The organism is Nonomuraea sp. 3N208 (assembly GCF_052245935.1).
In the GTDB taxonomy this organism is placed as follows: Bacteria; Actinomycetota; Actinomycetes; order Streptosporangiales; family Streptosporangiaceae; genus Nonomuraea.
Window position 1 is genome coordinate 1 of record NZ_JBQQBR010000050.1, and the last position, 89,116, is coordinate 89,116.

Here is an 89,116-nt window from a genome sequence, read left to right on the forward strand (position 1 = left end):
CCACGATGGTCCAGGCCGCCCGCATCGACGACCTGCTGACCGGCCACTCCAACGTCATGGACTGCTACGACCCGGGCAAGACCGTGGGCCTGGTGCTGGACGAGTGGGGCACCTGGTGGAACGTCGAACCGGGCACCAACCCCGGCTTCCTCTACCAGCAGAACACCCTGCGGGACGCGCTGGTGGCCGGCCTGCACTTCGACATCTTCCACCGCCACGCCGACCGCCTCGTCATGGCCAACATCGCCCAGACGGTGAACGTGCTCCAAGCCATGATCCTCACCGACCCCGATTCCGGGGCGCTCGTGCTCACGCCCACCTACCACGTGTTCGAGATGAACAAGGGACACCAGGACGCGGCCTCGCTACGGGTCGACCTCCCCACGGGCGTGCCCAACCGTGAAACGCTGAAGACGGTCTCGATCTCGGCGAGCCGCAAGGACGGACGGGTGCTCGTGTCGATGTCCAACCTGGACGCGGCCGAGGCCGTGGACGTCGAGCTCGACCTGCGCGGCGGCACCGTGGCCGACGTCCGCGCACGGATCCTCACCGCCGAGAAGCTCCAGACCCACAACACCCCCGAGACGCCCGAAGCCGTCGCCCCCCGCACCCACGAGCAGGTCACCGCCACCGCTACCGGGCTGCGGGTGCACCTGCCCGCCCACTCCTTCGTCACCGTGGAAGCCCGCCTCGTATGACGGTCGCCCGGGCCGCCGCACGCACCGCGATAAGCTCAGCGGGATGGCGGCGGCCCGCCTGGAGCCGACCGGCAGGACAGAACGTGGGGCTCGCATGGTGACCATGAGCGACGTCGCCCGGCTCGCCGGGGTGTCGAAGATGACGGTCTCCAACGTGGTCAACAACCGCGCCGGGGTCAGCGACCCGGTCCGCCGGCGTGTGCTGGAGGCCATCAGGCAGTCCGGCTACCGCGTCAACGTCTCCGCCCGGACCCTCAAGTCCGGGCGGACCGGCATCATCGGCCTGGCCGTGCCGGAGGTCGACAGCCCGTACTTCGGCCTGCTCGCCGCCCACGTGATCGCCCAGGCCGCGCAGCGGGGCTTCCACGTGGCGATCGAGCAGACGGGCGCGGCCGCGGCCGGGGAGATCGACGCGATCGCCCATTCGCACACGCTGCACTTCGACGGCCTGATCCTCAGCGCGGTCGAGCTGGACCGCGCGGATCCGCGGTTGTCCGGCGCCGACTACCCCATCGTGATGCTCGGCGAGCAGGACTTCGGCGGCCGTTTCGACCACGTCGCCATGCCCAACGAAGAAGGCACGAAAGCGGCCACCGCGCACCTGATCGACCGCGGTTGCCGCACCATCGCGATCGTCACCGGCAACGCCCTCGAGGGCGTGAACGTGGTGACCCGCCGCTACCAGGGCTACCGCGCCGCCCTCGCCGAGCGGGGACTCGAGCCCGATCCCGCGCTGCTCCTCACCGTCGAGGCGATGACCATGGAGGCGGGTCGCGCCGCGGGCCACCGTCTGGCCGACTCCGGCCGCGAGGTGGACGGCGTGGTCGCGGTGACCGACACCGTCGCCCAGGGAGTGCTCCGCGGCCTCGCCGACCGGGGTCTGCGGGTCCCGGACGACGTCCGGCTCATCGGCTTCGACGACATCCCCGAGGCGGAGTTCATGGTCCCCTCGCTGTCCACGGTGGCGCCGGATCACCGGTGGATGGCCGCGAAGGCCGTCGAGCTGCTGACCGGACGCATCCAGGCTCCCGCACGTGAGGCCGGCGAGTACACCGCCCCCTTCGAGCTCATGGTCCGAGAATCCTCCACCTGAGCGTTTGTCTACGCTAAAGTGTCGTGTCATCACGAATCTGTAGCAGGTTGTGAGGAGCGTCCGCTGAGCGACACACTGAGGATCGAGGACGGGCCGGATCGCGTGCTGGTCCGGCTGGACCGCCCGCACGTGCGTAACGCGATCGACGCGGCGATGGTGGCCGACCTGCACGAGGTGTGCGCCGAGCTGGAGCGCCGGCCCCGGGTCCTGGTGATCACCGGGACCGACGGCGTGTTCGCCGCCGGCGCCGACATCCGGGAGCTGCGCGAGCGCCGCCGCGAGGACGCCCTCGCCGGCATCAACAGCGGCCTGTTCGACCGGATCGCCCGGCTGCCGCTGCCCACGATCGCCGCGATCGACGGACCTGCCCTGGGCGGCGGCGCCGAGCTGGCCTACGCCTGCGACTTCCGCGTCGCGACCCCGCGGGCCCGGTTCGGCAATCCCGAGGCCGGGCTCGGCATCATGGCCGCCGCGGGTGCGTGCTGGCGGCTGCGCGAGCTGGTCGGCGAGCCGCTCGCCAAGGAGATCCTGCTGGCGGGGAGGGTGGTGTCCGCCGAGGAGGCGCTGGCCGTCCGGCTGGTGAACGAGCTGGTCCCCGAGGACGAGCTGCTCGCCGCGGCGGACCGGCTGGCCGCCCGCATCGCCAAGAACGCGCCGCTGGCGCTGCGCCTGACCAAGCTCGCCCTCGCCGCGCCGCCCGGCGCGCATCCGCGTTTCGACGACGTGGCGCAGGCCGTGTTGTTCGAGACGGAGGACAAGCACGCACGGATGACCGCGTTCCTGGAGCGGCGCCGCTAGGGGTCGAGCCTGCGTAGCTCGTGCCGGTAGCGCTTGGCGTTGCCGCGATACTCCTCCACGCCGTAGTCGATCCACTCGCTCTGCGCGGTGCCGTCCAGCGGCCTGGGGCGGGCGGGCACGCCGAGCGCCATGTGACCGGCCGGAATCTCCAGTCCTTCCGGTACGAGCGCCTGCGCGCCGACCACCGACCCGGCGCGTACCACGGCCCGGTTCAGTACGACCGCGCCCGAGCCGATGAGGCAGCGGTCCTCGACCGTGCACCCTTCGAGGTGGGCGTTGTGCCCGACGACGCAGTCACGCCCGATGACGGTGGGCCACTGCTCGGTGGTGTGCACGACGGTGCCGTCCTGGATGGAGCTGCGCTCGCCGATCTCGATCCGCCCGAAGTCGCCCCGCAGGACTGCCGTCGGCCACACCGACGACTCCGCGCCGAGGGTGACACAGCCGATGACGACGGCGTCGGGATGGACGTACGCGTCCGGGTGGATCCAGGGCACCTGGTCCCCGAGTGCGTAGACGGGCATCCGTCACTCCCCTGCCGGCAGGCCTGCGTATACCCTCATGGCATTCCCCGCGAGCACGGCCGCGGCTACCTCGGCCGGCAGCAGCCCGGCGACGGCGCGAGCGTTGGCGGCGATGCCGGGCACGCCGGGCCAGTCGGTGCCGAAGATCCACTTCCGCGCCAGCCGGGTGAGGTCGTACCGCGCGTAGTACTCGGGCAGCCGTTTGGGCGGCAGGCCGGACAGCTCCAGCCACACGGTGTCGTTCGACAACGCCAGGAAGGCCGCCGCGTCGTACCACCAGCCGCGCCCACCGTGCGCGAGCACGACGTTGAGCCCTGGGAAGTCGCGCACGACCGGGATGAGGAACCGCGGGTCGGCGTTCTCGTTCATCGCGCCGGGGAAGGAGCTGGTGCCGCAGTGCACGACGAGCGGCACGCCCCGCTCCTCGAGCACCTGGTACGCCGGGTACAGGGCCGCGTCGTCGCAGCGGAACCCGCCGTGCACCGGATGCAGCTTCAGCGCGGCGGCCCCGAGGTCGAGCTGCCTGCGCACCTCGGCGGCAATCGGGAAGTGCAGGTGCGGGTTGACGTTGGCGACCGGGCGGAACCTGGCCGGGTTGTGCTCGACGATCGGCAGCAGGTCGTCGAAGGCCTGCATGCCGGTCGCCTTGGGGCTGTACTCGCAGAACAACAACGCCACGTCCACCCCCTGAGCGGCGAAGATCTCATCCAGGCGGGCCGGGCGCGGCCGGCCGTCCGTGTCCCAGGCGTCTGCTACGAGGCCGTCCTCGCCGAAGTCGCGGGCCCACGTCAGCCAGGCCGGCTTGAGGGTGCCGAGCACCGGAATGTGCACGTGCGCGTCGATGAGTCGCATGCCATCGATCATGACCGGCCCGCGACCATGGGAGTGTCCACGCCGATGCGGCCCGTCTTGTTCGAACCCCCAGGAGTGCCGATCGGCGCCTCCCGTCCCGGCAGCAGGTCGACGAAGAAGCGGCGGTTGTCCTCGACGAACCCGGCGTGCTCGGGGTCGACCCGCCGGTCCTGGCTGATCGCCTCGACGGGGCACACGGGCTCGCAGGCGCCGCAGTCGATGCATTCCTTGGGGTTGATGTACAGCTTGCGGTCCCCCTCGTAGATGCAATCAACCGGGCACTCCTCGACGCAGGACTTGTCCATGACGTCGATGCAGGGTGCGGCGATGACGTACGGCATGTGAGAACTCCTGACTAGACCGGGGCGGGATTGTCGGTCGAGTGCCCCGGGAAGAGCTGGGCTGCGGGGTCGATGTGCACGGCGGCGTTGTTGACGGCCGTCGCCACCTCGCCGAACCCGACTGCGATCAGCCGCACCTTGCCGTCGTAGTCGGCGATGTCGCCGGCGGCGAAGATGCCGGGCACGTTGGTGCGCATCGCCGAGTCGACGACCAGGTGGCGGTTGTCGTGCAGGTCGAGTCCCCACTCGCGGAGCGGTCCGAGGTTGGCGGTGAAGCCGAGGGCCGCCACGAGCTTCTGGCACGGGAGGGTGTGCCCGGTGCTGAGCTCGACGCGTTCCAGCCGGTGGCCGCCGTGGGTGGCGGCGACCTGGGCGTTGATGACGATCTCCACGGGCGAGGCCTTGAGCCGCTCGACGGAGCCGTGGTGGGCGCGGAACGCGGCACGGCGGTGCACGAGGGTGACGCTGCTCGCGATGGGCTGGAGCATGAGCGCCCAGTCCACGGCGCTGTCGCCACCGCCGACGACGACCACGTCCTTGCCCGCGTAGTCCGCACCGTCGGGCACGAAGTACGCAAGGCCCCTGCCGAGGAACTCCTCCCCAGCGGGGAGCGGGCGGGGCGTGAAGGTGCCGATGCCGCCGGTCACGACGACCGCCCGGGCGGTGATCTCGGTTCCGCCGCCGGTCTTCACCACGAGCAGGTCGCCGGGGACCCGCTCCAGCCGCTGGGCTTCCTCGCCGAGCACGTACGCGGGCCGGTACGGCGCCGCCTGCTCCACCAGGCCGGCGATGAGGCGGCGGCCGGAGACGGCGGGGAACCCGGCGATGTCGTAGATCTGCTTCTCCGGGTACATGGCGCTGACCTGCCCGCCGACCTGGCTCAGCGAGTCCACGACCGCGGTGCGCAGCCCGCGCACCCCGGCGTAGTAGGCGCCGAACAGGCCGACGGGGCCCGCTCCGACGATCAGCACGTCCACGTCGAGCACGCTCATCCACCTACCTCCTGGGCCTCCTGGGCGAGTAGCTCGCGGACCTTGAACCGCTGGATCTTGCCGGTCGCGGTCTTGGGCAGCTGGTCGAGGAAGACCACCTGCCGGGGACGCTTGAACGCGGCCAGCCCGTCCCGGCACCACTGGACGAGCTCCTCGGCGGCGACCTCTCCCTGGGTGACGACGCACGCGACCGGCTTGTCCAGCCCGTGCTCGTCGGCCACGCCCACCACGGCCGCCTCCTCGACCTGGGGATGCTCCAGCAGGCGGCTCTCGACCTCGGCCGGCGAGACCCAGATGCCGCCCGCCTTGAGCAGGTCGTTGCTGCGGCCCAGACAGGTGTAGTAGCCGTCCTGCGCGCGCACGTACGTGTCGCCGGTGTTGAGCCACTCGCCCGCGAACACGGTCCGGCTGGCGTCGGTGCGCCGCCAGTAGCCCAGGGCGATGGACTCCCCGCGCACGTGCAGCGCCCCCGGCGTTCCGTCGGGCACCCGCGTCCCTTCGGCGTCGCGCAGTTCGATGTCGTAGCCGGGCACCGGAACGCCCGTGGTGCCGGGGCGCACCTCGCCGGGCCGGTTCGACAGGAAGATGTGCAGCGCCTCGGTGGAGCCGATGCCGTCGATGATCTCGACGCCGAAGAGCCCGGTGAACCTCTCCTGCAGCGGCGCGGGCAGCGCCTCCCCCGCCGAGGCGGCCAGGCGTACCGACGTGAAGGTGTCCTGCGGCAGGCCGGCGGCGAGCAGCGCGGCGTAGAAGGTGGGGACGGCGAAGAACAACGTCGGCCGGTCCGCGGCCATGCGCCAGGCTGTCACGGTGGGGGTGGGGCGCCGCGGCTCCAGCACCGTCGTGGCCCCGGCCGAGAGCGGGAAGAACATCGAGTTGCCGATGCCGTAGGCGAAGAAGAGCTTGGCGACGGAGAAGCAGACGTCGTCGGGGCCGATGCCGAGCACCTGGTCGCCGTAGGTCCGGCAGACGTGCCGGATGTTGGCATGGCGATGCATGGCGCCTTTGGGGACGCCGGTGGTGCCGGAGGTGTAGAGCCACAGGGCCCACGAGTCGTCCAGGGTGACGGCGGGCTCGCGGGACTCTCCTTCGCCTGCCTTGAGCAGCTCCGCCCAGGTCACGGACGTGCTCTCCGGCGGCGCGTCACCGTCCCACACCAGGTGGCGCACCTCGGGCGCCATGGTGAGGGCCTCCTGGACCTGACGGGCGTAGTCGGCACTGGCCACCACCACGGCGGCGCCGGAGTCGGCGATGATCGCGCCGAGCTCCTTCGCCCCCAGCATGGTCGAGACCGGCACGGCCACGAACCCGCCGCAGAAGGCGGCGAGGATCCCGGCGAACATGGGCACGTCGTCGTTGGTGACGAACACGACGCGATCGTCGCGCCGCAGGCCGAGGGCGCGCAGCCCGGCGGTGACGGTCCCGACGAGGTCCGACAGCGCCGCGTAGGTGAGCGTGGCGGTGCCGCGCACGGCCACCCGGTCGCCGTGGCCCTCTTGGACGTGGCGGTGGACGAGCCACGTTCCCGCGTTGAACTCGGTCATGGTCAGACCCGCCCGAGGTCGTAGTCGCCCTTGCGGCCGGTGCCGTAGCGGCGCAGGGCGCCGTCGGGGCCGGAGGCGTTCGGGCGAATGAAGATCCAGTTCTGCCAGGCGGTGAGCCTGCCGAAGATCTTCGTCTCCAGCGTCTCCGGGCCGACGAAGCGGTGGTTGGCCTCCATGCCGGTCAGCGCGTCTGGCGAGAGCGAGGCGCGTTCCTCCAGGACGATCCGCAGCTCCTCTTCGAAGTCGATGTCGTCCAGGGCCAGGGTGACCAGGCCGAGCTCCACCGCGGCGGCGGCGTCCAGCGGCTCGCCGATCCTGGCGCGGACGGCTTCCAGGTCCTCATCGTGGCCCCAGAAACGGGACTGCAGGCGGGACAGGCCGTTGCCCATCGGGTAGTCGCCGTCGTTGGCCGGGGTGAGCACGATGGCGGCGGGGGCGGCATCGTCGTCACGGTCCTCGTAGACGCCCTCCAGCATGTACTGCCGGTCGGCGGCCAGGGCCAGCTCGGCCAGCAGCCCGGCGAAGGCCGTCCCCGGCTCGATGACGGCGATGAGGCTGCGGCTGGTGACGTCCAGGCGCTTGAGCGTGCGCTTGTAGTAGTGGCGCACCTCGTTGACGAACCAGTCACCGGCCTGCTCGCGTAGCTGGGCGTCGTAGGCGAGCACCCGCTCGTGGTCGCCTACGGCACGCAGCACCCAGATGCCCAGGTCGAGCTCGTTGGTACGCAGGTGCAGGATGAGATCGTCCAGCGCCCGGGTCACGGCGAGCGGCCAGTAGTCGGCGCCCTGGGCCGACGGGTCGGCCGGCGCGGCGTCGTGGGGACCGGTCACGGTGATCTCGACGAGGTGGTTCGCCCGATCGATCCGCGCCGACAGGTACGGGTAGGTGATGGCGTCGCCCTCGTCCTTGCGGTCCAGCGGCGTCAGCGACACACCCTTCGCGCCCGTGGGCCGCGTGGACGCCGCGGCCGCCACCGCCGCGCGCCTGGCGACCTCCTCCTCCAGGGAGTTACGGGGGACGGCGGCGTCCACCAGGCCCCACTCCACCGCCGTGCCGCCTCGGAACCCCTCGGACTTGGTGGCGAACACGTCGGCGCGGTCCTTGCGCACGTGCCGCTTGTCCACGACGCGGGTCAGGCCGCCGGTGCCGGGCAGCACACCGAGCAGCGGCACCTCGGGCAGGGACACGGCCGAAGACCCGTCGTCGACGAGGACGATCTGGTCGCAGGCGAGCGCGAGCTCGTAGCCGCCGCCGGCGGCCGTGCCGTTGAGCGCGGCGATCCAGGTCTGGCCGGAGTGCTCGGTCGCGTCCTCGATGCCGTTGCGGGTCTCGTTGGTGAACTTGCAGAAGTTGACCTTCCAGGCGTGCGTGGACTGGGCCAGCATCCTGATGTTCGCGCCGGCGCAGAACATCCGGTCCAGGCCACCGGTCACCACGACGGCCGTGACCTCCGGGTGCTCGAAGCGCAGCCGCTGCACGAGGTCGTACAGCTCGATGTCGACGCCGAGGTCGTAGGAGTTCATCTTGAGTTCGTAGCCGGGGACCAGGCCGCCGTGCTCGTCCACGCGCAGCGTGGCGGTGGCCACCGCCCCGTCCACCTCGAGCTTCCAGTGACGGTACCGGTCCGGGGAGGTCGCGAAGCGGACCACCGGCGGAGCCGAATGGGTTGTTTCACTCAATGCGTGCTCCAGGAGGTGCAGGGGGCTTGCGTCTTCAATATTCGACGTTTCGCAGATGTATCGTCAAGTGTTTGTAGCATTTAGGAAGACTGCAGGGGCACTACGCGCAGGGTTGCCTAACCTGGCAGAATGCGCCTCACCAGCGAGACCGACGACAGGAGGGCGGACGTGGCCCCGCGCGAAGCGCGCACGGAGACCGGCGCGCAGACCGGCAGGGCGGCGGATCGGCAGCGTGACAAGGCGGCCGCCAGCGCCCGCTCGCTCCTGCTGACGGTCCTCGGCGAGTTCGTGCTGCCGCGCCGCGGCGAAGTCTGGACGGGCACGCTCGTCACCGCGCTCGGCGCCCTCGGCGTCGAGGAGAAGTCCGCACGCCAGGCCCTGTCCCGCACCGCGGCCGAGGGCCTGCTGGAGTCGGTACGGCACGGCCGCAAGGTCCGCTGGAACCTGACCGAGGCCGGCGACCGGCTGCTGCGCGAGGGCACCGAACGCATCTACGGCTTCATGCGCGGGCCGCACGGTTGGGACGGCCGCTGGCTCGTCGTCACGGCCGGGGTGCCGGAGGCTCAGCGTCAGCTGCGGCACCGCCTGCGTACCAAGCTCACCTGGCTCGGGCTCGGCTCGCCCTCCCCCACGCTCTGGATCGTCCCCGACGCGTCCAAGGAGGCCGCCGTCAGGGACGTCATCCACGAGCTCGACCTCGCCGACCGCGCCTACGCCTGGACCGGTCCGTCGGCGAGCATCGGCGACGCCGCCAAGCTGATCACCGCCGCGTGGGACCTCGACGACGTGGAGAAGCGCTACCTGGCCTTCATCGAACGTTTCGAGCGCCTCGCCGTCGAGTCCGACCGCGACGCGTTCGTCAACCAGGTGCTGCTCATCCAGGAGTGGCGGCACTTCCCGTTCCTCGATCCCGACCTGCCCGCCGAGCTGCTCGAGCACGACTGGCCGGGGCCGCGGGCGGCGGCCGTCTTCCACGACCTGCACAACCGGTGGCACCGGCGGGCCCAGGCCGAGTGGGACCGCATGGACGAGGGCGCCGCCGCCCGCTCCTAGCCGCCGCCCGTTCCCAGACGCCGCCCGATCCCAGACGCCGCCCCATCCCAGACCTCGCCCGGCTCCTAGAGGAGCCCTTCGTCGGCCAGGTGCACGTAGTCGAACTCGACCGGCTGGTCATTGATGCCGGTCTTCGGCGGGGCGATCCAGCCGGCGAACTTGCCGTACTCGTACTGGGGGACCATCAGGTCCGCCACCGCCTCGCGGTCGGCCGGCGTGGGCAGCCACTCGTCGATCCTGGCCTGCCAGGCGGCCTCGTCGACGACCTCGCCCTGCGGGGTCACGTGGTGTCCTGCGTACACGCCGACCTTGCGGTTGAAGCCCTCGTGCGGCAGGTACAGCCGCTCGGTGAGCCCGGCGTCCTCCAGCGCCTGGTTCCAGCGGCGCACGCCGTTGGCGCAGTCGGCGACGTACTCGTCACGCAGGTCGAGGTTGAGCGCGCTGAGCATCGGCACGGTCTTGGTCTTGATCTGGCCGTCCTCGACGTAACGCAGCTCGCGAGTGTCCTCCAGCAGCACGTGGTCGTCCTTGCGCCGGGTCTCCATCCACCGGCCTTTCAGGCCGGAGCTGAAGTAGTTGCCGGCGTTGGTCGACTGCTCCGAGCCGAACAGGTCCATCGACACCGAGAACTGGAAGTTCAGGTACTTCTGGATGACGTCCAGCGGGATGCCGCCGTGCGGGAGGATGTCGGCCGTGTCGTGCTCCTTCATGAGCTCCGCGGTGCGCTCCAGGATCCGCTGCACGCCGGTGGTGCCCACGAACATGTGGTGGGCCTCCTCCTTCAGCATGAACTCGCAGGTACGCGCCAGCGGGTCGAACGCCGACTCCTTCAACGTCCCGAGCTGGTACTTGCCGTCCCGGTCGGTGAAGTACGTGAACATGAAGAACTGCAGCCAGTCGGTGGTCGCCTCGTTGAACGCGCCGAGGATGCGCGGCGCGTCGAGGTCGCCCGAGTTGCGCTTGAGCAGCTGCTCGGCCTCCTCGCGGCCCTCCCTGCCGAAGTAGGCGTGCAGGAGGTAGACCATCGCCCACAGGTGGCGGCCTTCCTCCACGTTGACCTGGAAGAGGTTGCGCAGGTCGTAGATGCTTGGCGCGGTGTTGCCGAGGACGCGCTGCTGCTCGACCGAGGCGGGCTCGGTGTCGCCCTGCACGACGATCAGGCGCATCAAGTCGGCCCGGTGCTCACCGGGCACCTCCTGCCAGGCGGGCTCGCCCTTGTGCTTGCCGAAGTTGACCTTGCGGTCGGGATCCCGCTCGGCCAGGAAGATCCCCCAGCGGTACTCGTCCATGGGGACGTGGTCGAAGTGCGCCCACCCGTCGCGGCCCACCGCCACGGCGGTGCGCAGGTAGACGTCCTTGGTCGGCAGGGCCGGGCCGAGCTGCTTCCACCAGTCGAGGAACTTCGGCTGCCACCCTTCGAGCGCGCGCTGCAGGCGGCGGTCGCCGGCCAGGTCGACGTTGTTGGGGATGCGCTCGCTGTAGTCGACCCGGCTGAGCGGGCCGGTGGGCGCGGGGGCGGCGCCGGTGCGGGAGTCGGTGGTCATCACTGCTCTCCTGACTGCATCTCTCGGTTGACGATCGAGTCGAGAATCTCTGGGCCGCCCTGGAGGGCGGTGCGCTGCAGGTGGGCGTGGACGGCGCGAAGGCCGCCCTCCTCCTCGCCGCCGCCGGCGCGGCCGGGTCCACCGTGGACGAGCTGCGGCATGGGCGTGCCGTGCCCGGTGGACTCCCCCGCGCTGTCGCGGTCGAGCACGAGGAGGCGGCCGTGGTGGGCGGCCGCGCCGAGCACGACCTGCCGGACGAAGTCCCGGTCGCGGGAGACGACCGACCCGGCCAGCGAGCCCTCGCCCCTGGCGATCAGCTCCGCCAGCTGCGCGGTGTCGCGGTAGGGCATGAGCGTGCTCACCGGTCCGAACGCCTCCACCTCGTGCGGCTCGGGACGGTCCACGTCGTCGGCACGCAGCAGCAGCGGCGACAGGAACGCGCCCCGTTCGGCGTCGGCGCCGACGACGTCGACCTTGTGCGGGTCGCCTGACACGATCGTCCCGGCCGCGCCGAGCCGGCGGACGGCCGTGCGGACGTCGTCGCGCTGCGCGAGGCCGACGAGTGCGCCCATCGTCACGCCCACGGCGCCCGGCGCGCCCACGACCACGCGCGCGAGCCGGGCCTCGACCGCCTCGGACACCGTGTCGATGAGGTGCGCGGGGACGAACGCGCGCCGGATGGCGGTGCACTTCTGCCCGGCTTTGACCGTCATCTCGGTGACGAGGGCGTCGGCGAACAAGTCGAACTCCGGCTGCCCCGGCACGGCGTCCGGGCCGAGCACCGAGCAGTTGAGCGAGTCGGCCTCGGCGTTGAAGCGGGCCGAGCGGCGCGTGACGACGGGGTCGGCCCGCAGCCGGGCGGCCGTGGCCGCGGAGCCGGTGAACCCGATGTGGTCCTGCCCGCCGAGCAGGCCGAACAGGCCGGGGATGCCTCCCGCGACGAGCTGAATGGCTCCCGGCGGCAACGTGTCCGCGATGATGCGCACGGCGTGTGCGGCGATGTACGCGGTCGGGGTGGCGGGTTTGACGATCGTGGGCAACCCGGCGAGCAACGCGGGAGCGAGTTTCTCCAGCATGCCCCATACCGGGAAGTTGAACGCGTTGATCTGCAGGGAGATCCCGCGTGGCGTGGTGAGGACGTGCCGGCCCGCGAACGTGCCGTCCTTGCCGAGCGGGATCGGGCCGTCCTCGACGATGAGCGTGTGGTCGGGCAGGCCCTTGCGGGCGAGGCTCGCGTAGACGAGGGCCGTGCCGATGCCGCCGTCCACGTCGACCGCGGAGTCCCGTCGGGTGGCGCCGGCCCGCGCCGACAGGTCGTACAGCTCCTGTTTGCGTGCCTGCAGCGCCAGCGCGGCGGCTTTGAGCACGGCGGCCCGCTGCGGGAAGGTCAGCTTGCCGAGCGCGGCCTGGCCGGTGCGGCGCGCGTACGCCACCGCGGCGGCCAGGTCGAGCCCGTCGCTGGTGACCCGGGTGACGAGCTCGCCGGTGACCGCGTCGGCGACCGGCGTCCCTTCGCCGGTGCCGGTGCGCCAGGCGCCTTCGAGATAGCTCGGCAACGTCATGCGTCACTCCAGTCGTAGAAGCCCTTGCCGGTCTTGCGTCCGAGATGGCCCTGCTCGACGAGCCGGACGAGCAGGTCCGGCGGGGCGAAGCGGGGGCCCAGCTCGCGTTCGAGGTAGCGGGCGATGCCCAGCCGCACGTCCAGACCGACGAGGTCGGTGAGGCGCAGCGGTCCGGTCGGGTGGCCGTAGCCGAGCGTCATCGCGGCGTCGATGTCCTCGGCCGTGGCGACGCCGGACTCGACCATGCGGATCGCCTCCAGGCCGAGGATGACGCCGAGCCTGCTGCTGGCGAAGCCGGGCGAGTTGCGGACGACCACGGCGGTCTTGCCGATCGCCTCCACCCACGCCACGGCCCGGTCCCGCAGGGCGGGTTCGGTGGCGGACGCGATCACCACCTCGACGAGCCTGCTCGCCGGAACGGGGTTGAAGAAGTGCAGTCCGAGAAAACGTCCGGGCCGGGCGAGCGCCTCGGCGAGAGTGTCGAGCGAGATGCTGCTGGTGTTGGAGGCGATGACCGCCTCCGGCTCGACCGCGTCCTCGACGGCGCGGAGCGTGACGAGCTTGAGGTCGAGGTCCTCGGGCACCGCCTCGATCACCAGCGCGCATCCGGCCAGGCCGGCGGCGGCGGTGGCCAGGTGCAGGCGGGACATCGGCTCGCCGGCGTCCTCGATCAGGCCACGCTGGGCGCTGCCGTGGACGGCGCGGGCCACCCGGTCGCGGGCGGCGGCCGCGGCCGCCCCGTCGCGCTCCACCAGCGTCACGCCGCACCCGGCGAGGAGCAGGGCGTGGGCGATGCCGGCGCCCATGCGCCCGCCGCCCACCACGCCGCACCGGTCCGGCAACGTCTCGGTCATCGCAGTCCTCCGCTCACATCCCCAAACTTGCCACACTTTTATCGCGTTGCGAAAGAGATATGTAGCAGGTCAATTTTCCATGGAGTCTGGTTATACCAGCGTGACCTGCGACGACATGCCGACGTCGACCGACGGGGAGAAGAGCGGACGCGCCGCCCGGATCCGCGAAGCACGCCCGGTGGCTCAACGAGGTATCGATTTGTTACAGACTCTTGACGACACAACACACATCTGTGGATTCTGTGCGCACCGTGTCAGCGCATTGACGCCGACGTCATCCCCGGGAGTCGCACATGGGTGTTCTCTCTGTTATCCGCCACTCGCTACGACCCGGCACCGCCGTCGTCCTGCTCGCGCTGTCGGGTTGTGCGGGTTCGAGCCTTAACCAGTCCGGTGGCGAGCAGCCCACTGCCACCGCCGTGAAGATCGGGTTGCTGGTGCCCCTGTCGGGTGTCTACGCGCCGCTGGGCGAGGACATGCGCAATGGTTTCCAGTTCTATCTCGACCAGCACAGCGGCAAGCTCGGCGGGCGCACCGTCGAGATCGTGGCCGCAGACGAAGGCGAAGGGCCGCAGACCGGCGTGCCCGCCGCGCAGAAACTCGTGACCCAGGACCAGGCCACCGCGGTCGTCGGGGTGGTCAACTCCGCCACCGCGCTCGGCCTGCGCAACTTCTTCCACGAGTCCAAGAAGCTGCTGCTGATCGCCAACGCCGGCGCCGACGCCATCACCGGCGCCCAAAAGTCCGACTACGTCTGGCGAACCAGCTTCTCCAACGGCAAGGTCGCGGCCGCGCTCGGTCCCGCTGTGGCCAAAGAGGCCGACGGCGGCGTCTACCTCATCGCCGCCGACTACGCCGCCGGCAAGGAGATGATCGCCGGGTTCCGCAAGACGTTCGAGGCGGCCGGCGGCAAGGTCGCCGGCGAGAAGTACACGCCGTTCGGCAAGACCCAGGACTTCCAGCCGTTCCTGTCGGCGATCCGCGGCTCCGGCGCCAAGGCCGTCTACAGCTTCTACGCGGGCGCCGAGGCGGTGAGCTTCGTCAAGCAGTACCGGCAGTTCGGGCTGGCCGACAACACGCCCCTGTACGGCACCGGCTTCCTCACCGAGGGCGGCGTGCTCGACGCGCAGGGCGAGGCGGCGGTCGGCGTGAAGACCTCCCTGCACTACTCCACTGAGCTGGACACCCCGCGCAACAAGGAGTTCGTGGCCGCCTTCCGCAAGGCCTACAACGAAGCGCCCACGGTGTACGCGGTGCAGGCCTACGACGCCGCGGCCGTGCTCGACAAGGCCCTCGCGAACGCACCGGGCGGGACCGGCGACGAGCTGGTCAAGGCGCTGGGCGGCGTCGGTCCCGTCGACAGCCCCCGCGGCCAGTGGAGCTTCGACGCCAACCACGACCCCCAGCAGACGTACTACCTGCGAGAGGTCAAATCCAGCGGCGAGGCCGTCGTCAACGCGGTCGCGGGCCAGCTCAGCGCGGCCCAATGACCGGTCACCTGGTGAGCGTGCTCAACGGGCTGGCGATGGGCTCACTGCTGTTCGCGATCGCGCTGGGGTTGTCCCTGGTGTTCGGCATGATGGACGTGCTCAACCTCGCGCACGGCGCGGTCTACCTGGTGGGGGCGTACGTCGCGGTCGCGCTGGTCGCCGACGGCGCGAGCCTGGCGGCCTTCGTCCTGGCGGTGCTGCTCGCCGCCGTGCTCGGAGCCGTGCTGGGCGGCGTGCTCGCGGGCCTGACCCGGGCCACGCCGCACCACCTCGATCAGGCCCTGCTCACGCTCGGCGTCTCCCTGGTCGTCGCCGAGACGTTGTCGGTGCTCTTCGGCAACGACGTGCACTCCATCGCCGCGCCTGCCGTGGCCGGAGGGAGCGTCGTCGTGTTCGGTGAGACCTACCCGGTCTACCGGCTGCTGGTGATCGGGTTCGGGGTGGTGCTGGCGGTGGCCGTGTACGTCCTGGTCGAGCGCAGCGTGCTCGGCTCGGTGATCCGCGCGACCGTGGCCGACCGCGGCATGGTGTCCGCGCTGGGCATCAACACCGGACGGGTGCTGGTGGGTGTGTTCGCGGCGGGCGCCGCGCTGGCGGCGGTCGGCGGCGTGCTGGCCGGGCCGATCCTGGGCGCGCAGCCGGGGCTGGACGAGAAGGTGTTGCTGCTCGCCCTGGTCGTGGTGGTCATCGGCGGTCTGGGCTCGGTCCGGGGCGCGTTGCTCGGCGCCATCCTGATCGGGCAGGTCCAGGCACTCGGCACCTCACTGCTGCCGGAGTACGCGTCCTTCCTGATCTTCGCTGCGATGGGTCTGGTGCTCCTGCTGCGCCCGGCCGGTCTGCTGCCCGCTCGAGGGGCGGTGCACGCGTGAAGACCACCACCATCGAACGAACGCAATCCATGGCCCCCGAGGTGACCCGCTCCTCCCCCCGCAAGCTGGCGCTCGTCGCCGCCGTGCTGGCGGTGCTGGTGGCGGCGCCGGTGGTGCTGGGGGCGTACCCGGTGACCACGATGACTCGGATGCTGGCCTTCGCGGTGCTGGTGCTCAGCGTCGACCTGCTGACCGGGGTCGCCGGCCTGCCCACGCTCGGGCAGGCGGCCTACTTCGGCGCCGGCGCCTACACGGCCGCGCTCGTCGGCATCCACCTCACCTCGGACGCGATGGTGCAGGTGCTCGCCGGGCTCGCGGCCGGCTTGGTCGCCGCGGCCGCCACCGGGTGGGTCGCCGTACGCGCCCGGGGCATCGTCTTCCTCATGCTGACGCTCGCGATCGGCGAGTCTGTGCATCAGGTGGCCGACACCTGGTCGGCCGTGGGCGGCAGCAACGGCCTGGCGGGGATGCCGCCGATCAGCCTGTTCGGCGCTCCGCTGCTCGCCAGCGGGTTCGTCTACTGGTGGGTGCTGGCGGTGGCGATCGTCCTCTTCGCGGGAGTGGCGCTGGTCGTCCGGTCCCCGTACGGCAGGACGCTGCGTGGCGTCCGCGACAACGAGGCCCGGATGCGGGCGCTCGGGTACCGTCCGGCGCTCGCCAGGTATGGCGTGTTCTGCCTGGCGGGCGCGGTCGCGGGCGCGGGCGGCGCGTTGTGGGTGGCGCAGGCGCGGTTCGTCTCGCCCGGGGATCTGGGCTTCGAGGTGGCGGCGCTCGCGCTGCTCAGCGTCGTCATCGGCGGGGCGGGCAGCCTGTGGGGGCCGTGCCTGGGCGCGGCCGTCGTCCTGCTGGTGCGTGACAACCTGTCGGCCGCCATCGACGGACACGGCCCGCTGGTGCTGGGGCTGCTGTTCGTGGCCGTCGTCTTCGTCATGCCGCGCGGCGTCGCCGGCCTCACCGCCGGTCGCCGCCGCGGAAAGGAGCGCCCGACGTGACACCTCTCCTGGAACTGCGGGGGCTCACCCGCTCCTACGGCTCGCTCACCGCCGTCGACCACGTGGACCTGGCGGTGCTGCCGGGCGAGCGGCACGCCCTGATCGGGCCGAACGGCGCCGGCAAGTCGACGTTGTTCGCGACCGTGGCCGGAACGCTGCCGGCCACCGGCGGAAGCGTGGTCTTCGACGGCCACGACGTCACGGCCTTGCCCGAGTCCGAGCGGGCCCGGCGCGGGCTGCTGCGTACCTACCAGCATTCCAGCCTCTTCCTGGACTGCTCGGTGCTGGACAACGTCGCGCTCGCCGTCCAGCGCGTCCACCGGGTGGCGCACCGGTTCGACCGGGCCGCGCGGCGTTTCCGGCGCACCGAAGCCGAAGCCCGCCACCACCTGGAGTCGGTCGGCCTGGCCGGGCGGGCCGGCGACCGGGCCGCCGCCCTGTCCCACGGCGAACGCCGGCAACTCGAAGTGGCGATGGTGCTCGCCGCGCAGCCGGCGCTCGTCATGTTCGACGAGCCCACCGCGGGGATGTCCGCCGCCGAGACCGATCGCTTCGCGGCCCTGGTGGAACAGCTGCCGGACGACCTGACCCTGCTCATCGTCGAACACGACCTCGACGTGGTGTTCCGCCTGGCCGATCGCATCACCGTCCTGCATCTGGGACGGGTCCTGGCCACCGGGACACCGCAGGAGATCCAGGCCGACGACGAGGTGCGGCGCGCCTATCTCGGCTCGGCCAGAACCGACGAGCTCTTCCCGGGAGGTCTCCTATGACGGACCTGCTCACCGTGCGCGACCTGCGTGCCGGCTACGCGGGCAGCACGGTGCTCGACGGCGTCGACCTCACCGTGCCCGCCGGCGGCGTCGTGGCCCTGCTTGGCCGCAACGGTGCGGGCAAGAGCACCTTCGTCCACACCGTCATGGGCATGCTCAAGCCGTATTCGGGCAGCATCCGCCTCGGCGACCGGGAACTCGCGGGGGCCGCCGCGCACGTGGTCGCCCGCAGTGGTGTGGCGATCGTCCCCCAGGGCCGCCGCGTGTTCGCGCCGCTCACCGTGGCGGAGAACCTGCGCATCGCGTCCGGGCGCGGGCGGGACGGCTGGACTGCGGAGCGGGTCTACGAGCTGATGCCGCGGCTCGCCGAGCGCCGCGGCAACCGCGGCGACCAGTTGTCCGGCGGCGAGCAGCAAATGCTGGCGATCGGCCGCGCGCTGCTGCGCAACCCGCGGCTGCTGCTGCTCGACGAGCCGTCCGACGGCCTCGCGCCCGCGATCGTCGACCAGGTCGCCGAGCTGCTTGAGGGGCTGCGGGGCGAGGGCATCGCGGCCGTGCTCGTCGAGCAGGACCTGCACCTGGCCTTCCGGCTGGCGGACGAGGTGGCGGTCATGCAGAAGGGACGCATCGTGCACCGTAGTTCGACCGCGGACTTCCGCGCGGACCGGGCCCGCGCCCACGCACTACTCGGCGTCGGCTGACCGACATCCATCTGGCTGAATCGGAGGTCGCCGTGCGAACCAGCGACATCGCACCGAACATGCGTCCCGAGATCGCGCTGTCGTGGCGGCGGTGCCGGATGAGCGGCCTCGAGCCCGAGGCGCCCGACCTCCGCATCGAGCCGGACGAGGTCGACCCGCGCAGCCGCCTCGTCGCCGCCGCCCAGCCGGTCCTGGAGCAACTCGCCGAGCAACTCGGCGACGCGGACTACTGCGTCATCCTCGCCGACCGGGAGTCCCGGATCAGCTGCTACGGCCGCCGTTCCTAGGCGAGTTGGCCGGTGTTGGCCGAATCGCCATGGACCGGGCCCGGGCTGGGTCCGGGTGCACCCCGAACGGTCTTGGGTGCGGGGAACAGCGCGGGCTGGTCGCTTGGGCTCCGGCAGGTCTTGCCGCCCCCAGTGGGCGTGCCTGCGGTCCTGGGCGGGCTCGCGGTCCCGTGCGCTGGCGGGCGGGGTGCGGTCTGGCCGGTAGCTCTCCGCGTCGCCATCCTCTGGTGGCGGGCGGTCACACCTGGCCGACGCCGGATCCCGTGTCCGAAAGCGCGTCGTCCGATCGCTACCGCGGCGGCATGATGCCGGGTGACCGTGTTCTCAGTGTTCTGCTTGGTGTTCTGTTTGGTCTGCTGCTGGAGCGGGCGTTGCCAGTGCTGGGCGCCCCAGCGGGAGGTGTAGGCGGGATCGACGGCGATCACGACCAGGCCGCGGTGGTAGGCCATGCCGCGCAGCCGCTCCCGGAAGCGTGCGGTGGGGATGCCGGCGACGGTACGGCGGAAGCTCTTGCCCCGCCGGCCGCGGCCCATGGTCTCCCGGCCGGTGGCGCGGGCGTCGTCGAAGCCCAGGTTCTCAATCGCGATCCCGGCGCAGCCGTGCCAGAGGGCGAGGTCAATCAGATCACTGATCGCCTGCCGCAGGTGACCGTCCCGCCGCGAAGCCGGGCCGCTCAGTTCTGTCGGGATGGTGAGGGGCCGGCCGATCGGGTTGCCGCAGGTGTCGACGATGCAGGCGGCCAGGTGGTCGCTGTTGAGGTCCACGCTCAGCAACCGCGCCCCAGAGGCGGCCAGCTGGTCCGGGGACGGCAAAGGCGGGGTGTCGCTCGACCAGGAGGCATCGAGATACCACCGGTCCCGGTCGGGGTTATGAGTGATGTCGTAGCGCACCGCCCGGTTGGCCTGGGCGCGGTCCAGCCATTGGTCGCGGCGGTGGTAAAAGCGCACCGTGCTCGATAGCCGGTAGCGGCCTCTGGGGGCGTTGGCCAGGTGCCGCAGCGGTTCGGGTAGGACGATCGTCACCGAGCTGTCGCCGGGGTCCACGGCAATGGTGTAGTTGCCGAAAGGTGCTCCCGTCTCTCCGTCGGCGGTCAGGAACATCCGCCGGGCGTCCCACTGCCGGCGCCATTGCTGCTCGGTGAGATCGGCGTCGGTGAGGTTGTGCCGTGCCTTGGCCAGCCGCCGGCCGCCGGCCACGATCGCCGGTCGGCCCTTGTCGATGCGGTCTTCCACACGTGCCAGCCGGGCGGTGAGCACCTGGAGTCGGCGCTGCTTGTGCCACCGCTCCTCCTGGTTTGCGTAGCCGCGGATCCGGCCTTGGCGCTTGCCGCATGGCACCGCCAACCGTTTGCTGATCGTGGCGATGGCGCGGCGCAGGCCGGTGCGTTGGTCGTGCAGGGATCGCAGCGAGAGCTGGTACTGATCCTCCGAGGTGCGGGTGATCGCCCCGGCCCACCGCGACGAGGACACCGCGGTGAGCTTCTTTTTCCGCTCGGCCCGCCGGTTGTCTTTGCCCCCCACGTTCCCGATACCGATGCGCTCGGCCAGATCGGCTCGAGCATGGCTGCCAAGATGACGGCCGACGGCGGTCAGCACCTCGATATCACGCTCGGACAGCCGCAGACGATCCCGGATCCGCGCCCCAGCGGGTGGGGCGACGGTGAACGGCGCCGCGATCCCCCGCAGCCCCTTCCGGGTCGTCCGACGCCCGCCCACCCGTCACACCTTCGCCGAATGGCGCGCCTGCGAGGGGCACAACGGGATCAGCACGTCCGGGTCAGCAGTGAGTCGGTACGCCTGCATGACCTTGCCCTTCCTTTCCCGAGTCATCACATTGAGTGATTGAAAGACTACCTAACTCGGTCCCCGCTGGATAGAACATGTGAGCGAAACCTGGAGCGCCAGTCATTCACGCTGCCTCAGCGAGGCTGGCCAGCTTCCAAGCCGATCGCCGCGTGTGTGATGAGCCAGCGACGCCCGTTCGGCGACGGGCCGCCGCCTGGAGCTCGGCGGCAAGTCCGCGGCGATCGTGCTCGACGACGCGGACCTGGACCTGGCGAAGATCGGCGAAGGACTGTTCGGGTCCACGCTGCTCAACAACGGCCAGACGTGTTTCCTCGGCACCCGCGTCCTGGCCCCGCGCAGCCGGTACGCCGAGGTCGTCGACGCCTTCACAGCCCTGGCCGGCTCCCTCACCATCGGTGACGCCGGTGATCCCACGACCCAGATCGGGCCGATGGCCACCGCCAGGCAGCGCGACCGGGTCGAGTCGTACATCGCCAAGGGGCGGGGCGAGGGCGCCCGGATCACGGTGGGCGGCGGGCGTCCCGCGGGGCTGGACCGGGGCTGGTTCGTCCAGCCGACCGTCTTCGCCGACGTCGACAACGGCTCGGTCATCGCCCAGGAGGAGATCTTCGGCCCTGTGTTGTCCCTCATCCCGTACGACGACGTCGACCACGCCGTCCGCATCGCCAACGACTCCGACTTCGGCCTCGGCGGCACGGTGTGGACCAGCGACCCCGAACGCGGCGCCGCCGTCGCCCACCGGGTCCGTACCGGCACCATCGGGGTCAACCGCTACATCCCCGACCCTGCGGCCCCCTTCGGCGGCGTCAAGGCCAGCGGCCTCGGCCGGGAGTTGGGACCGGAGGGACTGGCCGGCTACCAGCAGACGCAGACCGTTTACATGTGACGCCCCGCGCCGGCCGCCCGTCTGATCGCCGGCGGGCGGCCTCAAGCGAGGCGGATCAGCCGTACTCCGCTTTCCTCACCACCTCGAGGGTGGCGGCCAGCTCGGGTTCGGGCACGAAGTGGCCGAAGGTGTCGTTGGCGAAGAAGGAGACGCCCGCCACCGACGCGGCGTGCGCGGCGAGCACCTCCCGCTGGTAGAGATAGGTGCGCCGGTCGTCGAGGTAGGTGCGGTACCAGTACCAGGGGTCGACGAAGTCCAGCCCGAGCAGCGGCCGGGGGCCGCCGAGCGCGGCCTTGCTCAGCAGGTTGGGCACGATCTCGGTACGTTCGACCAGCACGGCGAACGTGCTGACCAGGATCGCGTCGAGCGACCGGTAGGCGGCGTCGGTCATCCCCCACGCCGACCGCTCCACGTCGGCCCGCCAGTAGGTGTCCATCCAGTACACCAGGCCCTCCCCCATGGCCTCGCGCAGCCGCAGGAAGAACCGCTCGATCCCGGCCGACCGCTCCGGCGTGAGCGGCGGCGCGTTGTCCGGGTGCCAGAACCCGACCAGGCCGAACTGGTTGCCGAGCATGACCCCGTCCAGCCCGAAGTCGGCGACGAACGCGGCCGTCTGGGCGGCGACGAAGTCCCCGGCCGGCAGTCCGCCCGGGATGCCGCCGGGGAAGGCGGCGTACGGACGAGAGTCGGCCGAGAGCGCGGCCGTGACGTCGATCACGCCCGGGACCAGGTGACCGCCGGCGTCGGCGGTGCCGGCGGCCACCTCCGGATGCCGTGCCGTCTTCCACTCGCTGCGGCAGAATTCCGGGCCCGGCTCCAGATACTCCAGCAGGTTCACCCGGAGCCCGCGCCGCTCGGCCTCCGCGCGGATGGCCGCGTAGATCCCGGCCAGCGTCCGGTAGTCCATCGGCTGCTCGGAGAGGACGAACATCGGGCCGGCGGAGTACGGGTTGGCCGAACGCTCACCGCCGTCGCGCACCCGGGCCAGCCAGTCCCGGTTGTGGGCTCTGGCGCCGGCGGCGAGCCCGCCAGGCGCGAGCGCGAAGCAGTTGTAGCGGGCCCAGTCGAAGCGGTCGTCCCAGGCCTGAGGACCGGCGTAGTTGAGCACGTGGTCGCCGTTGCCGGCGCAGAAGACAACCGTGACCGGCCGGTCCGCCAGCCACTCGGCGTGGTGGTCGAAAAACGCCTCCACGCCGGGCGCGGGGTCACGCAGGTCGTCGAATACCTTGGGCGTGATCCACAGGCACGCCTCCACCAGGCCCCCCGAATGACGCATGTCGGTCACTTGGCCTCGCCGAACGCCTTGTCCATGCGGCCGAGCAGCGTCGGCACGTCGACCGTTCCGTTGAACAGCTCCTGGATCGAGGTCAGGTGCTCCTGCTGGACCTTCGGGTTGGGCCAGCCCTGGTCCGGATAGAGCGTGGACTTCCCAGCCTTGACCGCGTCGAGCACCGGCTGCTGCAGCGCGTCGGCCTTGAAGGAGGGGCTGGAGAGGGCGGGGCTGCTGCCCGACTCGGTCGCGTACAGCGCCTGCCCTTCCGCCGAGGCGAGGAACTCCATGAACTTCTTGGCCAGGGCCGGGTTCTTGGCCTTGGCGTTGACGCCGTACACAATGCCGACCGACACCGGCAGGTACGTTCCGTCGGCGCTGTCAGTGGCGGGGAACGGGCTCATCGAGAACGTGGTGCCCTGCGGTGCGGAGTTGAGTGCCGACTGCACGGCGGACAGCACGTGCACGGCGCTCAGCGCCTTGCCCTGGCCGAGCAGCTGCATCTGCTCGTCGTAGCCGACGCCGTTGGGGCTGTCGTTGAAGCAGCCGGCGTCGCGCATCTCCAGGTACTTGTTCACCGCCTGCTTCCACTCCGAGTTCGCGAAGGTGGCCTTGCCGTCCTTCTGCTCCTGGGTGAAGCCGGGGTTGGGGCCGTAGACGAGAGAGGCGGTCAGCGCGTACGGCACCAGCTGGGTGACCCACGCGGACTTGAGGCCGAGCGCGAACGGCACAACGTCCTTGCCCTTGGCCGCTTTGCAGAACACCAGCACCTCCGGCCACGTCGCCGGCTTGCTCAGGCCGCTCTTGGCCAGCGCCTGGTCGTTCCAGATCGCGCCGATGGCGCCGATCGTCACGGGCACGGCCGTGATCTTGCCCGCCGGGTCGCTGGTGACGGCCTTGAGATCGGTGCTCAGGCCGCCTGCCCAGCTTTCGCCCGACAGGTCCATCAGCATGCCGTCGGCGCCCAGGTCCCGTACGGCCATGGTGTTGCCGCCGCCCGGCCACATGCGGAACACGTCCGGCGCCGTCCCCGAGGACAGCTGGGTACGCAGTTGCTGCTGGTAGGAGGCGTCGTCCTCGGTGAACGTCGTCTTCACCGTGACCCCGGGATTGGCCTTCTCGAACGCCTTCACCGCGGCCTCGGCCGGGCCCTGGCCCGCGGCGGCCAGTGTGAGCACCTGCCCGGACGACGGCGGGGCGCCGCCTCCCGAGGTGGAGCAGGCCGTGGCCGCGACGGCCAGACAGCATGCTGACGCGAACGTTTTAACCGACTTCATGGTGAGCCTCCGAATCAGGAGCGGGGGTGGTGTGAGTTAGCCTTTGAGGCCGCCGGCGAAGCCCTTGATGATGTGCTTCTGCAGCGCGAAGTAGACGACGAGGATCGGGATCACGCTGATCACCAGGCCGGCGAAGATGAGCGGCCACTGGGAGACGTACTGGCTGACGAAGCCGTAGATCGCCACGGGGGCGGTGGTGTTGTCGCTGCCGCCCAGGTACAGCAGCGGCGTGAAGAACTCGTTCCAGATGCCCACCGCGTTGAGGATCACCACCGTGCCGGTGACCGGGCGCAGCAGCGGGAACACCACGGTCACGAAGGAGCGCAGCGGCCCGCATCCGTCGAGCAGCGCGGCCTCCTCGTAGTCGAGCGGCAGCTCGCGCAGGAACATCGTGTAGAGGAACACGGAGAACGGCATCTGCTGCCCGACGTTGATCAGGATCACTGACCAGAGCGAGCCGAGCAGGTCGAGGTCGCGCATGGTGGCGTACAGCGGGAGCAGCGCGAGCTGGCCGGGGACGAGCAGGCCGCCGATGACGAAATAAAAGGTGTACCGCGACCAGCCGCGGGCCACGCGGGCGAGCGGGTAGGCGGCCATCGCCGCGAGGGCGATGATCAGGACGACGCTGACGCTCGTGATGAGGAAGCTGTTGGCCAGCGCCGCGCCGAGGCTGGCCTGGCTCCAGGCCGCGGCGTAGTTGTCGAAGGTGGGCGGGAACGCGAAGGCCAGCGCGCCCATCTGGCTGTCCGGCGGCTTCAGCGACACGTTGAGCAGGCCGACGAGCGGCACGAGGAACACCAGCGCGAGCAGGATCAGGCTCACTTCGCGGGTCAGCGTCCGCCAGGTGTAGCGCGCGTGCATCAGGAGACCTTCCTCTGCGTCAGGCGGAACTGCACGGCGGCCAGGACCGCGATGACCACGGTCATGACGACGGCCAGCGCGATCGAGAACGGGAAGTCGCCGAGTGAGAAGGCGCTCTTGTAGATCGCCGTCGAGATCGTCTCGGTCGCGGTGCCGGGCCCGCCGCCGGTCATGGCCATGACCTGGTCGAACTGCTTGAGCCCGCCGATCAGGCAGAGCATCACGTTGATCACAACCGCGCCGTTGAGCAGCGGCAGCACGACGCTGCGGAACTTGCTCCACGGGCCGGCCCCGTCGATCGTCGCCGCCTCCAGCACCTCGGCGGGGATCGCCTGTAGCCCGGCCAGGTAGATGACCATGGAGTAGCCGGCGAACTGCCAGACGATCTCCAGGACGATCGCGTACAGCGCGGTGTCCGGATCGCCGAGCCAGTCGTGCGCCAGCCCGCCCAGTCCCACGGCACGCAGCGCCTCGTTGATCGCCCCGTTGGGCGAGAGCAGGAAGCTCCACACGTACCCAGCCACCAGCGGCGTCAGCACCACCGGAGCGAAGAAGATCACCCGGAGCACGTAGCGGCTCTTGACCATGCTGTTCACGCCCAGGGCCAGCAGCAGGCCGACGACGTTCTGCACCGCCATGGCCACCGCCGCCAGGACCAGGGTGTTGACCAGCGCGTCCCGTGCGGTGCGGTCGGAGAAGACGGAGGCGTAGTTGTCCAGGCCGACGAACGACCAATCGGGGCGCAGGCCGTTCCAGTCGGTGAAGGAGAACACCGCGCCGCGGGAGCTGGGCACGACGACGAAGAAGAGGTAGATCGAGATCGCCGGCACGACGAACCACCACGGGGCGCGGACCCCGACCTTGCGGCGGGACGGTGTGCCCTGAGGAGGCTGGATGGCGGGTTCACGCACGTCAGGCGGTGTCGTCGTGGCATGCGGCAAAGCCACGTGAGACTCCTCTCGCAGATGCCGTGATCGCGTCCGTTGCGCAGAGGTGTCTGCGGGACGTGAGGAGGCGGGGGATCGCGGCCGTCATCCGGCCATTGCTTCAAGATCGTGAATCGATTCACGGCGTTTCGGGCAGATTACGTGCGCCGTCGAAGGCGTGTCAATGGCGTCACAGGCCTGGAGGGCGATTTCGTGAATCCATTCACGCATGCGCTAGGCTGACTGGCGCTGACGTACGCACTGAGGAGCCCGATGACCTCTGGACCCGCGCCGAAGAAGGCCGACGGTTCCGCCGCCACGGTCGGCGATGTCGCGGCACGCGCCGGGGTCTCACGGGCGACCGTGTCCTACACCTTCACCCAGCCGAACCGGGTCTCGCCCGACCTCCGGCAGCGTGTCCTCGCGGCGGCCGACGAGCTCGGCTACGTCGGCAACGACGCCGCGCGGCGGCTGCGCGTCGGCCACAGCCTGGCGCTGGGGCTGCTGGTCTCCAACATGAGCAACCCCGTCTACGCGGAGCTCGCGGCGGGTGCGGAGGCGGAGGCGGCGGCGCACGGTCGCTTCATCCTCGTCGCCAACAGCGACGAGAGCCCCGCACGTGAGCGCGCCTATCTCAACTTCTTCGAGTCCCAGCAGGTGAGCGGCATTCTCGCCGCTCCCGTCGGCGACGTCCCTGCGGAGTTGCTCGGACTGAGGGAGCGGGGCACGCCGTTCGTCCTCGTCGGCATGGCGCCCGGCCCGCACAGTTATCCGGCGATCTCCGGCGACAACGAGCGGGGCGGTTATCTCGCGGCGGCGCACCTGCTCGCCCAGGGCCGGCGCCGCCTGATCTTCATCGGCGGCGCGCACCCCCACGTCGACCTGCGACTGGCCGGGGCCCAGCGGGCGGTCGCGGAGTCTCCGGAGCCGGCCGCGCTGGAGATCATCCGCATCCAGGTCCAGACCGCGAAGGTCGGCGAGGCGGTCGCGCGCACGCTGTTGCGGCGCTCGGCGTCCGGCTTCCCCGACGGGATCGTCGCCGGCAACGACCTGCTCGCGCTGGGGCTGCTGCACGGGCTCATGGTGGGCGGGATCCGGGTTCCCGAGGATCTCTCGCTGGTCGGCTACGACGACATAGAGTTCGCCGATTTCGCGATCGTGCCGCTCACGACCATCCGCCACCCGTCAGCGGCGCTCGGGGCCAGTGCCGTCCGGATCCTGCTCGGGATGGAGAGCGAGCAGGACACGAAGGGGCGGTTCGAGCCCGAGCTCGTGGTCCGCGCGACGTCCCTCCCGGTCGCGGGAGACGACGATCACCCGGGAGCCCCTTCGTAACAGGCCGTTGACACGGCCGCAACGCCGTCACTACGCTCCCGCCCTGTCGAGTAGTCGTGAATCGATTCACGATCATGGTGTGGACGGTGGCGGTCCACAGCGAACCTGGAGGCACGATCATGAGATCGAAACGTTCCCACGCTCATAGCGGCCGCCGGATCGCCTCGGTGGCCGTCACCGCTAGCCTGGCGCTGACCCCGGCCGCCCCCGCTGCCGCGGTCGGCGCCGGGCCGCTGCCTGAAGTCGCCACCCTCGACCCGAGCGCCATCGACCTCGCCGACTTCACCGGCCTGGAACAGCAGATCGCGCCCTATCTCGCCAACCTGGCCAGGCTCGCCAACAGCGTCAACGACGACAGCGCCACGAACTACGGGTACATCACCTGCAACTGCTGGCGTACCGGCCAGGGGCCCAGCGACGCGCGGGTCATGGAGAACGTCCTCACGCTCGCCTACTTCTACACCGCCGACCGCCCGTGGAACCCGTACCACCGGGACGCGGCCCTGCGGGCCCGCTTCGAGGCGGGCCTGCGGTTCCTGCTCGGCACCCAGAACGCCGACGGATCGTTCCCGCAGGGCGGCGGCGACGTGCATTCGCGGGCCGCGACCGGCTTCGCGCTCGAACTGTACGCGATCATGCTGGAGCTCCTCGACGCCGACGGCACGCTGGATCCGGCGCTCGTCTCCTCCCTGACCGACGCCATGCGGCGGGCGAGCACATGGTTCCTGGAGAATGAGGAGGTCTGGGGCCCGCGCGGCGCACAGTTCGCCAACCAGGTCGCCGGCGGGCTGGTCGGCATCTCCCGTCTGCTGCGCCGCTTCGACGACCCTGCCTTACGCGCCCGGTTCGAGCAACGCCTCGCCGACCACGAGCGGATCTCGCAGAGCGAAGCCGGGTTCTTCCGCGATGGGACGGTCGCCCACCGCTACAGCCTCGAAGTGGAAGCGGAAGACCTCGCCGGATGGGCCGACCCCGCGACCCGGGCGACGATCGACCGGATGCAGACGCGTTACCTGGACTGGGCCCAGTACAACCTGCTCTACGATCAGCGGCTCGACGGCTACTTCATCAACACGGCCATCGACTCGCGACACCGCGGCTGGAACTACGCGAGCGAGCTGCCGATCGGCTCCAACAACCTCTGGGGCTCGGTGATCCCGCAGGCCCGCGCCTACTCTGCCACCCGGGAGGAGATGGACGAGCGTCGCTCGGCGTTCGCCGCGGCGGGGTGGCAGACCTCCGTCGCGCCGCTCATCGCCCCGACATGGGCCTACCTCGACCCGTCGATCATCCGCGACGTCGCGTTGCGGGAAGAGCACTATCCGACCGCGGCCGAGCGCCGGTCCGCCATCGGCACTCTCCGCCCGTACGCGGGCGCCCCGTACACCGAGCACCGCGCGGACACGGTCACCGGCCAGCAGTTCGTCTTCGCCAAGCGCCCCTCGTATGTCATCGGCATGGGCTTCGGCAAGCACGTCAACACCCAGTACGGGTTCTGGGACAACCAGCGCTTCGGGCTCAGCTACCTCTACGATCCGAAGCTCGGCGTCGTCGTCCAGGGGCAGAACGCCCCGCAGATCGGCGCTCCGCGTACCCGTCCGGTGGATGCGGAGCTGTCGTGGGGCACCGGCTGGACCGCGGCGGACGGTGTGCACTTCGACGCCTATGACCAGTCCGTCCCCACGTTCTTCCGTGACGGCTCCCCCGTCGATCCCGCGACGGTCGGCGGCCTCGACCCGCTGGAGATCCGCTACGCCGCGGCGGGCAGCCCTGTGTCCAAGTCCGTGACCCTCGGCGACCGGCTCCAGGTGCGGGTCGAGGCCGGTTCCGGCCAGTTCTTCGAACGCATCCCGCTGGTGCTGGAGAAAGGCGACACGCTGCAGTGGATCGGCGACGGCACGGTCGCCGCCCCCGGCTCCCCGGCCACGGCCGAGAACGCTACCGGGCTCGTCGTCAACCGCGACGGCCGGAGCGTGGAGATCCGCTGGACCGGCGCCGGCGCGGCGACGCTGTGGCCGTCGGCCTTCCCCGTCGCGGACGGGAACCGTACCCTGCAGGTCCTCGACCTCAAGGCCACGGGGCGGCTCGCCTACGACATCCGGATCGTCGACGACGCCTGCCCCGGCTCGGACGAGCGGGCGCAGGTGTTCATCGGCAACCGGGACACCGGCGTCGCCAACCCCGACGACGGCACCGGCTGCACGGTCGCCGACCACCTGCGGGCCGGCGAGCAATGGGAGAGCCACGCCGCCTTCGTGTCCCATGCCACGAAGACCGTCACGGCGCTCGCCCGCGAGGGCGTGCTGACCCGGCACGACGCCGCGCGCCTGGTGGTCGCCGCGGCCCGCTCCGACGTGGGCCGCGACCTCGTAACCGCCGCGCCGAGCCAGACGAGCGTCGTGGCCGGACAAGAGCTCGCGGTACGGATCTCCGGACGGAACATCGCCGCGGTGACGCTCTCGGGGTCGTGCCTCGCCGGCGACGCCGGCGCCTCGGGCCCCGGCGAGGTGAAGGTCGCCATCCGGGAGACGATGCTTCCCGGATCGTGCCGGATCACCGCCGAGACGCTGCATGACACGGGGACGACCGAGATCGACACCTTCGAGGTGCGGATCGTGCCGGACGCCCAGGGCGTGGTGTTCCGCGACAGCTTCTCATCAGCGGCGGCGACGTCCGAGGCATGGAGCGCCGTCGACGGCGTTTGGACCGTGACCGGTGGCGTCTACCGCCAGCAGGACACGACCCGCACGGGGTGGAAATCCGTCGTCGACGACCTGCAGATCGCCGATGGCTCGGTCGAGACGGGCGTCGACTTCCGGACGCTCGCGACGTCGACCGCCTTCGGCGGCATCCAGGTGCGGACGGCGAAGCCCGGCGATGCCTACACCCAGTCCGGATACATGGTGTATCTCCGCTCCAACGGCTCGGTCGATATCTTCCGCGCCGGCACGGGCGTCATCGCGACCGCGTCGGGGACGGCGGTCACCGGACCGACGACGCTCCGGGTGGAGCTACGCGGCGCCGAGATCCGCGCCTTCGTCGGCGCGGACCCGGCACCCCGCGTCACCGTCACCGACCCGAACCCGATCAACGGGCCCGGGTACGTGCAGCTCGTCACGGGCCGCGCGGCCGTCGACTTCGACAACGTCCGCGTGACCGCCCCACTCACGTGACCTCGACCGCCGAGACCGGGTGACGCGTCAGCGGGCGGTCACCGTGTATGTGCGGCCCGGGCTGGTCAGGCTGACCACCGCTACGGCAGCCCCCAGGCGGGGGCTGTCCCGTTCGCCGGAACGTCGCGTGGGCCGGACGGGCGCTGACCGCGACGCGTGACGACCGCCGTCTCGCCTCTGCGCAGCGGGATCTCGATCGTGTCCGTCCCCCGGTACGGCAAGAGCTTCCCCTGCTCGTCGCGGACCTCGAACGGACCCTCGATGCCGTGCCGCAGCCGCAAGGGCTCCCCCGCCTCGCTCCGCACCCTGACCCAGTCCGTACGCCCCGCACTCCGCGAGGCGTCCACCACGAACGCCCCCTGCGTGCGCAGCCGTTCGACCGAGACGTCGGCCCAGGTCGCGGAGACGGCGGGGAAGATCTTGACCACCCCACCGTGGCTCTGGGTCAGCATGTCGAGCATCGACTGGGCCGCGGCCAGCGGGCTCTCGATGGCGAAGTTGCTGCCCTCCCTGTACATGGTGTTGGGGGTGATGGCGCAGTTGTCCACAACGTTGCCGTCGATGAAGAACCGCAGGTAGGACAGCGCCTCCTCCGGGTTGCCGAACAACGTCTCCATGGAGGAGGCCGCCGCGAAGCTGTAGCCGTGCCACCGCTCGCGCATGCTCGTCCACTGGTCGAAGCTACGCCTGTCGAGCGACTCCTGCAGCGGGTAGATCCACAGCAGGTGCGAGTAGTGCCGGTGCGAGTCGGCCAGCGGCACGTTCGCCCCGATCATCACCCCTTGCTCGTTCCTGTGGTACGGCACGAGCCGCGCGAGGATCTCCCGCCACCGCGGCTTGAGCGGGTCGTCGATGCGCAGCCGCTCGGCGCTGTCGAGGAGGGTGCGGCAGCCCCAGCGGATGAGGGAGAGGTCGTAGGTGGCGTCGGAGGCGTTCGCGTACTCGGGCGAGCGCGTCTCGGGCAGGTGCAGCCGGCCGTCCGCTCCCTCGACGAGGAACCGCTCATAGTAGGTGATCGCCCCGGTAAGGATCGGGAACAGCACCTCGCGCAGCACCCGGTCGTCCATGTTGTGGCGGTACGCGAGCCAGACGTTGTGCATGCCCCACGTGAGGTTGCCGGTGTGGTCGTTCGGGCTCACGCCGGGCACGCCGACGTAACGCGGACCCGGCCGGAGCATGCGGTCGCCCGGATGGCACAGCGCGTACGACTTCCCGTCGCGGTAGGCCGGGTTGACGTTGAGCTCCAGGTTCTCGTGATATTTCCGGAAGGTCGTGGTCACCGCGTCCAGTTCCGGGTGGTTCGAGCCGTTGATCAGCGGATAGGCGACCTGGACGTTGAGGTTCCACCAGATGTTGGTCCAGCTGTTGCCCACCTCGGGGAACCACGGTCCCCACTCGGTCACCACCGGCGCTCCGTCCCTGGTGGCCGAGGCCATCTTGTAGAGCTGGATCCAGTAGAAGCGCTGCAGCAGCTTGTCCGGGACCGACACCAGGCTGCGCCGGTAGAAGCGTTGCCACCAGAGCCGGTGGACCAGGACCTGCGCCTCCGGGTTGCCGTCGAGGACCTGGCGCACGGCCCGCATCGCCTCCTCGACGCCCGTCGAGTCCGGGTACCCGTACGCGATGGTGGCCGCGAGCACCCGCTCGCTGCCGTTCCTGACCTCCCGCCAGGCCGTGGTGTAGCCGCCTCCGGCGTGCATGGGCTGCTCGACGTGCCCGTCGGCGACCGTCGGTTCGGGGTTGCCGGTGTAGTCCGGTGGGCGGCGGATCGTCCTGGTGGTGTGGGACGGCAGCGGCGTGAAGCCCCACGCCACCGCCTCCTCCCCCGGGGTCGGCGTCATGGACACCAGCAGCACGCTGCGGTGGTTGAGCACGAGCGCGCTGAACCGGACGCCGCCCTGTGTGGTCGTCACGGTCCCGGTCAGCTCTGCCCGCTCCAGGTCGAGCCGCCAGTCCACCGCCGTGATGGCCCCGGCGAAGGTCAGCGTCAGGTAGCCGATGGGCAGCCGCGAGTACCCGATCGCCGCCTCCCACTGGCCTCGCTGGTCCTGCACGAGCGAGTGGTTCAGCATGAAGCGCAGGACGTTCCCCTCGCCGCCCTTGTTGTAGAGGTACACGCCGAGGAACCCGTTGCCCAGGAACGGCCCGTTCTGCCAGCCGCTGGGGAGCCGCTTCCACACCATGGCGGCGTCCCGCAGCACGTCACCGTGCACGTCGTACGTGCCGCCCGCCGTGGCATGAGCCCAGGCGGCGGGAGAGGTCGTGACCACGGCGCAGGCACCGGCGCCGGCGACGAACGCGCGCCGGGTGATTCCGGTCATCGGGAGGGTCCTTCCAGGGAGAGGGCGAAGAGGTGAAGCTGGGGCCGGGTGAGAGCGGGCAAGGTCAGCGACCGCAGTTCCTTGGAGGAGTCGACGGTGACGGGCACGGCGAAGAGCGCGACCTTCGATGTGCTCGCTCCCGTCCGGCCGTGCCGGTGCGTGCAGCGCACCGCCTCGAACCCGCCCGCCGGCGGCTGTCCGGTCCAGTTCGGCACAGTGAACGGGGCCTGGCCCGTCGAGCCGTCCGCATAGGTGGCGGTCAGTGTCCCGGTCGCGTCGCCGAAGGTGGCCGACGCGAGCAGCCAGGCTCTGACGTAGCGGCCCGGCGGGACGGCGATGGCCTGCCCTTGAGCGGTCACGTTGTTCTTGGCGCCGTCGCCGTAGGCCGGGAAGGTGAAGGTCAACCCCTGCAGCGTGTACGGCCCCGCAGGCGGGAGCTCCTCACCCGGGTACGTGTAACCGGACCCGTCGTAGTCCCCGTCGGCCATGGACTCGTGGGCCGAGACGCCGTCGTTGTCGACATGCGATGACAGGTCGGCGGGGGTGGTGGGGCCGGGCGGCGGGATCGGCGGCAAACCCCAGGGTTCGCCGGGTACGGTGATCTTCACGGGCCCGATGGTGAAATCGCGGACCCCGTGCGCGGACACCAGCGCCTCCTCGTCCTTGCGCAGGTCCAGCTCGATGACGCCCTCGCCGACGTCCTTCCAGCGGGCGCCCAGCACGGCATATCGGCCGGCGATGCCGTGCCGGAGCCGGCACGGCTGCCCCGCGAGGCTGCGGACCCGTACCCACCGGGTCGCGCCGGCCTGCCGTACCGCTGAGACGAGGAACGCGCCTTCGGTGCGGAAGTCGTGCACGGTGACGTCGGCCCACTCACCGGGCACAGCCGGAAAGATCCGGATCAGTCCGCCCCAGCTCTGCACCAGCATGTCGTGCATCGACTGGGCGGCGGACAGCGGGGTCTCGATGACGGGCCCGCCGCCCTCCCGATACATGGTGTTGGGCCGGATGAAGCCCTGGCGCATGAGCTCGCGCAGGTAGTGCAGGCTGTCGTCGCCCTTGCCCTGCTGGGCGGCGATCGAGGCGGCGCCGGTGAAGCTGTAGCCCTGGAGCGCGCCGGTGAAGCCGATCCAGTGTTTCAGCGACTTCTCGATGAGGTCGCGTTTGTCCGGTTGCTCCCAGGTGATCTCGTAGAGAGGATAGATCTGCAGCAGGTGCGAGTAGTGCCGGTGCGACTTGGCGAACGGCACACCAGTGCCGATCATGTAGCCGTTCTCGTCCACCGGGTAGTCGACGAGCGTGTCGAGGACCTCCCGCCAGCGGCTCTCGAGCGGGTCGTCGATCTTCAGCGTGTCCGCCGACTCCAGCAGCGTCTTGCAGCCCCATCTGATGAGCGCGAGGTCGTAGGTGCAGTCGGGCGCGCCGCCGTACTCGGGAGAGAAGGTCGTCGGCAGGTGCAGCCTGCCGTCCGGGCCGGGGGTGAGGAAGTGCAGGTAGTAGTTGATCGAACGGCGCAGCAGCGGGAACAGGACGTCGCGGAGCACGTGGGTGTCCATGGTGTGCCGGTAGGACAACCAGACGTTGTGCAGGGCCCAGGTGAGGTTGCCGATCTCGGGCGCGCCCTGGCCGGGGATGCCGAGCCGAGCGCCGCGGGCGTACATGTCGGAGCTGCGCGAGACGCCGGCCGAGTCGGATCGGTACTGCTCCGGCACGTGGTCGATGAGCACCTGCCGGTTCTCGTCGAGCGTCCGGGTGAGCGCGTCGAGTTCGAGGTGGTTGGAGCCGTTGATCATCCAGTATTCGAGCTGGACGTTGAGGTTCCACCAGATGTTCGGCCAGCCGGTGGGCTGCAACCACGGGCCTGTGGTGGCCATGACGGGGGCGTGCTCGCGGGTGGCTGAGGCGATCTTGTAGAGCTGGATCCAGTAGAAGCTCTGCAGCCGCTGGTCCGGCAGCGAGATGAAGCTCTTGGGGTAGAACGTGTGCCACCAGTCGCGGTGTGTCTTCGCCAGCAGGCTGGGCGGGCGGCTCAGGGCGCTCTTGATCGTCTGTACGGCGGGCGCCTCGGCGGTCTCCTCCGGTTGGGAGTGGGCCACGGTGACGTACAGGCAGCGTTCGTCGTCGCGGGTGACCTCCTGGTAGGCGGTGACGTAGTGGCCGCCGACGAGTAAGGGCTGGACGCAGAGGTGGACGTCGCCGTCCTGCTTGAGCGTGCTGGGCGGGTTCGGCTGGTAGCTCGGGTCGGGGTTGGTGATCTGGCGGGGGCTGATCGAGGGCAGCGGAGTGAACGTCCAGGCCGTCTCCCGCTCGGCGGCGTCCGGCTTGACGCGGATCAGCATGACCTCGCGCTCGGCGTGCACGAAGGCGGTGAACGCGATGGTGCCGAGGTCTGTGGTGACGGTGCCCTTGAGCTCGGCGTTCCACAGGTCCAGGCGCCAGTCGACGGCGGTGATCGTGCCCTTGGGCTGGAGTGTCAGATAGCCGATGGGTAAGCGGCACAGGCCGTACTTGGCGTCGATGTCGGGGCGGTGGTCCTGGACCTCGCTGTGCTGGACGTCGAAGCGGATCCCGTTCTGGCCGTCGGGGACGTAGATGGTGGAGGCCAGCAGGCCGTTGCCGAGGAACGGGCCCTCGTGCCACTGACGCGGGAGGCGTGCCCACACCAGGTCCTGGTCGCGGAGAAACCTCGACCATGGGCCTTCATGCCGCATCTCATCGCGAATCGGCAGCAGACCGGTCCGCTCGAACAGCTCGGTGGTGGTGGACGCGGCGGCGGGCGATGCGGGAGCGAGTGCGGCTACAGCGCCTCCTAACGCCAGACCTCCGAGGAATGTACGCCGAGAGGCAGGATTTTCCGACATCGCTCCTCCGAGGGGCTGTCGTGATGGGGCGATACAACCGATGATTGAGAACATCTAATCGGACAGCCGTCTCTGTCAAGCCCCTTCTCACCGCTTGACTACGCTTGTGTGAACCGGCCGCGAACTAGGAAAACGTTGTCTGCATCGGCATGCCTATGCGAGGCCGGCAAAGCCCGCGAAACACCAGATTTATGCGGATGACATCTTGCATCGGGCGCCCGCCAGGTTCTAACTTCCGTAGAGACCGTTTTCTATCCGACTACTCCCCGTTCCCGCCGACCCGTGCCGCGCGTTCCCCCCTTACGGAGAGGTGTCCTCATGACCCGTAAGCAGCTGAAAGCCGCAGCTGTGACCATCCTCGCGACGTCCGTCACCCTGGCCGGCTGCGGCGGCGAGCAACCCGCCGCGCCCCAGAGCAAGGGACCGGTCACCATCACCTGGTGGTCCTGGGACGAGCCCAAGTTCCTCGACCCGATCGTCGAGAAGTTCAACGCCACCCACGACCACATCAAGCTCAAGGTGGTCAAGCAGGCCGACCTCCCGGGCACCGCGGCGAACCTGCGCAATGCCGTGGCCGCGAAGCAGGATGTGCCCTGCCTGGTCAAGAACTTCGGCGAGGTGCCGGGACTGGCCGGTGAAGGGCTGCTGGAGGACGTCACGGAGGAGTTCGCGCCGTACACTAAGAAGGGCCTGTACAACGAGGCGGCCTACGCCGGCGCCCAGGCCGGCGGCCGCTACTACGGTGTCCCGTCAGGCTTCGGCCCATCGTTCATGATCATCAACCGTGCCGTCTACGACAAGTACGGCATCGCGCCGCCCAAGACCTGGGACGAGCTGATCGCGGCGGGCAAGGAGCTGAAGAAGCACGGCATCTACGTGATGAACCTCGCCGGTGAGGACCCCTCCACGCTGGTCAACCTGACCCAGCAGGCCGGCGGCACCTGGTACAAGGTCGAGGGCAACACCTGGAAGGTGGACTTCCTGTCGCCCGAGTCGCTCAAGGCCGGTGAGATCATCCAGCAGCTGGTGGACAACGAGCTGGTGGCGAACCAGACCTACCAGGACCGGCCGGCGCTCATCGCCTACTTCGACTCCGGCAAGATGGTGTCCCTGCCCACCTCCACCTGGCAGCTTGGCAACTACGAGCTCAACTACAAGAAGTCGCTGGGCGACTGGCAGCCCATCGACCTTCCGCAGTTCGCCGACGCCCCCGAGTTCGTCACGAACGCGCACGGCAGCGCGATCCTGGTGCCGAAGGGCTGCCAGAGCGTGAAGGAGGCGGTCGAGGCGGCCGTCTGGATGACGACGAGCAAGGAAGCCGTCGACGCCAGCTACCAGGAGGACACCAAGCAGTACGCCTGGCCGGGCGCCATCCCCGACCCGAGCCCCTGGGTCGACTCCGCGGTGCCGGCGAAGTTGTTCGGCGAGCGCCGCGCCGAGGCCAAGGACGTCATCCTCAAGGCGGTCAAGGCCGCTCGTGACCCCTGGGTGGTCGGCCCCAACTACACCGGCGTCTTCACCGAGCTCCAGGACCAGTGGGCGCAGATCGTCACCAAGAAGATCACGGTGCGCGAGGCACTCGAGCACATGCAGAAGTTCACGGTCGACGACCTGAAGGCCAAGAACATCAATGTTCAGGGCTGACAGCATGTCCGCGCCCGCCGTCATGACCTGGCGGCGGGTCGCGGCGCTCAAGGGAGCCTCGTTCACCGTCCCGTTCTTCCTCGGGTTCGTGCTGTTCACGGCGGTGCCGATCGTCCTGGCCCTGCGGGAGAGCATGTACACGACCAAGAGCTCCGGGCTCGGGTTCGGCGAGAAGACCATCGAGTTCGTCGGGCTCGGCAATCTGCTGAAGGGCATGGGCGACGAGCGGTTCTGGGCCGGGATGGGGCGGGTGGCGCTGTTCGCGGCGATCAGCATCCCGCTCATCCAGGTCGCGAGCGTCGCCTTGGCGCTGCTGCTCGACGCCGCCACACGGCGGGTGGCCGCCCGGTTCCGGCTGGCGCTGCTGATCCCGTACATGATCCCGGGGATTGTGGCGACGCTCATCTGGATCTATCTCTACAGCCCCGACGTCGGGCCGCTGACGCCGTTCTTCGCGTTGTTCGGGGTGGACGCCGACTTCTACAGCGGCGAGCTCATCTGGGTGTCGATCGGCAACCTGATGGCGTGGGGCGGCATCGGGTTCAACATGCTCATCGTGTACGCCGCGTTGCAGGCCGTGCCTCGGGAGATCTTCGAGGGCGCCCGCGTGGACGGGGCTTCGGAGCTGCGGATCGCCTGGTCGATCAAGGTGCCGCTGATCCGGCGCTCGCTGGTGCTGACGACCGTGCTCAGCATCATCGGCACGCTGCAGATCTTCAGCGACCCGATGCTCTTCCGGTCGATGACGCCGGAGACCGTCACCCGCGACTTCACGCCGATCATGGGCATTTACGACTGGGCCTTCGCGCAGGGTGACTTCAACTACGCCGCCGCCCTGTCCATCATCCTGGCCCTCGTCGTCGGCCTGGCGTCGGCGATCTTCTACCGGTTCACGAACAAGGCGCCGACCTCATGACCACGACACTCGAACGCCGTACCGTCACCGGCTCCGCGCCGCGGCAGCCGGTGGCGCCGCACAGCAAACGTACGAAGGCCACGGTGTTGTTCGGGCTGATCGCCTTCACCGTTTACTCCGTGGCGCCCATGTGGTGGCTGATCGTGGCCGCGACGAAGGGGCAGAGCGACCTCTACACGACCAACGGCCTGTGGTTCGCCGAGTTCCGGCTGCTGGTCAACTTCAGGGAGCTGTTCACTTACCAGGACGGCATCTTCCTGACGTGGATGTGGAACACCGTGGTCTACAGCCTCGCCGGGACCGCGGGAATGACGCTGATCTGCGTCGCCTGCGGTTACGGCCTGGCGATGTACCGCTTCCGCGGCCGCGGCGTGATGATGGGCTGCATCATCGGCTCCTTCCTGGTGCCGCACGCACTGCTCACCATCCCGTCCTTCCTGCTCTACACGGACCTCCGGATGATCGATACGCCGTGGGCGATCATCGTGCCGAGCTTCTTCAGCGCCTTCTCGGTGTACCTGGCCAAGGTCTACGCCGAGGGCGCCATCCCGCACGAGTTGCTGGAAGCGGCCAGGATCGACGGGGCGGGCGAATACCGCATCTTCTTCGTCATCGGGGCGCGGCTGATGTCCACGGGCGCGGCGACGATCTTCCTGCTCGGCTTCGTGGGATCGTGGAACTCCTTCTTCGGCCCCCTGGTCTACCTGCGCAGCCAAGACAAGTGGACGGTCATGCTCGGCCTCTACTCGTGGCTCAAGGTCAAGGTGGACAACTCCACGGACCTGACCGGGCTCGTGGTGGTCGGCTCGATCGTCTCCCTGATCCCCATGGTGGTCCTGATGGTGTCCATGCAGCGCTACTGGCGCTCCGGCGTCACCTTGGGCAGCCTCAAATAGAGTGCTGTTAGAAAACGTTGTCTAGACTGCGGGATCATGACCAGGAGAGACGAGCACCGCCAGAACACGATCCGGGACGTCGCGGCGCGGGCCGGCGTGTCCGTCTCCACCGTGTCCAGGGTGATGGCCGGCGACTACCCGGTGGCCCAGGCCACCAAGCAGCGGGTGCAACGGGCCATCAAGGAGCTCAACTACGTCGCCAACACCCACGCCCGCGCGCTGGTGGCGGGCAGCACCCAGACGGTGGCGTTCATCGTCAACGACGTGCGCGGGCCCGCCTTCGCCGCCGCCGTGCACGGTGCCGAGCAGGAGGCCGCCCGCCGCGGACGGCTGTGCCTGGTGTGCACGACCGAGGGCGATCCCGAGCGGGAGCTGGCCGCCATCCACCTCATGCGCGAGCAGCGGGCGTCGGCCGTGATCCTCATCGGCGGGGCGGTCGACGAGCCTGCCTACCGCGCGCGCATGGCCGAGATCGCACGTTCGCTGGACACGGCGGGGTCGCGGCTGGTCCTGTGCGGCCGGCCGCCGATCGGCGCGGACATGCCGGTCACGGTCGTGGAGTACGACAACGAGGCCGGCGCCTACGCGGCGACCGCTCACCTGCTGTCCCGCGGGCATCGGCGGATCCTCTTCCTCGGCGGCGGGCCGCTGGGGTTCACCACGACCGCAGGCCGGCTCGCGGGATACCGGCGGGCGCTGGAGGACAATGGCGTGCCCGTCGACCCCGAGCTGATCGAGACGAAAGTGCAGTTCAGCCGGGCGTCCGGCTATGAGCACACGCGGAGGTGGCTGAGCTCGGGGCCGACGTTCACCGCGATCTTCGCCGAGACGGACGTCGTCGCGGGCGGCGCGATGGCCGCGATCTTCGAGTCGGGTCTGAGCGTGCCCGAGGACATCTCGCTCGTGGGCTACGACGACATACCGCTGGCGACGGACCTGCGGCCGCAGCTGACGACCGTGCGCGTGCCGTACGAGGAGCTGGGCCGCAGTGCCGTGCGCCTGGCGCTGGAGCTGAAGGAGGGGCGGGCGCGCAGCGGCTCGGAGCAGCACGCCGTGTTCGGCACCCACGTCGTGGTGCGCCAGTCCGTGGCCCAGTATGTGCCGGGGGCCGCCCGCGAAGGGGTCAGGCCCAGGCGGTGACGGCCGTGAAGGAGCTGTCGTCGCGGAATCCGCTCGTGCCGTCGTAGGGGTCCACCCAGAGCTCGTAGTTGCGGTGCCGCAGGTAGCGGCCGGGGTAGTTGCTCGACTCGAGACGCACCGAGCCGCTCGCGATGCCGGGTACGGCGTAGAAGGTGGCGTCGCTCTTGAAGGTGGCCGTCCCGTCGTCGGCGGCCAGGCGCACCCGGAAGTCGTAGTGGCGCAGGTATTGCCCGTTGGCGGCACGCAGGGAGTAGCCGTTCGGCGCGGCGAGCCCCGGCACGATGGTGAAGGTGGCGTCCTGCCGGGTCTGGGCGTCGCTGGAGGCACTTACCTCGTGCAGATAGCCGAGGTAGTTCTGGTGCCTGATGAAGCGGGCCGGGTAGTTGACCGACCGCAATGATCGGGTCGTCCCCGTTGGGAGAGTGGCGGTGCCGGCGGCCCTGGCGTGCGTGAGCGTGCCGAATCCGAGCTGGTCGAAGCCGCCGCTGGTGGTCCCGTAGTCGCCGCCGCCGCCCTCCGGCCGCACCTGGGCGACGAACGCGGCCGCGTACGGCATGGCCAGTCCGCGCCTGACCGCGTAGTGGTGATAAACCATCTCCCAGACGGGGCGCACGTGGCCGCGGCCCGCCGAGGAGATGACGGTGTGCGTCTGCTGGGCGCAGTTCTGGCCGGTGCCCCAGGTGTATGCGGTGAACGGGACGTCCTCACCCAGGTTGTACTTGGCGATGTACTCGCAGGCCTTCATGAACCGGTTGTCGGCGTAGCCGTACAGGTCGATGCCCTGGTTCCAGGCCATCTCGCAGAAGGCGCCCATCTGGCCGACGCCCATCACAGTGTGGCCCTGGTCGCGTCCGCTCTCCTGCCACTGCGCGAGCCCGCCGCTGTGCAGGAACGGGATGGCGTGCATGATCGAGCCGTTGCCGGCTCCGGTCTTGAAGTAGGTGACGGCCCGGTCGATGAGGTCCTGGCGGTCGCAGAGCACGCCGATGGCCAGGACCGAGTTCATATTGCAGAGATCCCAGTTGGCCCAGTAGTTGGTGATGCAGGCGTCGTTGTGATTGGTGAGGAACTGCTCGTTGAGCGGGTGGAAGACGTTGAGCATCATGCGCTGGAAGCGGGGCAGGTCGAAGCCGCTGTATCCGCGCATGATCTCGCCTACGTTGGCGAACTGGTAGCCGTAGATGCCCGCGGCCAGGAACCGGTCGGCGTTGCCTGTGACCGTGGTGAGCGTTCCCGACCAGGCATTGAGGATGTCGCGGGCCTTGTCGCCGTGCGCCGTGCTGCCGCTGATCTTCCAGCACAGCGCGTTCTGGTAGGCGGCGTGGATGTCGTTGTAGAGCTGGGGGTAGTTCTGGCCGTCGCCGCCCCGGATGATCGTCGCGGTGGGGCGGGGCGTCCAGGTGCTCTGGGAGTGTGCGTTGGCCATGAGCCGGTCCCAGCCCGCCTTCCACGGCTGGGCGCCGGCGTTGACCTGGGCGCGCATGCGGTCGAAGTCGGCCTGGGTGTGTAGCAGGCCGGGGTGGGTCGCGGCGGCGGCGGGCTCGGCGCGGGTGAGCAGGGCCGCGCCGGCGCCGGCGGCGAGCGCGGTGTTGAGCGCGGTCTTGAGTGCGGCACGGCGGCTGACGGGGGTGCGTGCGGACATGACCTCTCCTTAGGGCTGTGCTCCTCTTCCGGGGCTCCTCTTTCGGGGCTGCTCTTTCGGGCTGCTCTTTTGGGGCTGCTCTTTCGGGGTCGGAAGGGGCGGTACGGCCCGCACCGAGCGGCGCGGGCCGTACCGCGGGTTCACAGACTCGCGAGCGCGACGCGGAGCCGCTCGGCGGCGGCGTCGATCTGGTCCTGACCGGCCAGGTCTGAGCGGGCGTGCTCCAGCGCGGCGGTCAGCTCGGCGGTGCGCCGGCTCGGGTCGATGGCCTCGGCCTCCTCGATGAGCAGGTCGAGCAGGGTACGGTCGTCGGTCATGGACAGGAACTCGATCTCAGCCACGTTCGTGTTGCCGGACGGGAAGGCGACGCGCAGCCACGGGTAGGCGGCGGTCCGCGGGATCGGGACCGTGTACCACTGCGCGGCCGCGACCCCGCTCACCGTGTGCAGGTCGGTCCAGGTGGCGCCGCCGTCGGCGGATCCCCTGAACACGGCCCCGTTCAGCCGCGTGACGTGCGTGACCCGCGGGTGGTAGCGGAGGGCGTCCAGGGCCGCAGCCTTCGGCAGGCGCACGTCGATCCAGCCCGACGACGTGGTCGTGTCGGTGGCGGTGGTCAGGTCGCCGTCGAAGGCGCGCCAGCCGTTCTGCGCCTTGGTGCCGCCGCCTCCCCATGCCTCGGCGGACGCCTCCACCATGGAGGGCTCGACGGTGACCTTCTGGAGCAGCGTGCCGACCGGCACGAGTTGTTCGACGGCGGCGTAGATCCGGTCGATCAGCCCGTCCTCGTCGCCTCCTGCCTTAGCCTCGGCGATCGCCTTGGTCAGCATGTAGTAGCTGCCCTTGGTGTAGTCGGCCGCGGGCAGTTTCTCCGCCTCGGCGATCATCGCGGCGAGCGGCTCGGCCGTGGCCATCAGCAGGCCCGTGCCCGGCCGCTCGACGCCGTCGGCGCCGATGGTCGCGATCCGGTAGAAGCGTGTGCCGTGCCGCAGCGGCTCGTCGGTGAAGGAGAAGGCCAACGCGTTGGGCAGGACCGGACGCCAGGCGGCGGCCGCGCCGTCCTTGCGGTACACGGTGAATCTGGTGGCGGTGTCCGGCTTGCTCCAGTGCAGCGTCACCTGGTCCTTGACCCGCTCCACGCGGGCGTACAGGGTGCCGTCGCGGTCCGGCGAGAGCGTGACGTCGGTGAACGTGGCCGCCGTGGCCGCCACGACGCCGGCGTACACGCCTTCGGGGAAGGGGGTGAACAGTTCGGCCACGAACGCCCACGACCGGCCGTCCTTGCTCGCCCACGCCCGCACGATGTGGGCGTCGGCGTCCCGTACGAGCTTGACGAACGGGTACTCGGCGGCGGTGTAGCCCTGGACGTTCGCGTTGATCGGGCTGCGCCGGTCGTCCTGCCAGTCGTGGCGGGAGTCGCGGGAGCGGTTCTGCAGGACAAGCCTGCCGGTGGCGTCCGCCCCGAAGTAGATGTAGCGGGCGTCGGCCCTGAGCATGACGCCGCTGGCCGGGCCCTGTGCTTGTTCGATTCTGGCGCTGATCGATCCGCTGCCGGTGAGCACCCTGTTGGAGAACAGCAGGGTGTCCTGGATGTCGCGCTTATCCAGGTAGTAGTCGTCGCCTTCGCCGAGGCCCTTGCCGTTGCCGCCGGTGAGCTCGACGCGTTGCCTGCTCGCCTTGACGTCGCCGATGATCTCGCCGATGCGGTCCATCGGCTCGGCAGGCGGCTCGACGGCCTGCGACGCCCACCCTTCGCCGTGCCGGTTGACCCCGGTCACGGTGTAGGCGCCCTGTCTTTCAGCCGTGAACGTCGTGCCGGGGACGCCGGTGGCGATCACCTTGCCGTCGCGCCTGATCGTGTAGGACTCGGCGCCGGCGGCCGGCTTCCAGGTGAGGGTGACGCCGTCGCGGTCGCGGAGTGCCTGCACGAAGTCCACGTGGTGCGGCCTGGGCCGCTCGGCCGTGGCGTCGCCCAGCTTCAGCACCATCGCGGTCTCGGGCGGCACGCTCACCGAGCCCTTGGCCACCTGCCTGCCCGAGACCAGGTCCAGGGCGTCGCCGGGCACGTCCAGGGAGAACGACCGCTCGTTCCCGTAGACGTCGCGGGTGGTGTTGAACGCGAACAGGTAGCTTCCGTAACGGGCGGTCAGGAAGTCGGCGTAACCGGAGTAGGGGGTGTCGAACTCGTAGTTCTCCCGCCGCACGGTGCCGACGCCCGGCTGGTGGGCGGCGGGCAGGATCTCGCCGGCCAGTGCCTGGGGCAGGCCGCCGTCACCCTTCTGCTGGTCCTCCATGAAGTCGACGTCGATGTTGTCCATCCGCAGGTTGTAGTCGCGGAAGGTGAACCGGGTGTCCGTGGCGATCTGCACGATGGCGTGGTGGTCCTTGGCCAGGACGTGGAGCCGCCCGTTCCCGGCGACGCCGCGCTGCCGTTCGAACAGCGAGCCGAAGATCCTGGTGTCGCCGTCGCGGAGGGAGACGAACATGTTGTCCACGTCCGCGAAGGCGAACCGCTCGTAGGCGGCCGGATCGACGCCGAGCGCGGCGAGTTGCTCCGGCGTGTACAGGGTGAAGTCCGTCTGCGGGAGCACGGCCCCAGCCGCCGGCCTGGCGCGCAGGTAGGCGTAGGTCTCGGGCAGCCACAGGTCGTACTTGCGCTTGGCCTCCACGGAGGAGAACGTGTTGAAGTACTGGTTGTCGGCGAGCTGCTGCTGGAGGAACCCGGCCGCCTCGTTCGCGTAGCGCCGGTACGGCTCCCATGCCGGGCCCGCGTACTTTTCGTTGTGCTCGGCCATGTGCTTGTCGAGCGCGACGTACTCCATCGTCCGGCCCTCGGTGTTGCGCAGCGCGTAGGCCGGCCAGCCCGGGTAACTGGCGTTGCGTTCGTCGACGACCATCTCGGCCAGAGCGACGCGCTTGCCGTCCGCGTCGACGCCGGTGTAGCGGGTGAAGCCGCGCGCGTGCAGGTTCTTCAGCGCCAGCTTGAGAATCTCGTCGTTGACCTTCTCGTCGCCCTTGTGCCCCCACGTGCGGAAGAACCACTCCGGCAGGTAGTTGGTGGCCTCGCCGTAGTTGGCGACGAAGGTGTTCTCCCTGGTCAAGCCGGCTTTCGTGAGGCCGGTGTAGTGCTTGCCGTACGGCAGGCGGCGCACCACCTCGCCGTCCGCGTCCAGCTTCGACTTGGCCAGGCCCTTGCCGACGACCTGCGCGAAGTCGTCGGTGAAGCGGGCGGTCTGGTCGTGGTAGAAGAGCGAGTGGTAGAGGTCCAGATCCTTGCCGTCGGGCCCCACCAGCACCTCTTCACCGAGGAAGGGCTCGGCGCCGAGCGACTCCAGCAGGATGCGGTGGCTCCTGGCCTTGCCCTCGTAGAACCGCGACCCGATCACCCGCAGGCCCTCGTGCGCCTCCCATGCGCCCTCGTAGGTGTACATGACCTGGTTGAAGATGTAGGACAGGCGTGCTCGGGCGAAGTCGAAGTTGGCCTTCAGCACCCGCTCGTACGCCTCCCGCCGGGACAACTCGCCGCCGTCCCAGTCCACGCCCTTGAGCGAGGACGGCCCGTCCTGCGTGCCGGTGACGAACGGCTCGTCCAGGAACGCCGCGAACTCCTCCGTGCCGTAGACCTCGGGGATCAGGTTCTCCACGATGTACAGGGCTTCGCCGAGCGCCCCGTAGTAGCCGCCCCAGTCGCCCTGGTGGCCGCCCCTCAGCAGCAGCCGGGTGTTGGCGTAGTAGTCCTTCACGTGGTTGTCGACGGCCTTGAACAGCCGCCGCAGCGCCGCCTTCTTGAGCTCGGGCGTGTTCGCCGGCACCCACGGCTCCAGCAGCGCGGAGGCGTAGAACCGCAGGTCCTCCTGGTAGCGGACGATCGACAACTTGGCGCCGGGGGAGGCGTCGAGTTGGGCGCTGTACTGGTTGAACAGGGCGATCTGGCTCTGCCGGTAGCGGTCGACCATCGCCTGCTTCTCGGCGTCGGACGGGCCTGGCGCGGGCGTCGTGTCCGGAGTGACCGGTCCCTGCTTCTCACCGGAGACGTCCAGGGACGCGGTGGTGTGCGTGTAGGCCTTGTAGTAGCCGCGGGAGTCGGCGGTCACGGGCTGGCTGAACCCGGCGTCATAGGTCCTGACGGTCATCTCCGCCACCCGCCGGCCACGCGTGTGCTCCAGCGGCAACATGATCGTGTTGTAGTAGAACCGGCCGGGCAGCGGCCTGCTCGAGCCGAGGTTGATCGCTTCGTAGTCGCCGGAGCGGCGGTAGCCGATCTGCTCGCCGTTGATGTAGGCGATCGTCTTGTAGGGCGAGACGTCGCTCCCCCAGAACTTCAGCGTGAAGTAGTTCTGCGCGACGGGGTCGACCGCCACCCTGAACCGCAGCTCGGCTCCCTTGACGCTCGCCGGGTCGGTCGGCTTGGCGACCCTGGCCGGCTCTCCCAGCGCCCCGTCCACTATTGCGGTGGACGCCGCCTGCAGCGCGTGCGCGGTCTCGGATGCGGTGTCGCCGAACGTGACCACGTCCACGTATCCGGCGGGCAAGGTGGTGTCCGCCGTCGCGGGGGCTGTGGCGAGAAAGGGCAGCAGCAGGATCGTGGCGAGCAGGCCGCGTAACGGGTGCCGTATGTGCATGGGGGGTGCCTTCACGGGAGGGATAGAAAACGTTCTCCTGGGAGAGTAGGCACGAGTTAGCCAACCGACAAGAAGCCGTTACCTAGGCGTTACATGGGCGAGCGGTGCGCGAGGGCATGTTTCCGCTGCTGGACGCCCAAGTCTGTGGCCTGCGGGATCGCTCCGCGTGGCCAAAGGTGCCCGGCCCCTTGCCGACCGGGGCCGATCACGCTTAATCTGAGCGCATATCGATAGACACCGATAACTACGACTGCGTGAAGCGCTCGGCGAACGCGGCCCGGTTGGCGGATTCCGGCACCCGATCCCAGACCGCGAAGACCACTCGTTCGAACACCCCTGACAACGCACCCTCCGCGGCCAAGTGGGCGCGGAACGCCTCCGCCACCTCGCGCGGGTCGTTGCGGAACACCCCGCATCCCCACGCCCCGAGGACCAGTCGGCGGGCGCCGTGGTGGGCGGCGACGGCCAGCACCCGTTCGGCCCGCTCGTGCAGCACCCGCCGGATGCGGTCGCGCAGGCCGGGGTCGTGGCGCAGCGCCTGCCCCGCGTTGGGGGCGGCCGAGGTCAGGAACGAGACCGCGTACGGCTCACGCAGCAACCGGCCGTCGCCGCCCCGATGCACGGGCACGTCGGGGGACCAGATGACGCGGTGGCTGTAGAGCAGGTCGGGAGAGGCCCGGTGGGCGGCGTAGTAGTCCGGCGCCTGGAGGAGGCAGGGGTACAGAAGGCTGTGGCGGCACAGGTCCTCTTCCTGCGCCTTGGCGCCGTTGAGGTAGCCGCCACCGGGGGTGCGTGCCGACGCGAAGTTCAGCACGGCGATCCGCCCGGCGCCGGCGAGGTGGAGCCGGCGGGCGGCCTGGAGCGTGTCCTCGGCGCTGACCTCGAACGACGTCACCTGCCCCGGCACGGCAGGGGGCACGGCGACGGACATGTCGGCCGGATGGCTCACGGTGCCGGCGACGGCCGCCTCGAGCGCGGGGCCCACGCTGACGAGCGTGCCGTCGTCGGCGGTGTACCGGCCGTCGGCCACGATCTGTTCGTTGGCGGCGGCGATGCCGCGCAGTCTTCTGCTCACACGCCCGCATGCTAGATGGCGCGCGGCTCTTTGGGCGCCGGTGTGGGCGGCGACCTGCGGTAGCAGATCTCATGGACATGTGTCCGACAAGTACTGGACATGTGTCCGATACCTTCCTACAGTGTCCGGCATGGCTCTCACCGGAGTTCCCCCCGCGGCGTTCATGCGTACCGGAGACCTGGCCGACCCGCGGGCGCAGCGGACCCGCGCTTTATTGCTGGCCGAGTTCGAGCGCCAGCTCGCGCTCACTGGCCAGGTGCCGACCGTGGCCTCGCTCGTGCGCGAGGCCGGGGTGAGCCGCAGCGCCTTCTACTGCCACTTCACCTCCATCGAGGAGCTCGGCATCGCCGCGGTCCGAACCGCGCTGGACGAGCTGGGCGAGCGGGACACCGCGATGCGGCGCGCCAACGATCTGTCCGGCGCGAGCGTCACCCGGATGACGTACGGCGCCTTCTTCGCGCACATCGCCGGGCATCGGCACCTGTACGCGACGCTGGTGGCCGCGGCAGGCGACGGCTCGGCACGCGAGGAGCTGCGGGAAGCGCTGGTCCGCCAGACCCAGCAGTCGATCGAGGCGGTGCCAGGGCGCCCGGAAAGGCTCGACAGCCGGCGGGCCGCGGCGTTCGTCATCGGCGGCGTCCTGGCCGTGCTGTCGGAGTGGCTGCACGATCCCCAGCCGTGCGATCCCCATGAGCTCGCAGAAACGATCATGGCGCTGATGCCGCCGTGGCTCGTCGGCACCGACAACGCCCTGCCGGCGCTCCAGGTCGACATCGGCACGGAGTAACCCCCCACCCGCCGCTCCGCACAGGAGGAACCCCCCATGACGATGACGCTCGACCCGGAGATCGCAGCCGTCCTGATGGCGCAGGCCGAGGCGATGACCGGGATCACCCTGCCCGAACGGGGCGACGCCCTCGCCCTGCGGGCGATGATCGACGATACGCTGAAGATGTCGTTCGACGCCCTGCCGGACGCCCCCGACGTCACGATGACGCCGTACACCGCCACGGCCGGCGACGGCGCCGACGTCCCGATGCGCTGGTACACCCGGACCGGCTCGCGTACCGGCGCCGCCGTCGTCTACATCCACGGCGGCGGCATGATCTGCGGAACGCTGGACAACTACGACCGGCTGGTGCGCCACTACGTGCAGCTCGCCGGTGTGCCGTTCCTCGCGGTCGGCTACCGGCTGGCGCCGGAGTTCCCCGGCACCACCCCGGCCGAGGACTCCTTCGCCGGTGTCAGATGGATCTTCGAGCACGCGGAGGAGCTGGGAGTCGACCAGGCGCGCATCGCGTTGATGGGCGACAGCGGCGGGGGCGGCGTCGGCGCGGGCGCGGCCATCCTCGCCCGCGACAACGGGGTGCGGCTGGCCATGCAGATCCTGATCTACCCGATGCTGGACGACCGCAACACCAAGCCCGACGCAGTGCTTGCCCCCATGGCGGTGTGGACCTACGACAACAACTACACCGGCTGGAAGGCACTGCTGGGCGACGCCCTCGGCACGCCTTCTGTGTCCCCGGTGGCGGCGCCGGCCCGCTTGCGGGACTTCACCGGACTGGCGCCGGCCTACATCGAGGTCGGCGACCTGGACATCTTCCGCGACGAGAGCATCGCGTACGCCAGCCGACTGCTGGCCGCGGGCATCTCCTGCGAACTGCACGTCCACCCCGGGGCTCCGCACGCCCACGACTGGCTCAACCCGAACGCGACCATCAGCAGGCGCGTGGTCGCCGACCGGGTGCGCGTCATCACCGCCCTGTAGGGGAACCGCAAAGACCTCACCTTTCCCCGCCGACCCCGATGACCGTGCCGAAACCTATTTAGAACACACGACCTGATCATCGGCAACAAAACACACGCAGACTCACCTCCGACCAATCATGGAGGTGCGTGTTGGGGAACAGCAGACGCGAGTTCCTGTCCGCAGTGGGGTTGTCCGGCGGGGCAGGCGCGCTCTTCGCGACCATGGGGGCGCTCGGGCTCGCGCCGACCGCAGAGGCGTCCGCGAAGGGCGCCTTCGACCCACCGCAGTCATCCGACTTCTCGCTCACCGGACGGTCCGCGAAGAAGGTGGTGATCCTCGGCGCGGGAGTGGCCGGGCTGGCCACGGCGTACGAATTAGGCAAGGCGGGCTACGACTGCACGATCCTGGAGGCCCTCGACCGGGTCGGCGGGCGGAACTGGACCATCCGCGGCGGCGACCGATTGACCGAACTGAACGGCTCCACGCAGGTCGCGCGGTTCCGGGACGGCGTTTACCTCAACGCCGGACCGGCGCGGCTGGCGCAGTGGATGGTCACCATGGACTACTGCCGTGAGCTGGGCGTGGACCTGGAGGTCTTCACGAACTCCAACGCGCAGGCGTACATCTATCACCAGGGCATGCCGGCCCCCGTCCGCTGGCGCACCGCCAAGGCCGACGTCCACGGGTACGTCTCGGAGCTGCTGTCACGGGCGACCGACGCGGGGGCACTGGACGCCGCGCTGACCGCGGAGGACAAGGAACGGCTGATCGCGTTCCTGTCGAGCTTCGGAGCGGTGGGCAACAAGGCGAGCGGCTTCAAGTACACCGGGAGCTCGCGCCGCGGCTACAGCGTCGGCCCGGGCGCGGGCGAGCAGCCGGGCACGGTGCTCGGGCCGGTGCCGTCGCTGTCGGAGGTGCTGGCGAGCGGCATCGGGCAGCGGTTCGCGTTCGAGTTCGGCTACGACCAGGCGATGCTCATGTTCCAGCCGGTCGGCGGCATGGACCAGATCCCGCGGGCCTTCGCCGACAAGATCGGGCGCCAGCGGATCAAGCTGAGCTCCGCCGTAACCAAGATCACCGATCTGCCGGACGGCGTGGAGGTGGAGTACAAGGACCGGCACGGACGCACCCAGAAGATCAAGGCGGACATGTGCGTCGCGGCGATGCCCCCGCACGTTCTCGCCAAGACGGCGCACAACCTCGGCGCGGAGGTCCAGGCGGCGCTCGCGACACCCACCGTGGCGAGCTCGGGCAAGATCGGGCTGGAGTACCGCCGCCGCTGGTGGGAGGTCGACGAGGACATCTACGGCGGCATCACCAGCACCGACCTCGACCTCGCCACGATCTGGTACCCGTCCTCCGGGTACGGCTCGTCCCGCGGCCTGGTCGTCGGCTACTACAACTTCGGCGCGCAGGCCGACGCGTACGCGGCGCTCTCGCCTGCCGACAGGGAGCGGCGGGCGGTCGAGCAGGGGATGAAGATCCACGGCGCGAAGTACCGCGACGAGCTGGCGTCGTCGGTGTCCATCGCCTGGAAGCTCCAGCCGTACATCGAGGGCGCGTGGGTGGGCTGGCCGTCCAGGCAGGGCGCGTACCAGCTGCTCAACAAGCCCGCCGGTCACGTGTACTTCGCGGGCGACTGGCTGAGCTACATGATCGCCTGGCAGTCGGGTGCTCTGGAGTCGGCCCGCAAGGTCGTCACCGAGCTGCACCAGCGCGTCCTGAGCACCTCCTGAGAGGACCTCTCCATATGAAGATCCGCACCGCGGCCCTCGCCGCGGCCGCCGTCCTCGTCCTGGGCACGGGCACGGCCGCCGCCACCACCTGGTGGTCGCCCAAGCCCACCGAGGTCAGGCCCTTCCTCCCCGCGGGCAACACCAACCCGGCGATCGCCGACGGCGTGGCGCTCGGGAAGCTCGTCGCCACGTACACCGCCAGCGGGCTGGGCGCGGCGGCGGCCAACCCCGCGGCCCCGGCCGACTCCCCTGAGCGCTACGTCGACTTCCCGGGCGGTGTGCTGCCCCCCGGCGTCACGATCACCGAGGCGCAGGCACTCAACGTGCTCAAGCGCATCAAGGCCAACCTCACCGCGGCCGGCCTGGGCCTCGGCGACGTGGTCTCGATGCGTGCCTATCTGGAGAAGCCGCCGGGCGCGGCGGAGGCGGACTTCGCCGGCTGGAACCGCGCCTACCGCCAGTTCTTCGCCAACGTGGACCTGGCCACCGGCAACCCCGTCCCCGTCCCGCTGGGCACGGCGCCGCCCGCCCCGCCGATGGAGGCCAACGCCGCCCGCCCGGCCCGCGTGACGATCGAGATCGCGAACCTCCCCGTGGCGGGGTGGCTCGTCGAGGTGGAGGTCGTCGCCGCCTACAACCGCTGACCCAGCCGTCCCGGGACCCCGGTCCTGTCCTGGCAGGACCGGGACCCGCGCCTCATGCGCTCAGGACCGCCGGCCTGGTGGAGTGCTCGGCATGAACCGACAGCTCACCACCTTCGCCGTGGCGCTCCCCGCGCTGGTCCTGCCCACTGTTGCCCTGGCCGTTGCCCAGGGTGCGAACATCGCCCACCTTGACCAGGCCCCGTCCCCGCCCAAATCGCCCTCTTCGGTCAGGCGTTCCTCCCTGCCCTGGCCGCTCTGATCGCCACCCGCCGCCTCGACTGGGGCTTCCGCCGGGTCCCGCTGGACGTGCTGATCGGCCTGGTCCCCGGCGTCGTGCCCTTCCTGGTGCTGGCGCTCGGCGAGCAGCTCGGCTGGAGCTCCCTGCTGACCGTGCGCCTGGCCGAGACCCGCGGCCCCGACGCCACCGCGCTGATCGTCGGGCTTGCCTGGGCCGCGTTTCACTATCCGCTGATGCTGTTCGTGCCCGGCGCGGTCGAGCCCGGCGTGCCCGCCGCCTACGCCATGGCGATCTTCACCGTCGAGGCCGTGGCGCTGGCGTTCCCGCTGGTGTGGCTGCGGCTGCGGACCGGCAGCATCTGGCCGGTCCTGCTCTTCCACGCCACGCTGAACGCCTCCATCTACTTCGTCGCCCAGCCGATGACCGGCCCCGGCACGGCATCGGCATGGCTGCTGGGCGAGGGCGGCCTGCTCACCTCCGCGGCCACGGTGCTCGTCGTGCTCGCCACGGCGCGCCTGTGGCGGGTCAAGGACTTCAGGAGCCCGGCAGCGGAGCGTCCGGTTCCAACGGTTGCGGCGTGACCACCAGCTTGACCACCCCTTCGCTGTGCGGCACCGCCCGCCATACCAGCCAGTCCGAGCGCACGGCGTCGGCGGCGATGGGTACGTACGTGACGCGGAAGACTCCCTTCCTGCCGTCGTTGAAGGAGAAGATCGTGGTGCCGCCGGGGTCCGACTTCACCAGCTCATAGACGACCTGCAGGTCACGCTTGCGTACCTCGTCGAGCACCTCGCCGACGGTGCGATCCTCCAGCCGCACGCCCTCGAGCACCTCCCCCGGCATCGTAGCCGTGGCCGCCGCCAGGTAGACCTCGCCGGGCTCCGCCGGCCGACCGAGCTGGGCACGTACGTCGCCCTCGAAACCGACAGGAACCCGGAATGCCAGATGACATCCCGCCTCGCCGATCTTGCAACCGCTGGGTTCGAGGCCGCCCTCGAAGGTCCCCGCGGGCTTCGGTCCGGGCCGTGCCCGGACCAGATCACCGACGAAGCTGGGCGAGACGGGCACGAGCTGCAGGTCGACGTCCAGCCCGACGGCGCGGAAGGCCTTGGCGTATTCGGCGTGCTCGGCCAGCGGATCCTTGATCCTGGCCACCCACTGCCCGTTCTCCTGCCTGATGTCGATGGCCGAGCTGGCATAGGACGTGGCGCTTCCCCCGATCCCGGCCACGACGCTCGGGCCGACCACGGCGGCCGCTGCGAGCCCGGCCGTCACCACCACGCCGGCGACCAGCCGACGCCACCGATGAGGTCGCCGCGTCTTCGCCGGCTCGCCCGGCCGCCAGCCGATGGCCAGGGCGAGCTCATCGGGATCCCGCAGGGCGATCTGCGATCTCATCTTCTCCAGCAGTTCAGTCTCGTTCATCGAGCGCCTTCCGAACTTTGGCGCGGGCGCGGTTCAGCCGCGACCGCACGGTGCCCACAGGAATGTCCAGGACGTCAGCCACCTGCTGGTAGTTGAGGTCACCCCAGGCGATCAGCAGCAGGACGTCACGATCTCCTTGACGCAGCCCGGCCAGCGCGGCCGCCAGGTCCGAGGTTCCCGCGGCGGCGGTGACCTGTTCGGCGACCAGGTCGGCGTGGCCTTCCAGCACGGGGTCCACACCGGTGCGTGCCAGCGCGCGGTACATCCGCGACTCCGACCGGTGGTGGCGGCGCATCAGGTTCGTCGCGATGCGCCACAACCACGGCAAGGCGTCGCTCCGGGCCTGGTCGTAGCTCTCCCGCTTGCTGAACGCCACGTGGAACGTCTCCGCCACGATGTCGTCGGCGAGATCGCCGCCGAGCCGGCGGGCGGCGTAGCGGTGCAGGGGCGGGGCGTGTCTCCTGAACAGCTCACCGAAGTATTGGGGATCGTCGAAGGAGCGCGCGATTAACGTCGCGTCGTCACTCTCCGAACGCATCACATCAGGTAGGGGCATACATGTCCTTCTCACCGTGACCGGGTTACACCTACTACTAGCCCGGTACGGCACCCAGAGTTCACGCCCGCTGAACATCCTGGGGGCGGCCCGCGTATCTCCCCATGGATCGGCACCACAGTCCACTGGGACGAGGAGGCATGGTCGTGGCCGCGGCGACATGGCGTGGGCGAACAGCAGCCGCATTAGCGCTGGCCTCGGTCGTGCTGGCCGCGGCCCCTGGGACCGCCCTGGCCGATCCCTCGCCCGCCCAGGCGAGGGCCAAGCTGGTGAAGCTGAACGAGCAGGCCGACCAGCTGGTCGAGAAGTACAACCGGGCCACCGAGACCTACAAGACGGCCAAGAAGAAGTACGACGTGCTCAAGACCGAGCTCGCCGGCAAGGACGCCCGAGCCGACGCCCTGCGCCGGGACCTCGTCACCCTTGCCGTGAACGACTACAAGTTCGGCCCGTTCGGGAGCTGGGCGCCGTTGACCGCCCCGAGCAACCCCGAGGCGATCCTGGGCACGATGGCCTCGCTCGAGGAGATGGCGCGAGCGCGGGCGGCGAAGGCGGACGCCTACGAGGCGGCCATCAAGGAATTGCGCAACCGGCACGCCGAGGCCAAGACCGTCCTGGCCGCGGCCGAGGCCGCCCGCGACAAGGTCCGCGCGAAGAAGTCCAAGGTCGACAAGATGGTCACGGCGCAGACCAAGCTCATGCGCCGGCTGGGCCTCTTCAGGACCGGCAACCCCGACAGCCCCGGCATCCAGTACACCGGCCCGGCCTCCGGCAACGCCCGCTCGGCGCTCGAGTTCGCCTTCGCCCAGGTGGGCAAGCCGTACCGGTACGGCGGCACCGGGCCGGGCTCCTTCGACTGCTCCGGCCTCGTCCAGGCCGCCTGGCGCAACGCGGGTGTGTCCCTGCCGCGCACGACTTATGACCAATGGAGCTGGGGCGCCGACCGTCGTGTCCCGCTGGACAACGTGGAGCCCGGGGATCTGCTCTTCAGCAGAGGGCTCGGGCACATGGGCATGTACGCCGGCAACGGGAAGATGGTCCACGCGCCCCAGACCGGGGACGTCGTCAAGGTCGTCGACCTCGACGACTACTGGCGTACCCGCCTGCTCGGCGCCGTGCGCCCCTGACGCCCGCCGGGTGAACGGCGCTCAGTCCTCACCGACCACGGTCAGGTCGTCGCCCAGCGCGGCGGCGATCTCCGCGGCCCGGGAGTGATCGTCCAGTCGTCGTGTCAGGTAGGCGCAACCATGGTGGTGCTTGCGCGACCACCAGGCGGCCGAGCCGCCGATCCCGCCCTTGGCGATCTTGCCATGGTCGCGGACGAAACCCAGTGTCCAGGTGATCCTGGTGCCGAAGACCTCGTCGAAGTCCGTGACCTGCGGGGCGAGCAGTTCGGCGTGCAACCGTGGACCGAGCAACGCGCGCAGGGGACCGTCCTCGCCGGTCAGATGGGAGAAGAACGCCGCCATGGCGGTCGCGGTCGTGTGCAGGTTGACCGCGCCGAACACCGCCTGCCGCCAGGCCCTGGAGTTGGTCCGGTCGGTGCCCAAGGCCCCGGCGGGGATCTGCAGCCACGGCGCCGCGTGCAGGAGGCGCGGCCACTCCGGGTCGGCGTACTCCAGGTCGGCGACGCGGTCCAGCGCGTGATCCGGCACCGCGAACCAGGCGTCCAGGCTCAGCGCGGGTCGTACCACGTCGTTGAACATCTCCCCCAGCGTCGTGCCGGCGCTCGCGCGCAGGATGCCGTCGACCAGATGGCCGTAAGTCAGCGCGTGCTCGCCGAGCGACGTTCCTGGAACGTACTCCGGCGCCGCCCGCGCCAGGGTTTCCCGCAGCCCGGCGTCGTCCAGCAGGTCCAGGTCCGCGGCCTCGGCGGGGAAACGCGGCTGGCCGGCCCGGTGCGTGAGCACCTGGCGCAACGTGGTCTGTTCCTTGCCCCGCACCCCGTATGCGGGCCAGTGCCGGGCGATCGGCTCGTCCAGGTCCAGCGCGCCGTCACGCACCGCGACCAGGGCGGCGAGCGTCACGAACGCTTTCGACAGCGAGTACGGCATGACGAGCGTGTCGGCCTGCCACGGGCGGGTCCGCGCGGCGTCGGCCCATCCCCCGCTCAACCGGACGACTTCGCGGCCGTCCCGCCAGACGGACAGACCCGCCCCCGTCTCCCGGCCGTCGTCCACCAGCTTCTCGAAGACCTGGCGCACCGCGTCATACCCGTCCGCGACGAACCCTTCGACGTGCGCGTGCCGGGGAGCCGGCCTCGCGGGTCTCTCGAATGCTTCGCTCACTTCGCACACCTCCCGGAGTGGTGGTCACCTTTTCCGACGACTATACCCCCATGGGGTATTCTCGACAATGGCATCTTCGGGTGGGCGACGGAGAACGGCGGCGATCCCGAGGTTCCAGATGACCGGCTTGACCTGGAGTGCGCTCCAGCAGACAGGGTGGACCTCATGCGCAAAGCCATGAGAACTCGTGCCATCGGAAGCCACAACGTCGGCGTCATCGGGCTCGGGGCCATGCCCATGTCGGTGGCCGGGCACATGCCGGACGAGGCCCAGTCGATCCGTACCATTCTCGCGGCCCTGGACGCCGGCGTGACCTTGATCGACACTGCTGATGCCTACACACCGTCGCACACCGACGTCGGCCACAACGAGCGCCTGGTCGCGCGGGCCCTGTCCCTGTGGGGCGGCGATGCCGGCACCGTGCTGGTCGCGACCAAGGGCGGGCACACCCGCGTGCCGGACGGCTGGGACATTGACGGCCGCCCGTCGTACCTCAAGGAGGCCTGCGACCGTTCGCTGAAGGCGCTCGGCGTCGACAGCATCGGCCTCTACCAGCACCATCGGCCCGACCCGCGGGTGCCGTACGAGGAGACGATGGGCGCGCTGAAGGACCTGCACGACGCCGGCAAGATCCAGATGGCGGGCATCTCGAACGCCAACCCGGAGCAGATCAGGCTCGCCCACGAGATCCTCGGCGACCGCCTGGTGAGCGTCCAGAACGAGTACTCGCCGCGGTTCCGCTCCAGCGAACCCGAGATCGACGTCTGCGCCGAGCTCGGCCTGGCCTTCCTGCCGTGGTCGCCGCTGGGGGGCATCAGCCGTACCGGGGAGCTGGGCCGGCACAACGCCGCCTTCAACGAGATCGCCGAGGAACGCGGCGTGTCTCCCCAGCAGGTCTGCCTCGCCTGGGAGCTGGCCCGCAGCCCGGTGATCATCCCGATCCCCGGCGCCAGCCGCCCGGAGACGATCCTCGACTCCGCCCACGCCGCCACACTCGAGCTCACCAAGGAAGAACTCTCTGTCCTCGGCTGAGCAAAAGCCCATATTTTACGCGTTGCCGTGGCCGGCCGATCGCCACCGGGCGAAGCGCAAGATCCCGGCGCCGGTGAAGTAGGCGATCAAGGTCGTGGCGGGCCAACCGTGCGCGTCCGGGCCCGTCAGCGCGACCCCGAGGAGGCCCGCCAGAACCCCGCCCAGGCCGAGGACCGCAAGCACGCCCGCCACCGCGCCGGCCGCGGCTCCCGGTGCGGGGCGGGGGCCGGCGCGCCGCTCGACGGGCCCGAACACCAGCACCAGCACGCCGAGGATCAGCGTCAGCACGGCCAGCCAGGGCAGTCGCATCAGCAGCCACGCGGGCGACCCGGGCGGGAACACCAGCACGCCCGTCCGGTGCAACGCCAGCGCGCCGAGCACGGCAGCCGTCATGTGCCACAGGAACAGCGTCATGATGACCGAGTTGACCGCCACGACCACCGTCCATGGCCGCGGCCGCCGCAACCACCGGGCGGCCGGAGCACGGAGCGACAGGGCGAGCCCGGTCTGCGTCGCCGCCAGCGCCAGCAACGCGAGCGTGGGAGGCGAGGTGTTCTGGATCTCCTCCCCCGCCAGCCCCACCATGCTGATCGGGTAGGGCCCTGCCACGGTCAGCAGCACCAGCACGACCAGCCCGGCGAACGCCATCGGCACTCCGACGCCCGGCCGTGCGGGCAGCCGCCCGTCCTGCCAGGCGAAGCCCAGCTGATGAATGGCCAGCCAGGCCAGGAGGAAGTTTCCCTCAGCCGCGACGGGCGTCTCCAGCCCCAGCCGGGCGGCGTCCCCGACGCCGACCAGAACCGTCAGCACGATGGGCCCGGCCAGGCCGTACCGGCGGTGGAGGGCGTGTGTCAGCGGGGTGAGGACGACCACGGCCAGGTAGGCGACCAGGAACCACAGCGGGATTCCGGCCGCCCACACCGCGGTGCCGACGAGTCCGGGATCGGCCCCCAGTGCCCGCGCCGCCAGGGCCGAGCCTGTCAGCACGGCGAGCACGACGGTGGTGGGCCGTACGAGCCGGTCGGTACGGCGCAGCACCCAGCCGGCCGCGTCGCCACCGCGGTCGCGGTGGGCGGTCAGCGAGACGGCGTTGGCGTACCCGCCGACCAGGAAGAAGACGGGCATGACCTGGAACAGCCAGGTCAGGGGACGTGTCCATGGCACGATCTCCAGCACGCTGCCGGCCCGGACGTCCCCACCGGGGGCCGCCTGCACGTGCACCGCCAGCCAGTGCCCGGCGACGACGGCCGTGATGGCTATCGCGCGGAGCAGATCGACAAGCCGCTCACGCTCCGGCGGGGTCCCCTCCGCCAGCCGCCGCATTTCCTGAAGCACCCGCATCGACCACGCCTCGCCTGCGGCGTCAGCCGGTCAGCCCTGGATCCCGGCCATGGACTCCAGCCGCCGGACCCGATCGGCGATGGGCGGGTGCGTGGAGAACAGCCGCCCGAGGCCACCGCCGCGGAACGGGTTGGCGATCATGAGGTGGGAGGTCGACTCCAGCCGCGCGTTCTGAGGGAGCGGCACCTGCCGCGTACCGGCGTCGATCTTCCGCAGTGCGGCGGCCAGCCCCAGCGGGTCCTGCGTCAACCGGGCGCCCGATTCGTCCGCCTGGTACTCCCGTGCCCGCGAGATGGCCAACTGGATCATCGCGGCGGCCATCGGCCCCAGGATCATCAGCACCAACGCCCCGAACACCCCCGGCCCGTTGTTGCGGCCGCCGCCGCCGAAGAACCCCACCATGTACGCCAGGTAGGTGATCATCGTGGCCAGCGCGCCCGCCACGGACGAGATGAGGATGTCGCGGTTGTACACGTGGGACAGCTCATGCCCGATGACCGCGCGCAGCTCACGCTCGTTCAGCAGCTGGGTGATGCCATAGGTCACGCAGACCGCCGCGTGCTGCGGATTGCGGCCCGTGGCGAACGCGTTGGGCTGCAGGATCGGCGACATGTACAGCCGGGGCATCGGCTCGCCCGCCCGCTCCGACAGCTCGCGGACCACCCTATGCAGATCGGGCCAGTCGGACGGGCCGAGCTGCTGCGCGCGCATCGAGGACAGCGCGATCTTGTCCGAGAAGAAGTAGGCGACGGCGTTGCTCACGAGGGCGACCAGGACGGCGATCTGAACCCCGCGCCCGCCGCCGAGCCACCACCCCACCAGAATGATCAAGGCGGACAGAGCACCGAGCAGGACAGCGGTACGCAGGCCGTTGTGGTGCATGACAGCCTCCTTTCCCCTGCTCACCCCCTACCCCTTCGGGGCTCGCGGATGCCGGGCGCAGGCCCGAGACCGCGTGTGACGGCTCGGGCCCATGCCGTCTACCGCCCGGCCGGGACGATCCGATAGTCGCCGCCTGGGCGGGTGCGGAAGGTCACGGTGTCACCGTCGGCGGTGTACGCGACCGGCCGCCCGCGGTCCGTCGTGACCCGGACCCCGCCGCGGAACGCGTCACTGCGCAGCTTGACCGTGCCGCCATCGCCGGCCGTCAGCCGTGCCTCGGACAACCGCCCCGACGTCCACGCCAGGCCCACGGTGTGGGCGCCGCGGGCACGCAGCCCGCTCACGCGGCCGTCCGCCCACGCGGCAGGCAGTGCCGGCAGCAGGTCGATCACCCCGAGGTGGCTCTGCAGCAACATCTCCGTCATGCCGGAGGTGGCGCCGAAGTTGCCGTCGATCTGGAACGGCGGGTGCGTGTCCCACAGGTTGGCCAGTGTGCTGGTCTGCAGCTGGTCGCTCAGCAGCTTGTGCGCGCGGTCGCCGTCGAGCAGCCGCGCCCAGAAGTTGATCTTCCAGGCTTTGCTCCAGCCGGTGCCCGCGTCGGTGCGGGCGTTGAGTGAGACCTTGGCCGCCTCGGCGAGCTCCGGCGTCGTGCGCGGCGAGACCTGCCGTCCCGGGTGCACCGAGAACAGGTGGGAGACGTGCCGGTGGGTCTCCGCCGGGTCGTCGATGTCCTCCTTCCACTCCTGCAGCTGCCCCCACCGGCCGACTCGCAGGCCCGGGTCGAGCTTGGCCAGCACGTCACCGGCGGCGGCCGCCTGCTTCCGGTCGCCGACCAGCTCCGCGGCCTCCCGCAGGTCCGTGAACAGGTGCCAGAGGATCTGCTGCGACATCGCGGCCCCCGCCCCCGCCGTGGTGGGCCCGATCTCGGGAGATCGGCTCGGGATGGCGACGAGCCTGCCGTCCCTGGGGTCGGTCTGCAGGAAGTCGTGCCAGAACTCCGCGGTCTCCTTCATGACCGGGTACGCGGTCCGCTTCAGGAACTGCTTGTCCAGCGTGAACCGGTAGTGGTCGTAGAGCTGCAGCGACAACCAAGCGCCCGACTCGGGGAAGAAGTAGGCGGGATGGTCCCAGGCGCCGGTGTGGCCGAAGATGTTCGAGGCGTGGTGGGCGACCCAACCGTCCGCCCCGAACATCTGCTTTGCGGTGACCCGGCCGGGTTCGCGCAGCCCGTCCACGTAGGCGTGCAGGGGTTCGGCCAGCTCGGCCAGGTTGGTCATCTCGGCCGGCCAGTAGTTCATCTGCAGGTTGATGTTGAGGTGGTAGTCGGACTGCCACGGCGGGGCCTCGAGGACGTTCCAGACGCCCTGGAGGTTCGCCGGCAACGACCCCGGCCGGGAGGAGGCGATGAGCAGGTAGCGGCCGTACTGGTAGAAGAGCTGCTCCAGCGCCCGGTCGGCGGCCGGGGCCGTGCCGTACCGGGCGAGCAGGTCGTCGGTCGGCACGGCGGGCAGGCTTCCGCCCAGGTCCAGCCGTACCCGGTCGAACAGGGCGGCGTGGTCGGCCCGGTGCGCGGACAGCAGCTTGGCGTAGCCGCCGGCCGCGGCGGCGTCGACCCGCGCCGTGAGCTTGGCGTGCGGGTCCTCGCCCTTGTACGTGGGGTAGTCGGGGGCGTAGTCGGTGCCCGTGCCGAGGATGAGGACCACGGAGTCCGCGCCGGTCACGGTGACGGTCCCGTCGGAGTTGTCGGTCCTGGTCCCGCCCTGGTTGAGGACCTGGAGCTGGGCCTCGTACGCCATCGCGTTGCTGCTCAGCGCACCCTTGACGGTGATCCGGCCCTCGGTGGCCGCGGCGGTCGCCGAGCGGTTGGCGGGCACGGCGATCCTGGCGGTGAACGTCACGCCCCCGGGGCGGTCGGCCGCGACCCTGGCCACAACGACTCCGGCGGGCGCTGAGGCGAAGTACTCACGGGTGTGGCGCACGCCGCCGGCTGTGAACGACACGCCCGCCACGCCGCGCGAGATGTCCAGCTCCCTGCGGTAGTCCGCCACCTGCGCCGGCAGCCCGGGGAAGGCGAGGCGCACGTCGCCGAAGCTCTGGTAGGCGCCGAACCTGCGATGGCGCGGCGTGTCGGACTTATGTCCCAGCGCGGCCAGCACATCGTTGGGCGAGATGCCGCCTTCCTTCCAGATCCGCTCCCTGATGGCTTCCAGCGCGCCGGGCCGAGGGGCGTCCCAGTTGCCGTAGTTGTAGTCGGAGACGCCCGGGCCGCCGGTCCACAGGGTCTTGTCGTTGAACTGCAGCCGCTCGGCCTGCACGCCGCCGAACACGGTGGCGCCCATCGCGCCGTTCCCGATCGGCAGCGAGCGCGTCTCCCAGCCTTCGTTCGAGTCGGGGGCCGGTTCGTCGTACCACAGCGTGTACGGCTGCGCCGCGTGCCCGGCCTGCGCCTGCGTGGCCGGGACCACGGTGAGCGCCGCGCCGAGAGCCAGCGCGATCGGCCCTGCCAGTAACCGTTTCTTCATGAGGGTGTGCACCTATACGTCGGATGTGTGCGGAGGATTAGGTCGGAGGTCTATCGGTCACAGGTCGTGATCCGGGCGTGCCAGCGGCAGGCGATCGCCGCGTACCCGCCCTCGGCGGGCACCGCCACGCTCAGCCGGTCGCGCGGCCCGTCGATCACGTGGCTCTCCCGCACCAGGCCACTGGGGCCGTCGCGGACGACCTCGACCAGCCACCGGCCGTGCAGCATGCTCAGCGGCACGTCGAGCGTCCGAGCCGCGCCCGACACGCCCGCGCCCACGAACCACCGATCGCCGCTGCGCCGGGCCAGCACCACATGGTCGGCCGGACGGCCGGACAGCAGCCGCGTCTCGTCCCAGGCGGTGGGCACCTGCTCGAGGAACCGTTCGGCCTCGGGCCTGGCCTGGTAGGACTCGACGGTGCCGGCCAGGTTCTGCAGACCGGACTCGTACGTCACCGCCAGCCCCAGCTCGTGCGCGTCGGACGTGGGCCGGCTCGGCCGGTGGAAGGCCATCGGCGTGTAGTCCATGGAGCCGATCACGTTCCTGGTGAAGGGCAGGGTGGTCACGTGCGCGGTGGTGAGCGTGCGTTTCTCGCCGCCGTGCACGCCTTCCATGGTCATCACGTGCGGCCAGGTGCGGTGGATGCCCTTGGGGACGGTCGAGCCGTGGAAGTTGACCAGCAGGCGGTTCGCGGCCAGCGCTGGAGGATCTCGTCGTACCAGCGCTGGCACTCCTGCGACTCGGCGTCCGTCAACTGCACCTCGCCTGGGGGGAGAGGGCTTGCTCTCGCGACGTCCGGCTGGCTGCCGGACGACCGTAGCGTGCGGGCGGTTGACTGCGCCCCGGGCGGCATGCCGCGCCCGTGATGGGGTGATGGCCGATAGCGGGTCGGGAGCCGTTTCCCGGTCGCCCGGTGCCTTCGACCCCGTTCATCACTGGACGTAACCATAGCATCACCCATCGACGCTCTATATGCCGTTCCACTGGTAGGGGAGGAAGTACCAGCCCGCGTCCACCGCCACATACGGCCAGCCGCGCCGCGAGGCGTAGTCGACGTACCCCTTCTGGATCTCCAGGCTCTGCCCGGCCTCCCTGCCGCCCGCGAGCCAGGTCCAGAGCACCTGGCCGGGCCGGATCCAGGAGGCATCGCGCACCCGCGAGTCAGGGGCGAGGTCGTCCACCAGTGTCGACTCGGTCACCGTGGCCAGGTCCCCGATGACCAGCACCCGCCACGGGGTCTCCCCCGGGGCCTGGACCTGCTGGTCCCACAGTCCCAGCCGGTACGTGCCGGTGTCTTCCTCGTGGGTCAGCCGCGGCCCGGAGTAGCCTCCGTCCAGGGCGGACTCGGTGATCAGGAGGTGGCCGCCGCCGGTCTCGAACAGGGCGGGCACCATGAAGTCGGCCGCGGGCGCCGACAGCGCCGTGTACTGGACGAACGGGTTCTCGTAGTCGCGGCGGTGCCGGGCCAGCCAGGCGGCGGCGTCCTGGCGGAGGGTGAACGCGGACGTCTCGCGCAGGACGGGCCCGTGGTCGTCCGGCCACCGGTACCGGTAGGCGACGCCGTCCCTGGCGGCCCTGACGATCAGGTCGAGCCGGGCGCCGGCGGCGTTGGCGAAGGCGAACGTCGCCTCGCGCATGAGCGCCGACCGCTTGAGCCGCTTGCCGACCGTGGTGGTGTAGTGCTCGGCCACCACGCGGTCGCGGCGGTGCAGGAAACGCAGCCCCTGGGACAGATCGGCCCGCTCGGTGACGAGGCCGACCGGGCTGGGCTCCAGGACCCGGACGCCGCCGCGCTCCGCGGTCAGAGTGAGTGCGCCCGCCTCCGGGTCGAGCGCGAGCTCTGCCGCCGGGCCGCCAGGGAAACCGGAGATCCTCCAACTCTGTTCGGCGGCCCGGGCGGGAGAGGCGGGGAGGAGGCAGAGGGACAGGAGAAGTGCGGCGCACAGACGTAACGGCGTGGCGGTCGGCATGAGGGCTCCTGCTTGCCGGATACATCGGACCTGTTTCCGGATCGTAAACCTTCTATTTCGTTATGGCCATAAGGAGATCCGATCTTTTCACCTGAGAGGAGCCGCAGACTAGCAAACGACAATCATTTTCATTACGATGACGGCGGCTAGGCGGCCTGGACCGGACCAAGGAAATATGGTTAGCCTAACCTAACTTGATCACTCCACGGCGAAGGGTGCCGCATGTCCTCGTCCAGTTCGGTGTTGGCTCCCGCCCGTGCCACCCTCATCGGGTGCGGCATCCTGACCGGCGTCAGCGCGCTCGCCGGGATGGCGCCGTTGATCGCCGTGGTGGAGATCAGCCGGAGGCTGTTACACGGGGACACGGATGTGGGGCCGATCATCGTGGTCGCGCTCGTCGCCCTGGCCGTCAAGCAGCTCGGAACGTTCGGCGCAGGAGTGCTGACGCATCTGGCGGACATCCGGGTGTCGTTCCGAATCCGCAGGGACCTCCTCGGCAAGTTGCGCAGGCTTCCCCTGGGCTGGTTCACCGACCGTAACTCCGGCACCGTGAAGAAGACGGTCGAGGACGACGTCGCGGCGCTCCACCAGCTCATCGCCCATTCCGTCGTGGAGATCACGGCCGCTGCGGTCCCGCCGGTGGTGGCGGTCGTGTACCTGGTCGCCGTGGACTGGCGGATGGCGCTGATCAGCCTGCTCCCGCTGTTGGTCGGACTGGTCGTGTACCAGCGGGCGATGGCAGGCGCGGGGACCAAATACCCGGAGTTCATGACGTGGCTGACCCGGCTGAGCGGCGCCGCGGTGGAGTTCGTCAACGGCATCGGGGTCGTCAAGGCGTTCGGCACCCCGGGCGTGGCGAGCCGCCGCTTCCAGGAGGTGTCGCGGAGCTTCGCGACCTTCTTCCTGGACTGGGCGAAGTCGACGAGCGTCGCCTCCGTCATCGCGGAGATCCTCTTGTCGCCGCCGAGCGTGCTGGTCGTCGTGGCGGGCGCCGGCGGCGTGCTCACCGCCGCGGGGCAGTTGCCGTTGCCGAGCTTCATCGCGTTCCTCGTGTTCGGGACCGTCACCACGGCGGGCTTCATGACGGTCGTGATGTCGATCCATCCGCTGGTCACGGCGCTGAGCGTGGCCCGCGGCATCCGCGAGGTGCTCTCCACGCCCGAGCTTCCCGTTCCGGCGGATCCGGTCGTCCCCGACGCGGACGCTCCAGGCCCGGTGGTCCGGATACGCGCGGTCCGGTACGCCTACGGCGACACGGTCGCGCTGGACGGCGTCGACCTCGAGCTGGAGCGCGGCACGGTCACCGCGCTCGTCGGCCCGTCCGGGTCCGGCAAGTCCACCCTGGCGAAGCTGCTGCCCCGCTTCGACGACCCGCAGCACGGCTCGGTGGAGCTGCACGGTGTCGACCTGCGTCGCATCGATCCCGCCGAGCTGTATCGCCACGTGGCCTTCGTGTTCCAGGACTCCGCGCTGCTGAGCATGAGCATCAGGGACAACATCCGCCTCGCGCGCCCGGACGCCGACGACACGGCCGTCCGCGCGGCGGCAGAGAAGGCCCAGATCCTGGACCGGCTCGACGAGCTCCCGCGCGGGCTCGACTCCGTGGCCGGCGAGGACGCGGAGTTGTCGGGAGGCGAGCGGCAGCGGGTGTGCATCGCCCGGGCCATCCTCGCCGACCGGCCCGTGCTCGTCCTCGATGAGGCCACCGCGAGCGCCGACCCGGAGAACGAGGCACGCGTCCAGGACGCGCTCAGCGAGATCGCGCGGGACCGTACCGTCCTGGTCATCGCGCACCGGCTGAGCACCGTCAGGGGTGTGGACCGGATCGTCGTGCTCGACGGCGGCCACGTGGTCGAGCAGGGACGGCACGAAGAGCTCCTGGCCCGCGACGGGCTCTACGCGCGGCTGTGGGAGCACGATCAGCGTGCCCGCGAGCACACGGTGGAGGCCAGCTCATGATCACCATGATCCGTTACCTGTTCGAACTGCTCGACGAGCGCGGCCGCCGCCATCTGCGCATCATGCTCGCGGCCCAGGCCGGCCAGGGGGTGCTGCAGGGGGCCGGGTTCCTCCTGGTCGTCCCGCTGGTCGCGACCCTCACGAGCCCGCCCGTCGACTGGGGCGCGCTCTGGCTCTGGCTGGGGGCGATCGCCGCCGCGGTCGCCGCGCATCACGTGCTGCTGGCCTGGAGCACATCGCTCGGGTACGTGGTCGGCACGGACGTGCTCACAAGCTTCCACGAGCGGATCGGGAACCACCTGGCCACGCTGCCGATCGGCTGGTTCGGCGGCGACCGCACCGGGCCGATCGGGCGGATGCTCGGCAAGGGCACCATGGACGTCGCCAACATCCCCGCGCACCTGCTGCGGCACGTCATGGTCGGGCTGACCACGCCGGCCACCATGATCGTCGGCAGCTTCCTGCTCGACTGGAGGATCGGGGTCGCCTTCGCCGCCGGGACGGCGCTGTGCGCGCTGTCGCTGCGGCTGCTCATGGTGATCGTGCGCCGCAACGACGACGACTACGAGCACGACATCGGCGCGACCGCGTCCCGCATCGTCGAGTACGCCCGCCAGCAGCCGACGCTGCGTGCCTACGGCGTGCTGGACCGGCCGGAGCTCGGCACCCTCGAAGAGTCGCTGGTCCGCCAGGAGGGATCCCAGTCGCGGCTCACGATGCGCGGCGCGTGGGGCATGATCGCGTTCTTCGGCACCCTGCAACTGGTCGTCACGGCCGTCATCGCGCTCACGGTAGCCCTGACGCTGGACGGCACGATCGCCCTCGCCGTCATGGTCGGCGTGCTGGTCGTCACGCTGCGCATGCTCGATCCGCTCTCGCAGCTCGGCGAGCTGGCCGGGACCGTGCAGATCAACGCCGACGCCATCGGCCGCGTACGGAAGCTGCTCGCGGTGCCGCCGCTGCCCGAGCCGGACCGGCCCGCCGAACCGGCCGGCGCCGGCATCGAGCTGCGCGGGGTGCGCTTCGGCTACGACGGCGGCCCTGCCGTCATCGACGGGATCGACGCGGAGATCCCGGCCGGCAGCTTCACCGCCGTCGTCGGCCCGTCCGGCTCGGGCAAGAGCACCCTGCTGAAGCTCATCAGCCGGTTCTTCGACGTCGATGAGGGCTCGGTCCGCATCGGCGGCCACGACGTCCGCGAGCTCGGCAGCGCCGGGGTCTCGCGGCTGACGGCGCAGGTGTTCCAGGACGTCTATCTGTTCGAGGGCACGATCGCCGACAACCTGCGCATGGCCGCCCCGGACGCGAGCGACGAGGACCTCGACCGGGTGGCCCGCGTCGCCCGGCTCGACGAGGTCGTCGAACGCCTCCCCGACGGCTGGCACACCCGCGTCGGCGAGGCCGGATCCACCCTGTCAGGCGGGGAGAAGCAGCGGGTCTCGATCGCCCGCGCCCTGCTCAAGGACGCCCCCGTCGTGCTGTTCGACGAGGCCACCGCCGCCCTGGACCCGGCGAACGAGGCCGCCGTGGCCGACGCCATCCACGAGCTCGCGCGCGAGCGCACCGTCATCGTCGTCGCCCACCGCCTGTCCACGGTCGTCGCCGCCGACCGCATCCTCGTCCTCGACCGCGGCCGGATCACCGAGCGGGGCGACCACGACACCCTGCTCGCGGCGGGCGGCACGTACGCGCGCTTCTGGAACGAGCGAGTCCGCGCCCGCGGCTGGCAACTGCGCTGAAAGGAACACCATGACCACGACCGCCGAGCGCCGCATCGACCTGCGCATGAGCCCCAAGGACCTGATCACCGTCGGCGTCTTCGGCGCCCTCTACCTCGTCATCGTGTTCGGGATCAACATGCTCGGGTTCATCAACCCGGCCGTCATGCTCGCCGCACTCGCCGCGAGCATCGTCGCCGGCGGGATCCCGTTCACGCTGTTCCTCACCCGGGTGCGCCACGCGGGCATGATCACGGTCTTCGCGATCGTCACCTCCGGGATCCTCATGCTCAGCGGGCATCCGCCGATCAGCTTCGCGATCACGATCGTGTGCGCGCTCATCGCCGAGGCGATCATCTTGGCGGGGAACTACCGCTCCCGCCGCCTGAGCGTGCTCGCGTACGCCGTCTACTCGGCCTGGTACGTCGGCCCCATGATGCCGATCTTCTACGCCCGCGACGACTACTTCACCAGCCCGGCGATGCAGATGATGGGGGCCGACTACGTCAGCCAGATGCAGGCGCTGCTCTCCCCCGCGGTGCTGCTCGCCTTCGACGTCTCCACGGTCGTCTTCGGCCTGCTCGGCGGGCTGCTCGGCCTGCGGCTGACCCGCAAGCACTTCGAGAAGGCAGGACTGGCGTGACCGCGACCCCGGAACCGGCCGGCGCCGGGGCCACCGGCGTGCCCCGTGCCCGCCGGGCGGTCCGGCTGGACCCGCGGACGAAAGCGCTGCTCGTGCTCGCGACGAGCGTGGTCGTCATGGCGCCCGGCGGCGAGGTGTTCATCCCGGCGGCCCTCGCCCTCGGGGTGCTGCTCGCGCTCGGCGAAGGGGCGTGGGCGCAGGCGCTGGTCCTGCCGCTCGCCGCCGCCGCCATCGCGGCCGTCGCCTACCTGTTGCCGATGGCGCTGCCGTATCCGGCCGTCGGCGTCGTCGCCGCGGTGGCCGCGTACGTGCTCCGCTTCGTCGCCGTCGGGGGAATCGGCCTGCACCTGGTGCGTAGCACTCCGCCTACCGAGTTCACCGCCGCGCTGCGGGCCGCCCGCATCCCCCGCGCCATCACGGTCTCCGCGGCCGTGATGCTCAGGTTCGTCCCCACGATCATCGCCGAGGCCCGCGCCGTGCGCGACGCCATGCGGCTGCGGGGGATCGGCGGATGGAGCGGCATGCTCCGGCACCCGGTGCTGAGCATCGAGCGCTTCACCGTTCCGCTCATCGCCTCCAGCCTGCGTGTCGCCGAGGACCTCTCGGCCGCGGCCCTGCTGCGCGGGCTCGGCTCCACCACCCGCCCCACCGCCATGCGCCCGCCGCGCCTCGGGGTCGCGGACCTCGCCGCCGTGCTGGTCGCGGCGGCGCTGGCCACGGCCACGGTGCTGCGGTGATCCGGGTCAAAGGCGTGCGCTGGACGTACGCCGGCGCGGACGCCCCCACCCTCGACGATCTCACTCTGCACGTGCGGCACGGGGAGACGGTCGTGCTGTGCGGGCCCAGCGGATCGGGCAAGAGCACGGCGCTGCGGCTCATGAACGGCCTCATCCCCCACTTCCACGACGGCGAGCTCGAAGGCGCCGTGCACGTCGACGGGCAGGCCGTCGCGGATCTGGCGCTCGATCGGCTCGGCCGCCGTACCGGCACCGTGCTCCAGCATCCCCGCCGCCAGTTCTTCACCGACAGGACCGAGACCGAGCTGGCCTTCGCGCTCGAGAACTTCGGCGAGCCGCCCGAGCACATCCGCGAACGCGTCACCACCGCCACCGCCGAGCACGAGCTGGGCGGCTTCACCGGCCTGTCGCTGCAGGAGCTGTCCGGTGGCCAGCAGCAACAGGTCGCCTGCGCCGCCGCGGCCGCCCATCGCCCGCCACTGCTGCTGTTCGACGAGCCCACGTCCAACCTGTCGGCGGCCGCGATCGAACGCTTCACCGCCACGCTCGCCCGGCTGCGTGCCGGCGGGGCGACCATCGTCATCGCCGAGCACCGGCTGCACTTCCTGCGCGGCCTCGCCGACCGGGTCATCGCGATGCGCGACGGCCGCGTCGACGCGGAATGGACAGGCGCGGAGTTCGGCGCCCTCGACGACGACACGCTCCGTGCCGAAGGGCTCCGCAGCCTCGCCCCGCCCCAGCGCCCCAGCCTCCCGCGGCCCCACGCGCGAGGGCCGAGCATCGCCCCCGGCGTCGGGTCGTCCGCCGTCCCGCCCGCGAGCGGGCTGGCCTTGCGTGGCATCCGCTGCGCCTTCCGGGGCCGCCGGGTGCTCGACATCGAGGAGGCGTACCTGCCTGCCGGGGCCATCACCGCGATCACCGGTCCGAACGGCGCAGGCAAGACCACCCTGGCCCGGATCCTGACCGGCCTGCAACGCCACGAAGGAGAGGTGCTCCTCGACGGCCGCCGGCTCGGCCGGACGCGGCGGCAGCGCGCGAGCGCGATCGTCATGCAGGACGTGCAGCGGCAGCTGTTCACCGACAGCGTCGACGCCGAACTCCGGCTGGCCGCTTCCCAGCCGGAGGAGCGCTCGGGTGCACTCCTGCGCGACCTCGACCTCGAGCCCGTCAAAGACCGCCACCCGCTGTCCCTGTCCGGCGGCCAGCAGCAACGCCTCGTGGTCGCCGCGGCCCGGCTCAGCGGCCGCCGCATCGTGGTGTTCGACGAGCCCAGCTCCGGCGTCGACCGCCGCCACCTCCACTCCATCACGCAGGTCATGCGGGATCTCGCGGCCGACGGCGCCGTCGTGCTCGTCATCAGCCACGACGAGGAACTCCTCGCCCTCGCCGCCGATCGGGAACTGCGGCTACGTCCGCACTGACGGCGGCAGGGCGCGGGAGATGGCGCGGGCGCTGGTGCGCACCAGGTGGGCGAGCGCCTGAGTCGAGGCGATGCCGTGGTGGACGACCAGAGACACGGCGGCGACGACGTCGCCCTCAGAATCGTGGATCGGGGCCGCGACCGACAGCGCGTCCATGGTGACCTGGCGGTCGCTGATGGCGTAGCCGCGGGCGCGGGTGTCGGCGAGCGCGGCACGCACCTGGCGCGGGTCCGTCATGGTGCGTTCCGTGTAGCGCTGGATCGGGCAGGACAGGACGAGTTCCTGCACGTCGGAGGGTGCGTACGCGAGCAGGACCAGGCCGACGCCGGTGGCCGTGAGCGCGAAACGGCCGCCCACCCTCGTGAGCACCGGCACCGCGCCGCTGCCCGCGATCCGCTCGACGAACACGACCTCGTTGCCTTCGCGTACCGCCAGCTGCACGTTCTCGCGGGTCACCTGCGACAGGTCCTCCAGGTACGGCAGCGCCGCCTCGCGCAGGCCGAGGCCGCGCGGGGCGAGCGAGCCGATCTCCCACAGCCGCAGGCCGATGTGGAAACAGCCGGCCGGGTCCCGTTCCAGCGCGCCCCAGGCCACGAGCTCCGCCACCAGCCGGTGAGCGGTGGAGACCGGCAGCCCCGAGTGCCGGGACAGGTCGCTGAGCGTCAGCGAGCGCCGGTCGGGGGTGAACGCGCCGAGGATCTGCAGGGCACGCGCCACGACCGGCCCGGTCCGGGCGACGGCTGACGGCATCGACGGCTCCATGGTCAGAGATCGAGGACCAGCTTGGGGCAGGCGGCGCGGGAGACGCAAATGAACATGACGTCGTTGGCCGCCTCCTCTTCGGGGGTGAGGAGCGAGTCTCGGTGGTCCACGACGCCGGCCAGCACGGGGGTCTCGCAGGTGCCGCAGGTGCCCTCCCGACACGACGTCAGGACCGGTACGCCCGCCGCCTCCACGACCTCCAGGATCGACCGGTCCGGCGGCACCGTCAGGGTGAGACCGGTGGCGGCCAGCTCGACCTCGAACGACCCGGTCATGATCGGGTCGCCCGCGTCCTTGGGGGTGAAACGCTCCACGTGCAGCGGCCGGTTCGCGCAGCGCTCCTCGACGGCCTGCAGGAGCGGGGCGGGGCCGCAGCAGTAGACGAGGGTGTCCATGGGCTCCTCCGCCAGGAGGGAGTCGAGGTCGAGCAGGCCGTGCTCGTCCTGCGGCCACAGGAGCACCTGGTCGCCGTGGGCGGCACGCAGCTCAAGGGCGAACGCCATCGACGCCGCCGTGCGGCCGCCGTAGGCGAGCCTCCACTGAGCGCCTTCGGTGGCGGTGATCATGGGGAGGATGGGGGTGATCCCGATCCCGCCGGCGATGAACAAGTAGCGGGGGGCGGCGTGGAGCGGGAAGTTGTTGCGTGGACCGCGAGCGAGGATCGTGCTGCCCGGGTGGAGCTCGTCGTGCACGTGGGCCGAGCCGCCCCGGCCGGCCGGCTCGCGCAGCACGGCGATCCGCCAGGTCGTGCGATCCGCCGGGTCGCCGCACAGAGAGTACTGGCGGACGAGGTCGTCGCCCAGGACCAGGTCGACGTGCGCGCCGGGCGTCCACGCGGGCAACTCGGCGCCGGCCGGATCGCGCAGGTCGAGCGCGACGACCCCGTCGGCCACCTGCGCACGCGCCTGCACGACGACCTTGCGCTCGACCGCGGAGTCGGTGCCGGCACCGGCGATGGCGCGGCCCTCGACGGCGGTCATCGGATCGCTCCAGCGCCGGATAGGGCGGCTGGGCCACGGGCGGCCTCCCCCTGGCCGGGGGCGACCACAGCCGGGGCCGGGGTGGCCTCCCCCAGGGCGGGGACGGCTTCCGCTGTGTGGCCGATCGGGTGGGCGAGCAGCCACTCCCACACCTCGATCGGCCCTTCGGCGATGTGCGTGGCGCCGCAGTGGCAGGTGCCCTGCAGCAGGTCGCTGCCCGGCAGCCACACCACCCGGAGCACCCCGCGGCCGCTGAGCATGCGGGTCGGTTCCATGCGCGTCACACCCGGCTGCCCGCGCTCTGCCCGGCGACCAGCTTTGCCAGCATGCGGCGCGCCGCCAGCCCGCCGGTGTCGATGTTGATCGACAGCTCCTGGTAGCCCTCAGGCTCGGTGGCGATCACCTGCTCCAGCACGTCCAGCGCGGTCACGTCCTGGAGCACGACGGTGCGGTTGTTCTCGGCGAGGAAGTCCGACACGCCCTGGTCGTCGAGGGCGAAGTCGCGGGCCACCGCCCAGAAGTCGTGCGTCGTGTGCTCGGTCTCGGGCGTGATGGCGTACACGACCTCGACGTGGAAGGCGTCCGGGTCGGTCCCGTCGGCGTTCGGCAGCACCCCGAGCGGCGCGATCCGCGAGTGCAGCTTGTACAGGCACGGCGGCGTGTACTCGATGTCCTGCCAGCGCATGATCCGCCCGGTCAGCCCGGTGGACTTGGCGTAGAACGGCGGGCATTCGGCGTCGTCCATGTGCCGGCTCACGTAGACGATCCCGGCCTCGTCGTCCACCTCGGTGGTGATCGGGGTGGACGCCACCTCGGGGGTGCCGATGTAGCCGCCGTGCAGGTACGTCTCGTGCGACAGGTCGAGCAGGTTGTCCACCAGCAGCCCGAACCGCGCCTTGAGCGGCTCCATCCCCGACACCGTGGTGTAGTCCGGCGAGACCAGCCAGGGCGCCCGGGGGATGCGGGTGGCGTCGGCCTTGGCCGGGTCGCCGATCCAGACCCAGACGAACGAGTCCTGCTCGACGACGGGGAAGCTCTTCAGCCGGGCGGTCCGCGGCACCCGGGTCTGGCCGGGCACGGCCACACAACCGCCGTCGGCGCCGTACGTGAAGCCGTGGTAGCCGCACACCACCTGGTCGTCGACCAGCCGGCTCGGCGCCTGGGACAGCGGGAAACGGCGGTGCACGCAGCGGTCCGACATCGCGGTGACGGTCCCGGCGCGGGTCCGCCAGAACAGGATCGACTCGCCGCAGACGGTGCGGCTGAACAGCTCGTGGCCGATCTCGCGGCCGTAGGCGGCGACGTACCACTGATCGCGGGGGATGCTTGGCATGGGCGACTCCTTCACAGTGGAACGATGGTGACCTCGGTCACCTGGCCGGCGGAACCGCGCTTCCCGGATGCCGGAAAACGAATGTGCCTAGAACCGCAGCACCGGCTTGATCGTGTCGCCGGAGACGATGTCGCCGACCGCACGCTGGATCTCCTCGAACTTGTAGTGCCTGATCAGGCGGTCGATCGGCAGCCGCCCGGCGGACACCAGCTCGGCCAGCACCGGGATCAGCGACTCCGTCTCGCTGTCGCCCAGGGTCAGGCCCACCACCTTGCGGCCCGGCAGCATGAAGTTGACGTCCACGGGGATCGACGAGCCGAACGGCGGGGCGCCCACTAGCACCGCGGTGCCCCGGGCGGCGAGCACGCCGACGGCGGCGCCGGCGACCCCCACGTTGCCCGTCGTCTCGACCACACCGTCGGCGCCCTGGCCGCCGGTGATCTCGCCGATCGCCTCGGCCAGGTCGATCGAGGTGGTGTCGACGGTGTGGGTGGCGCCGAGCTCGCGGGCCAGCTCCAGCCGGGCCGGCACCCGGTCGACCGCGATGATGCGGGTGGCAGGGGTGAGCCGGGCCGCCATGACCGCGGACAGGCCCACCGCTCCCGCGCCGGTCACGACGAGGGAGGCGCCTGGGCGCGGCTGGAGCACGTTCCAGACGGCGCCGGCGCCGGTCTGCACGCCGCAGCCGAGCGGCGCCAGCAGGTCGAGCGGCGCGTCGGCGGGCAGCTTGACCAGGCTGCGCTCGTCGACCAGGGCGTGCCTGGCGAAGGAGGACTGGCCGAAGAAGTGCCCGCCGAGAGCCGCGCCGTCTCTGGTCACGGTGGGCGAGCCATCCGCTCTGGCGCCGCCGAGCAGGTTCAGCGGCAGCCAGGCCGCGCAGTAGGCGGGGTGCCCGTCACGGCAGCCGGCGCACCTGCCGCACGAGGTGAACGAGAGCAGCACCTGGTCGCCGGGGCTGACCCGGGTCACCGCGGAGCCGACGGCCTCCACGACGCCCGCGCCCTCGTGGCCGAGGACTCCGGGGAGCGGGAACGGCAGGCCGCCGGCGGCGACACCCAGGTCGGTGTGGCAGATCCCGGCGGCGACCATCCGGACCAGCACCTCGTCAGGGCGCGGATCGGCCAGCTCGACCTCGGTCAGGTGAAAGCCTTCGCCCGCGGACTCGACGACGGCTGCTGAAGTGGTGGTGGTCATGGCATACCTCTCACAGGGCGATGACGACGGACTTGACCTTGGTGTACGACTCCAGCACCTCGGGGCCGTACTCCCGCCCGTAGCCGGACTGCTTGACCCCGCCGAACGGGATCGCCGGGTCGAGCATCGCCCAGTCGTTCACCCAGACGATGCCGGCCTCCAGCCGCGCCGCTACCCGGTGCGCGCGGGCCAGGTCGGTGGTCTGCAGGCCCGCCGCGAGCCCGTACGGCGTGCCGTTGGCCATGGCCACGGCCTCGTCCTCGGTGTCGAAGGGCTGGACGGTCAGGACCGGGCCGAAGATCTCCTCCTGCACGACAGGCGAATCGTCGCTCAGCCCGGCGATGACGGTCGGCTTGTAGTAGAAGCCGCCGCCGAGCTCCAGCCGCTCGCCTCCGGTGACGATCCGGCCGCCCTGCTCCTTGGCGATCCGCACGTACTCCTCGACCTTGGCGAGATGCCGCTCGGCGGCCATGGGGCCTACGACGGTCGCCGGGTCGAAGGGGTCGCCGACCGGCACGCCGGCGACGGCGCCTGCCAGGATCTCCAGGACGGTGTCGTACAGGGAGCGGTGGACGAGCAGGCGCGGACCGCCCATGCAGAACTGGCCGGTGTTGAAGACGAAGCCCTTGATGACCGAGCCGATCGCCTTGTCCAGGTCGGCGTCCTCGAACACGATCTGCGCGGCGTTGCCGCCCAGCTCCATCGTGACGGGCTTCAGCCCTTCGCCGGCCGTGGCGGCCGCGTACCGGCCGATCTTGGTCGAGCCGGTGAAGGCGATCTTGTCGATGCCGGGGTGGCGCAGCAGCGCCTCGCCGGCCACCGCGCCGCCGCCGGTGACCACGTTGAGCACGCCGTCCGGCACCCCGGCCTCGGCCAGGATCTCCGCCATCAGCAGGGCGCTGAGCGGGGTGTCCTCGGCGGGTTTGTGTACCACGACGTTGCCCGCGGCGAGCGCCGGGGCGATCTTCGAGCTGCTGAGGATCAGCGGGAAGTTGAACGGGGTGATCGCGCCGACCACGCCGAGCGGCTCGCGGCGCGTGTAGGCGTGCGAGGGGATCGGGATGTGCCGGGTCGCGCCTTGGAGGGTCTGGGCGAGCCCCGAGTAGTACTCGTAGATCTCGGCGGCCGTGGCCACGTCGACGGCGCGGCAGAGGCTGACCGGCTTGCCGACGTCGGCGCTCTCCACCGCGACGAGCTCGTCCTCACGGCGCCGGATGATGTCGGCGACGCGGTGCAGGATGCGTGCCCGCTCGCGGCCGGTCGTCTGCGACCACGCGCCGAACGCCTTACGCCCGGCGGCGACGGCCGCGTCCACGTCGGCGGCGTCGGCCTCGGCGACGGTGGTGATCACCTGTCCTGTCGACGGATCGGTGATGTCCCTCCTGCCCTTGGCGAACGCCTCGGCCCACTCGCCGCCGATGAACAGCTTGCCCGGCTCGATGTGCGGCCGGCTCACGGAATCCGTCATGACCCGCTCGCTTCCCGGTGCGATCACGCGCCGCACCGTCCTGGTCCCGACCTGTTCAACCAACAGGTTTCCTGATAATTACGCTTACATGGCGCAGAATGCAAGAGGGCTGAGATACTCAGGAAATCTGACTGTCCAAGGCAAAGGAGAGCACGTGACACAGGCAGCGAGCAGCAGCGGGTCCACGGACGTCGCCATCCCGCGCCCGTCGCTGCTGTACGTGGTGAAACAGATCGAGCTCGCCGCGCGGTCACTGATGGACGAGTTGCTGAAGCCGACGGGCATCACCGCGCTGCAATACACCGCGCTCACCGTGCTGCGCCGCCGGGACGGGCTCAGCTCCGCGCAACTGGCCCGCAACTCCTTCGTCACCGCCCAGTCCATGGCCGACATGATCACCGCACTGGAGCGGCGCGGCCTGATCGTGCGCCGCCGCGACCCGGACAACCGCCGGGCCCTGCTGATCAGCCTCACCGACGTGGGCCACGAGCTGCTCGCGGCCCACGACGAGGCGATGGACGCCCTGGAGGAGCGCATGCTCTCCGGACTCACCCCCCGGCAGCGCCGTGACCTGGAGGTCTACCTCAACCGCTGCCGGACTGCCCTGTCCGACCTGCCGCCGCACTGACGCGGGTGTTCAGGCCGAAGGAACGGACAGGTCCCGGAGCTTGAGCTTCTGGATCTTGCCAGAGCCGGTTTTCGGCAGGTCCTCGACGAACGTGACGTGCCGGGGGATCTTGTACTTGGCCAGCCTGGTACGCAGGAAGTCGCGCAGCTCCTCCCCCGTGACGGCATGCCCGGAACGGGCGACCACGAACGCACGGCCGGTCTCCCCCCACGTCTCGTCCGCCACGCCGACCACCGCGGCCTCGGCCACCGCGGGGTGCTCGAAGAGGACCGCCTCCACCTCCGCCGGATAGACGTTCTCGCCGCCGGAGATGTACATGTCCTTGACCCGGTCCACGATGTACAGGTGCCCCTCCTTGTCGCGGTAGGCGACGTCACCGGAGCGGAACCAGCCGCCTTCAGCGAAGCTCGCGGCGGTGGCCCCGGCGTCGTTCCAGTAGCCGGGCGTGACGTTCGGACCCTGGATGAGGACCTCGCCGGCCTCACCGGGCGAGGCGTCGCTGAGATCGGCCCGGGCGACCCGGACGTCGGCGAAGAAGGCGGGCACGCCTGCCGAGCCGACCTTGCGCGTGCTCTGGCTGGCCTCCAGGAACGTCGCCCCCGGCGAGGTCTCGGTCATGCCGTACCCCTGGCAGAACACCAGTCCCCGCTCCTGGTACCTGCGGATCAGCGCGGGCGGGATCGCCGCTCCCCCGGACATCAGCGTACGCAGCGACGACAGGTCCGCGCCGGCCCAGCGCGGTGAGGCGGCGAACGCGGCGAACATCGTGGTGACCCCGAACATCCACGTGACGCCGAACTTCTCGATCAGGTCGTAGCACGCGTCCACGTCCCACGACGGCATGATCACCGAGCGGCCGCCCTTGGCGAAGGTCGGCAGCAGCGTCTGGTTCAGCGCCGCGACGTGGAACAGCGGTGCGCTGACCAGCGTCGTCTCATCGCCGGCCACGTCCACCCCGATGAGCATGTTGTACGTGTTCCAGATCAGGTTCGCGTGGCTGAGCGTGGCGCCCTTGGGTCGGCCGGTAGTGCCCGACGTGTAGAGGATGAGCGCGATGTCGTCCTGCGCCACCGGCACGTCGATCGGCGCGGGGTCGCCCTGCGCGAGCCAGTCCTCGTAGGCTTCGAGCGGGATGATCTCGTCCAGGGCCGGCGTGCCGGTCAGCGCCTCCACCACGCCGGCGCACTGCGGCGCGTGGATGAGCACCTTCGCGCCGCTGTGCCCCAGCATGTAGTCGATCTCGGGCGCGGCGAGCCGGAAGTTCAGCGGGACGAAGATCGCGCCGAGCACGTGCGTGGCGAACATGGTCTCGGCGAACGCGACGTGGTTCGGGCCGAGATAGGCGACCCGGTCCCCGGCCCGCACGCCGATGTCCCGCAGCCGCGCCGCCAGCCTCGTCACCCGCTCGTGCACCTCGGCGTAGGTCAGCGAGCGGTCCTCGAAGACGAAGGCCGTGCGGTCCGGCGTCATCAAGGCCCGCCGCGCCGGCCAGCCGCCGATCCCGGAGTTCTGCATGAGCGTGGCTCTCCTGTCAGGAGGTGGTGGTCTTGGTGGCGCCGGCGGGGATCGGCTCCGCCGCCAGATCGCCGCGACTGGTCTCCCCCAACGCCAGCGTGCAGGCCACGGCCAGCAGGCACGCGGCGGCGATGACGGCCGAGACCACGAGGGTCCCGCCGCCGCCGTTGGCCGCCTGGATCTGGGCGAACACCACCGGCGCCAGCCCGGCGCCGAGCCCGGCCAGCTGGTAGCCGAGCGAGGCGCCGGTGTAGCGGGTGCGGGTGCTGAACAGCTCGGTGTAGAGCGCGGCCAGCGGCCCGTACATCATCGGGTGCACGACGGCCTGGCCGAAGACGAGCGCGACGGTGAGCAGGGCGACGCTGCCCGTGTTCACCAGCGGGAACAGGGCGAACGCGAACACCGCCATGATCAGCGCGCCGGTGATGACGACCGGCCGCCGCCCGACCCGGTCCGACAGGGCCGACCAGCCGAGGATGCCGAGCACGGCCAACGCCGAGGAGAGCGTCAGCCCGTTCAGCACCGCCTGCCGCTCGAAACCGGCCCCCACGCCGTACGCGATGAGGTAGGTGGTGAGCGTGCCCTGCGCCACGAACGCGGCCAGCCCCACGCCGACCCCCAGCAGCAGCGTCCTGGGCTGCCCGCGCAGCACGTCCAGCAGCGGGGCCCTGGAGGCGCTCTCCTTGACGGCGGCGCTGAACACCGGCGTCTCCTCCACCCGCGTCCTGACGAACAGGCCGATCGCGAGCAGCACGATGCTGATCAGGAACGGCACCCGCCACCCCCACGCCAGGAAGGCCTCGTTGCCCACCACGGCGGCGGTGCCGGTCAGCGCGCCCGTGGACAACACCATGCCGAAGGGCGCCCCCGCGTTGGTGAAGCTCGCCCAGAGACCGCGGCGGGAGGTGGCATGCTCTGCCGACATCAGCACCGCGCCGCCCCACTCACCGCCGACGGCGACCCCCTGCACGACCCTCAGCAGGACGAGCGCGATCGGTGCGAGCACCCCGGCCTGCGCGTACGTGGGCAGCAGCCCGATGAGGAAGCTGGCCACGCCCATGAGCACCATGGTGAGCACCAGCATGCGCTTGCGGCCGAGCCGGTCGCCGAAGTGGCCGAACACCACGCCGCCGATCGGCCTGGCCAGGTAGCCGGTGGCGAACGTGCCCAGGCTGGCCACCGTGGCGACCAGGGGGTCGAGGTTGGAGAAGAAGACCTTGCTGAACACGACGGCGGAGGCCGTGGCGTACAGGAGGAAGTCGTAGTACTCGATGACGCTGCCGAGGAAGCTCGAGGCCACCGCGCGGCGCAGCTGGACGGGGTTCGACATGAGAGGGGGGCTCCTCATATCTCGAAGGGTCAGGTCGTATCTGGAAGGGTCAGGCGTAGTGCCGGTAGACGGCACGGGCGACGCACGCGGGCTTGGCCGCGCCGTCGATCTCCACGGTGAAGTCGAGCAACATCTGGACGCCGTCGCCGGGGACGTCCTCGACCTCGGCGACCTTGCCGGCGAGGCGGATCTTGCTGCCGACCTTGACCGGGCTGGGGAAACGGACCTTGTCCAGGCCGTAGTTGATGCTCATCTTCATGCCCTGGATGTCGAGCAGCTCGTTGAACAGGGGGATGAGCAGGGCCAGGGTCAGATAGCCGTGCGCGATCGTGCCGCCGAACGGCCCGTCCTTCGCCTTGTCCGGGTCCACATGGATCCACTGGTGGTCGTTGGTGGCGTCGGCGAAGGTGTTCACCCGCTCCTGGGTGATCTCCAGCCAGCCGCTGTGGCCGAGGTCCTGGCCGGCCAGCGCCTTCAGCTCGTCGAGACCGTTCGCGACGATGGTCATGCCTGTGTCTCCTTGGGGGTGAGGCCGAGCAGGCGCGCGGCGTTGTCTTTGAGGATCTTGGGACGGACCTCGGGCTTGATGTCGAGCTTGGCGAAGTCCGCCAGCCACCGGTCCGGGGTGATCACCGGGTAGTCCGAGCCGAACAGCACCTTGTCCTTCAGCAGCGTGTTGGCGTACCGGACGAGCTGCGGCGGGAAGTACTTCGGCGACCAGCCGGACAGGTCGATGTACACCGACGGCTTGTGCGTGGCCACCGCCAGCGCTTCGTCCTGCCAGGGGAACGACGGGTGCGCCAGGATGATCTTCAGGTGCGGGAAGTCCACGGCGACGTCGTCGACCAGCATCGGGTTGGAGTACTTCAGCCGGATGCCCGCCCCACCGGGCACGCCCGCGCCGATGCCGGTCTGGCCGGTGTGGAAGAGGGCGACCGCGCCGAGCTCCTCGATCACCTCGTACAGCGGGTAGGCCAGTGGGTCGTTCGGGGCGAAGCCCTGGATGCTGGGGTGGAACTTGAAGCCGCGCACGCCGTACTCGGTGACCAGGCGGCGGGCCTCGCGGGCGCCCGCCCGGCCCTTCCACGGGTCGACGCTGGCGAATGGAATGAGCACGTCCGGGTGCTCGGCGCAGCTCTCGGCGATCTCCTCGTTCGAGATGCGCGGATGGCCGGTGGCGTGCTCGGCGTCCACGGTGAACACCACCGCGGCCATCTGCCGCTCCCGGTAGTAGGCGGCCATCTGGGGGATGGCCGGTCGCTCGTGCGCGCCGAAATACTCCTCCGACGCCCCGAACAGCTGGGGGCTGAGCGAGCCGTGCCCGTCCTTGGAGACCTCGGCGTGGGTGTGGACGTCGATAGCGACGAGCTCGTCTGCGTTCATTTCCTTTGGGCTCATGACGCCGGGGCCTTAGGGGCGGGGATGCCGTACGTCTCCGGCTCGGCCCCGACGCCCTCATCCCAGGAAGCGGCGATGGCGTCGGCGGACCAGCCGCCGTCGGCGTACGCGACGGCCTTCTCCTTGGGGTGCGACCAGAGGGCCAGCTTGTCGCCGCCGATGCCCACGGCCTGCCCGGTGACGCCGGCGGAGGCGTCCGAGGCCAGGTAGACGACGAGCCCGGCCACGTCCTCGACCGTGCCGAGGCCCTCGTCCTTGCGCAGCCAGTCCGGCAGCGGGTCGCCGGTGCGCTCGGCCTCCTCCAGGATCGGTGCGAAGACCGGGATCGTCTTGGTCATCTCGGTGGCCGCGACCGGGACGACGGCGTTCACCGTGATGTTCGACCGGCCCAGCTCCATGGCCCACGTACGCGCCATCGCCACGATGCCGGCCTTGGCGGCGGCGTAGTTGGTCTGGCCGAAGTTGCCGCGCTGACCGGCCGGGGAGGAGATCAGGATCAGCCGGCCGCCCTCACCCTGCTCGCGCATGCGTACGGCGGCCGCGCGGGCGCAGGTGAACGTGCCCCGCAGGTGCACCTCGACGACCGCGTCGAAGTCCTCGTCGGACATCTTCCACAGGACCCGGTCGCGCAGGATGCCGGCGTTGGTCACCATGACGTCGAGCCGGCCGAACTCCTTGACCGCGGTGTCCACGAGCCGCTGCGCGACCTCGGTCCCACCGACGGCGCCCACCTCGGCCACGGCCTTGCCACCCGCGGCGACGATGGCCTCGACCGCCTCCGCGGCCGCTGCGGCGTCCACGTCGTTGACGACAACCGCCGCTCCGGCAGCACCCAGAGCCTCCGCGTACGCCCGGCCGAGACCGCGACCGGCCCCGGTGACCACGGCCACCTTGCCCGACAAATCCATCTATTCCACCCCAAACACCGCAGGATTCCACCGACGTCGGCCAATGTAAGGCAGTTTCGTGACTCAGGTCAAAGTTCTGCCCAACATCGTCCTCACAAACCCGATGCCCTATACGTTGGGCATATTTCCAACCTTCGTCAAGACTTTGCCCGACATCCCTGCTCCGTCTACGCTCATGCGTGTGAAGCGCGAGGATGAGCAGGACCAGCCGCATCAGCTGCCGGCGGCGCGCCCGCAGTCGCTGATGTTCAGCTTTCTCGGCATCTACGTGCTGGGGCGCGACACGGCGGTCTACTCGGGCAGCGTCATCGACGTCTTCGCCCGGCTGGGCGTCTCGGAGGAGGCGGTGCGCTCCACGCTCACCCGCATGGCCAAGCGCAACCTGCTGACCAGGCACCGCCAGGGTAAGAAGGTCTATTTCGGGCTCACCTCGCACGCCACCGAGGTGCTCGACGACGGACGCAGGCACGTCTGGGAGACCGGCGCGGTCAACCGCGACTGGGACGGCACGTGGACGCTGGTCGGCTTCTCGCTGCCGGGTAGCGAACGCAGCACCCGCCACGACCTGCGTTCCCAGCTCATCTGGGCCGGGTTCGGGCTGCTGCAGGGCGGGTTGTGGATCGCTCCGGGCTCGAAGGACGTGGAGTCGATGGTCGCCACGCTCGGCCTCGGCGACAACGTCACCGTGCTCCAGGCACGGGCGTTCAAGCCGACCGAGTCGGCCGATCTGGTCCGCAAGGCGTTCGACACCGACCAGATCGCCGAACGCTACCGGACCTTCCTCGACCGCTGGGACACCGCGCACCCGCTGCCGTCCGCCGCCGACGACCTGGCCAGGCAGCTGTTCCTGCACACCGACTGGCTGCAACTCGTCCGCCAGGACCCGCGCCTCCCGGCCGAGCACCTGCCCGCCGACTGGCCGGCGATCCGCGCCGAGAAGCTGTTCCACACACTGGCCCACCGCTACGAGGCGACCGCGGCGAAGCTGGCCGCGGCCGTGCTCGACGAGCTCCCCCTGCGCCCGTAGCCGGCTCGGTCGAGCAACCAGGCGCCACGTCCGAACCGGGGGCTTGGTCGCCCGGCGCCACGCGTGGCGCCGGGCATGCCTCTCTCAGAGCTCGAGACTAGGTCACGTGCCGTCGATCAGCCGTATGGCGAGATCCGGGCTGAACGTGCCGGCGGGCACGTTCGGCGCGATGCCGCAGTTGCCGTCCGAGTCGCCGGGGACCTTGACCCAGAGCAGCATCTCGGCGCCGCCGCCGGTCTGCGTCGTGGCGCCGAGTTTGCGGCCCGACGGGTTGCACCATTCACCGTTGGAGCCGTTGCCGTTGCGGCTGGTGTCGATCACGAACTTGGCGGTGCCGCCGAGCGCGGAGTTGATCGCGTTGCCGTATGTGGATGACTGGCTGGTGGTGTAGTAGTTGGAGACGTTGACCGAGAAGCCGCGCACGTTGGCGACGCCCACGCTCTGCAGCCGGGAGGCCATGGTCGCCGGCGCGGTCCAGCCGGGGTTGCCGGCGTCGAGGTAGGCCCAGGTGTTGGCGGCCTTGCTTCGGAACTGCTCGGTGGCGTAGGTCAGCATGCGGATGCGTTCCTGCCGGGCCGTCTCGCTCATGCAGTCGAAGTCGCCGAGCGAGTCCGGCTCGATGACGACGACCGCAGGCCGGTTGCCGATGCCGGAGGCGAACGCGGAGATCCATGTCTTGTACGCCGCTTCGCTGCCGGCACCGCCGCCGGAGTGGCCGCCGCACGCGTCGCGGCCGGGGATGTTGTACGCGACCAGGATCGGCAGTTTGTCGGCGCTGTCCGCGGCGCCCACGAAGCCGGAGACGGCGGCGGTGATGTCGCCGCTCCAGCTACCGAACCACCGGGCCATCGGCTTGGAGGCGATAGAGGACTGGATCCGGGCCGCCCGGGAATCGCCGGAGTTGTTTCTCACCCAGACCGCGGGGTTGGAGTTGGGGTCGACGTAGAAGCCGCTCGTCATGCCGATCGGCCCGGATCCCGACGTCGTATCGGTGAGGGAGACGTTGTCGAGGTAGACAGTGTGGGCGGCGTTCCTGCCAAGTTGGAACGACACCTGTCCGGCCGTCGTGCTCAGGCTGGAGGTGAAGGGGAAGCTGAAGCGCTTGCTCGTCGTGGTGAGCGCGATCGTCTGCGTCAGGGTGTTGGTGTACGGGCTGTTGGCCAGTTGCACGGTGGTGACCGCGCTGACCGAGGTGGAGGCGGCGGCGTCGAACGATAGCGTGTAGGTCTTGCCGCTGGTCAGGGGGATGTTGTTCTGGGCCACCATGGCGTCCCACGGGTTGGCCGTGCCACCGGCCGCGTTGACGCGCAGCCGCCCGTTGTCCACCGCCATGGAGGTGTTGGCCGAGTTCCACCATGACGCGGTGCCGCTGCTGAAGGTGCCGTTGACTACCAGCTCAGTCGCGGCGGCCGCGGGCGTGGCGACGGTCACCGACAGAGCGGTCACCGTTGCGGCCGTGATCGCTGCCAACCGGGTTAACACTCGCATGTACTGCTTCCTTTCCTAGGGGATCCCTGTCACAGGAAGTCGGCTGTCACAGGGGAGTCGGCTGTCACAGGGAGTCGGCGAAGGCGGCGATCCAGGCAAGGGACGAGTTCCAGTTGATCGCCACCTCGTTGGTGGACCAGGAGCCGATGTCGTCGATGTAGCAAGTGGCCGGCGCACAGCCGGCGAGGTTGCGCTGGGCAACCGGATCCTGGAGACCGGAATTGGGACCTCCGGCCAGGGAACCGGGGGCGGGGGTGGGAAGGCTCGGGTCGATCTGGTGGGCCCAGAATCGGTGGTGCTGGTTGTGGCTGGCCCGCTCGCCGTACCCGGTGACGTAGGAGGTCACCTGTCCGTGCGAGTCCGAGACGTTCGACGTCGCGGTGTACTCGAACGTGCGCAGCGTGGCCGTCAGCTCGGGCCGTTGGTCCAGGGGGGTGGTGTACGGCGGGCCGGCGAGCTGGACGGTGGTGCGGATGGTGAGGTCCCGGCTGGCGGAGGCGGTAAAGCGGAGCGTGTACGGCTGGCCGTCCTCCAACGGGATGTCGTTCTGGCCGATCATGGAGTCCCACGGGTTCGTGGTGCCGGCCGGGACCTCGGCGCACAGCTGCCCCGATTCGACGCGCGACGGGGTGTTCTGGCTGCTCCACCAAGGGTCTTTGCCGTTGTCGAAGCACAGCCTGAGTGTGGCGGACATACCGGGACCCTTCAGGTCGCTGGACAGAGTAGTCCCCGGCACACCGCGGCGTCGTGCCGGATCTTCCGCCAGGGCGCCGCGAGCTGTCAAGTGTTTCGTGAAGATTGATCCTCGCTCACTCCGCCCCCTTCTCAGCGGTGCGACAATCCCTTACGATCGGCTGGGAGCGCTCCCAATAATGTACGGAAAGAGCTCTGGAACACCGGCACAATCCGCGGCGTCAACGCAGGTAGTCGAGTGCATCCAGCAGTTCAGCTCTCCCTGGAACCGCTCCCGGGCACAGGGAGATATGACATGACGACAAGGCCGGCACGGCCACCGGGTCATCGAACCGGAGATCCTCCCGCTGTGCGCCAAGGAAGGTGTCAGCGGCCAGCTCGTCTACCAGCCGATGGCCCAGCCGATGGCCCAGCCGATGGCCCAAGTGCGGCGGCATCCGGGGCACCTCTCGGAGACGACGTGCTCGGCGCGATCGACGAGATCTTGGACGACGTGGTGGAACGCGTGGCCGACGGGCCGTTCAGCCCCGCCCACCTGGCCTGATCGCGATTGGGAGCGCTCACAACCAGAAGGCCTGGTACGCTCCGCAGGACCAGCTCAACACCTTTGGGAGCGCCCCTAAATGGCGGATCGGCAACCGACGCTGGACGAGGTGGCCCGGCGGGCGGGCGTGTCCAGGGGCACGGTGTCCCGGGTGATCAACGACGCCCCGCATGTCAGCCGGGCCGCGCGGCAGGCCGTGGAACGGGCCATCAAGGACCTGGGCTACGTGCCCAACGTCGCCGCCCGCTCGCTGGCCACCCAGCGCAGTGGCGCGGTCGTGCTGGCGGTCTCCAGCGACGACCAGGCCCTGTTCACCAACCCCTTCTTCGCCGAGGTCGTCGTCGGGGTGAACGCCGTCCTGGAGGAAACCGACCTGGAGCTGCTGCTGATCCTGGCCGCCTCCGAGCGCGGCAGGAACCGGCTGTCCCGTGTCCTGCAGTCACGCAGGGCCGACGGTGTCATGCTGCTGGCCCTGCGGGAGAACGACCCCCTGGCGAAGGTGGCCGCCGAGGGCGGCATCCCCGTGGTATACGGCGGACGCTCCCTGGGCGGCTCGCACCACTGGTACGTGGACGCCGACAACCGCGACGGCGCGCGCCAGGCGGCCGAATACCTGATCTCCACCGGCCGCACCCGGATCGCGACCATCACCGGGCCGCTCGACATGCACGTCGGCGTATCCCGCTACCTGGGCTACCGCGAGGCGCTGGCGCTGGCTGGACTCGGAGCCGAGCGGGTCGCGCACGGCGACTTCACCGAGGCGAGCGGAGCCGCCGCAATGGCTCGCCTGCTGACAGAGCATCCGGACCTCGACTCCGTGCTGGTCGCCTCCGACGAGATGGCCGTGGGCGCGCTCGCCGTGCTGAAAGAGCACGGCCGGGCCGTACCCGGCGAGATCGCAGTCGTGGGGTTCGACGACGTGGTGACCGCCCGGCACACCCATCCCACCCTGACCACGGTGCGCCAGCCCATCAAGGCCCTTGGCCGCGAGATGACCCGCATGCTGCTCGCCCTGATCCGCGGCGAGCAGCCCACCCCGCTCATCCTCCCCACCGAACTGGTCGTCCGCGAATCCGCCTGAACCCGGATGGCGGTAGCTTCCGCTGTGCCCGTAACGGGATCACGCATGCGCGGTGAGCGTCCTCCTCGTCGCGTAGCAGAGCCAGGACGATGCACCGGCCGTGCTCAAGCCGCGTGAGCTCGAGATGCTCGAACGGCTGGCGCGCGCGGTCGCGCACTCCTCGGGCCTGTCCACAGTCGCCTGGCCTCAAGGCTTTCCTTGCGACTCCAGACCATCTCCTCTACATTGAATAAACATTTACTCAATGAGGAAGCATGGCCAGAACACGGAAAGAACAGGCGGAATGGCGGCGCGAGCAGTTGCTCGACGCGGCGCTGAAGGTCTTCGCCGAGAAGGGTGTGGACGGCGCGTCGGTCAAGGACCTCGCCGAAGCGGCGGGAGTGACCCCCGGTCTGCTCTACCGCTACTTCGACAGTAAGGAAGCCCTGGTCCAGGCGTTGCTGGCGGAGCGCGGTTTCCTGCCGCGCCTACGCGAGCTGTTGACCGCCGATCACGGCACGCGGCCCGCCAAGGAGGTGCTGGCGGAGTTGCTGGCCGCCTTCGACGGTCTGCTCGCGGACAACGCCGACCTCATGGCCGTGTTCTTCAGCACCACGCGGGCTCGCGCGGCGCTGGGCGAGCTGATGGCGGAAGGGCACCGTCTGGTCGGCGACTTCTTGACCACGCGCGTCACAGCCGGCGAGCTGCGCCCGCACGACGTCGCGACGGCGGCCAAGACCTTGCTCGCCACCGTGGCCGTGAACCGCCGGATGGGCACCCCGGTCGACGTCGACCGGCTGGTCGAGCTGCTGTTTCCCGAGGAAGGATGAAGCATCATGGCAACCGAGAGCACCAGATGTTGCGTGGTCGGCGGCGGCCCTGCCGGGATGATGGCCGGGCTGTTGCTGGCCCGGCAGGGCGTCGAGGTGATCGTCCTGGAGAAGCACGCCGACTTCCTCAGGGACTTCAGGGGCGACACCGTCCACCCGTCCACGCTGGAGTTGATCTCCGAGCTGGGGTGGATCGAGGAGTTCCTGAGGCTGCCGCACAGCAGGATGACCGACGTCACCGTGAGCATCGGAGGCCGGGCGGTCACATTCGCCGACTTCACCCGGCTGCGGGTCCGCTGTCCGTACATCGCGTTCATGCCTCAGTGGGACGTGCTGGACTTCCTGGCGGGGAAGGCGAGCGCGTACCCCTCCTTCCGCCTGCTGCGCAGTGCCACGGCGACAGGGCTGATCCTGGAGGAGGGGCGCGTCTCGGGGGTCCGGGCGGCCACCGCCGACGGTCCGCTCGACGTACGGGCCGACCTGGTGATCGCCGCCGACGGCCGCCACTCGACGTTGCGTGACCTGGCCGGACTGGAGGCGAAGGCGAGTTCGCCGCCGATGGACGTGCTGTGGTTCCGTCTGCCTCGCCGCGACGGCGACCGCTTGCCCTTCTTCCAGCGCGGCAAGGGGGTGCTGGTCGCCATCGACCGGGGCGAGTACTGGCAGCTCGCCTACACGATCCCGCCGGGGGCCTTCGCTCAGCTCAAGAAGGCCGGGTTGACCGCGTTCCGGGAACGGGTGGAGGGACTGGCGCCTGCTCTGCGTGATCGCGCCGGGCTGATAGACGACTGGGACCAGGTCCACCAGCTGTCCGTGAGGGTAGATCGGCTGCCGCGTTGGCACCGGCCGGGGTTGTTGTGCATCGGTGACGCCGCCCACGCCATGTCACCCGCCGGCGGCGTCGGCATCAACCTGGCCGTGCAGGACGCGGTCGCCGCCGCCAACCTGCTCGGTCCCGTCCTTCGCCAGGCGGGCGTCCCCGATGCGGCCGACCTCGCCAGGGTGCAGGCACGCAGGGAACGGGCGGTCAGAGTGACCCAGGCGTTCCAGGTCCGCATCCTGCGTGACCTGTATCCCAAGGGAACGGCGGACGACACGGCCGGGCACGTGCCGCCGATCTTCACCGCGTTCAAGGCGCTGCCGCCGCTGCGGCATCTGATGGGGCGCTTCATCGGAATGGGAGTGCGGCCCGAGCACATCGAGCAGCCCTAACCCGTGTTCGCTGCCGGCGCCGGCGGAGATCAGCCTGACCAGACAGCCGTTGCTGCACACCGACGGGCTGCAACTCATCCGCCAGGACCCACGCATCCCGGCCGAGCACCTGCCCGCCGACTGGCTGGCGATCCGCGCGGAGAAGCTGTTCCACACGCTGATCCACCGCTACGAGCCGAGCGCCGGGCAACTCGCCGCAACCGTGCTCGACGAGCCGCCCCTGCGCCAGTAGCCGGCACGGTCGGGCAACCAGCACGTATCCCCGGCGTCGGGGAAGGCCGCGCCGACGTGGGCGTGATCACACGGCGCTACCATCACACGCCCCTTGTCTGCCGAAGCATCCCCCGCCTCGTCGCTGCCGAGATCCAGACACGGACGCTGGGGGTCGAACGCGAGGATGCGTTCCCATAGCCCTCGCGGGGTTCGGGCCTTCCGGTAAGCACCGCCCTCGGCCGTATTTCGGCTCTTCGAACTTGATCGGGGTTGAAGCCTGACTGCTCGTGCTCGCGTGGCTGGGGTGCGGTCGGCTCTTGAGCGAGCTCGCGGCTCCCGTCGATCATTTCTGTTGTCGACGCAGAAGATCACAAC

76 protein-coding genes are annotated in these 89,116 nt (G+C 70.4%); 36 read left to right on the plus strand and 40 right to left on the minus strand.

Going from position 1 to position 89,116, the window contains the following annotated elements:
* From ACTWPT_RS49180 to ACTWPT_RS49190, 3 genes are all read left to right on the plus strand, one after another.
* Positions 1-698 (plus strand): alpha-L-arabinofuranosidase C-terminal domain-containing protein (locus ACTWPT_RS49180; RefSeq protein WP_443184460.1); only part of this gene is annotated, 698 nt, incomplete at its 5' end.
* A 103-nt stretch (positions 699-801) separates the two neighbouring features.
* On the plus strand, positions 802-1,791 hold the full coding sequence (locus tag ACTWPT_RS49185) for a LacI family DNA-binding transcriptional regulator (RefSeq protein ID WP_443184461.1): 990 nt from the start codon (positions 802-804) through the stop codon (positions 1,789-1,791).
* A 102-nt stretch (positions 1,792-1,893) separates the two neighbouring features.
* Positions 1,894-2,589, plus strand: coding sequence for an enoyl-CoA hydratase/isomerase family protein (locus ACTWPT_RS49190; protein WP_443184462.1), 696 nt, complete (start codon positions 1,894-1,896; stop codon positions 2,587-2,589).
* Here ACTWPT_RS49190 and ACTWPT_RS49195 read toward each other — a convergent pair.
* The 6 genes from ACTWPT_RS49195 to boxC are packed head-to-tail and all read right to left on the minus strand — an operon-like array spanning position 2,586 to position 8,521.
* Entirely contained in the window at positions 2,586-3,113 is a 528-nt protein-coding gene (locus tag ACTWPT_RS49195; RefSeq protein ID WP_443184463.1) for a gamma carbonic anhydrase family protein, read from the minus strand. The genes ACTWPT_RS49190 and ACTWPT_RS49195 overlap by 4 nt on opposite strands.
* 3 nt (positions 3,114-3,116) lie before the next feature.
* On the minus strand, positions 3,117-3,965 hold the full coding sequence (locus ACTWPT_RS49200) for an amidohydrolase family protein (RefSeq protein WP_443184464.1): 849 nt from the start codon (positions 3,963-3,965) through the stop codon (positions 3,117-3,119).
* 8 nt (positions 3,966-3,973) lie between these two features.
* Positions 3,974-4,306, minus strand: a complete 333-nt coding sequence (gene fdxA / locus ACTWPT_RS49205; protein ID WP_443184465.1) for a ferredoxin — start codon at positions 4,304-4,306, stop codon at positions 3,974-3,976.
* Between the two features lie 14 nt (positions 4,307-4,320).
* Positions 4,321-5,298 carry an NAD(P)/FAD-dependent oxidoreductase gene (locus ACTWPT_RS49210; protein WP_443184466.1) on the minus strand — a complete coding sequence of 326 codons (978 nt, stop codon included), beginning with the start codon at positions 5,296-5,298 and terminating at the stop codon, positions 4,321-4,323.
* Positions 5,295-6,842, minus strand: a complete 1,548-nt coding sequence (locus ACTWPT_RS49215) for a benzoate-CoA ligase family protein (protein ID WP_443184467.1) — start codon at positions 6,840-6,842, stop codon at positions 5,295-5,297. The genes ACTWPT_RS49210 and ACTWPT_RS49215 overlap by 4 nt, the downstream gene beginning before the upstream one ends.
* 2 nt (positions 6,843-6,844) lie before the next feature.
* The gene (gene boxC, locus ACTWPT_RS49220; protein ID WP_443184468.1) at positions 6,845-8,521 is read right to left on the minus strand and encodes a 2,3-epoxybenzoyl-CoA dihydrolase; all 1,677 of its coding nucleotides are present in this window, start codon (positions 8,519-8,521) and stop codon (positions 6,845-6,847) included.
* A gap of 129 nt (positions 8,522-8,650) precedes the next feature.
* Between boxC and ACTWPT_RS49225 the strand changes: the two genes are divergently transcribed.
* Positions 8,651-9,574 carry a PaaX family transcriptional regulator gene (locus tag ACTWPT_RS49225; protein ID WP_443184469.1) on the plus strand — a complete coding sequence of 308 codons (924 nt, stop codon included), beginning with the start codon at positions 8,651-8,653 and terminating at the stop codon, positions 9,572-9,574.
* A 65-nt stretch (positions 9,575-9,639) separates the two neighbouring features.
* Here the strand turns inward: ACTWPT_RS49225 and boxB are convergent, their stop codons facing one another.
* From boxB to ACTWPT_RS49240, 3 genes are read right to left on the minus strand one after another with little or no spacing between them, the layout of a single operon-like run.
* Complete coding sequence (gene boxB, locus ACTWPT_RS49230; protein ID WP_443184470.1) at positions 9,640-11,118, minus strand: benzoyl-CoA 2,3-epoxidase subunit BoxB; 1,479 nt, start codon at positions 11,116-11,118, stop codon at positions 9,640-9,642.
* Positions 11,118-12,680, minus strand: a complete 1,563-nt coding sequence (gene paaZ / locus ACTWPT_RS49235) for a phenylacetic acid degradation bifunctional protein PaaZ (protein ID WP_443184471.1) — start codon at positions 12,678-12,680, stop codon at positions 11,118-11,120. The genes boxB and paaZ overlap by 1 nt, the downstream gene beginning before the upstream one ends.
* Positions 12,677-13,534: a 3-hydroxyacyl-CoA dehydrogenase family protein gene (locus ACTWPT_RS49240; RefSeq protein WP_443184472.1), complete on the minus strand. Its 858-nt coding sequence runs from the start codon at positions 13,532-13,534 to the stop codon at positions 12,677-12,679. The genes paaZ and ACTWPT_RS49240 overlap by 4 nt, the downstream gene beginning before the upstream one ends.
* Positions 13,535-13,827: 293 nt before the next feature.
* Here ACTWPT_RS49240 and ACTWPT_RS49245 point away from each other — a divergent pair, with 293 nt between their 5' ends.
* Genes ACTWPT_RS49245 through ACTWPT_RS49270 form a run of 6 tightly spaced genes read left to right on the plus strand, consistent with a single transcriptional unit; the run spans position 13,828 to position 18,646 of the window.
* Positions 13,828-15,024, plus strand: a complete 1,197-nt coding sequence (locus ACTWPT_RS49245; RefSeq protein WP_443184473.1) for an ABC transporter substrate-binding protein — start codon at positions 13,828-13,830, stop codon at positions 15,022-15,024.
* The gene (locus ACTWPT_RS49250; RefSeq protein WP_443184474.1) at positions 15,021-15,893 is read left to right on the plus strand and encodes a branched-chain amino acid ABC transporter permease; all 873 of its coding nucleotides are present in this window, start codon (positions 15,021-15,023) and stop codon (positions 15,891-15,893) included. The genes ACTWPT_RS49245 and ACTWPT_RS49250 overlap by 4 nt, the downstream gene beginning before the upstream one ends.
* Complete coding sequence (locus ACTWPT_RS49255) at positions 15,890-16,885, plus strand: branched-chain amino acid ABC transporter permease (RefSeq protein ID WP_443184475.1); 996 nt, start codon at positions 15,890-15,892, stop codon at positions 16,883-16,885. The genes ACTWPT_RS49250 and ACTWPT_RS49255 overlap by 4 nt, the downstream gene beginning before the upstream one ends.
* Positions 16,882-17,658, plus strand: coding sequence for an ABC transporter ATP-binding protein (locus ACTWPT_RS49260; protein ID WP_443184476.1), 777 nt, complete (start codon positions 16,882-16,884; stop codon positions 17,656-17,658). Before ACTWPT_RS49255 ends, ACTWPT_RS49260 begins: the two co-directional genes overlap by 4 nt.
* The gene (locus ACTWPT_RS49265) at positions 17,655-18,359 is read left to right on the plus strand and encodes an ABC transporter ATP-binding protein (RefSeq protein ID WP_443184477.1); all 705 of its coding nucleotides are present in this window, start codon (positions 17,655-17,657) and stop codon (positions 18,357-18,359) included. Before ACTWPT_RS49260 ends, ACTWPT_RS49265 begins: the two co-directional genes overlap by 4 nt.
* Positions 18,360-18,391: 32 nt before the next feature.
* Entirely contained in the window at positions 18,392-18,646 is a 255-nt protein-coding gene (locus tag ACTWPT_RS49270; RefSeq protein ID WP_443184478.1) for a hypothetical protein, read from the plus strand.
* Here the strand turns inward: ACTWPT_RS49270 and ACTWPT_RS49275 are convergent.
* Positions 18,643-20,361, minus strand: a complete 1,719-nt coding sequence (locus ACTWPT_RS49275; RefSeq protein ID WP_443184479.1) for an IS200/IS605 family accessory protein TnpB-related protein — start codon at positions 20,359-20,361, stop codon at positions 18,643-18,645. The genes ACTWPT_RS49270 and ACTWPT_RS49275 overlap by 4 nt on opposite strands.
* A gap of 283 nt (positions 20,362-20,644) precedes the next feature.
* Here ACTWPT_RS49275 and ACTWPT_RS49280 point away from each other — a divergent pair, with 283 nt between their 5' ends.
* Positions 20,645-21,337, plus strand: a complete 693-nt coding sequence (locus ACTWPT_RS49280) for an aldehyde dehydrogenase family protein (protein ID WP_443184534.1) — start codon at positions 20,645-20,647, stop codon at positions 21,335-21,337.
* Between the two features lie 55 nt (positions 21,338-21,392).
* Here ACTWPT_RS49280 and ACTWPT_RS49285 read toward each other — a convergent pair whose 3' ends face one another.
* From ACTWPT_RS49285 to ACTWPT_RS49300, 4 genes are read right to left on the minus strand one after another with little or no spacing between them, the layout of a single operon-like run.
* Entirely contained in the window at positions 21,393-22,613 is a 1,221-nt protein-coding gene (locus ACTWPT_RS49285; RefSeq protein WP_443184480.1) for a hypothetical protein, read from the minus strand.
* A 5-nt stretch (positions 22,614-22,618) separates the two neighbouring features.
* Positions 22,619-23,884 carry an ABC transporter substrate-binding protein gene (locus ACTWPT_RS49290; protein ID WP_443184481.1) on the minus strand — a complete coding sequence of 422 codons (1,266 nt, stop codon included), beginning with the start codon at positions 23,882-23,884 and terminating at the stop codon, positions 22,619-22,621.
* Positions 23,885-23,920: 36 nt separating this feature from the next.
* Entirely contained in the window at positions 23,921-24,745 is an 825-nt protein-coding gene (locus tag ACTWPT_RS49295; RefSeq protein WP_443184482.1) for a carbohydrate ABC transporter permease, read from the minus strand.
* On the minus strand, positions 24,745-25,692 hold the full coding sequence (locus ACTWPT_RS49300; RefSeq protein ID WP_443184483.1) for a carbohydrate ABC transporter permease: 948 nt from the start codon (positions 25,690-25,692) through the stop codon (positions 24,745-24,747). Before ACTWPT_RS49300 ends, ACTWPT_RS49295 begins: the two co-directional genes overlap by 1 nt.
* Positions 25,693-25,944: 252 nt before the next feature.
* Here ACTWPT_RS49300 and ACTWPT_RS49305 point away from each other — a divergent pair, with 252 nt between their 5' ends.
* A complete protein-coding gene (locus ACTWPT_RS49305; RefSeq protein ID WP_443184484.1) occupies positions 25,945-27,006 on the plus strand; it encodes a LacI family DNA-binding transcriptional regulator in 1,062 nt (353 codons plus the stop codon).
* 119 nt (positions 27,007-27,125) lie between these two features.
* Positions 27,126-30,179, plus strand: coding sequence for a hypothetical protein (locus tag ACTWPT_RS49310; RefSeq protein WP_443184485.1), 3,054 nt, complete (start codon positions 27,126-27,128; stop codon positions 30,177-30,179).
* A gap of 80 nt (positions 30,180-30,259) precedes the next feature.
* Here the strand turns inward: ACTWPT_RS49310 and ACTWPT_RS49315 are convergent, their stop codons facing one another.
* Both ACTWPT_RS49315 and ACTWPT_RS49320 read right to left on the minus strand, forming a co-directional pair.
* The gene (locus ACTWPT_RS49315) at positions 30,260-32,500 is read right to left on the minus strand and encodes a glycosyl hydrolase family 95 catalytic domain-containing protein (protein ID WP_443184486.1); all 2,241 of its coding nucleotides are present in this window, start codon (positions 32,498-32,500) and stop codon (positions 30,260-30,262) included.
* Positions 32,497-35,361: a glycosyl hydrolase family 95 catalytic domain-containing protein gene (locus ACTWPT_RS49320; RefSeq protein WP_443184487.1), complete on the minus strand. Its 2,865-nt coding sequence runs from the start codon at positions 35,359-35,361 to the stop codon at positions 32,497-32,499. Before ACTWPT_RS49320 ends, ACTWPT_RS49315 begins: the two co-directional genes overlap by 4 nt.
* A gap of 318 nt (positions 35,362-35,679) precedes the next feature.
* Here ACTWPT_RS49320 and ACTWPT_RS49325 point away from each other — a divergent pair, with 318 nt between their 5' ends.
* From ACTWPT_RS49325 to ACTWPT_RS49340, 4 genes are read left to right on the plus strand one after another with little or no spacing between them, the layout of a single operon-like run.
* Positions 35,680-37,005, plus strand: a complete 1,326-nt coding sequence (locus ACTWPT_RS49325) for an ABC transporter substrate-binding protein (RefSeq protein WP_443184488.1) — start codon at positions 35,680-35,682, stop codon at positions 37,003-37,005.
* Between the two features lie 4 nt (positions 37,006-37,009).
* Positions 37,010-37,921: a carbohydrate ABC transporter permease gene (locus tag ACTWPT_RS49330; protein ID WP_443184489.1), complete on the plus strand. Its 912-nt coding sequence runs from the start codon at positions 37,010-37,012 to the stop codon at positions 37,919-37,921.
* On the plus strand, positions 37,918-38,817 hold the full coding sequence (locus ACTWPT_RS49335) for a carbohydrate ABC transporter permease (RefSeq protein ID WP_443184490.1): 900 nt from the start codon (positions 37,918-37,920) through the stop codon (positions 38,815-38,817). Before ACTWPT_RS49330 ends, ACTWPT_RS49335 begins: the two co-directional genes overlap by 4 nt.
* A 36-nt stretch (positions 38,818-38,853) precedes the next feature.
* Positions 38,854-39,957 carry a LacI family DNA-binding transcriptional regulator gene (locus tag ACTWPT_RS49340; protein ID WP_443184491.1) on the plus strand — a complete coding sequence of 368 codons (1,104 nt, stop codon included), beginning with the start codon at positions 38,854-38,856 and terminating at the stop codon, positions 39,955-39,957.
* On the opposite strand, the gene ACTWPT_RS49345 is transcribed toward ACTWPT_RS49340, so the two are convergent.
* From ACTWPT_RS49345 to ACTWPT_RS49355, 3 genes are all read right to left on the minus strand, one after another.
* The gene (locus tag ACTWPT_RS49345) at positions 39,941-41,599 is read right to left on the minus strand and encodes an AbfB domain-containing protein (protein WP_443184492.1); all 1,659 of its coding nucleotides are present in this window, start codon (positions 41,597-41,599) and stop codon (positions 39,941-39,943) included. The genes ACTWPT_RS49340 and ACTWPT_RS49345 overlap by 17 nt on opposite strands.
* Before the next feature lie 140 nt (positions 41,600-41,739).
* A complete protein-coding gene (locus ACTWPT_RS49350) occupies positions 41,740-46,218 on the minus strand; it encodes a hypothetical protein (protein WP_443184493.1) in 4,479 nt (1,492 codons plus the stop codon).
* A 244-nt stretch (positions 46,219-46,462) separates the two neighbouring features.
* Entirely contained in the window at positions 46,463-47,293 is an 831-nt protein-coding gene (locus tag ACTWPT_RS49355) for a TIGR02452 family protein (protein ID WP_443184494.1), read from the minus strand.
* A 130-nt stretch (positions 47,294-47,423) separates the two neighbouring features.
* Here ACTWPT_RS49355 and ACTWPT_RS49360 point away from each other — a divergent pair, with 130 nt between their 5' ends.
* The 6 genes from ACTWPT_RS49360 to ACTWPT_RS49385 all read left to right on the plus strand — a co-directional run bounded on the left by ACTWPT_RS49360 (position 47,424) and on the right by ACTWPT_RS49385 (position 52,245).
* Positions 47,424-48,080 (plus strand): TetR/AcrR family transcriptional regulator, encoded by a 657-nt coding sequence (locus ACTWPT_RS49360; RefSeq protein ID WP_443184495.1) that lies wholly within the window; start codon positions 47,424-47,426, stop codon positions 48,078-48,080.
* Positions 48,081-48,116: 36 nt separating this feature from the next.
* Positions 48,117-49,064, plus strand: coding sequence for an alpha/beta hydrolase (locus ACTWPT_RS49365; RefSeq protein WP_443184496.1), 948 nt, complete (start codon positions 48,117-48,119; stop codon positions 49,062-49,064).
* Between the two features lie 131 nt (positions 49,065-49,195).
* Positions 49,196-50,782, plus strand: a complete 1,587-nt coding sequence (locus tag ACTWPT_RS49370) for a flavin monoamine oxidase family protein (protein WP_443184497.1) — start codon at positions 49,196-49,198, stop codon at positions 50,780-50,782.
* 14 nt (positions 50,783-50,796) lie between these two features.
* Positions 50,797-51,426 carry a Rid family hydrolase gene (locus ACTWPT_RS49375; protein ID WP_443184498.1) on the plus strand — a complete coding sequence of 210 codons (630 nt, stop codon included), beginning with the start codon at positions 50,797-50,799 and terminating at the stop codon, positions 51,424-51,426.
* Positions 51,427-51,517: 91 nt separating this feature from the next.
* The gene (locus tag ACTWPT_RS49380; protein ID WP_443184499.1) at positions 51,518-51,685 is read left to right on the plus strand and encodes a hypothetical protein; all 168 of its coding nucleotides are present in this window, start codon (positions 51,518-51,520) and stop codon (positions 51,683-51,685) included.
* A gap of 47 nt (positions 51,686-51,732) precedes the next feature.
* Positions 51,733-52,245, plus strand: coding sequence for a CPBP family intramembrane glutamic endopeptidase (locus ACTWPT_RS49385; RefSeq protein ID WP_443184500.1), 513 nt, complete (start codon positions 51,733-51,735; stop codon positions 52,243-52,245).
* Here the strand turns inward: ACTWPT_RS49385 and ACTWPT_RS49390 are convergent.
* Both ACTWPT_RS49390 and ACTWPT_RS49395 read right to left on the minus strand, forming a co-directional pair.
* Positions 52,199-53,089, minus strand: a complete 891-nt coding sequence (locus tag ACTWPT_RS49390; RefSeq protein WP_443184501.1) for a hypothetical protein — start codon at positions 53,087-53,089, stop codon at positions 52,199-52,201. The two genes, ACTWPT_RS49385 and ACTWPT_RS49390, sit on opposite strands and share 47 nt — an antisense overlap.
* A complete protein-coding gene (locus ACTWPT_RS49395) occupies positions 53,076-53,627 on the minus strand; it encodes an RNA polymerase sigma factor (RefSeq protein ID WP_443184502.1) in 552 nt (183 codons plus the stop codon). The genes ACTWPT_RS49390 and ACTWPT_RS49395 overlap by 14 nt, the downstream gene beginning before the upstream one ends.
* Positions 53,628-53,791: 164 nt before the next feature.
* Between ACTWPT_RS49395 and ACTWPT_RS49400 the strand changes: the two genes are divergently transcribed.
* On the plus strand, positions 53,792-54,772 hold the full coding sequence (locus ACTWPT_RS49400; RefSeq protein ID WP_443184503.1) for a C40 family peptidase: 981 nt from the start codon (positions 53,792-53,794) through the stop codon (positions 54,770-54,772).
* Positions 54,773-54,793: 21 nt separating this feature from the next.
* Here ACTWPT_RS49400 and ACTWPT_RS49405 read toward each other — a convergent pair whose 3' ends face one another.
* A complete protein-coding gene (locus ACTWPT_RS49405; protein ID WP_443184504.1) occupies positions 54,794-55,933 on the minus strand; it encodes a serine hydrolase domain-containing protein in 1,140 nt (379 codons plus the stop codon).
* A 165-nt stretch (positions 55,934-56,098) separates the two neighbouring features.
* Between ACTWPT_RS49405 and ACTWPT_RS49410 the strand changes: the two genes are divergently transcribed.
* Positions 56,099-56,965 carry an aldo/keto reductase gene (locus ACTWPT_RS49410; protein ID WP_443184505.1) on the plus strand — a complete coding sequence of 289 codons (867 nt, stop codon included), beginning with the start codon at positions 56,099-56,101 and terminating at the stop codon, positions 56,963-56,965.
* Positions 56,966-56,980: 15 nt separating this feature from the next.
* Here ACTWPT_RS49410 and ACTWPT_RS49415 read toward each other — a convergent pair whose 3' ends face one another.
* From ACTWPT_RS49415 to ACTWPT_RS49435, 5 genes are all read right to left on the minus strand, one after another.
* Complete coding sequence (locus ACTWPT_RS49415) at positions 56,981-58,306, minus strand: acyltransferase family protein (RefSeq protein ID WP_443184506.1); 1,326 nt, start codon at positions 58,304-58,306, stop codon at positions 56,981-56,983.
* Between the two features lie 30 nt (positions 58,307-58,336).
* Entirely contained in the window at positions 58,337-59,188 is an 852-nt protein-coding gene (gene htpX / locus ACTWPT_RS49420; RefSeq protein ID WP_443184507.1) for a zinc metalloprotease HtpX, read from the minus strand.
* Between the two features lie 98 nt (positions 59,189-59,286).
* Positions 59,287-61,710 (minus strand): glycoside hydrolase family 95 protein, encoded by a 2,424-nt coding sequence (locus ACTWPT_RS49425; RefSeq protein WP_443184508.1) that lies wholly within the window; start codon positions 61,708-61,710, stop codon positions 59,287-59,289.
* A 50-nt stretch (positions 61,711-61,760) separates the two neighbouring features.
* Positions 61,761-62,441: a glycoside hydrolase family 97 catalytic domain-containing protein gene (locus ACTWPT_RS49430; protein ID WP_443184509.1), complete on the minus strand. Its 681-nt coding sequence runs from the start codon at positions 62,439-62,441 to the stop codon at positions 61,761-61,763.
* A 237-nt stretch (positions 62,442-62,678) separates the two neighbouring features.
* Positions 62,679-63,680, minus strand: coding sequence for a glycoside hydrolase family 97 N-terminal domain-containing protein (locus ACTWPT_RS49435; RefSeq protein WP_443184510.1), 1,002 nt, complete (start codon positions 63,678-63,680; stop codon positions 62,679-62,681).
* A gap of 222 nt (positions 63,681-63,902) precedes the next feature.
* On the opposite strand from ACTWPT_RS49435, the gene ACTWPT_RS49440 reads away from it, so the two are divergent.
* Genes ACTWPT_RS49440 through ACTWPT_RS49460 form a run of 5 tightly spaced genes read left to right on the plus strand, consistent with a single transcriptional unit; the run spans position 63,903 to position 70,158 of the window.
* Positions 63,903-65,639, plus strand: coding sequence for an ABC transporter ATP-binding protein (locus ACTWPT_RS49440; RefSeq protein WP_443184511.1), 1,737 nt, complete (start codon positions 63,903-63,905; stop codon positions 65,637-65,639).
* Complete coding sequence (locus ACTWPT_RS49445) at positions 65,636-67,378, plus strand: ABC transporter ATP-binding protein (RefSeq protein ID WP_443184512.1); 1,743 nt, start codon at positions 65,636-65,638, stop codon at positions 67,376-67,378. The genes ACTWPT_RS49440 and ACTWPT_RS49445 overlap by 4 nt, the downstream gene beginning before the upstream one ends.
* Before the next feature lie 10 nt (positions 67,379-67,388).
* Positions 67,389-68,000: an MptD family putative ECF transporter S component gene (locus ACTWPT_RS49450; protein WP_443184513.1), complete on the plus strand. Its 612-nt coding sequence runs from the start codon at positions 67,389-67,391 to the stop codon at positions 67,998-68,000.
* Entirely contained in the window at positions 67,997-68,737 is a 741-nt protein-coding gene (locus tag ACTWPT_RS49455; protein WP_443184514.1) for an energy-coupling factor transporter transmembrane component T, read from the plus strand. Before ACTWPT_RS49450 ends, ACTWPT_RS49455 begins: the two co-directional genes overlap by 4 nt.
* Positions 68,734-70,158: an ABC transporter ATP-binding protein gene (locus ACTWPT_RS49460; RefSeq protein WP_443184515.1), complete on the plus strand. Its 1,425-nt coding sequence runs from the start codon at positions 68,734-68,736 to the stop codon at positions 70,156-70,158. Before ACTWPT_RS49455 ends, ACTWPT_RS49460 begins: the two co-directional genes overlap by 4 nt.
* On the opposite strand, the gene ACTWPT_RS49465 is transcribed toward ACTWPT_RS49460, so the two are convergent.
* The 6 genes from ACTWPT_RS49465 to ACTWPT_RS49490 form a co-directional block, all read right to left on the minus strand.
* On the minus strand, positions 70,144-70,908 hold the full coding sequence (locus ACTWPT_RS49465) for an IclR family transcriptional regulator (protein ID WP_443184516.1): 765 nt from the start codon (positions 70,906-70,908) through the stop codon (positions 70,144-70,146). The genes ACTWPT_RS49460 and ACTWPT_RS49465 overlap by 15 nt on opposite strands.
* 14 nt (positions 70,909-70,922) lie before the next feature.
* Positions 70,923-71,900: a PDR/VanB family oxidoreductase gene (locus ACTWPT_RS49470; RefSeq protein ID WP_443184517.1), complete on the minus strand. Its 978-nt coding sequence runs from the start codon at positions 71,898-71,900 to the stop codon at positions 70,923-70,925.
* Positions 71,897-72,175: a hypothetical protein gene (locus ACTWPT_RS49475; protein WP_443184518.1), complete on the minus strand. Its 279-nt coding sequence runs from the start codon at positions 72,173-72,175 to the stop codon at positions 71,897-71,899. The genes ACTWPT_RS49470 and ACTWPT_RS49475 overlap by 4 nt, the downstream gene beginning before the upstream one ends.
* Positions 72,176-72,180: 5 nt before the next feature.
* Positions 72,181-73,233: an aromatic ring-hydroxylating dioxygenase subunit alpha gene (locus ACTWPT_RS49480; protein ID WP_443184519.1), complete on the minus strand. Its 1,053-nt coding sequence runs from the start codon at positions 73,231-73,233 to the stop codon at positions 72,181-72,183.
* An 87-nt stretch (positions 73,234-73,320) separates the two neighbouring features.
* Entirely contained in the window at positions 73,321-74,427 is a 1,107-nt protein-coding gene (locus tag ACTWPT_RS49485; protein ID WP_443184520.1) for an NAD(P)-dependent alcohol dehydrogenase, read from the minus strand.
* A gap of 10 nt (positions 74,428-74,437) precedes the next feature.
* Positions 74,438-75,895 (minus strand): aldehyde dehydrogenase family protein, encoded by a 1,458-nt coding sequence (locus ACTWPT_RS49490; protein WP_443184521.1) that lies wholly within the window; start codon positions 75,893-75,895, stop codon positions 74,438-74,440.
* Between the two features lie 154 nt (positions 75,896-76,049).
* On the opposite strand from ACTWPT_RS49490, the gene ACTWPT_RS49495 reads away from it, so the two are divergent.
* Positions 76,050-76,523 carry a MarR family winged helix-turn-helix transcriptional regulator gene (locus ACTWPT_RS49495; RefSeq protein WP_443184522.1) on the plus strand — a complete coding sequence of 158 codons (474 nt, stop codon included), beginning with the start codon at positions 76,050-76,052 and terminating at the stop codon, positions 76,521-76,523.
* Positions 76,524-76,532: 9 nt separating this feature from the next.
* On the opposite strand, the gene ACTWPT_RS49500 is transcribed toward ACTWPT_RS49495, so the two are convergent.
* The 5 genes from ACTWPT_RS49500 to ACTWPT_RS49520 are packed head-to-tail and all read right to left on the minus strand — an operon-like array spanning position 76,533 to position 81,674.
* Positions 76,533-78,038: an acyl-CoA synthetase gene (locus ACTWPT_RS49500; protein ID WP_443184523.1), complete on the minus strand. Its 1,506-nt coding sequence runs from the start codon at positions 78,036-78,038 to the stop codon at positions 76,533-76,535.
* A 16-nt stretch (positions 78,039-78,054) separates the two neighbouring features.
* The gene (locus ACTWPT_RS49505) at positions 78,055-79,368 is read right to left on the minus strand and encodes an MFS transporter (RefSeq protein ID WP_443184524.1); all 1,314 of its coding nucleotides are present in this window, start codon (positions 79,366-79,368) and stop codon (positions 78,055-78,057) included.
* A 49-nt stretch (positions 79,369-79,417) separates the two neighbouring features.
* Positions 79,418-79,876 (minus strand): MaoC family dehydratase, encoded by a 459-nt coding sequence (locus tag ACTWPT_RS49510; protein ID WP_443184525.1) that lies wholly within the window; start codon positions 79,874-79,876, stop codon positions 79,418-79,420.
* Entirely contained in the window at positions 79,873-80,751 is an 879-nt protein-coding gene (locus ACTWPT_RS49515; RefSeq protein ID WP_443184526.1) for an amidohydrolase family protein, read from the minus strand. The genes ACTWPT_RS49510 and ACTWPT_RS49515 overlap by 4 nt, the downstream gene beginning before the upstream one ends.
* Before the next feature lie 11 nt (positions 80,752-80,762).
* Positions 80,763-81,674 carry an SDR family oxidoreductase gene (locus ACTWPT_RS49520; protein WP_443184527.1) on the minus strand — a complete coding sequence of 304 codons (912 nt, stop codon included), beginning with the start codon at positions 81,672-81,674 and terminating at the stop codon, positions 80,763-80,765.
* Positions 81,675-81,855: 181 nt separating this feature from the next.
* Here ACTWPT_RS49520 and ACTWPT_RS49525 point away from each other — a divergent pair, with 181 nt between their 5' ends.
* Complete coding sequence (locus tag ACTWPT_RS49525) at positions 81,856-82,701, plus strand: PaaX family transcriptional regulator (RefSeq protein ID WP_443184528.1); 846 nt, start codon at positions 81,856-81,858, stop codon at positions 82,699-82,701.
* A gap of 102 nt (positions 82,702-82,803) precedes the next feature.
* Here the strand turns inward: ACTWPT_RS49525 and ACTWPT_RS49530 are convergent, their stop codons facing one another.
* Positions 82,804-84,189, minus strand: a complete 1,386-nt coding sequence (locus ACTWPT_RS49530; RefSeq protein ID WP_443184529.1) for a glycoside hydrolase family 6 protein — start codon at positions 84,187-84,189, stop codon at positions 82,804-82,806.
* Between the two features lie 64 nt (positions 84,190-84,253).
* Positions 84,254-84,883, minus strand: coding sequence for a glycoside hydrolase family 9 protein (locus ACTWPT_RS49535; protein WP_443184530.1), 630 nt, complete (start codon positions 84,881-84,883; stop codon positions 84,254-84,256).
* Between the two features lie 622 nt (positions 84,884-85,505).
* On the opposite strand from ACTWPT_RS49535, the gene ACTWPT_RS49540 reads away from it, so the two are divergent.
* The 4 genes from ACTWPT_RS49540 to ACTWPT_RS49555 all read left to right on the plus strand — a co-directional run bounded on the left by ACTWPT_RS49540 (position 85,506) and on the right by ACTWPT_RS49555 (position 88,760).
* Complete coding sequence (locus tag ACTWPT_RS49540) at positions 85,506-86,507, plus strand: LacI family DNA-binding transcriptional regulator (RefSeq protein ID WP_443184531.1); 1,002 nt, start codon at positions 85,506-85,508, stop codon at positions 86,505-86,507.
* A gap of 254 nt (positions 86,508-86,761) precedes the next feature.
* Positions 86,762-87,316: a TetR/AcrR family transcriptional regulator gene (locus tag ACTWPT_RS49545; RefSeq protein ID WP_443184532.1), complete on the plus strand. Its 555-nt coding sequence runs from the start codon at positions 86,762-86,764 to the stop codon at positions 87,314-87,316.
* Between the two features lie 6 nt (positions 87,317-87,322).
* Positions 87,323-88,528 (plus strand): FAD-dependent oxidoreductase, encoded by a 1,206-nt coding sequence (locus ACTWPT_RS49550; RefSeq protein WP_443184533.1) that lies wholly within the window; start codon positions 87,323-87,325, stop codon positions 88,526-88,528.
* 34 nt (positions 88,529-88,562) lie between these two features.
* Entirely contained in the window at positions 88,563-88,760 is a 198-nt protein-coding gene (locus ACTWPT_RS49555) for a PaaX family transcriptional regulator C-terminal domain-containing protein (protein ID WP_443184535.1), read from the plus strand.
* Positions 88,761-89,116 lie beyond the last annotated feature (356 nt).

Excerpts from the sequence above, each read along its gene's own strand:
- ACTWPT_RS49395 (WP_443184502.1), bottom strand. The coding sequence starts at position 53,627 with ATGCGTTCGGAGAGTGACGACGCGACGTTAATCGCGCGCTCCTTCGAC.
- ACTWPT_RS49295 (WP_443184482.1), bottom strand. The coding sequence starts at position 24,745 with ATGCACGCGCGCTACACCTGGCGGACGCTGACCCGCGAAGTGAGCCTG.
- boxB (WP_443184470.1), bottom strand. The coding sequence starts at position 11,118 with ATGACCACCGACTCCCGCACCGGCGCCGCCCCCGCGCCCACCGGCCCG.
- ACTWPT_RS49210 (WP_443184466.1), bottom strand. The coding sequence starts at position 5,298 with ATGAGCGTGCTCGACGTGGACGTGCTGATCGTCGGAGCGGGCCCCGTC.
- ACTWPT_RS49550 (WP_443184533.1), top strand. The coding sequence starts at position 87,323 with ATGGCAACCGAGAGCACCAGATGTTGCGTGGTCGGCGGCGGCCCTGCC.
- ACTWPT_RS49360 (WP_443184495.1), top strand. The coding sequence starts at position 47,424 with ATGGCTCTCACCGGAGTTCCCCCCGCGGCGTTCATGCGTACCGGAGAC.
- ACTWPT_RS49185 (WP_443184461.1), top strand. The coding sequence starts at position 802 with ATGAGCGACGTCGCCCGGCTCGCCGGGGTGTCGAAGATGACGGTCTCC.
- ACTWPT_RS49445 (WP_443184512.1), top strand. The coding sequence starts at position 65,636 with ATGATCACCATGATCCGTTACCTGTTCGAACTGCTCGACGAGCGCGGC.
- ACTWPT_RS49200 (WP_443184464.1), bottom strand. The coding sequence starts at position 3,965 with ATGCGACTCATCGACGCGCACGTGCACATTCCGGTGCTCGGCACCCTC.
- ACTWPT_RS49505 (WP_443184524.1), bottom strand. The coding sequence starts at position 79,368 with ATGTCGAACCCCGTCCAGCTGCGCCGCGCGGTGGCCTCGAGCTTCCTC.
- ACTWPT_RS49365 (WP_443184496.1), top strand. The coding sequence starts at position 48,117 with ATGACGATGACGCTCGACCCGGAGATCGCAGCCGTCCTGATGGCGCAG.
- ACTWPT_RS49335 (WP_443184490.1), top strand. The coding sequence starts at position 37,918 with ATGACCACGACACTCGAACGCCGTACCGTCACCGGCTCCGCGCCGCGG.
- ACTWPT_RS49540 (WP_443184531.1), top strand. The coding sequence starts at position 85,506 with ATGGCGGATCGGCAACCGACGCTGGACGAGGTGGCCCGGCGGGCGGGC.
- ACTWPT_RS49515 (WP_443184526.1), bottom strand. The coding sequence starts at position 80,751 with ATGAACGCAGACGAGCTCGTCGCTATCGACGTCCACACCCACGCCGAG.
- ACTWPT_RS49245 (WP_443184473.1), top strand. The coding sequence starts at position 13,828 with ATGGGTGTTCTCTCTGTTATCCGCCACTCGCTACGACCCGGCACCGCC.
- ACTWPT_RS49215 (WP_443184467.1), bottom strand. The coding sequence starts at position 6,842 with ATGACCGAGTTCAACGCGGGAACGTGGCTCGTCCACCGCCACGTCCAA.
- ACTWPT_RS49450 (WP_443184513.1), top strand. The coding sequence starts at position 67,389 with ATGACCACGACCGCCGAGCGCCGCATCGACCTGCGCATGAGCCCCAAG.
- ACTWPT_RS49490 (WP_443184521.1), bottom strand. The coding sequence starts at position 75,895 with ATGACGGATTCCGTGAGCCGGCCGCACATCGAGCCGGGCAAGCTGTTC.
- ACTWPT_RS49310 (WP_443184485.1), top strand. The coding sequence starts at position 27,126 with ATGAGATCGAAACGTTCCCACGCTCATAGCGGCCGCCGGATCGCCTCG.
- ACTWPT_RS49390 (WP_443184501.1), bottom strand. The coding sequence starts at position 53,089 with ATGAACGAGACTGAACTGCTGGAGAAGATGAGATCGCAGATCGCCCTG.
- htpX (WP_443184507.1), bottom strand. The coding sequence starts at position 59,188 with ATGCACCACAACGGCCTGCGTACCGCTGTCCTGCTCGGTGCTCTGTCC.
- ACTWPT_RS49530 (WP_443184529.1), bottom strand. The coding sequence starts at position 84,189 with ATGCGAGTGTTAACCCGGTTGGCAGCGATCACGGCCGCAACGGTGACC.
- ACTWPT_RS49320 (WP_443184487.1), bottom strand. The coding sequence starts at position 35,361 with ATGTCGGAAAATCCTGCCTCTCGGCGTACATTCCTCGGAGGTCTGGCG.
- ACTWPT_RS49330 (WP_443184489.1), top strand. The coding sequence starts at position 37,010 with ATGTCCGCGCCCGCCGTCATGACCTGGCGGCGGGTCGCGGCGCTCAAG.
- ACTWPT_RS49250 (WP_443184474.1), top strand. The coding sequence starts at position 15,021 with ATGACCGGTCACCTGGTGAGCGTGCTCAACGGGCTGGCGATGGGCTCA.
- ACTWPT_RS49485 (WP_443184520.1), bottom strand. The coding sequence starts at position 74,427 with ATGACCACCACCACTTCAGCAGCCGTCGTCGAGTCCGCGGGCGAAGGC.
- ACTWPT_RS49325 (WP_443184488.1), top strand. The coding sequence starts at position 35,680 with ATGACCCGTAAGCAGCTGAAAGCCGCAGCTGTGACCATCCTCGCGACG.
- ACTWPT_RS49375 (WP_443184498.1), top strand. The coding sequence starts at position 50,797 with ATGAAGATCCGCACCGCGGCCCTCGCCGCGGCCGCCGTCCTCGTCCTG.
- ACTWPT_RS49425 (WP_443184508.1), bottom strand. The coding sequence starts at position 61,710 with ATGAAGAAACGGTTACTGGCAGGGCCGATCGCGCTGGCTCTCGGCGCG.
- ACTWPT_RS49315 (WP_443184486.1), bottom strand. The coding sequence starts at position 32,500 with ATGACCGGAATCACCCGGCGCGCGTTCGTCGCCGGCGCCGGTGCCTGC.
- ACTWPT_RS49440 (WP_443184511.1), top strand. The coding sequence starts at position 63,903 with ATGTCCTCGTCCAGTTCGGTGTTGGCTCCCGCCCGTGCCACCCTCATC.
- ACTWPT_RS49545 (WP_443184532.1), top strand. The coding sequence starts at position 86,762 with ATGGCCAGAACACGGAAAGAACAGGCGGAATGGCGGCGCGAGCAGTTG.
- paaZ (WP_443184471.1), bottom strand. The coding sequence starts at position 12,680 with ATGACGTTGCCGAGCTATCTCGAAGGCGCCTGGCGCACCGGCACCGGC.
- ACTWPT_RS49435 (WP_443184510.1), bottom strand. The coding sequence starts at position 63,680 with ATGCCGACCGCCACGCCGTTACGTCTGTGCGCCGCACTTCTCCTGTCC.
- ACTWPT_RS49290 (WP_443184481.1), bottom strand. The coding sequence starts at position 23,884 with ATGAAGTCGGTTAAAACGTTCGCGTCAGCATGCTGTCTGGCCGTCGCG.
- ACTWPT_RS49285 (WP_443184480.1), bottom strand. The coding sequence starts at position 22,613 with ATGCGTCATTCGGGGGGCCTGGTGGAGGCGTGCCTGTGGATCACGCCC.
- ACTWPT_RS49535 (WP_443184530.1), bottom strand. The coding sequence starts at position 84,883 with ATGTCCGCCACACTCAGGCTGTGCTTCGACAACGGCAAAGACCCTTGG.
- ACTWPT_RS49520 (WP_443184527.1), bottom strand. The coding sequence starts at position 81,674 with ATGGATTTGTCGGGCAAGGTGGCCGTGGTCACCGGGGCCGGTCGCGGT.
- ACTWPT_RS49500 (WP_443184523.1), bottom strand. The coding sequence starts at position 78,038 with ATGCAGAACTCCGGGATCGGCGGCTGGCCGGCGCGGCGGGCCTTGATG.
- ACTWPT_RS49470 (WP_443184517.1), bottom strand. The coding sequence starts at position 71,900 with ATGACCGCCGTCGAGGGCCGCGCCATCGCCGGTGCCGGCACCGACTCC.
- ACTWPT_RS49380 (WP_443184499.1), top strand. The coding sequence starts at position 51,518 with ATGAACCGACAGCTCACCACCTTCGCCGTGGCGCTCCCCGCGCTGGTC.
- ACTWPT_RS49265 (WP_443184477.1), top strand. The coding sequence starts at position 17,655 with ATGACGGACCTGCTCACCGTGCGCGACCTGCGTGCCGGCTACGCGGGC.
- ACTWPT_RS49465 (WP_443184516.1), bottom strand. The coding sequence starts at position 70,908 with ATGCCGTCAGCCGTCGCCCGGACCGGGCCGGTCGTGGCGCGTGCCCTG.
- ACTWPT_RS49225 (WP_443184469.1), top strand. The coding sequence starts at position 8,651 with ATGCGCCTCACCAGCGAGACCGACGACAGGAGGGCGGACGTGGCCCCG.
- ACTWPT_RS49480 (WP_443184519.1), bottom strand. The coding sequence starts at position 73,233 with ATGCCAAGCATCCCCCGCGATCAGTGGTACGTCGCCGCCTACGGCCGC.
- ACTWPT_RS49510 (WP_443184525.1), bottom strand. The coding sequence starts at position 79,876 with ATGACCATCGTCGCGAACGGTCTCGACGAGCTGAAGGCGCTGGCCGGC.
- fdxA (WP_443184465.1), bottom strand. The coding sequence starts at position 4,306 with ATGCCGTACGTCATCGCCGCACCCTGCATCGACGTCATGGACAAGTCC.
- ACTWPT_RS49240 (WP_443184472.1), bottom strand. The coding sequence starts at position 13,534 with ATGACCGAGACGTTGCCGGACCGGTGCGGCGTGGTGGGCGGCGGGCGC.
- ACTWPT_RS49345 (WP_443184492.1), bottom strand. The coding sequence starts at position 41,599 with ATGTCCGCACGCACCCCCGTCAGCCGCCGTGCCGCACTCAAGACCGCG.
- ACTWPT_RS49415 (WP_443184506.1), bottom strand. The coding sequence starts at position 58,306 with ATGCGGGTGCTTCAGGAAATGCGGCGGCTGGCGGAGGGGACCCCGCCG.
- ACTWPT_RS49410 (WP_443184505.1), top strand. The coding sequence starts at position 56,099 with ATGCGCAAAGCCATGAGAACTCGTGCCATCGGAAGCCACAACGTCGGC.
- ACTWPT_RS49475 (WP_443184518.1), bottom strand. The coding sequence starts at position 72,175 with ATGGAACCGACCCGCATGCTCAGCGGCCGCGGGGTGCTCCGGGTGGTG.
- ACTWPT_RS49195 (WP_443184463.1), bottom strand. The coding sequence starts at position 3,113 with ATGCCCGTCTACGCACTCGGGGACCAGGTGCCCTGGATCCACCCGGAC.
- ACTWPT_RS49305 (WP_443184484.1), top strand. The coding sequence starts at position 25,945 with ATGACCTCTGGACCCGCGCCGAAGAAGGCCGACGGTTCCGCCGCCACG.
- ACTWPT_RS49350 (WP_443184493.1), bottom strand. The coding sequence starts at position 46,218 with ATGCACATACGGCACCCGTTACGCGGCCTGCTCGCCACGATCCTGCTG.
- ACTWPT_RS49340 (WP_443184491.1), top strand. The coding sequence starts at position 38,854 with ATGACCAGGAGAGACGAGCACCGCCAGAACACGATCCGGGACGTCGCG.